At 34.1% G+C, this 115,343-nt stretch carries 113 protein-coding genes (2 of these 113 only partly in view); 57 read left to right on the forward strand and 56 right to left on the reverse strand.

Translation table 11 applies throughout. The annotated features are described in order from the left end of the window. The 6 genes from ACEN92_RS13940 to ACEN92_RS13965 form a co-directional block, all read left to right on the forward strand. Positions 1 to 41: the end of a TraB/GumN family protein gene (locus ACEN92_RS13940; protein WP_495638960.1), read on the forward strand. It extends 823 nt beyond the left edge of the window; 41 of the gene's 864 nt are visible here — the last part of the coding sequence; its start codon lies off the left edge, out of view; the stop codon is at positions 39 to 41. Between the two features lie 7 nt (positions 42 to 48). Beyond that, a complete protein-coding gene (locus ACEN92_RS13945) occupies positions 49 to 552 on the forward strand; it encodes an RNA polymerase sigma factor (RefSeq protein WP_495638961.1) in 504 nt (167 codons plus the stop codon). Next, positions 542 to 1,156 (forward strand): hypothetical protein, encoded by a 615-nt coding sequence (locus ACEN92_RS13950; protein ID WP_495638962.1) that lies wholly within the window; start codon positions 542 to 544, stop codon positions 1,154 to 1,156. The genes ACEN92_RS13945 and ACEN92_RS13950 overlap by 11 nt, the downstream gene beginning before the upstream one ends. 158 nt (positions 1,157 to 1,314) lie before the next feature. Next, positions 1,315 to 1,932: a dethiobiotin synthase gene (gene bioD / locus ACEN92_RS13955; protein WP_495638963.1), complete on the forward strand. Its 618-nt coding sequence runs from the start codon at positions 1,315 to 1,317 to the stop codon at positions 1,930 to 1,932. 99 nt (positions 1,933 to 2,031) lie between these two features. Then, positions 2,032 to 3,303, forward strand: a complete 1,272-nt coding sequence (gene bioA, locus ACEN92_RS13960) for an adenosylmethionine--8-amino-7-oxononanoate transaminase (protein WP_495638964.1) — start codon at positions 2,032 to 2,034, stop codon at positions 3,301 to 3,303. Positions 3,304 to 3,369: 66 nt separating this feature from the next. After that, positions 3,370 to 4,536, forward strand: coding sequence for a beta-ketoacyl synthase N-terminal-like domain-containing protein (locus ACEN92_RS13965; RefSeq protein ID WP_495638965.1), 1,167 nt, complete (start codon positions 3,370 to 3,372; stop codon positions 4,534 to 4,536). Between the two features lie 445 nt (positions 4,537 to 4,981). Here ACEN92_RS13965 and ACEN92_RS13970 read toward each other — a convergent pair whose 3' ends face one another. Further along, entirely contained in the window at positions 4,982 to 5,923 is a 942-nt protein-coding gene (locus ACEN92_RS13970) for an OmpA family protein (RefSeq protein WP_495638966.1), read from the reverse strand. A 221-nt stretch (positions 5,924 to 6,144) separates the two neighbouring features. Further along, on the reverse strand, positions 6,145 to 6,906 hold the full coding sequence (locus ACEN92_RS13975; protein WP_495638967.1) for an exodeoxyribonuclease III: 762 nt from the start codon (positions 6,904 to 6,906) through the stop codon (positions 6,145 to 6,147). A 117-nt stretch (positions 6,907 to 7,023) separates the two neighbouring features. Here ACEN92_RS13975 and ACEN92_RS13980 point away from each other — a divergent pair, with 117 nt between their 5' ends. Next, positions 7,024 to 8,832 carry a GNAT family N-acyltransferase gene (locus tag ACEN92_RS13980; RefSeq protein ID WP_495638968.1) on the forward strand — a complete coding sequence of 603 codons (1,809 nt, stop codon included), beginning with the start codon at positions 7,024 to 7,026 and terminating at the stop codon, positions 8,830 to 8,832. A 57-nt stretch (positions 8,833 to 8,889) separates the two neighbouring features. Here the strand turns inward: ACEN92_RS13980 and ACEN92_RS13985 are convergent, their stop codons facing one another. The 5 genes from ACEN92_RS13985 to ACEN92_RS14005 all read right to left on the reverse strand — a co-directional run bounded on the left by ACEN92_RS13985 (position 8,890) and on the right by ACEN92_RS14005 (position 11,648). Then, on the reverse strand, positions 8,890 to 9,354 hold the full coding sequence (locus ACEN92_RS13985) for a DUF2752 domain-containing protein (protein ID WP_495638969.1): 465 nt from the start codon (positions 9,352 to 9,354) through the stop codon (positions 8,890 to 8,892). Continuing rightward, on the reverse strand, positions 9,329 to 9,706 hold the full coding sequence (locus ACEN92_RS13990; protein WP_495638970.1) for a DUF4234 domain-containing protein: 378 nt from the start codon (positions 9,704 to 9,706) through the stop codon (positions 9,329 to 9,331). The genes ACEN92_RS13985 and ACEN92_RS13990 overlap by 26 nt, the downstream gene beginning before the upstream one ends. Positions 9,707 to 9,810: 104 nt before the next feature. After that, positions 9,811 to 10,086, reverse strand: a complete 276-nt coding sequence (locus ACEN92_RS13995) for a TM2 domain-containing protein (RefSeq protein WP_495638971.1) — start codon at positions 10,084 to 10,086, stop codon at positions 9,811 to 9,813. A gap of 15 nt (positions 10,087 to 10,101) precedes the next feature. Continuing rightward, positions 10,102 to 10,527, reverse strand: a complete 426-nt coding sequence (locus tag ACEN92_RS14000; protein ID WP_495638972.1) for a DUF805 domain-containing protein — start codon at positions 10,525 to 10,527, stop codon at positions 10,102 to 10,104. A gap of 173 nt (positions 10,528 to 10,700) precedes the next feature. After that, positions 10,701 to 11,648 carry a 2-hydroxyacid dehydrogenase gene (locus ACEN92_RS14005; protein ID WP_495638973.1) on the reverse strand — a complete coding sequence of 316 codons (948 nt, stop codon included), beginning with the start codon at positions 11,646 to 11,648 and terminating at the stop codon, positions 10,701 to 10,703. A gap of 186 nt (positions 11,649 to 11,834) precedes the next feature. Here ACEN92_RS14005 and nhaA point away from each other — a divergent pair, with 186 nt between their 5' ends. After that, positions 11,835 to 12,977 carry a Na+/H+ antiporter NhaA gene (gene nhaA, locus ACEN92_RS14010; protein ID WP_495638974.1) on the forward strand — a complete coding sequence of 381 codons (1,143 nt, stop codon included), beginning with the start codon at positions 11,835 to 11,837 and terminating at the stop codon, positions 12,975 to 12,977. A 4-nt stretch (positions 12,978 to 12,981) separates the two neighbouring features. Beyond that, complete coding sequence (locus tag ACEN92_RS14015; protein ID WP_495638975.1) at positions 12,982 to 13,527, forward strand: hypothetical protein; 546 nt, start codon at positions 12,982 to 12,984, stop codon at positions 13,525 to 13,527. Positions 13,528 to 13,591: 64 nt separating this feature from the next. On the opposite strand, the gene proC is transcribed toward ACEN92_RS14015, so the two are convergent. From proC to ACEN92_RS14055, 8 genes are all read right to left on the reverse strand, one after another. After that, a complete protein-coding gene (gene proC / locus ACEN92_RS14020; protein WP_495638976.1) occupies positions 13,592 to 14,368 on the reverse strand; it encodes a pyrroline-5-carboxylate reductase in 777 nt (258 codons plus the stop codon). Between the two features lie 75 nt (positions 14,369 to 14,443). Beyond that, positions 14,444 to 15,793 carry a magnesium transporter gene (gene mgtE / locus ACEN92_RS14025; protein WP_495638977.1) on the reverse strand — a complete coding sequence of 450 codons (1,350 nt, stop codon included), beginning with the start codon at positions 15,791 to 15,793 and terminating at the stop codon, positions 14,444 to 14,446. Then, complete coding sequence (gene rsmA, locus ACEN92_RS14030; protein ID WP_495638978.1) at positions 15,777 to 16,562, reverse strand: 16S rRNA (adenine(1518)-N(6)/adenine(1519)-N(6))-dimethyltransferase RsmA; 786 nt, start codon at positions 16,560 to 16,562, stop codon at positions 15,777 to 15,779. Before rsmA ends, mgtE begins: the two co-directional genes overlap by 17 nt. A gap of 78 nt (positions 16,563 to 16,640) precedes the next feature. Next, complete coding sequence (locus ACEN92_RS14035) at positions 16,641 to 16,952, reverse strand: DUF4286 family protein (protein ID WP_495638979.1); 312 nt, start codon at positions 16,950 to 16,952, stop codon at positions 16,641 to 16,643. A gap of 76 nt (positions 16,953 to 17,028) precedes the next feature. Then, positions 17,029 to 18,810, reverse strand: a complete 1,782-nt coding sequence (locus ACEN92_RS14040; RefSeq protein WP_495638980.1) for a tetratricopeptide repeat protein — start codon at positions 18,808 to 18,810, stop codon at positions 17,029 to 17,031. Between the two features lie 94 nt (positions 18,811 to 18,904). Continuing rightward, positions 18,905 to 20,176: a serine--tRNA ligase gene (serS, locus tag ACEN92_RS14045; protein ID WP_495638981.1), complete on the reverse strand. Its 1,272-nt coding sequence runs from the start codon at positions 20,174 to 20,176 to the stop codon at positions 18,905 to 18,907. A gap of 243 nt (positions 20,177 to 20,419) precedes the next feature. Continuing rightward, a complete protein-coding gene (locus ACEN92_RS14050; protein ID WP_495638982.1) occupies positions 20,420 to 20,959 on the reverse strand; it encodes a DMP19 family protein in 540 nt (179 codons plus the stop codon). A 70-nt stretch (positions 20,960 to 21,029) separates the two neighbouring features. After that, a complete protein-coding gene (locus tag ACEN92_RS14055; protein WP_495638983.1) occupies positions 21,030 to 21,200 on the reverse strand; it encodes a hypothetical protein in 171 nt (56 codons plus the stop codon). 425 nt (positions 21,201 to 21,625) lie between these two features. On the opposite strand from ACEN92_RS14055, the gene ACEN92_RS14060 reads away from it, so the two are divergent. Beyond that, positions 21,626 to 22,528, forward strand: a complete 903-nt coding sequence (locus ACEN92_RS14060; protein WP_495638984.1) for a PhzF family phenazine biosynthesis protein — start codon at positions 21,626 to 21,628, stop codon at positions 22,526 to 22,528. A gap of 107 nt (positions 22,529 to 22,635) precedes the next feature. Here the strand turns inward: ACEN92_RS14060 and ACEN92_RS14065 are convergent, their stop codons facing one another. Both ACEN92_RS14065 and ACEN92_RS14070 read right to left on the reverse strand, forming a co-directional pair. Further along, positions 22,636 to 22,863 carry a CDGSH iron-sulfur domain-containing protein gene (locus ACEN92_RS14065; protein ID WP_042563543.1) on the reverse strand — a complete coding sequence of 76 codons (228 nt, stop codon included), beginning with the start codon at positions 22,861 to 22,863 and terminating at the stop codon, positions 22,636 to 22,638. Positions 22,864 to 23,026: 163 nt separating this feature from the next. After that, on the reverse strand, positions 23,027 to 24,157 hold the full coding sequence (locus ACEN92_RS14070) for a DinB family protein (protein ID WP_495638985.1): 1,131 nt from the start codon (positions 24,155 to 24,157) through the stop codon (positions 23,027 to 23,029). A 224-nt stretch (positions 24,158 to 24,381) separates the two neighbouring features. Between ACEN92_RS14070 and metG the strand changes: the two genes are divergently transcribed. The 6 genes from metG to ACEN92_RS14100 all read left to right on the forward strand — a co-directional run bounded on the left by metG (position 24,382) and on the right by ACEN92_RS14100 (position 31,553). Beyond that, the gene (metG, locus tag ACEN92_RS14075) at positions 24,382 to 26,439 is read left to right on the forward strand and encodes a methionine--tRNA ligase (RefSeq protein WP_495638986.1); all 2,058 of its coding nucleotides are present in this window, start codon (positions 24,382 to 24,384) and stop codon (positions 26,437 to 26,439) included. Positions 26,440 to 26,536: 97 nt separating this feature from the next. Continuing rightward, positions 26,537 to 27,424, forward strand: coding sequence for a DMT family transporter (locus ACEN92_RS14080; protein WP_495638987.1), 888 nt, complete (start codon positions 26,537 to 26,539; stop codon positions 27,422 to 27,424). 224 nt (positions 27,425 to 27,648) lie between these two features. Further along, complete coding sequence (locus ACEN92_RS14085; protein WP_495638988.1) at positions 27,649 to 28,356, forward strand: HAD family hydrolase; 708 nt, start codon at positions 27,649 to 27,651, stop codon at positions 28,354 to 28,356. A 66-nt stretch (positions 28,357 to 28,422) separates the two neighbouring features. Then, positions 28,423 to 29,904 carry a hypothetical protein gene (locus ACEN92_RS14090; RefSeq protein ID WP_495638989.1) on the forward strand — a complete coding sequence of 494 codons (1,482 nt, stop codon included), beginning with the start codon at positions 28,423 to 28,425 and terminating at the stop codon, positions 29,902 to 29,904. A 78-nt stretch (positions 29,905 to 29,982) separates the two neighbouring features. Further along, positions 29,983 to 30,501, forward strand: a complete 519-nt coding sequence (locus tag ACEN92_RS14095; protein WP_495638990.1) for a ferritin — start codon at positions 29,983 to 29,985, stop codon at positions 30,499 to 30,501. Positions 30,502 to 30,860: 359 nt separating this feature from the next. Then, entirely contained in the window at positions 30,861 to 31,553 is a 693-nt protein-coding gene (locus ACEN92_RS14100; RefSeq protein ID WP_495638991.1) for a DUF2461 domain-containing protein, read from the forward strand. 72 nt (positions 31,554 to 31,625) lie between these two features. Here the strand turns inward: ACEN92_RS14100 and ACEN92_RS14105 are convergent, their stop codons facing one another. Then, positions 31,626 to 31,958: a single-stranded DNA-binding protein gene (locus tag ACEN92_RS14105; protein ID WP_495638992.1), complete on the reverse strand. Its 333-nt coding sequence runs from the start codon at positions 31,956 to 31,958 to the stop codon at positions 31,626 to 31,628. Positions 31,959 to 32,132: 174 nt separating this feature from the next. Between ACEN92_RS14105 and ACEN92_RS14110 the strand changes: the two genes are divergently transcribed. The 4 genes from ACEN92_RS14110 to ACEN92_RS14125 all read left to right on the forward strand — a co-directional run bounded on the left by ACEN92_RS14110 (position 32,133) and on the right by ACEN92_RS14125 (position 37,229). Beyond that, the gene (locus tag ACEN92_RS14110; RefSeq protein WP_495638993.1) at positions 32,133 to 33,662 is read left to right on the forward strand and encodes a GNAT family N-acetyltransferase; all 1,530 of its coding nucleotides are present in this window, start codon (positions 32,133 to 32,135) and stop codon (positions 33,660 to 33,662) included. Between the two features lie 371 nt (positions 33,663 to 34,033). After that, the gene (locus ACEN92_RS14115; RefSeq protein ID WP_007811307.1) at positions 34,034 to 34,381 is read left to right on the forward strand and encodes a hypothetical protein; all 348 of its coding nucleotides are present in this window, start codon (positions 34,034 to 34,036) and stop codon (positions 34,379 to 34,381) included. A gap of 10 nt (positions 34,382 to 34,391) precedes the next feature. Continuing rightward, positions 34,392 to 36,800 (forward strand): M28 family peptidase, encoded by a 2,409-nt coding sequence (locus ACEN92_RS14120; RefSeq protein ID WP_495638994.1) that lies wholly within the window; start codon positions 34,392 to 34,394, stop codon positions 36,798 to 36,800. 9 nt (positions 36,801 to 36,809) lie between these two features. Then, on the forward strand, positions 36,810 to 37,229 hold the full coding sequence (locus ACEN92_RS14125) for an SRPBCC family protein (RefSeq protein ID WP_495638995.1): 420 nt from the start codon (positions 36,810 to 36,812) through the stop codon (positions 37,227 to 37,229). A gap of 57 nt (positions 37,230 to 37,286) precedes the next feature. Here the strand turns inward: ACEN92_RS14125 and ACEN92_RS14130 are convergent, their stop codons facing one another. Beyond that, positions 37,287 to 37,682 carry a rhodanese-like domain-containing protein gene (locus tag ACEN92_RS14130; protein WP_495638996.1) on the reverse strand — a complete coding sequence of 132 codons (396 nt, stop codon included), beginning with the start codon at positions 37,680 to 37,682 and terminating at the stop codon, positions 37,287 to 37,289. A gap of 144 nt (positions 37,683 to 37,826) precedes the next feature. Here ACEN92_RS14130 and ACEN92_RS14135 point away from each other — a divergent pair, with 144 nt between their 5' ends. The 10 genes from ACEN92_RS14135 (at position 37,827) to ACEN92_RS14180 (ending at position 46,834) form a co-directional block, all read left to right on the forward strand. Continuing rightward, positions 37,827 to 38,729, forward strand: a complete 903-nt coding sequence (locus tag ACEN92_RS14135; protein ID WP_495638997.1) for a LysR family transcriptional regulator — start codon at positions 37,827 to 37,829, stop codon at positions 38,727 to 38,729. Further along, a complete protein-coding gene (locus tag ACEN92_RS14140) occupies positions 38,714 to 39,163 on the forward strand; it encodes a GNAT family N-acetyltransferase (RefSeq protein WP_495638998.1) in 450 nt (149 codons plus the stop codon). Before ACEN92_RS14135 ends, ACEN92_RS14140 begins: the two co-directional genes overlap by 16 nt. Positions 39,164 to 39,179: 16 nt before the next feature. After that, entirely contained in the window at positions 39,180 to 40,025 is an 846-nt protein-coding gene (locus ACEN92_RS14145) for an NAD-dependent epimerase/dehydratase family protein (RefSeq protein ID WP_495638999.1), read from the forward strand. A gap of 162 nt (positions 40,026 to 40,187) precedes the next feature. After that, the gene (locus ACEN92_RS14150) at positions 40,188 to 40,661 is read left to right on the forward strand and encodes a methylated-DNA--[protein]-cysteine S-methyltransferase (protein ID WP_495639000.1); all 474 of its coding nucleotides are present in this window, start codon (positions 40,188 to 40,190) and stop codon (positions 40,659 to 40,661) included. 127 nt (positions 40,662 to 40,788) lie between these two features. Then, entirely contained in the window at positions 40,789 to 41,502 is a 714-nt protein-coding gene (locus ACEN92_RS14155; protein ID WP_495639001.1) for a 3'-5' exonuclease, read from the forward strand. A gap of 92 nt (positions 41,503 to 41,594) precedes the next feature. Next, a complete protein-coding gene (locus tag ACEN92_RS14160) occupies positions 41,595 to 42,668 on the forward strand; it encodes a winged helix DNA-binding domain-containing protein (RefSeq protein ID WP_495639002.1) in 1,074 nt (357 codons plus the stop codon). Between the two features lie 109 nt (positions 42,669 to 42,777). Further along, a complete protein-coding gene (locus ACEN92_RS14165) occupies positions 42,778 to 44,217 on the forward strand; it encodes a nucleoside recognition domain-containing protein (RefSeq protein WP_495639003.1) in 1,440 nt (479 codons plus the stop codon). A gap of 3 nt (positions 44,218 to 44,220) precedes the next feature. Continuing rightward, positions 44,221 to 44,391 (forward strand): hypothetical protein, encoded by a 171-nt coding sequence (locus ACEN92_RS14170; RefSeq protein WP_495639004.1) that lies wholly within the window; start codon positions 44,221 to 44,223, stop codon positions 44,389 to 44,391. Between the two features lie 94 nt (positions 44,392 to 44,485). Next, positions 44,486 to 45,160 (forward strand): hypothetical protein, encoded by a 675-nt coding sequence (locus tag ACEN92_RS14175; protein ID WP_495639005.1) that lies wholly within the window; start codon positions 44,486 to 44,488, stop codon positions 45,158 to 45,160. Between the two features lie 69 nt (positions 45,161 to 45,229). Continuing rightward, complete coding sequence (locus ACEN92_RS14180; protein WP_007810918.1) at positions 45,230 to 46,834, forward strand: fumarate hydratase; 1,605 nt, start codon at positions 45,230 to 45,232, stop codon at positions 46,832 to 46,834. A 104-nt stretch (positions 46,835 to 46,938) separates the two neighbouring features. Here the strand turns inward: ACEN92_RS14180 and ACEN92_RS14185 are convergent, their stop codons facing one another. From ACEN92_RS14185 to ACEN92_RS14210, 6 genes are all read right to left on the reverse strand, one after another. Then, complete coding sequence (locus ACEN92_RS14185) at positions 46,939 to 49,716, reverse strand: M4 family metallopeptidase (RefSeq protein WP_495639006.1); 2,778 nt, start codon at positions 49,714 to 49,716, stop codon at positions 46,939 to 46,941. A 345-nt stretch (positions 49,717 to 50,061) separates the two neighbouring features. After that, positions 50,062 to 50,721 (reverse strand): CoA transferase subunit B, encoded by a 660-nt coding sequence (locus ACEN92_RS14190; protein WP_495639007.1) that lies wholly within the window; start codon positions 50,719 to 50,721, stop codon positions 50,062 to 50,064. A gap of 110 nt (positions 50,722 to 50,831) precedes the next feature. Next, on the reverse strand, positions 50,832 to 51,533 hold the full coding sequence (locus ACEN92_RS14195) for a CoA transferase subunit A (protein ID WP_495639008.1): 702 nt from the start codon (positions 51,531 to 51,533) through the stop codon (positions 50,832 to 50,834). A gap of 413 nt (positions 51,534 to 51,946) precedes the next feature. After that, positions 51,947 to 54,253 carry a penicillin-binding protein 1A gene (locus ACEN92_RS14200; protein ID WP_495639009.1) on the reverse strand — a complete coding sequence of 769 codons (2,307 nt, stop codon included), beginning with the start codon at positions 54,251 to 54,253 and terminating at the stop codon, positions 51,947 to 51,949. Between the two features lie 9 nt (positions 54,254 to 54,262). Next, complete coding sequence (locus ACEN92_RS14205; protein ID WP_007810912.1) at positions 54,263 to 54,742, reverse strand: gliding motility lipoprotein GldH; 480 nt, start codon at positions 54,740 to 54,742, stop codon at positions 54,263 to 54,265. Beyond that, positions 54,726 to 56,063, reverse strand: a complete 1,338-nt coding sequence (locus tag ACEN92_RS14210) for a PSP1 domain-containing protein (RefSeq protein WP_495639010.1) — start codon at positions 56,061 to 56,063, stop codon at positions 54,726 to 54,728. The genes ACEN92_RS14205 and ACEN92_RS14210 overlap by 17 nt, the downstream gene beginning before the upstream one ends. A gap of 327 nt (positions 56,064 to 56,390) precedes the next feature. On the opposite strand from ACEN92_RS14210, the gene ACEN92_RS14215 reads away from it, so the two are divergent. Both ACEN92_RS14215 and ACEN92_RS14220 read left to right on the forward strand, forming a co-directional pair. After that, positions 56,391 to 57,572, forward strand: a complete 1,182-nt coding sequence (locus tag ACEN92_RS14215) for an ankyrin repeat domain-containing protein (protein WP_495639011.1) — start codon at positions 56,391 to 56,393, stop codon at positions 57,570 to 57,572. A 29-nt stretch (positions 57,573 to 57,601) separates the two neighbouring features. Further along, entirely contained in the window at positions 57,602 to 58,948 is a 1,347-nt protein-coding gene (locus ACEN92_RS14220) for an ankyrin repeat domain-containing protein (protein WP_495639012.1), read from the forward strand. A 78-nt stretch (positions 58,949 to 59,026) separates the two neighbouring features. Here ACEN92_RS14220 and trhO read toward each other — a convergent pair whose 3' ends face one another. The 7 genes from trhO to ACEN92_RS14255 form a co-directional block, all read right to left on the reverse strand. Next, complete coding sequence (trhO, locus tag ACEN92_RS14225) at positions 59,027 to 60,415, reverse strand: oxygen-dependent tRNA uridine(34) hydroxylase TrhO (RefSeq protein WP_495639013.1); 1,389 nt, start codon at positions 60,413 to 60,415, stop codon at positions 59,027 to 59,029. A 193-nt stretch (positions 60,416 to 60,608) separates the two neighbouring features. Next, positions 60,609 to 61,019 (reverse strand): BrxA/BrxB family bacilliredoxin, encoded by a 411-nt coding sequence (locus ACEN92_RS14230; RefSeq protein ID WP_495639014.1) that lies wholly within the window; start codon positions 61,017 to 61,019, stop codon positions 60,609 to 60,611. A 202-nt stretch (positions 61,020 to 61,221) separates the two neighbouring features. Beyond that, positions 61,222 to 62,403 (reverse strand): lycopene cyclase family protein, encoded by a 1,182-nt coding sequence (locus ACEN92_RS14235; RefSeq protein ID WP_495639015.1) that lies wholly within the window; start codon positions 62,401 to 62,403, stop codon positions 61,222 to 61,224. Positions 62,404 to 62,421: 18 nt separating this feature from the next. Beyond that, entirely contained in the window at positions 62,422 to 62,886 is a 465-nt protein-coding gene (locus tag ACEN92_RS14240; protein WP_495639016.1) for a thioredoxin family protein, read from the reverse strand. Positions 62,887 to 63,056: 170 nt separating this feature from the next. Next, positions 63,057 to 65,306 (reverse strand): TonB-dependent receptor, encoded by a 2,250-nt coding sequence (locus ACEN92_RS14245; protein ID WP_495639017.1) that lies wholly within the window; start codon positions 65,304 to 65,306, stop codon positions 63,057 to 63,059. Between the two features lie 111 nt (positions 65,307 to 65,417). After that, positions 65,418 to 66,329 (reverse strand): NAD(P)/FAD-dependent oxidoreductase, encoded by a 912-nt coding sequence (locus ACEN92_RS14250; RefSeq protein ID WP_495639018.1) that lies wholly within the window; start codon positions 66,327 to 66,329, stop codon positions 65,418 to 65,420. A gap of 4 nt (positions 66,330 to 66,333) precedes the next feature. Then, a complete protein-coding gene (locus tag ACEN92_RS14255) occupies positions 66,334 to 66,678 on the reverse strand; it encodes a MerC family mercury resistance protein (RefSeq protein ID WP_495639019.1) in 345 nt (114 codons plus the stop codon). Between the two features lie 95 nt (positions 66,679 to 66,773). Here ACEN92_RS14255 and ACEN92_RS14260 point away from each other — a divergent pair, with 95 nt between their 5' ends. The 4 genes from ACEN92_RS14260 to ACEN92_RS14275 all read left to right on the forward strand — a co-directional run bounded on the left by ACEN92_RS14260 (position 66,774) and on the right by ACEN92_RS14275 (position 70,231). Next, positions 66,774 to 67,166: a Fur family transcriptional regulator gene (locus ACEN92_RS14260; RefSeq protein WP_495639020.1), complete on the forward strand. Its 393-nt coding sequence runs from the start codon at positions 66,774 to 66,776 to the stop codon at positions 67,164 to 67,166. Positions 67,167 to 67,233: 67 nt separating this feature from the next. After that, on the forward strand, positions 67,234 to 69,105 hold the full coding sequence (locus ACEN92_RS14265) for an Nramp family divalent metal transporter (protein ID WP_495639021.1): 1,872 nt from the start codon (positions 67,234 to 67,236) through the stop codon (positions 69,103 to 69,105). Positions 69,106 to 69,177: 72 nt separating this feature from the next. After that, positions 69,178 to 69,831 (forward strand): metal-dependent transcriptional regulator, encoded by a 654-nt coding sequence (locus ACEN92_RS14270; RefSeq protein ID WP_495639022.1) that lies wholly within the window; start codon positions 69,178 to 69,180, stop codon positions 69,829 to 69,831. A gap of 19 nt (positions 69,832 to 69,850) precedes the next feature. Further along, positions 69,851 to 70,231 (forward strand): hypothetical protein, encoded by a 381-nt coding sequence (locus ACEN92_RS14275; protein WP_495639023.1) that lies wholly within the window; start codon positions 69,851 to 69,853, stop codon positions 70,229 to 70,231. Here ACEN92_RS14275 and ACEN92_RS14280 read toward each other — a convergent pair. From ACEN92_RS14280 to ACEN92_RS14305, 6 genes are all read right to left on the reverse strand, one after another. Next, a complete protein-coding gene (locus ACEN92_RS14280; RefSeq protein WP_495639024.1) occupies positions 70,228 to 70,626 on the reverse strand; it encodes a hypothetical protein in 399 nt (132 codons plus the stop codon). The two genes, ACEN92_RS14275 and ACEN92_RS14280, sit on opposite strands and share 4 nt — an antisense overlap. Before the next feature lie 102 nt (positions 70,627 to 70,728). After that, on the reverse strand, positions 70,729 to 71,511 hold the full coding sequence (locus ACEN92_RS14285) for an enoyl-CoA hydratase/isomerase family protein (RefSeq protein ID WP_495639025.1): 783 nt from the start codon (positions 71,509 to 71,511) through the stop codon (positions 70,729 to 70,731). A gap of 11 nt (positions 71,512 to 71,522) precedes the next feature. Then, positions 71,523 to 72,938 (reverse strand): ATP-binding protein, encoded by a 1,416-nt coding sequence (locus tag ACEN92_RS14290; protein WP_495642349.1) that lies wholly within the window; start codon positions 72,936 to 72,938, stop codon positions 71,523 to 71,525. Between the two features lie 134 nt (positions 72,939 to 73,072). After that, a complete protein-coding gene (locus ACEN92_RS14295) occupies positions 73,073 to 73,621 on the reverse strand; it encodes a CopD family protein (protein WP_495639026.1) in 549 nt (182 codons plus the stop codon). 26 nt (positions 73,622 to 73,647) lie between these two features. After that, positions 73,648 to 74,667 (reverse strand): ferrochelatase, encoded by a 1,020-nt coding sequence (gene hemH, locus ACEN92_RS14300; RefSeq protein WP_495639027.1) that lies wholly within the window; start codon positions 74,665 to 74,667, stop codon positions 73,648 to 73,650. Between the two features lie 174 nt (positions 74,668 to 74,841). After that, positions 74,842 to 75,708 carry a helix-turn-helix domain-containing protein gene (locus tag ACEN92_RS14305; RefSeq protein ID WP_495639028.1) on the reverse strand — a complete coding sequence of 289 codons (867 nt, stop codon included), beginning with the start codon at positions 75,706 to 75,708 and terminating at the stop codon, positions 74,842 to 74,844. Between the two features lie 374 nt (positions 75,709 to 76,082). On the opposite strand from ACEN92_RS14305, the gene ACEN92_RS14310 reads away from it, so the two are divergent. From ACEN92_RS14310 to ACEN92_RS14355, 10 genes are all read left to right on the forward strand, one after another. Beyond that, positions 76,083 to 76,517: a hypothetical protein gene (locus ACEN92_RS14310; RefSeq protein ID WP_495639029.1), complete on the forward strand. Its 435-nt coding sequence runs from the start codon at positions 76,083 to 76,085 to the stop codon at positions 76,515 to 76,517. A gap of 16 nt (positions 76,518 to 76,533) precedes the next feature. Beyond that, positions 76,534 to 77,118 carry a hypothetical protein gene (locus ACEN92_RS14315; RefSeq protein ID WP_495639030.1) on the forward strand — a complete coding sequence of 195 codons (585 nt, stop codon included), beginning with the start codon at positions 76,534 to 76,536 and terminating at the stop codon, positions 77,116 to 77,118. A gap of 359 nt (positions 77,119 to 77,477) precedes the next feature. Then, positions 77,478 to 78,782 (forward strand): glutamyl-tRNA reductase, encoded by a 1,305-nt coding sequence (hemA, locus tag ACEN92_RS14320; protein WP_495639031.1) that lies wholly within the window; start codon positions 77,478 to 77,480, stop codon positions 78,780 to 78,782. Between the two features lie 50 nt (positions 78,783 to 78,832). Then, positions 78,833 to 79,756 carry a hydroxymethylbilane synthase gene (gene hemC / locus ACEN92_RS14325; RefSeq protein WP_495639032.1) on the forward strand — a complete coding sequence of 308 codons (924 nt, stop codon included), beginning with the start codon at positions 78,833 to 78,835 and terminating at the stop codon, positions 79,754 to 79,756. Beyond that, on the forward strand, positions 79,756 to 80,421 hold the full coding sequence (locus tag ACEN92_RS14330) for a uroporphyrinogen-III synthase (protein ID WP_495639033.1): 666 nt from the start codon (positions 79,756 to 79,758) through the stop codon (positions 80,419 to 80,421). The genes hemC and ACEN92_RS14330 overlap by 1 nt, the downstream gene beginning before the upstream one ends. 101 nt (positions 80,422 to 80,522) lie before the next feature. After that, positions 80,523 to 81,548 (forward strand): uroporphyrinogen decarboxylase, encoded by a 1,026-nt coding sequence (hemE, locus tag ACEN92_RS14335; protein ID WP_495639034.1) that lies wholly within the window; start codon positions 80,523 to 80,525, stop codon positions 81,546 to 81,548. Positions 81,549 to 81,688: 140 nt separating this feature from the next. Continuing rightward, complete coding sequence (locus ACEN92_RS14340) at positions 81,689 to 82,063, forward strand: hypothetical protein (RefSeq protein ID WP_495639035.1); 375 nt, start codon at positions 81,689 to 81,691, stop codon at positions 82,061 to 82,063. Positions 82,064 to 82,065: 2 nt separating this feature from the next. Then, positions 82,066 to 82,620, forward strand: coding sequence for a GNAT family N-acetyltransferase (locus ACEN92_RS14345; RefSeq protein WP_495639036.1), 555 nt, complete (start codon positions 82,066 to 82,068; stop codon positions 82,618 to 82,620). Then, entirely contained in the window at positions 82,610 to 83,512 is a 903-nt protein-coding gene (gene hemF / locus ACEN92_RS14350; RefSeq protein WP_495639037.1) for an oxygen-dependent coproporphyrinogen oxidase, read from the forward strand. The genes ACEN92_RS14345 and hemF overlap by 11 nt, the downstream gene beginning before the upstream one ends. A gap of 105 nt (positions 83,513 to 83,617) precedes the next feature. Next, a complete protein-coding gene (locus tag ACEN92_RS14355; protein WP_495642350.1) occupies positions 83,618 to 84,505 on the forward strand; it encodes a fructose bisphosphate aldolase in 888 nt (295 codons plus the stop codon). Positions 84,506 to 84,680: 175 nt separating this feature from the next. Here ACEN92_RS14355 and ACEN92_RS14360 read toward each other — a convergent pair whose 3' ends face one another. After that, on the reverse strand, positions 84,681 to 86,486 hold the full coding sequence (locus ACEN92_RS14360; RefSeq protein ID WP_495639038.1) for a hypothetical protein: 1,806 nt from the start codon (positions 86,484 to 86,486) through the stop codon (positions 84,681 to 84,683). Between the two features lie 14 nt (positions 86,487 to 86,500). Then, positions 86,501 to 87,133: a hypothetical protein gene (locus ACEN92_RS14365; RefSeq protein ID WP_495639039.1), complete on the reverse strand. Its 633-nt coding sequence runs from the start codon at positions 87,131 to 87,133 to the stop codon at positions 86,501 to 86,503. A 224-nt stretch (positions 87,134 to 87,357) separates the two neighbouring features. On the opposite strand from ACEN92_RS14365, the gene hemB reads away from it, so the two are divergent. From hemB to ACEN92_RS14380, 3 genes are all read left to right on the forward strand, one after another. Further along, positions 87,358 to 88,350: a porphobilinogen synthase gene (gene hemB / locus ACEN92_RS14370; protein WP_495639040.1), complete on the forward strand. Its 993-nt coding sequence runs from the start codon at positions 87,358 to 87,360 to the stop codon at positions 88,348 to 88,350. Positions 88,351 to 88,352: 2 nt separating this feature from the next. Then, entirely contained in the window at positions 88,353 to 88,751 is a 399-nt protein-coding gene (locus ACEN92_RS14375; protein ID WP_495639041.1) for a c-type cytochrome, read from the forward strand. Positions 88,752 to 88,834: 83 nt separating this feature from the next. Then, positions 88,835 to 89,284 carry a GyrI-like domain-containing protein gene (locus ACEN92_RS14380; protein ID WP_495639042.1) on the forward strand — a complete coding sequence of 150 codons (450 nt, stop codon included), beginning with the start codon at positions 88,835 to 88,837 and terminating at the stop codon, positions 89,282 to 89,284. A gap of 44 nt (positions 89,285 to 89,328) precedes the next feature. On the opposite strand, the gene ACEN92_RS14385 is transcribed toward ACEN92_RS14380, so the two are convergent. Next, on the reverse strand, positions 89,329 to 91,389 hold the full coding sequence (locus ACEN92_RS14385) for a M13 family metallopeptidase (protein ID WP_495639043.1): 2,061 nt from the start codon (positions 91,387 to 91,389) through the stop codon (positions 89,329 to 89,331). Positions 91,390 to 91,591: 202 nt separating this feature from the next. On the opposite strand from ACEN92_RS14385, the gene ACEN92_RS14390 reads away from it, so the two are divergent. The 5 genes from ACEN92_RS14390 (at position 91,592) to ACEN92_RS14410 (ending at position 95,834) form a co-directional block, all read left to right on the forward strand. After that, positions 91,592 to 92,530: a DMT family transporter gene (locus ACEN92_RS14390; protein WP_495639044.1), complete on the forward strand. Its 939-nt coding sequence runs from the start codon at positions 91,592 to 91,594 to the stop codon at positions 92,528 to 92,530. A gap of 70 nt (positions 92,531 to 92,600) precedes the next feature. Beyond that, positions 92,601 to 93,266, forward strand: a complete 666-nt coding sequence (locus ACEN92_RS14395) for an SCO family protein (protein WP_495639045.1) — start codon at positions 92,601 to 92,603, stop codon at positions 93,264 to 93,266. A gap of 100 nt (positions 93,267 to 93,366) precedes the next feature. After that, the gene (locus ACEN92_RS14400) at positions 93,367 to 93,606 is read left to right on the forward strand and encodes a FeoA family protein (RefSeq protein ID WP_089479933.1); all 240 of its coding nucleotides are present in this window, start codon (positions 93,367 to 93,369) and stop codon (positions 93,604 to 93,606) included. Beyond that, on the forward strand, positions 93,606 to 95,705 hold the full coding sequence (gene feoB, locus ACEN92_RS14405; RefSeq protein WP_495639046.1) for a ferrous iron transport protein B: 2,100 nt from the start codon (positions 93,606 to 93,608) through the stop codon (positions 95,703 to 95,705). Before ACEN92_RS14400 ends, feoB begins: the two co-directional genes overlap by 1 nt. 6 nt (positions 95,706 to 95,711) lie before the next feature. Next, complete coding sequence (locus tag ACEN92_RS14410; protein ID WP_495639047.1) at positions 95,712 to 95,834, forward strand: FeoB-associated Cys-rich membrane protein; 123 nt, start codon at positions 95,712 to 95,714, stop codon at positions 95,832 to 95,834. A gap of 207 nt (positions 95,835 to 96,041) precedes the next feature. Here ACEN92_RS14410 and ACEN92_RS14415 read toward each other — a convergent pair whose 3' ends face one another. The 3 genes from ACEN92_RS14415 to ACEN92_RS14425 all read right to left on the reverse strand — a co-directional run bounded on the left by ACEN92_RS14415 (position 96,042) and on the right by ACEN92_RS14425 (position 98,621). Continuing rightward, a complete protein-coding gene (locus ACEN92_RS14415; protein WP_495639048.1) occupies positions 96,042 to 96,695 on the reverse strand; it encodes an HD domain-containing protein in 654 nt (217 codons plus the stop codon). A gap of 137 nt (positions 96,696 to 96,832) precedes the next feature. Next, entirely contained in the window at positions 96,833 to 97,825 is a 993-nt protein-coding gene (locus tag ACEN92_RS14420; protein WP_495639049.1) for an acyl-ACP desaturase, read from the reverse strand. A 55-nt stretch (positions 97,826 to 97,880) separates the two neighbouring features. Beyond that, on the reverse strand, positions 97,881 to 98,621 hold the full coding sequence (locus ACEN92_RS14425) for a lysophospholipid acyltransferase family protein (RefSeq protein WP_495639050.1): 741 nt from the start codon (positions 98,619 to 98,621) through the stop codon (positions 97,881 to 97,883). A gap of 128 nt (positions 98,622 to 98,749) precedes the next feature. Here ACEN92_RS14425 and rnpA point away from each other — a divergent pair, with 128 nt between their 5' ends. The 3 genes from rnpA (at position 98,750) to ACEN92_RS14440 (ending at position 101,654) form a co-directional block, all read left to right on the forward strand. Next, positions 98,750 to 99,154: a ribonuclease P protein component gene (gene rnpA, locus ACEN92_RS14430; RefSeq protein WP_495639051.1), complete on the forward strand. Its 405-nt coding sequence runs from the start codon at positions 98,750 to 98,752 to the stop codon at positions 99,152 to 99,154. 71 nt (positions 99,155 to 99,225) lie between these two features. Further along, positions 99,226 to 100,014, forward strand: coding sequence for a DUF4349 domain-containing protein (locus ACEN92_RS14435; protein ID WP_495639052.1), 789 nt, complete (start codon positions 99,226 to 99,228; stop codon positions 100,012 to 100,014). A 2-nt stretch (positions 100,015 to 100,016) separates the two neighbouring features. Then, positions 100,017 to 101,654 carry a S41 family peptidase gene (locus ACEN92_RS14440; RefSeq protein ID WP_495639053.1) on the forward strand — a complete coding sequence of 546 codons (1,638 nt, stop codon included), beginning with the start codon at positions 100,017 to 100,019 and terminating at the stop codon, positions 101,652 to 101,654. 106 nt (positions 101,655 to 101,760) lie between these two features. On the opposite strand, the gene ACEN92_RS14445 is transcribed toward ACEN92_RS14440, so the two are convergent. The 12 genes from ACEN92_RS14445 to ACEN92_RS14500 all read right to left on the reverse strand — a co-directional run. Then, positions 101,761 to 102,210 (reverse strand): GNAT family N-acetyltransferase, encoded by a 450-nt coding sequence (locus ACEN92_RS14445; RefSeq protein ID WP_495639054.1) that lies wholly within the window; start codon positions 102,208 to 102,210, stop codon positions 101,761 to 101,763. 349 nt (positions 102,211 to 102,559) lie between these two features. Continuing rightward, positions 102,560 to 103,201 (reverse strand): DUF1579 domain-containing protein, encoded by a 642-nt coding sequence (locus tag ACEN92_RS14450; RefSeq protein ID WP_495639055.1) that lies wholly within the window; start codon positions 103,199 to 103,201, stop codon positions 102,560 to 102,562. A 40-nt stretch (positions 103,202 to 103,241) separates the two neighbouring features. After that, a complete protein-coding gene (locus tag ACEN92_RS14455; protein ID WP_495639056.1) occupies positions 103,242 to 104,216 on the reverse strand; it encodes a DUF4837 family protein in 975 nt (324 codons plus the stop codon). A gap of 46 nt (positions 104,217 to 104,262) precedes the next feature. Next, positions 104,263 to 106,086, reverse strand: a complete 1,824-nt coding sequence (locus tag ACEN92_RS14460; RefSeq protein WP_495639057.1) for a LysM peptidoglycan-binding domain-containing protein — start codon at positions 106,084 to 106,086, stop codon at positions 104,263 to 104,265. Between the two features lie 108 nt (positions 106,087 to 106,194). Continuing rightward, entirely contained in the window at positions 106,195 to 107,382 is a 1,188-nt protein-coding gene (locus ACEN92_RS14465) for a phosphoglycerate kinase (RefSeq protein WP_495639058.1), read from the reverse strand. Between the two features lie 242 nt (positions 107,383 to 107,624). Beyond that, complete coding sequence (locus ACEN92_RS14470; RefSeq protein WP_495639059.1) at positions 107,625 to 108,131, reverse strand: hypothetical protein; 507 nt, start codon at positions 108,129 to 108,131, stop codon at positions 107,625 to 107,627. Positions 108,132 to 108,150: 19 nt separating this feature from the next. Next, positions 108,151 to 108,843, reverse strand: coding sequence for a pirin family protein (locus tag ACEN92_RS14475; RefSeq protein WP_495639060.1), 693 nt, complete (start codon positions 108,841 to 108,843; stop codon positions 108,151 to 108,153). 24 nt (positions 108,844 to 108,867) lie between these two features. After that, positions 108,868 to 109,632 carry a dioxygenase family protein gene (locus ACEN92_RS14480; protein WP_495639061.1) on the reverse strand — a complete coding sequence of 255 codons (765 nt, stop codon included), beginning with the start codon at positions 109,630 to 109,632 and terminating at the stop codon, positions 108,868 to 108,870. A gap of 169 nt (positions 109,633 to 109,801) precedes the next feature. Beyond that, the gene (locus tag ACEN92_RS14485) at positions 109,802 to 110,491 is read right to left on the reverse strand and encodes a LytR/AlgR family response regulator transcription factor (RefSeq protein WP_495639062.1); all 690 of its coding nucleotides are present in this window, start codon (positions 110,489 to 110,491) and stop codon (positions 109,802 to 109,804) included. Then, a complete protein-coding gene (locus ACEN92_RS14490) occupies positions 110,488 to 111,579 on the reverse strand; it encodes a sensor histidine kinase (RefSeq protein WP_495639063.1) in 1,092 nt (363 codons plus the stop codon). The genes ACEN92_RS14485 and ACEN92_RS14490 overlap by 4 nt, the downstream gene beginning before the upstream one ends. A gap of 159 nt (positions 111,580 to 111,738) precedes the next feature. Beyond that, complete coding sequence (locus tag ACEN92_RS14495) at positions 111,739 to 112,719, reverse strand: PorP/SprF family type IX secretion system membrane protein (protein ID WP_495639064.1); 981 nt, start codon at positions 112,717 to 112,719, stop codon at positions 111,739 to 111,741. Between the two features lie 43 nt (positions 112,720 to 112,762). Beyond that, positions 112,763 to 115,343, reverse strand: the 3' portion of a protein-coding gene (locus ACEN92_RS14500) for a T9SS type B sorting domain-containing protein (protein WP_495639065.1). The gene runs 18,596 nt beyond the window's last position; the window shows 2,581 of its 21,177 coding nt (coding positions 18,597–21,177); the start codon falls outside the window, past its right edge — the gene reads right to left on this strand; the stop codon is at positions 112,763 to 112,765.

Here is a 115,343-nt window from a genome sequence, read left to right on the forward strand (position 1 = left end):
TGAGAAAAGCAGGATATACGGTAAAACCAATAATGAACTAGCATTGTTTTGAAAGAGAAAGAACAGGAATTTTTAAAACGCATAGAAAGTCACAAGGGAATTTTATATAAAGTTTCCAAGATGTACATGGACAATTCTGATGATCAAAAAGATCTGTTTCAGGAGATTGTTTGTCAGCTTTGGAAATCGTATGATTCTTTTAGAAACGAAAGTCAGTTCTCGACCTGGATGTACCGGGTGGCTGTAAATACAGCAATTGTTTTTTTAAAGAAAGAAAAACGAAAGGTTGACAAATACGAAATCGTTTCAGAAAACATCAAAGATGATGAAGGCGATTCTCATATAAAAGAAAGCCAATTGGATCATTTTTATAAAGCAGTTCAGAAATTGGAAAAAATTGACAAAGCCATTATTTTCTATCAGTTAGAAGGATTTTCACATAAAGAAATTGGAGAGAATCTTGGAATTTCTGAAGGAAATGCCAGAGTAAAATTAAACAGGGCAAAAGAAAAATTAAAAGAAATAATTAAAAATCAGGGATATGGATTTTAACGATATACAAAACGCATGGGATAACGAAAAGACTGAAAATGTCGTTCTTCCGAATAATTTAGAGAAAATACAGTCGGCAAATACGCCTTTGGATAAAATCAAAAAGAATTTAAAAAACGAATTAATTTATCAGACCTTATCGGTAATTTTTATCGGATTTACACCTTTCATACCCGATTTTCCAGCAAAAATGATAGTGCCATACTATTTGTTTTTTAGTGTATTTGTTGCAGTTTGTGTATATTATTTAGTGAAGTTGTATTTATTTTATAAAAGATTAAATAAGATTACATTAAAAACAAAAGACAGTTTGTATGAAACATACTTTGATGTGCGATTGAATATGGAATTGTATAAAACTTTTGGATTTGCTTTAACTCCTTTTATGGTTTTGTTTTTAGTCGGATATATGTACAACAAGTTTTCTAAAACAACTAATTTCGACATAGCTCACTTAAGTAACTTTCAGTTAATCAGCCTGTTTTTGATCGTTACTTTCTCTATCTTATTTATGGGATTGGCTCTTGAATGGTGGGTACATCATTTCTATGGAAAATTTGCAAAGGAAATTAGAAAGGTCCTGGATGAATTAAAAGAAGAGTAATGCAAACACAACCCATCGTAATTGATGGGTTTGTTGTTTTTATTGGTATTTTTGCTTAGAATATTACACGGAGATTCACAGAGTAAACAGAGATTCACAATTATTATTCTTTGTGTTCCTTTGTGTTTTCTTTGTAAATCTCTACGAAACAACAATCTATGAAAATATTTATAACAGGAATTTCAACGGATGTAGGTAAAACAATTACTTCTGCAATTGTTGTTGAAGCTCTGGAAGCCGATTATTGGAAACCGATCCAGGCAGGAGATTTAGACAATTCAGACAGTCATAAAATCAAATTAAAAATCTCAAATCAAAAATCTCAAATCTTCGGGAACAGTTATAAATTAAATACACCCGCTAGCCCTCACCTCGCTGCAGAAATTGATGGAATCACAATTGATTTAAAGCAAATAAATGAACCAAAAACCAATAATCATTTAGTGATTGAAGGTGCCGGAGGAATTTTTGTTCCGTTAAACGAAAAAGATTCAATTATCGATTTGATACAGCCAGAGTATAAAGTAATTGTCGTTTCAAGACATTATTTAGGAAGCATCAATCATACTTTGTTAACTATCGAGGCTATTAAAAATCGAGGTTTTGAAGTCTCCGGAATTATCTTTAGCGGAAGCGAAAACAAATCGACCGAAGATTTAATTCTGAATAAAACCGGGATAAAATGCATCGGAAGAATCGACGAAGAACCTTATTTTGATCAGAACGTAATTCGGGAATACGCGGATTTGTTTCGCGAGAATCTTTTAAATTTATAGAGAATAGAAAAAAGAACAAAGAGAATAGACTTTCTTATCTTTGCCAAAAACTATAGGGTTAAGTCTTTATTCTATGCTCTATATTCTATATTTTAAAAAATGACTTTAACTGAAAAAGACGGCCAATATTTGTGGCATCCATATACACAACATAAAACTTCGCAAACCCCAATTGTTATTTCAAGAGGAGAAGGAGCTTTACTTTGGGACGAAAACAACAAAGAATACATTGATGCAATAGCTTCGTGGTGGGTAAATCCCTTTGGGCATAGTAATAAATTTATTGCTGATGCGATTTACAAACAGCTGACAACTTTAGAACATGTATTATTTGGAGGCTTTACACATGAACCAGCCATAAAAGTAGCAGAAAAGCTGATGGAAATCTTACCTGGAAATCAGCAAAAAATCTTCTTTTCAGATAATGGTTCAACAGCCGTTGAAGTAGCAATAAAAGTGGCTTTGCAATATTTTTTCAATAAAAATGAAAAGCGAACAACTATAATTGCTTTTGAAAATGCATTTCACGGGGATACTTTTGCGGCAATGGCAGCAAGTGGAATCTCTTTTTATACCCAGGCTTTTCAAGGAATGTTTATCGATGTGGTGAGAATTCCAGTTCCGGTAAAAGGACAGGAACAAGTAAGTTTTGATACATTGAAAGCTGTAATTGAAAGTCATAATTGTGCCGGATTTATTTTTGAGCCTTTGGTACAAGGAGCTGCCGGAATGGTGATGTATGAACCGGAAGCTTTAGCAAAACTGATTCAGATTTGTAAAGAAAATAAAGTATTGACAATTGCTGATGAAGTCATGACAGGTTTCGGCAAAACAGGAAAAACCTTTGCAATGCATTATGTTTCGGAAGAATCCGATATGATTTGCTTATCGAAAGCATTAACCGGGGGAACGATTCCAATGGCGATTACGACTTTTACTCAGGAGATTTTTGATGCTTTTTATGATGATGATATTAATAAAGCATTGTTTCACGGACATACTTTTACAGCAAACCCAACGGGATGTGCTGCCGCACTGGCAAGTATCGAATTGCTACAGACAGCTGAAATGCAATCCAATATTGAAAGAATAAACAAAAGTCATTTGAACTTTCAAAAGAAAATCGAAAACCATCCAAAAGTGATTACAGCCAGAACATTAGGTGTTATTTTTGCAGTTGAAATTAAATCAGATTCAGAAGAAAGTTATTATGGCTCGATGCGCACCAAACTCTATAATTTCTTTATCGAAAAGGGAGTTATTTTAAGACCGGTTGGTAATATTGTTTACATTTTACCCCCGTATATTATGACAGACGAGCAGCTCCAAAAAGTCTATTTGACTATTGAAGAAGCCATTGAAATGGTTTAATTTTAAATTATAAATCTTGCGGACTTTGCGTAAAGTTTCCCGAACTTTGCGCTCAAATAAATTATTTTGATTAAAAAAATCTCTATAACAGCTTTTTCTTCAATTTCTCCTTTAGGCAATAATCCTGAAGAAGTCTGGAAAAAGTATCTCGATAACCAACATTGTTTTTCGAAACATTTTTTAGATCAGCAGAATACTTCTGTTGCGGCTTTAAGTGCTGAATCAAAACAAATTGTTGCGGAAGTCCGGGAATCTGATATTAAATATAAATTTCTGGATGATTCTGTTCTCTTTGCTTTGGCTGCTTCGCGCCAAGCAATCGAAAGAGCCGGTTGGAACAAAAATGATATTTTCGGAATAAATATTGGTTCTTCCCGCGGTGCTACCGATTTATTCGAAAAGCATTATAAAGAATATATTGACACAGGAAAAGCACAAACCCTGGCCTCTCCTACTACAACTTTAGGGAATATTTCGTCCTGGATTGCGCATGATTTACAAAGTGTTGGTCCCGAAATCTCCCACTCTATCACTTGTTCTACAGCGCTTCATGCTTTATTAAATGGCGTTGCGTGGTTAAGATCCGGAATGGCAGATAAGTTTTTGGTCGGAGGAAGTGAAGCGCCTTTGACTGATTTTACGATTGCCCAGATGAGAGCATTAAAAATATATTCCCGTATTGATCAGAGCGAAGAGTCCTGGCCAAATCTTGCCTTTGATTTTGAAAAAACTCAAAATACTATGATTTTGGGTGAAGGAGCTGCTGTCTGCTGTTTAGAAGCCGGAGAAAAAGAAAATGCAATTGCTTATGTAACCGGTGTCGGTTATGCAACTGAAATTTTGGAACACAACATTTCCATTTCTGCAGAAGCGGACTGCTTTCAGAAGTCCATGAAAATGGCTTTACAGGATATTAGTCTGGAAGAAGTAGATGTTATTGTGATGCATGCACCCGGAACCATAAAAGGAGATTTAACAGAATTACGTGCCATTGAAAAAGTTTTCGGGGCTAAAATCCCTTTATTGACAACCAATAAATGGAAAATCGGCCACACGTTTGGAGCTTCGGGAATATTGAGTTTAGAATTGGCTCTTTTAATGATGGAGTATAATAATTTTGTTGACGTTCCTTTCACAAAAGTGCAAAAACAAACGAAACCAATTAAAAAAGTTTTAATTAATGCTGTTGGCTTTGGAGGAAATGCCGTGAGTATTCTGATTGAAAAAGCATAAATATGAACCGTTCCTACGGAACTCCTTTTCTCATGCTATATTATCAACGGATTAAAATCCGTCGCTACAATATGTTGCGAGCCTACAGCTCTTTATTCAATGCTAATTTATATCAGAAATAATTTTGTACTTAATATTTCAGAAGGAACGATTTATCTTGTCCCAACTACAATATGTTACGGACCCACGGCTCTTTATTCAATGCTAATTATACCAAAAATAATTTTGGACTATTTATAAAAAGTTCCAGAGGAACGATTTATTTTGTAGCAACGGATTTCAATCCGTTGAAAATAGGCAGAGATAAATTTAAGGAGTTCCGTAGAAACGATTCATGTAAAATTGATTTAAGAACATTACATTTTACAATTGATCTCCGAGTTATCAATAAAAAAGGCTCAAAGTATAAAACTTTGAGCCTTTCTCAATTTGCAATCTTCATATTTTAGTTGATGCTGTTCAGCATTTCAGCTATTTCGTCTAATCTTGGTGTCAGGATAATTTCGATTCTGCGGTTTTTAGCTTTTCCTTCCGGAGTTGCGTTACTTGCCAAAGGAGAAAATTCACCACGGCCTGCTGCAGTTAGTTTTTGTTTGTTGATTTTATCGTTTTCACTTAAAATAGCAACAATTGCTGTAGCTCTTTTAGTAGATAAATCCCAGTTGTTTGTAATTGCTCCTGAACCTGCATATGGATCATCATCTGTATGACCTTCAATTAATACTGAAAGATCCGGATTGTCACCTAAAACTTTTCCTAATTCTACAACTGCTTTTTTACCCTCAGTACCTACAGCCCAGCTTCCTGAATTAAAAAGCAATTTGTTTTCCATAGAGACATACACTTTTCCATTCTTTTGTTCCACTGTTAAACCTTTACCTTCAAAACCGTTTAGGGCTTTAGATAATGTTTCTTTTAGTTTTTTCATTGCAGCCTCTTTAGCGGCAATCATTGCTTCAAGTTCATTTAAGCGGCTTGCTGTTTTATCCAGACGTGCTTGCTCCTCAGCTAATTTTTTTGATTTCGCCTCTAATTGTGCAAGTAATTCACGGTTTTTAGCCATATTACTTTCTAAAGCATCGTTACTGTTTTTTTCGAGTGCATTATATGAGTCTTGCAGGACTTTATACTTTTTTTGCTCCGCAGCCAAATCAGCTTTTTGTTTTGCAAGATCAGCCTTGGCATTGTTTAAATCTTTGGTTAAACCATCACGATCTAATTCTAACTGATTTTTTGCATTTTGCAATTCAGTGTTTTGATCCGCAATCGCACGGTTTTCTTTTTTAAGATCGGCAAACTTAGTTTCGAGATCGTTAAATATTTTTTTAGATACACATGATGTAGAAAGTGCTAGAACCAGTAATCCGATGGAGAGTCTTTTAATCATTTTAGTTATGGGTATTTAAATATTAGGTTTAATTAATTATTCTGAATTTCTTTTTTCAAGTGATTCCTAGCCCTGATTGAAACGGAAATCCTTTTTGTTTTTTCTTTAAAAATAAAAAGATTGCAGAGAAAAGCAGGAAACAGCTCCTTCCTTCGACTCCGCTCAGGATGACAATTATTAGACTTAGAACCTGCGTTTGTCTAACAATAACAATACCAAAATTAATCTATTTCGACTAAAACCGGACAATGGTCAGAATGTATTGCATCGGGTAAGATAACGGCACGTTTAAGTCTGTGCTGCAAAGTATCGCTTACCAGATTATAATCGATACGCCAGCCTTTGTTGTTTCCTCTGGCTCCGGCACGATAACTCCACCATGAATAATGGTGCGGATCTTTATTAAAATGTCGGAAACTGTCAATAAAACCCGTTTTCATAAAACCGTCTAACCAAGCGCGTTCTTGCGGTAAAAATCCTGAAACAGTTTTGTTACGAACAGGATCATGAATATCAATAGCTTCGTGGCAAATGTTATAATCACCGCAAATAATCAGGTTTGGAATGGTAAGTTTCAGTACGTTGATGTAGTTTTGAAAATCATCCATAAACATAAATTTATGGTCCAAACGCTCAATATTTGTTCCTGATGGCAGATACAGACTCATTACTGAGCAGTCGTCGAAGTCAGCACGAAGGTTGCGTCCTTCAAAATCCATGTGATGAATTCCGGTTCCAAAAACTACATTATTGGGTTTTATTTTTGACAAAATAGCCACACCGCTGTACCCTTTTTTGGTAGCCGGATAATAATACTGATATGGATAACCTGCTTTGGTTATGTCTTCTACCGGGATTTGCTCTTGGGTAGCCTTGATTTCCTGCAAACAAATAACATCAGGATTGGCCTGTTGTAACCATTCGATAAATCCTTTTGAAATTGCAGCACGTATACCGTTTACATTATAAGAAATAATTTTCATTACAGTTTTTTTTAGGAATCCAAATGTAATAAAAAAGTGGAAAGTTTGTGTTTGAAACAGCGAAAAGTAGAGTTTTTTGTTATCTTTGTTCGCTGCTCTAATAAATAAAAATAGTACATGGGTTTAGTTACCGCGAAAGAAGTTGCAAAGGCAATAAATGTTGACAAGTACGGAGTTTTTGGTACTTTTTCTGGCTGGGTTCTTATGAAGGTCCTTAAGATATCGACTCTTAATAAAATATATGACCATAATAAACATTTAGAAGACGTTGCGTTTTTAAACGGAGTATTAGACGAGTTACAAATTAAGTTCGAAATCCCCGAAGAAGATTTAAAACGTCTGCCTAAAGATGGTGCTTATATTACTATTTCAAATCATCCGCTTGGAGGGATTGACGGTATTTTATTATTGAAATTAATGCTTGAAAGAGAGCCAAATTTCAAGATTATTGCTAATTTTTTATTACATCGAATAGTTCCTCTTAAAAAATATATTATGCCGGTAAATCCTTTTGAAAATCATAAGGATGCCAAATCTAGTGTGGTGGGAATTAAAGAAACATTACGTCATTTAAGCGATGGAAAACCTTTAGGGATTTTTCCTGCCGGTGAAGTTTCTACTTACAGAGATGGAAAACTGGTAGTTGACAAACCTTGGGAAGAAGGAGCTTTGAAATTGATAAGAAAAGCAAAGGTTCCGGTAGTACCGATTTATTTTCATGCTAAAAACAGTAAATTATTCTACTGGCTTTCTAAAATTGATGACACTTTGCGTACAGCAAAATTACCATCTGAATTGCTTACTCAAAAAGACCGTGTAATCAAAGTACGTATCGGAAAACCAATTTCAGTAAATGAACAGAACGAAATTGAATCGTTTGAAGAATATTCAGAATTTTTAAGAAAAAAAACATACATGCTGGCAAATCCTTTTGAAAAGGATCATAAATTGCTGGATACATCGAATTTAAAGATTCCAAAAGCACCTAAAAAAATTGTAACTCCGGCGAATGAGTTAAAAATGAATGCTGAGGTTGATGCTTTAAGAAACAGCGACTGCCGCTTATTGCAAAGCAAGAATTACGAAGTATTTTTTGCAAGGGCCAAAACAATTCCGAATATACTTCATGAAATTGGCCGTTTACGCGAAATTACATTTCGTGAAGTGGGTGAAGGAACCAATGAATCTATAGATTTAGACCAATTTGACCAATATTATCATCATATGTTTTTATGGGATGAGGAAACTAAAAAAATTGCCGGTGCCTACCGTATGGGATTGGGTTCTGAAATTTATCCAAAATACGGAATTGAAGGTTTTTATCTGAATGATCTTTTCAGGTTTGAACCTGAATTACATGATATGATGCACAAATCTATCGAAATGGGACGTGCCTTTATCATTAAAGATTATCAGCAAAAACCAATGCCTTTATTCTTATTGTGGAAAGGAATTATTCATACGACGTTACGTTATCCCGAACACAAGTATTTATTGGGCGGAGTGAGCATTAGCAATCAATTTTCTGATTTCTCCAAATCGTTAATGATTGAATTCATGAAATCAAATTATTACGATCCTTATATTGCACAATATATTCATCCTAAGAAAGCGTATAAAGTAAAACTGAAAGATGCTGACAAGGACTTTATTTTTGACGAAGCTGAATCTGACCTCAATAAATTTGACAAAATCATTGATGAATTAGAACCGGGAAATTTACGTTTACCTGTTTTGATCAAAAAGTACATCAAGCAAAATGCGCGTGTAGTTGCTTTTAATGTTGATCCTTTGTTTAATAATGCAATAGATGGTTTGATGTACATAAGAATCGCAGATATTCCTGAAAGTACTATGAAACCGGTTATTGAGGAGTTTCAAATAGAACTGGAGCGCAAATTATCTGAGAAAGAAGATATTAATTAGACTCCAAAGAGATATAGAAAAAGAAAAACCATTCATAACGAATGGTTTTTTTATGTTTTAAAACCAAATGGATTGACGTAAAATATCATCAAAAGAATGATTCATTATAAAAATTATTAATCGTATAAAATGGTAAATAGCTAAGAAATAAGCCAAATTATACGCTATTTTTTTATTATACAAAAGCCCTGTAAAGTACTCTTTTTTGGTAATTAGTTCGGTTATTAATATTATAATCGTTACCCAGCTGAACGCAATGACAAAAGGGCCTAAAATATGATATGAAATTGATTTATACAGATCGCCTTGGTAGAAATATACCAGTGATTTGGTAATTCCGCATCCTGGGCAAGGAAAACCGGTTACCATTTTAAAAGGACAAAATGACTGATCTGACTCTAAATGGTCGTCATGATTATCAAGCATTAAAAAAAACGGAACTATCAGTGTAATTGCTGCACCGATAATTCCGTAAATTTTACGTTTTATTCTTGTATTATTTGTATAATCTGTTGATGTCACCTTGTACAATCATTGCTGCTGCTATAGGAAAAAAGAAACCTAAAACGATTAATAAAGTAGACTGATCTTTTTGAAGTTCTCCAGTTTGTTCATATACTTTTGGCAAAGCTTCTTTTCCTGCCAAATAATAAAAATAAATATTTACCGGCATGCAACATCCCGCAAAAATTGCAATAGGTTGAGAGATCAACTCCTTTTTAGTCACTGCATTAAAAACTTCAGCTACTTTAATATTCCAATAAATTAAATACAACCCACAAGTTAAAAATCCGAAGATTAATACCATAATTGGATCAACTTTAAATACCGGAATTGGTTCATTAAAATAATTCGTTGTTTCCTCTAATTCCATTTTTTTAATTCAATTTGTTAATTCCTACTCTTTGGATTTTCGGTTACTCCTTTATATCCTACATAAAATACAAGACAATTTGTTGTAAAATGTAGATTTACACTTTAAAACCATCCTTTTTTACCAACCTGATAGGTCTGGTAAAACTCTTCATCTGTTTTAGTCAAGTAAATAATTCCTTCTATAAGTCCTATTAAACCGCCTAATCCGCACAAAAGATTAAGGACTATCTGGATTATTCCTTCTTTGGTGTAACCCAAATAGAATTTATGAATCCCTAACGCTCCAATTAAAATCCCTAAAACTCCGGCAACAACTTTCTTGTTTTCTTCTCTTCGAACAGGAGGGTTATTCCATTCTTCTGGTTTTGTAGTTTCCATATTATATATAATTAATTATTGTAATTCAACTTTTCCAATTTCATTGATTTCTTCAATTTGATTCTTAGGATCTGATCCATATTGATTTGGTCCCTGATCTCCTTCTGTACAAAACAAAACAAGCAACCAGATGCCTCCAACAAAAGGAATTAAAGCAATAAAATAAAACCATCCGCTTTTTCCAACATCATGCAGTCTTCTAACGACAACACCTAAACCCGGCAGAAGAGTTGCAAAAGCATAAAGAGCAAAAAGAACATATCCGATAATTCCTCCTGTAAGTGCATCTCCAAAAACACCGCCAATTATAGCTCCAAGAACAATTAATAGAATAGAAATTAATCCATTGGCAAGTGCAAAATACCAATACTCGCTTCTTCTGGCACGTCCATTAAAATTTGCGTAATTTTCAAAAACCACTTTTTTGTACCATTCAATCATAATTAATTAAAATTTAGTTAGTTAACGCCTACTCTTTAGGATTTTCGGTTTTCTCCTTTTATAAAATTTTGTTAAAATCAAAACAATATTAAAAAAAAATAATTTTAAAAACTAATCTCAAACATTATTTTACAGAAAAAACCTGTTATTAAACCTTAATAAGGAATTGATAACTATTTTAAATTAAGAGCTTTTATTTTATCTACAATAACCTGCGCCAGACGTTCATGGCTTTCAAATGTCCAGCCGGCAATATGTGGAGTAAGAATTACTTTTTTACCATCTAATAAATATTGAAAAGCTTCCGGTGTGTTTTTATCCTGAAAAAGAGTTTCAAAAGATAATTTTTCATACTCTAAAACATCTAAACCGGCCCCCAGTACCTTTTCGGACTTCATTGCTTCCACTAAATCGGCCGTGTCTATATTTTTACCTCTTGAAGTATTTATTATCCAAAAAGGCTTTGCAAATGCATTAATAAAATCCCGATCTACCATCTTGTCTGTTTCCGGTGTCCATGGAATATGCAGGCTCAAAACATCCGTTTTCTGCTGCAATTCCTCTAACGAAACCTGTTTTGCATTTTCATCCCCCATATTATCCAAAATATCATAACACAAAACATTTACATCAAAACCACGCAGCTTTTTGGCAAAAGCTTTTCCCATATTGCCATACCCAATAATTCCAACCGTTTTTCCATCGAGTTCATAACCGCGATTACTTTCCCTGTTCCAGGCTCCGGAACGAATTTCGCTGTCGGCCTGATTCAGTTTATTAAAAAGTGACAAAATCATTCCCAATGTATGTTCTGCAACAGCGTTGCAATTACCTTCGGGTGCAGCAATTAAATGAATATCTTTTGAGAGCGCATAATCGCAATCAATACTTTCTAATCCCGCTCCTACTCTGGCAATAAACTGCAAATTGACAGCTTTGTCTATAAATTGTTTGTCTATTTTGAAACGGCTTCGGATTACGATTCCGTTATAATCCTGAATTTTATCTTCAATTTCTTCTTTGGATGATTTAAAATCGGCATGGTTTTCAAAGCCTGCTTCTTCTAATTGTTGCCAAAGAATTGGGTGATTACTGTCGATATGTAGAATTTTAATGCTCATAAATAAAGTTTAATGATGGTAATTGGAAACAAAAATACATCTTATTCTTCATTTTTTGAATCCGATTAATCGTAGTTTAAATCAAACAAAGCCTTCCTTAATTTTTTATTGTTATATTTTCTTTAACTTTGAAAATACAGGAGGCTAATCCATAATATTTATCTATCGAAATTAACAGACATCTAAATGAAATTAACTAAAACTTTTAAAGTCTTTTTTGAAAGCGAGAAATCTGGAGGCCTATTATTACTTTTTGTCACTTTTGTTTCTCTTTTTCTGGCCAATTCTTCTTTTCAAACGGAATATATCTCTTTTTGGGAAACTGAAGTTGGTCATCACTCAATTACGCATTGGATTAATGATGGATTGATGACGATTTTCTTTTTATTGATTGGCCTGGAACTGGAACGCGAAATTTATCATGGTGAATTATCAAACATAAAAAATGCCTCATTACCAATAATGGCGGCGTTTGGTGGAATGTTGATTCCTGCATCACTGTTTTTGGCATTAAATTATGGAACTGATACTGAAAACGGGGCCGGAATTCCAATGGCTACAGATATTGCTTTTGCAATTGGAATTTTATCTCTTTTAGGGAATAAAGTTCCTGCATCGCTTAAAATATTTTTAACTGCATTGGCCGTAATCGATGATTTAGGTGCTATAATTGTTATTGCAATTTTTTATACCACTTCTATTGCATTTGTCAATCTTGCTATTGCCTTAGGAATCTGGATATTTTTATTTGTTTTGAACCGAATGAAAATATCCAATCTTATACCCTATTTAATTGGCGGAGTTATAATGTGGTATTTTATGCTCAATTCCGGGGTTCATGCAACTATTACCGGAGTAATATTAGCTTTTGTAATTCCGTTTGGAGATGGTGGAGAAAAATCAACTTCATACAAGCTTCAGCATTTTTTACACAAACCTGTAGCTTTTATTATTTTACCACTATTTGCGATCGCCAATACCTGTATTGCGATTCAGCCTGACTGGCACGAGAGCTTAAATCATCCAAATACATTCGGTATTATTTTAGGATTAGTTGTTGGAAAGCCATTAGGTATCTTACTCTTTTCCTTTATTGGTGTAACTATGGGTATTTGTTCTTTGCCTAAAGATTTAAAATGGTCACATATTTTAGGTGCCGGAATGTTAGGCGGAATTGGTTTTACAATGTCAATCTTTATAACCATTTTAGCTTTTCAAAATCCTGAAACTATCATTTTTTCTAAAATAGCCATTTTAATAGCTTCTTTACTGGCAGGTATTTTTGGTTTTGTTTATTTGAAATATATTTTGACACGAAAAACCACTTAACATAATGAGTTCAACAAAAAAACTTATCTGTATTCTCTTAATTGCTTCGCTAATTTCCTCATGTAACAATAAAAAGCCTGAACCTGTTGTCGGGAAAAATAATTCTAAAAACAGCATCAATGTTCAAATTTCCAAAAACGAAGAATCAATAGTCGGCATTTATGAAACACAATCTGAACAAAACAATACAGATGAATGTAAAATTTCTGTTGAAATAATTAAGGCGAAAGATGGCTATTTGTATTCTTTCAAAACAAAATCCCGAAAATTAAAAGGTAAAGCTACTTTTTCCACCAATGGATCCGGAGAGAAATATATTGTGCTGGAAGGCATTAAATGGGATGAATATGAAGGAGATATAAGTCATGAAGACGAAACAGATTCTATTTCAGACTCGGGAACTGAACCTAAAGAATTTGAAATCCCTGTTGGCATCGATGCAAGTTATGCAAAAGACACACTTACGATTCAGAATTATGGCAATGCTATGAACCCTTATACCAAGATTTCAGAATGCGACAAGAAATACATTCAGCTAATTAAAAAGTAAAATTCCAAACTCCAACATAATAAAATTGGAATTTGGAATTTCTATATTAGAATTTTTACTAAAATTATCCTTTGATCTGTTTCAAAGACGTTTTAATTCCTTTGATTAAAGATGAACTGAACCCATTGTGTTCCATTTCGTTCAGACCAACAATCGTACAGCCCTGAGGCGTTGTTACACGATCAATTAACTGTTCCGGATGTACTTTTTCTTCCAACAACATTTTTGCAGCTCCTTTTACCGTTTGTGCAGCAATTGCTAAAGCCGTTTGAGAGTCAAATCCAATTTCGATTCCGGCCTGCATTGAAGCACGAATGTATCTTAAAGCATATGCTGTTCCGCAAGCACCTAAAACAGTCGCCGCATCCATTAATTTTTCGTCAATAACAGGAGCTGTTCCCAAATCCTGAAATAAATCAACAATTGGCACTGCTTTTTCCCTGTCCTTTTCAGGAAAAGAAATACAAGTTGCAGACTCACCAAATTGTGCTGCAATATTTGGCATAATTCGAATAACCGGGTAATCATTATTTGTTTTTGCCTGAAGTGTTTCCAATGACAATCCGCTAACTGCCGATGCAATTGTTTTTCCCTGGATAGCCGGTAAGATTTCTGCCAAAACAGTATCAACCTGATATGGTTTTATGGTTAAAATGATAACATCTGCCTCTTGAATGTTATGTTTGTTATCTGATGAAACAGTAATTCCTAATTCGGTTAAATATTGAATACTGGCTGTGTTTCTTCTTGTTACGGTTACTTTATGGTTTTGCGAGAATTTTGCAATCCCCAAGGCAATAGAAACCCCGAGGTTCCCTCCTCCTATGATGTGTACTTTCATTCTGGTTGTTTTATTTTATATTTTGATTGGTTAATAGCAATTTTATTGTTTAATCGATTAAACGGTTAAACCATTTTAGAATCCCAAGATTATTTTGGCAACTCCAAAATAGAGCATAATTCCGAAAACATCATTGGTTGTTGTGATAAACGGACCTGTTGCAATTGCCGGATCTATTTTATTTTTATGTAAAAAAAGCGGGACTAAAGTTCCTAAAGTCGCAGCAAATAAAATCACTACAATCATCGAAATTGAAATTGCAATTCCTACTAGATATTGTTGATACATAATCGAGTGATACCCTAGCAAAAGCAGTGAAATAATACTGCCTGAGATCATAGAAACTGTAATTTCTTTAGTGAAATAACCTCTGCTGAATTCTTTTAATGTTCCGTTTGCCAAACCCTGAACTACAATTGCCGATGCCTGAACACCAATATTTCCGGCAGTGGCCGAAAGTAAAGGCACAAAAATAATCAACGTTGAATAAGTTTGAAATGTACTTTCGTTTCCTTTCAAAACAAAAGAAGCTATAATTTCGATTACCATTCCGATTAAAAGCCAAGGCAAACGTGCTTTGGTTAATTCTAAAACGCTGTCATTTGATTCAACATCCTGTGTAATACCGGCAGCTAACTGGTAATCTTTATCAGCTTCATCCTTGATTACGTCTACGATATCATCAATAGTAATTCTACCAACTAAACGACCAAGTTCATCAACAACAGGAATTGCCTCTAAATCGTATTTCTGCATGATACGCGCCACCTCAACATCTTCGGTATCAGCATTTACAAAATTCAGCTTGCGAATATAAATATCGCTGATCTGGGTTTTGGTTGAAGTAGTCAGTAAATCTTTAAGTGATAATCTTCCTTTAAGACGGTTTTCATCATCAACTACATAAATAGAATGAACTCTTGATACGTTTTCGGCCTGAATACGCATTTCTTTCACACAAGTAAGCACATTCCAGTTCTCGTTGACTTTTACGAGCTCTTTCCCCATTAAACCACCTGCAGAATTTTCGTCATAACGCAACAGATCAACAATGTCTTTTGCATGTTCAACGTCAATTAATTCTGAGATTACTTCGGCTTTAATTTCCTGGGAAAGTTCCGCGATAATGTCCGCCGCATCATTTGTTTCAAGCTCATCAAGCTCTTCTGCAATTTCTTTGGGAGAAAGTCGGCTCAAGATATTCTCACGCAAATCATCTTCCAGTTCAAGAAGAATTTCCGCGGTTTTATCACTATCTAAAACCTTAAAAATATAAGTTGCTTCGTCAAAATCCAGTTCATCCAGGATTTCGGCAATATCAGCGTGGTGCAGATCGTTAAGTAAAACTTCAAGTTCTTTGTCGTTTTTATTAACAATATGCTCTTCTAATTGGTGGATTAATTCTTTACTAACTTTGAACTCCATCGGCTTCTATTTTTTGAGTCAAAACAATAAACTCATCTACGCTAAGTTGCTCAGGGCGAAGATCAAAGATAGTATCTTCTCGCAAATTATCCGATAAATTTAATGTTTTCAAACTGTTACGTAATGTTTTTCGTCTTTGCTGAAAAGCTGTTTTTACTACAGTAAAAAACAACCTTTCACCGCACGGAAGACTATAATCTTCCTTTCGGGTCATTTTCATCACACCCGACTTGACCTTGGGCGGAGGAATAAAAACATTTTCGTCAACAGTAAACAAATACTCAGTAACATAGAAAGCCTGAGCTAAAACGGATAAAATTCCGTAAGCTTTTGAGCCTTTTTTCTCGCAGATTCGTTCTGCAACTTCTTTTTGAAACATGCCCGAAAACTCCGGAATCTGATGTTTAAATTCTAAAGTCCTAAAAACAATCTGTGTTGAAATATTGTATGGAAAGTTTCCAATTATAGCAAATTGTTTGTTTTCGTAAACTTCATTAATATTATATTTAAGAAAATCCCGAGAGATAATCTTATCTTTAAGCTTTGGATAATTTTCACCCAAATACACCACAGATTCGGTATCAATTTCAATTACGTGTGTATTAATGGGTTTATCAAGCAAATACTTAGTCAGCACACCCATCCCCGGTCCTATTTCTAAAACCTCATCGTATCCTTTTAAACTCAAGGTATCTGCAATTGCTTTTGCAATACTTTCGTCTTTCAGGAAGTGTTGTCCTAAATGTTTTTTGGCTTTTACTTTTTCCATTTTCTTTTTTTAGATTTTTAGACCATTGAATTCTCGAAATATCGAATAATCCTAAAATCTAACATCAAATAATCTATTTTAATGTTCCGAAATCACTTCTAATTCTGTTCTGAAAGAAAGCATTTTATCGGCAAACAATTCTAAAGCTTCCTGACGGAATTTTGGTGCGTCCTCCAGATAATATTGCTCTAAAGTCGCTTTGCTATCCGTAAAGTATTGAACAGAATACGTGATTCCGCCCATTTCTTCTTCAATCAAAACTTTTACAATTCTTGCCGAAGAAAACTTGTTTGTAGCCAGAATTTCCGGAATATGTTTTTCCTGCATCCATTTTAACCACTGGTCATGAACGCTCTCTTGTATATTGGTAGTAACGTTGTATATTATCATTTTTCTAGATTTTAGACTTCAGAATTAGATTTTAGATTCTTCTTAACCTCTAAAATCTAATAATCCGAAATCTGCATTATAAATTTGTATCTCCTCTCAATTGTCGGTACTTTTTTCTGGCATCAACAAAGTAAATACTGTCCTGATGGTTAAAAATTACCTTCTCATACAAAGGTTTTGCCTTTTCAATATCTTTTAATTCGTCGTTATAAATTTCAGCTGAGAAGAACAAAGCTTCATCTACATAAATTCCGTCACTATGATTGTCAATTATCTGTTGGTATTGGCTTAAAGCCGAATTATAATCCTTCAGACTTTCATAAATTTTACCTAAACGCAACATTGTTACAGCTTCAATTTCCTGTCCTTTAAAATTCTTCAAAACACTCTGAAACTGAGCAATAGCTTCTGTTTTTTTATTTTGATAAATCAGAAAATCACCTTTTGCAAATTGCTTCAATGCCGTTTGTGTCGAATCGGCAACGGTATTGTCATTAATCAGTAAAAAATATTCCAGTGCGTCATTGGCAATTAATTGCGTATTAGCCGACTTTAATTCTTTAAACTGTTTTAAAGCCCATTCAAAATCAGTTTTATAATAACTTGTTTTAGCTGCTTTCAAACTCGCTTCATGAGACATAACGTCATTCTTTAAATCCAATTGAATCTGCGAATAATAAATAAGCGCCTGATTGAATTTCTCTTCCAAAAGCAAAATATCGCCCAATTCCATTTTGGCATCCGCTCTTTGATATTCATTCAGATTGAGTTCTAAAGCTTTTTTTATAATTGTTTTTCCTTCTTCGGGATTTTTTAAATTAAAAGCCACAAAATGTGCCTGAATTATTTGCAAAGATAAGGTAAAAGGAGTTATTTCATAAGTTGTTAGCAATTGTTGTAACTCCGTATTGATAATCGGATAATCTTTTTCCTGTGCTTTGGCAATTTTGATCTCCATCAGTCTTGCATTAGTCTGAATCAACAAATCTAAATCTTTGGTATTTAGAAGGATAAAATTCAGTATTTCCGAAGCTGTTTCAGTATCATCTTCGTTCATTGCGAACTGACTCAGATTGAGAATACTCATCAAAGATTCCGGTTCACGTTTATAAATTGCTTTTTCCTGAATAAAAGCTTTACCAAATTCTTTTTGCTGTACATAAAACCAACTCAGATAATGATTCCAAAAAACATCCTGATTTTGTTGTGTTTTCAGGATCAGCGCTTTTTTCATGGCATCTTTAAAAGCGGTATTATCAGCTTCACCATTCATGAAACGGGATAACTGTGTCTGGATTAAATTTGCATTCTGCGGATTTTGAAAAGATTCTGTCAGTAAAAGATCAATCATCAGATCAGTCTTACCCAACTGACCGTAAAGCATTCCGATCTGGAAATTAAAATTGTAATTTGGCTGTACCTGCATAGCCGTCTGATAGGCTTTTAAAGCGTATTCCAACAATACTTTTTTCTCGAAAGAATTCCCGATTCCATAAACGTCATTCGGACTCGTTTTGATTTTTTCAATCGCCTGTTCGTAGTAATTTTTGGCTTTTGATTCGTTCTTTTGAAGCTGGAAATTATAGCCTAATTCAACCAAAAAAACACCTTGTCTGTATTTGTTATAACGATCCTGAATAACCTTTTCGGCAAGAGTAAATTGCTGCAATTGCTGGTAACATTCTATAGTTCTTAAAAAATATTGTGTATTGGACGGTACACTTTTTAAAAGCTCTTCATAACTGATTTTCGCTTTTTCGAAATCACCTTTATCGTAGTAATATTGAGCAAGCTGCTCGTTTTGGGAGAATGCAAAACCTGACCACAACAAAACGATATAGATAAAGATGTTTTTCATATTTCAGTTTTTTTAGTCGTAGTCCATTTGAATAGTATTCAGTCACAGTTTTCAGTTTTTCAACTGTGACTGAATACTGCGACTGTAAACTTTTTTAATTTATAATATCAAATCCGCAGTAAGGGCGTAAAACTTCCGGGATTACGATTCCTTCCGGCGTTTGGTAATTTTCTAAAATTCCGGCCAAAACTCTTGGCAATGCCAATGAACTTCCGTTAAGTGTATGTGCCAATTGGTTTTTTCCGTCTTTGTCTTTGAAACGTAATTTCAGACGATTAGCCTGGAAAGTCTCAAAATTAGAAACTGAACTGATTTCTAACCAGCGATCCTGTGCTGTAGAAAACACTTCAAAATCATACGTCAAAGCTGAAGTAAAACCCATATCTCCACCACAAAGACGCAGAATTCTATATGGCAATTTCAATTCCTGCAAAATATTTTTTACGTGTTCTACCATTCCGTCAAGCGCTTTATATGAATTGTCGGGATGTTCAACACGTACAATTTCAACTTTATCAAATTGGTGCAAACGGTTTAATCCGCGAACGTGTGCCCCGTAAGATCCTGCTTCGCGACGGAAACATGGCGTATAAGCTGTGTACAAAACCGGTAATTCGTTTTCGTTTAAAATCACATCACGAAACAAATTCGTAACCGGAACCTCAGCAGTTGGAATCAAATATAAATCATCAATTGTAGAATGATACATTTGTCCTTCCTTATCCGGCAATTGTCCGGTTCCGTAACCTGAAGCTTCGTTTACCAAATGCGGCACCTGAACTTCGTTGTATCCTGCTGCTGTATTTTTATCTAAAAAATAATTGATTAAGGCACGTTGCAAACGAGCACCTTTTCCTTTATAAACAGGGAATCCGGCACCAGTAATTTTTACACCCAGTTCAAAATCAATGATATCATATTTTTTAACCAGCTCCCAGTGAGGCTGTGCACCTTCGAGTAAAACCGGAATGTCCCCTTCTTCAAAAACATTCAAATTATCATCCGGAGTTTTTCCTTCTGGAACAATATCTGCCGGAAGATTTGGTAAAGTGTATAATTTATTGGTCAATTCGGTTGCTAAAGCTTCTGCTTTCTCTCCTAGTTCCTTGCTTTTTTCTTTTAATGAAACGGTTTTTTCTTTTAAGATTGCGGCTTTCGATTTTTCGCCTGCTTTCATCAATTCGCCAATATCTTTGGATAATTTATTAGATTCAGACAAAATGTTATCCAACTCTACCTGAGTTGCACGACGGTTTTCATCTAATTGCACCACTTCTTCAACAACACTTTTAGCATCGATATTTCGTTTTGCCAAAGCCTTGATTACTTTCTCCTGATTTTCTCTAATAAATGCGATTTGTAACATAGCTTGATTTTTATACTATTGTATTTTTATAACGGAAGCAAATTTAAGGAAATGTTTGCTAAGAATACGACAAAGTTTGAGAGGAAAAAGTTATTTTGAGGGGTTATTACACAAAGATGCGCTAAGGTTTCGGAGATACACAAAGTTTTTTTAATATTACTTTGTGAACCTTTGTGAAGCTTTGTGGAATTTTATCCCTCAAAACAAAATTCTCTAATTTACAGAGATTCTGTCGTAGAAAACTTAAGCTCTCTTAATCTCATGCCCCACAAATTCTTCCAAAACTGCAAACATTTCATCAACCGTAAGCACTTCTGTGTCCGGATGGGATTTTAAAAAACCGGCGTTAAGTACAACCAGGTTTTCTTCCAGTTCATAAAAAGTATCGTTATTGAGCAAATCTCTAATTGGATTTACGCCTTCCAATTTTCCTTTCAGGAATTTACCTAATTTGACGCTGCTCATCAAACGGACTTTTTTGGACTGTGTCTGAAATAATTCCAAATGTTTTTCGGCACCAATTAAAGCCAGACCTTCTTCAATCAATTCGTTTAATTCTTTATTCCAACCTGAATTATATACAAATTGTGCAAAATTACCTTCGGTATATTGAGACGTGTAATAATCTAAGTAGTAACTCATCAAAGCATCTTCATGGATCAGGTCGTCGTCTATTTTTTCTTCACGCATCAGATTGATTACTGAAATATTTGAGTTGATAATATCTTGAGGATTTTCGCTGTTTGCTGCGGTTTCTGAAATAATGATTCTGCCGAATTCCATTTTGTTTTTGTTAATGAGTTGTGATTGCAAATTTCGAATAAATTAAAACAGAAAAGAAATACAATCTCATTTAAATAACATCAGATTCGTTACTACTCTTTTTTTCATTCATTTTTGCAACTAAAGCTTTTAAACGTAATGCCTGTACTTTTTTCTCCTCTCTAAGTTTAGCCTTTTTCCGATTTAACAATTTGGTATGCAAGGCCTTGTTTTTGGTGTTTTTTTCGGATCCTTTTGCCATGATTATACTTTTCTTTAATTACGTTTACAAATATAAGAAAATGAATTATTTACTAATTTTGATTTGTGTTGTGAAATGTGATAACGCGAATTTACAATTCACAACCACAATGTAAAGTATTAACAAGTAATAAATTAGATTCCTGCTAACCAAAGAAAGCCAATCTCAACACAACCTTTTGTATTATTAAAATACCTAAAACAGAGAAAAAAGTAGTTTTTAAATAAAAAGAAAAATAAATAACTTATTAATTGATCGTTTTTGTTCGGGAAGTTTAGAACTAAAAAAGAAAATAAAGTTCATTTCTTCTTTCTGATATTTTAGTACTTTTATGAATCGTAAGAGTAATCCTAAAACTTGTAATAACTTATTTAAATAATGAGTAACAAGTTATTATGAGACACATTCATTTAAAAAATAAATTAATGAAAGAAAGAATAGCATTAGAATATTACGTTTTAGATGTATTCTCCAATACAAGCTACAAAGGCAATCCTTTGTCTGTGGTTTTTACAAATGGTGATTTAGAATTAGAAGTTTATCAAAATATTGCTAAGGAATTTGGTTATTCTGAGACTTCCTTTGTTTATTATTCCCATGCACGAAAGGCGCTCAACGTTCGCTCCTTTACCCCAATTGGTTTCGAAATAGATGGCGCAGGACACAATTTGTTAGGTGCTGTTTGTGGTGCATTATTAAAAAAATTACCCATATTTGAGGAACAGGATGAAAACAATCGATTTGTAATCATGAAGAATTCCCCAATACCCTTAACAGTACGTTTTGATCCGGTCACTCAGTATCCTATCGTGCAAATGCATCAAAAACAAGCTATTATTAAGGATCAGATCCCTACTTATAAAATAGCAATAGCACTTGGTTTTAAGATTGAAGATTTAGAAATCGATATCCTTGTTCCAACAGTCGTCCAAACAGAAGTCGCACATACTATGGTTCCGGTCAGAAACAGGCAATTACTGAACGATTGTGTTCCTGACAGCAAACTTTTAATCGAAATTTCAAAAGAATATCAATTTGAAGGATTTTATTGTTTTGCCATTACTGATCAAAAGGACGGCCATATTGTCGAAGCACGATTTTTTAATCCAATTATCGGAATAGAAGAAGATCCTGCTACGGGAACTGCCGCCGGACCTTTAATTGGCTTTTTGACAAAAAACAGGTATGCGGAACTCAACAAAGAATATAAAATTCTGCAAGGTGTCAAATTAAACCAGCCATCACTAATTGAAGTAATGAATAGAGGAAATGATATTTTGGTTGGAGGTTCATCTGTTATTACGATGCGGGGTGAACTTTATATCTAAGTCAACAGTCACTAAAGAAAGAATATCAAAAACACGACTTCAAAAATAAACAACAAAAAAGCTGCATTGATGAATGCAGCTTTTATATTTTAATAGAAAACAGAACCTTAGTTCGTTTTCATTGGTGGCAAATCAAATGCGATTGAATCGTGTTCGAAATTGTTACGGTGTCCTCCATCGCAAAAAGGTTTGTTCGCAGATAATCCACAACGGCAAAGCCCTAATGCTGATCTTCCTTGTAATCCGTAAACCGTTCCTTCTGAATCCATGATTTCGAAATCACCTTCTATTTTTATTGATCCGTTTTTATTTATAATCAGTTTTGTCTTGCTCATAATTTTGCTTAGTTTTTAGGCAAAGGTTGCAAAATATATTGGGAACGATTTGCATTGATTTGCAATTTTTATGAGTTAAAGCGCTAGTTTAAATTAATTCTATTTTACTAAACCCCATTTCAGGTTATATCGAATTCGAAAGTCTTTTTAAAACCATTTGCTTTTAGTTTTTAATCTTGTTTTCTAAGATTGGCTGCTGCTGAGGCGGAATTCGTTTTTTCAGAAATAAAATTTGTCCTAAATGACTTGACTGATGTTCCATAACATGAAACCAACAATATTGATTTGACCAGTCATATCGTTTTTGCACCTCGGCAAACCAGGCGTCATCTCTCTTTTTTAATTCAGTAATGGTTTTTGCCCTTACTTCATTATAAATATCCAAATAGTATTGTACGTCATTGCCTTTGAACTCATCACGACCACCCTGATCTAAATTTAAAGCCGTGTTCCATTTTTTCTTTTCTTCTTCATTAAAATCCCTGTTTTCAAAAGTAAAAACCTGATAATAAGCTTCCGCTGCGGCTAAATGCATGATTAAAGAACCTATTCTATTGGCTTGCTCATCGTGCAAATAATCAATTTCGTACTGATTCATATTTTTGACTGTTCTTTCAACCCTGTTTTTAAGATCTTCAAGCATTGAAATCATAGCACCAATCTGGGGAGAAGCTCCTTCAACATTTCCTATCTTTCCTGTCTCTTTGAATTTTATACCACTTCCTTCTATTAATAATCCATAATTACCGTCTGTACTGGATTTACTGGATGTAATTTTATATTCTTTGACTTTGACCATTTGGTTTTTAGCAATTCCTAAATTCCATTTTGGGATTTCGTCGTTTTTTACAGGTGTTTCAAAACTCGAATTTGAAAGCTTGACAGGCTCTAAAACTCCTTTGTCATTTTCTATAAACAACTCAAATTTATCAAAGTAAAATTTTCCATTATAAAGACATAATCCACCAAAGCTTAATGATTGTGTATTCGCATCTATTGTCCCTTCTACAGTATAAGATTTCCATTCCTTTTCTTTAACAGGCCTGTCACGCATATTATCAAAAAAACCTTCTTCTTCATTTTTAGTATCCGTTCTTGCCCATACTCCTGCCCAGGCATTTGGCTCTGTTGTTTCTACTTTTACAGAAGCAACTACTTTAAACTTTTTCTTCGTAGCAGTCTGGATATCTAAAGTCTGGTTGAAAGAAGTCCAATCACTGGAAACGGTTTTTTGCGTTTGAGCATTGGCCAGTAAATGGCCTAAAAAAAGTAATATTAATGCTATTTGTTTCATCAGATTCAGTTTTTTAATAATAAATGTAAATATAATACTATTTTTTAAGTTGTAAACGTCTCTTTTTTATCCGATTTTTGTTTTCTAGCCCCGATAGAAGTGGAAATCCTTTTTGTTTTTTCTTTAAAAATAAAAAGATTGGAACGGATAGCGGGAATAGCTCCTTAAAAAACCATAAAACTCTCGATTGTATTGCTTATTTTTGCACTCAATAAAATTGAAAGATGATACAGAATCCAAAAAGATATACTATTACGGCGGCATTGCCTTACACCAACGGACCTATTCATATTGGGCATTTGGCGGGGGTTTACGTGCCTGCAGATATTTATTCGAGATACTTGCGTTTGCAGGGAAAAGACGTTGCGTTTATTTGCGGAAGCGATGAACATGGTGTTGCCATTTCGATGAAAGCCAAAAAAGAAGGAGTTACGCCACAGGAAGTTATTGATAAATATGACGGAATTATTAGAAAATCATTTGCTGATTTCGGAATTTCGTTTGATAATTATTCTCGAACTTCGGCTAAAATTCATCATGATACAGCTCAGGAATTCTTTAGGACTTTGTATGATAAGGGTGATTTTATTGAAGAAGTGACCGAACAATTGTACGATGCAAAAGCAGATCAGTTTTTAGCGGATCGTTTTGTAGTCGGGACTTGCCCTAAATGTGACAATCCGGAAGCTTACGGTGATCAGTGCGAAAAATGCGGCTCGACTTTGAATGCTACGGATTTGATTAATCCGAAATCTACGATTACCGGAGAAACTCCAATTTTAAAATCTACGAAACACTGGTTTTTACCTTTGGACAGATATACTGATTTCCTTACTGAATGGATTTTGGTTGGACATAAAAACGACTGGAAACCTAACGTTTACGGACAAGTTAAATCTTGGGTTGATGGCGGATTAGAGCCTCGTGCGGTAACCCGTGACCTTGATTGGGGAATTGATGTTCCGGTTGAGGGTGCTGAAGGAAAAAAATTATACGTTTGGTTTGATGCGCCTATCGGATATATTTCATCTACGAAAGAATGGGCGGCACGTGAAGGAAAAGACTGGGAACCCTACTGGAAAGATGAAGAAACGAAACTGGTTCACTTTATTGGGAAAGACAATATCGTTTTTCACTGTATTATTTTCCCTGCAATGCTTAAAGCCGAAGGGAGCTATATTTTACCGGAGAATGTGCCTGCAAATGAGTTTTTGAATTTGGAAGGAAACAAACTTTCGACTTCTAAAAACTGGGCGGTTTGGCTGCATGAATATTTAGAAGAATTTCCGGAGAAACAGGATGTTTTGCGTTATGCATTGACTTCGAACGCACCGGAAACTAAGGATAATGATTTTACATGGAAAGATTTCCAGGCGAGAAACAATAACGAATTGGTTGCTATTTTTGGAAACTTTATTAATCGTGTTGTCGTTTTAACAAACAAATATTATGACGGATTTATTCCGACTCCAAATGAATTATCTGAAGTTGACGAAAATACTTTGGCAGAATTAAAAGCGTATCCGGCTGTGATTTCAAGTTCGGTAGAACGTTACAGATTCCGTGAAGCTTTGGGTGAATTGATGAATGTGGCGCGTTTGGGAAATAAATATCTGGCAGACGAAGAGCCCTGGAAAGTCATGAAAGACAATCCGGAGCGTGTAAAAACGCAAATGTATGTGGCCCTGCAAATTGCTGCTGCTTTGAGCATTTTGGCTGAGCCGTTTTTACCTTTTACATCTGCAAAATTGTCAAGAATCCTAAAGAATGAAGGGAAATTGAAGTGGAATGATGTTGCAGAGAATTCAGAATTGATTCCTGAAGGGCACCAAATTGGTGAAGCAGAATTGCTTTTTGCCAAAATTGAAGATGAAGAAATACAAAAACAAATAGACAAATTGGAAGCTACAAAAACCGCTAATCTCGCCGAAAGCAAACAACCGGAACCACAAAAAGATTTGATTCAGTTTGAAGATTTCGCTAAAATGGACATTCGTGTTGGAACTATTCTTGAGGCGGAAAAAATGCCAAAGGCAAACAAACTTTTAGTTCTTAAAGTAGATACGGGAATTGATGTTCGTACCATAGTTTCGGGAATTGCCGAAAGCTTTTCTCCGGAAGAAATTATCGGAAAACGTGTTTCTGTTTTAGCAAACTTAGCGCCAAGAGCATTACGTGGAGTTGAAAGCCAGGGAATGATTTTGATGACAACAAATGCTGAAGGGAAATTGGTTTTTATCAACCCGGATGCTGATGCTCCGAATGGTGAAACGGTAAACTAAAGTTTTATAAACTTATAAAATTGCGTGAATCGATTAAGCTTTTAATTGATTCGCGCTTTTTGATTTAAGAAGATTTATAATTAAAAAATTATCCAAAATGAAACTCACCAAACCAAGATTAGCCTTAATCTGCGGAATACTTTGTATTTCGATTTTTCCGATATTGGTTAAACTGAAACTGGCACCGGGATTAATTTCGGCATTTTACCGGATGTTTTTTGCGGTTACTTTGCTATTGCCATATGTACTTTTGAGTAAAAACTTTAAACTTCCAACATTAAAATTTACTCTTTTAGCAGCACTTTGCGGAATTTTATTTTCTTCGGATGTTGCGGTTTGGAATATCGCTATTCAGGATTCGAGTGCTACGCAAGCTTCTCTGTTGACCAACTTATCTCCGCTTTGGGTCGGAATTGGTTCTTTTTTGTTTTTAAAGTCAAAACCCGCTGCTAACTTCTGGATTGGAACTGCTGTTTCTTTATTCGGAATGGTGACTTTGGTTGGTTTTAGCTTTTTTATGGATTTGAATTTTAATCAGGCTTTTCTGTTTGCAGTTCTCTCCGGAATTTTATATTCGATTTATCTTTTAGTCAGTAAAAATGTACTTTCAGACGTTGATGTTTTATCCTTTATGACTATTAGTTTATTAGCTTCGAGCATTTATTTAGGAATTCTTTGTTATTTCTTAAATGAACCTTTTACCGGATTCTCAGACACGGGCTGGTTTGTATTAATCCTTCAGGCAGTAATTTGTCAATTGTGTGCCTGGCTTTCGGTTAGTTACGCCACGCAGCACATGCGCGCTACAAGGGTTTCTTTAAGTTTGTTGAGTCAGGCAATAATTACTTCCATATTAGCTTGGTTGTTTTTGGAAGAACGAATAACTTTACAAATGGTTTTTGGCGGAATCATTTTACTTTTCGGAATCAGAATTACTTTTTACGACAAGACAATCTCGTTAAAAAGACTGTTTTCTAAAAGTTAAGGATCGAGAATTGGAACGCGGATGACACGGATTTGAGCGAATTTCACGCAGATCTATTTTTATTTTGCGACGAAAAAGTTTCACGCAGATTCTGCAGATTGAGCAGATTATTTTTTAATCTTTGAAATCATCTTAATCTGCGGCAAAAAAATTAGAGAGAATTCGTGCAATTAGTGGCAAAAAACTGAAACAAAGAAAACCTGAAACTTGAAACAAAAACATACATGTCACATAAAAGAAAAATACCCAATTTAAAAGTAATCGCATTTGATGCTGATGATACTTTATTTGTAAATGAACCTTATTTTCAGGAAACCGAGCATAAATTTTGTGCTTTGATGGAAGATTATCTTTCGCATCAGGGTATTTCGCAGGAATTATTTAAAATCGAAATCGAGAACTTGCCTTTGTACGGATACGGAATCAAAGGCTATATTTTGTCGATGATTGAGGCGGCGATGAATATCTCGAACAACACAATTCCTGTTGAGGTGATTGAAAAAATCATTCAATACGGAAAAGAATTACTCGAGAAACCAATCGAACTTCTGGACGGAATCGAAGAAACACTGCAGGCATTACATGGCAAATACAAACTAGTAGTTGCCACAAAAGGCGACTTAAAAGACCAACACAGCAAACTGCATCGTTCCGGATTAGGACATTATTTTCACCATATCGAAGTGATGTCAGACAAACAGGAAATTGATTATCAGAAATTATTAAGCCGTTTGGATATTCAGGCGAATGAATTTCTGATGATCGGTAATTCTTTAAAATCAGATGTTTTACCTGTTTTAGGAATTGGTGGTTACGCTGTTCATATTCCGTTTCACACAACCTGGGAACATGAAAAAATTAGTCACAAAGTAGAGCATGAGCATTTTAGTTCATTCGAAAAAATTACTGAAGTCGTCCATAATTTACTGTAATGAAAACACTTTTAGATTAATGAATCAATAAAAAGATTTCGGAACAATATTTGAGCGTAAAAACACATGAAAAAATTATTCTTCTTTTTCTGTATCTTTTATAATTCTGTCTTATTAAGTCAGACAATATTGAATTCTTTTTCATTAAATCTAAACAGGCCTTTAGAAAACGGGCAAATCCTAAATATTGAGGATGCAAAAACCAATGACATTTATGTTTTCGCAACAGATGATAAATACATTAATATCTTAAAATACAATAAATCTCTTTTCCTGACGAGCCAATATACTGATTCTATAAAAAAAGCAGAAAACAGATCTATAATTGGACATAGCATTAGTGATGATGGAAATCCAATTCTTTATTGGGCAACTGAGAATTTAAGAAATATAAGAATTATTAAATATTATCTGGGAACGAAAACTATTAAGGCTTTAAATTTTGACATGCCTCCTCAGAATGAATACGTTATAACCACTTTTCAAAAAAACAATAATTTTTATATTCTGTCGAAAGAAACAAACCAACAGCATTTATTACTTTATGAATTCAACAACGGAAAAGCAGAGGTAAAAATGTTTGATTTATCCGGAATACCGTTTCAGAATGAAAAAGGACAAAATTTAGCTTTTAATACTATAATTCGATATTATCCAATTGAAAAAATGGATTCTGATAATTTTAATCCATTAGATAAAACGATTAACAAAACCAAAATGTATGTGTTAGATGACCATATTCTTTTGACATTTGATTACAGTTTAAAAAAAACTCAGGTTTTAGATCTTAATCTGGTCACCGTTGCTGTTACCGAGAAAAATTTTGATCAGCCTGTCACTGAAAAACCATCAAAAACTTCAAATTCCTTTTTTTACGAAAATAAATTATTGCAAATCAAGGTAAGTAAAGAAGAGCTTTTGTTTGATATCAAAGATTTTGATTCAGGCAAAACGCTTAAAAGTGTGGCTGTTTCAAAAAAAGATACCATTGATTTTAAAAATTCACCATTCTTTTTACAGATAAACGAAAAAAAACCTCAGGAAATAAAAACCACTGACAAATTTTTAAAACAGCTTTCAAATCTAAACGCTGGAATATCAGCTTTTAAAAACAAGAAAAACACCTTTATATCCATTGGCGGATTTGCAGAATATCAGATTTCAGGTTATGACAACATACAGAGTAATTTGCTGGCAGACTTTTTTGATAATGACTATGGCAGATATTCAGAGTATTCAAACAAAATGACTTATTTTGATGCCATGCTTAATTCGGATCTGGAATTTGTAAACAACAAGCAACCAGGACCTATGGCTATTGATAATCTTTTTTATTATCTAAGTATTAATAAAAATATTTCGCTGCAAAGTATTCTTAAGCTAAAAGATTACTACATTTTAGGTTATTACGACCAGAATTCAAAACAATATATTATGCGTAAATTTACGGATGGTTTTATGAATGAAGATAACGGAAATCCAATTATGAATAAAGCGCAATTTTCAAAACCCTTCTCATTTGGTAAAATTAAATTTATTGAGAATTAATCCAAATGCTCCTATGTTTTTCATGTTTCAAAAAGTGGTTTGGATTATTTTTTTTAACTTTACAAAAAAGACACAATTATGTTATCAAAAAATATTGAAGCAGCTTTAAATAAGCAAATCCGTATAGAGGCGGAATCTTCGCAAACTTATCTTGCAATGGCTTGTTGGGCTGAAGTACACGGACTAGAGGGAATCGCTCAATTTATGTACACTCAATCTGACGAAGAACGTGCACACATGCTTAAATTGGTTAAATATATTAATGAGCGTGGCGGACATGCCCAGGTTACTGACCTAAAAGCGCCAAAAACAAGTTATTCTACTTTTAAAGAAATGTTTGAAACACTTTATAATCATGAAATTTTTGTTTCAGAGTCTATTAATGAATTAGTACACATTACTTTTGAAGAAAAAGATTATGCGACACATAATTTCTTACAATGGTATGTAGCAGAACAAATCGAGGAAGAGGCTACTGCTAAATCTATTCTGGACAAAATCAACCTGATTGGGGATGATAAAGGCGGACTTTACTTGTTTGATCGTGATATTCAGCAGTTAACAGTTACCAGTTCAATTGCTATCAACCCAAAATAAAAAAGTTAAAGTTTATTTAGAATACATAAAAATAATAATTATTCTTTTATATTTGTCTCAGTTTTATAATTGAGATGATCGTGAGCAAGAAAGACAAAGTTAAAGACAAGGACAAGAAAAAGGACAAAAAGAAAAAGAAGAATAAAGAAGTCCTTGAAAACATCAAGAAGATTGAGAACTGCAAGTCTACTTGCTGCGAGAAATTCAAAAAAAACGAAAAGAAACGCTGTTCACGTTGTCCTATGTATGACTTATTCAAAAAAACTGCTTAACACATATACAAAACCCACCAAAAATTTGGTGGGTTTTTAGTTTAAATTACAATCCTCTCTGATTTAAAAAAGACTCCAAATTTAATTATGAAAAACCACATTGCTATACCCAAATCCAGTCTTGATTTTTTGCGTCAGCTTAAAGAAAACAATAACAAACCCTGGTTCGAGGCAAATAAAACAAACTACTTAAAGGAATTAAATCATATTGAAACTTTTGCAGATGCTCTACTTCAGGAACTCTCCAAAACAGATGTTTTAGAAACAGCTTCCGGTAAAAAAAGCGTTTACCGAATTTACCGTGATATTCGTTTTTCTAAAGATAAAACTCCTTTTAAAACTTTTTGGGGAGGCAGTTTTACCAGAGCAACAGCCGCAAGACGCGGAGGTTATTATTTTCATCTGGAACAGGGAAACAGCTTTTTTGCCGGTGGTTTTTGGGGACCAAATGCTGCAGATTTAAAACGTATAAGAAGCGAATTTGCTCATGATTCCAGTTCAATGCAAAAAATATTGAATTCAAAATCTTTTATCAGCACTTTTGGAACTTTACAAGGTGAACAGCTTAAAACAGCACCAAAAGGATTTGACATAAATCATGAAGCCATCGATTTACTTCGCTACAAACAGTTTTTGATCATTAAACGCTTTACTGACAATGAAGTATTAAGTCCGTTTTTTTTAGAACAGGCATTAGAGACATGCAAAAACATGAAACCTTTTTTCGACTACATGAGCGAAGTGCTTACAACTGATATAAATGGCGCTTCTGTTTTATAACTACATTAATTCAAACAAAAAACCCGATTGCCTTATCAAAAGCAATCGGGTTATATCAAACTTAGTCAAACATTATTTGCTTAACAGCAAAATCTCATTAACAATAACTTCAGTTATGTATCTTTTTTCTCCGTTGCTGTCGTCATAACTTCTGTGTGTTAGTTTTCCTTCAATGGCAACTTCTTTTCCTTTAACTACATACTTTTCGATAATTTCGGCAGTTTTCCCCCAGGCAGTAACACGATGCCATTCGGTTTGTTCTACTTTTTCGCCTTTGTCATTAGTATATTTTTCATTGGTAGCAATATTTAGATGTGCTAATTTTTTTCCGTTTTCCAATGTTTTGATTTCAGGATCGTTACCTACGTTTCCAATTAATTGTACTCTGTTTTTCATTGCATTCATGGCGTATAATATTTAAATGTTAGTATAAATTGAATTCGTTCGTCAAATTCAACGAGGCAAAGATGCGATGGTTAAAAAAGTTTATTCGGTTGCAAACTATTTACTTTCGGTTGTAACTATTTGTAACCGTTTGTAAGTGGAAATATTTTACTACATTTGAGAGAAATCACATATATGCAAACACAAATCAATAAGGTAGAATTACGAAATTTAGAATTTGATGACTACAAACAGCTGAAAAATTCTATGGTTGAATCCTATCCGGAGATGGCAAATTCATATTGGCGATCTAATGATATAAAAAAATTACTTTCTATTTTTCCTGAAGGTCAATTGGTTATTCTCGTTGATGGCAAAGTTGTTGGCTCAGCATTATCGTTGATTCTTGATGAAAAATTAGTAGACAAGAGACACAATTACAGACAAATTATCGGTGATTATACTTTTTCTACCCACAACCCGGACGGAGAGATTTTATACGGAATCGATGTTTTCATACATCCCAATTACCGTGGATTACGATTAGGCAGACGTTTATACGATGCCCGAAAAGAATTATGTGAGCAGCTTAACCTGAAAGCAATTGTTTTTGCAGGACGGATTCCTAATTATTCGCAGCATTCTAAAAAAATGACACCCAAAAATTATATTGAGAAAGTAAAACATAAAGAACTGCATGATCCGGTACTTTCGTTTCAGTTAAGTAATGACTTTCACGTTTTGCGAATTATCAAAAACTATTTGGAAGGTGATGAGGAGTCGAAAGAGTTCGCAGTATTACTGGAATGGAATAATGTTTATTATGATGAAAGTCCAAAACTAATCAATCTTGAAAAAAGTGTCATCCGTTTAGGATTAATTCAGTGGCAAATGCGCCAATTGAATAATGTGGAGGCCTTATTCGAACAAGCAGAATTTTTTATAGATGTAGTTTCGGGTTACGGAAGTGATTTTGCTTTATTTCCGGAACTTTTCATTGCGCCTTTAATGGCCGATTATAATCATCTCTCAGAAGCAGAGGCTATTCGGGAACTAGCCCGTCATTCTGATCCGATCAGAAAGCGATTTCAGGAATTTGCAATCTCTTATAACATCAATATTATAACCGGAAGCATGCCTCATCTGGAAAATGGTAACTTGTATAATGTTGGTTTTTTATGCAAAAGAGACGGAACTTCTGAAATGTATTCTAAAATACACATAACTCCAAATGAGGTTCATCACTGGGGAATGAAAGGAGGATCTGAATTTAAAACATATGATACGGATTGCGGCAAAATTGGTATTTTGATTTGCTATGATGTGGAATTTCCTGAACTTTCAAGATTATTGGCAGATGAAGGCATGAATATTTTATTTGTACCTTTTTTAACCGATACACAAAATGCCTATACACGTGTAAAACATTGCTCTCAGGCGCGTGCGATAGAAAATGAATGTTATGTTGCCATTGCCGGCTGCGTCGGAAATTTACCAAAAGTAAATAATATGGACATTCAGTTTGCTCAGGCTTCTGTTTTTACACCTTCTGACTTTGCTTTTCCGAGTAACGGCATCAAGGCAGAAGCAACTCCAAATACCGAGATGACTTTGATTGTTGATGTTGATTTGAATTTACTGAAACAACTTCATGAACACGGAAGTGTACGAATTTTAAAAGACAGGCGAAATGATTTGTATGAGATTAAAAAGATAAATTCGTGATGAAATTAAATTTAGTTGAGGACTTCAAGAAAAAGATCCGAAATAACAAACGTCACTTCGAGTGTTTTTGGCTCCCGGAGTTATTTTGAAAACAAAAGTTGAATAGCCAAAAATGTATTGAGAAGTTTTGGTTTACATAATGGTTCCCGATACAATTTTATAAAAACGCTCTCGCTATTTATAAAATCACTCGAACTGATGACACAAGTAAGAACAATGCCGAATAACTAGCCCTGATAGAGCCAATATCCTCGTAACGTAGTGAAGAGATAAAGGCGAAAGCAGGAACGATGTTAACAAATAAAAAATATTAATTCGCTCAATAAAAAAACAAATAAAGTTGCCATAATTTCAACTTAAAAGATAAATCCATGAAAACATGCCTCGAGTGCTCCGAAAAAATTGTAGGCCGGGAAGATAAAAAGTTTTGTTCTGACGGCTGCCGGAACGCTTACAACAACAAAATAAATAAAGACAGTACTAATTTCATGCGAAATGTAAACAATAAACTGCGTAAAAATTATCGCATTTTGGCCGAGCTCAATTCTGAAGGGAAATCTAAAGCAACAAGGGACAAAATGATAAATAAAGGTTTTGATTTTGATTTCTTTACCAATATTTTACAAACCAAAACAGGAAATACCTACTATTTCCTGTATGATCAGGGATACCGATCCTTAGACAATGATTATTTTATGCTCGTAAAAAAAGAATTCTAGTACTTATATCATGAAAAAAAGCCCCACTTCGATATTAGCCTTTATATGTGTTTTAATAATTCTGGCTGTTATATTTGCTTCGATGATGCCTCAATGGATTTCTAAAGATGAAGAAGCCCTTGCTGACTTCTCAACAGAACGAGCATTCAATCAAGTTAAAATTATAGCACACAAACCACATTATGTAGGCTCAACAAATCACGAATTAGTAGCCAATTATCTTAAACTTGAATTGAACAGAATTGGTTTGGAAACCAGTGTTCAGGAAGGATTCACACTTAATGACAAAGGTGTTTTAGTGAAATCTAAAAATATTCTGGCACGCATAAAAGGAATTGATAATTCAAAAGCCCTTTTATTACTTTCACATTATGACAGTGCTCCGCATTCATTTTCTAAAGGAGCAAGTGACGATGCTTCGGGAGTTGCTACAATTCTTGAAGGTGTCCGTGCTTTTTTATATGCCAAACAACCTCATAAAAACGATATTATTATTCTTTTTTCTGATGCTGAAGAATTAGGATTAAACGGCGCTGCCCTTTTTGTCAGTCAGCATCCCTGGGCAAAAGACGTAGGTTTGGTTTTAAATTTTGAAGCCAGAGGTTCTTCAGGTCCAAGTTATATGCTGATGGAAACCAATAAAGGAAATGAAGCCCTTGTAAAAGAATTCTCAAATGCAAAGGCCCGATATCCGGTTTCAAATTCGTTGATGTACAGCATTTACAAAATGCTTCCAAACGATACCGATTTGACTGTTTTCAGGGAACAGGGAAATATTCAGGGTTTCAACTTTGCTTTTATCGACGGACACTATAATTACCATACCCAGCAAGACGATATTCAGCATTTAAACAAGACGACACTTGCACATCAGGGAGCGTATTTGATGCCCCTGTTAAACTATTTTTCGAATATTGATTTAAATGCAACAAATGCAACAGAAGATGATGTCTATTTTAGTGCGCCGTTTTCATTTTTCAGTTATCCGTTTTCATGGGTTTTTCCAATGACAATTATTGCACTGGGTGTATTAATATTTTTCATCTTTATTGGAAAAGTAAAACGCCTTATCTCTTTCAGAGATATTTTAAAAGGCTTTGTACCTTTATTAGGCTCTGTAATAATTGCAGGTTTGGTAACTTTTTTAGGATGGAAAATTATTCTGCAGATTTATCCGCAATACAATGATTTACTAAACGGATTTACTTATAACGGACATGCCTATATTGGTGCATTTGTCACCCTTAGCATTGCGATTTGTTTCGCTTTCTACCATCATTTTTCTGAAACAAAATCTACAATGACCCATTTTGTTTCCTCTTTACTTCTATGGATTGTTATCAATATGTTTTTAGCCAATAGCCTTACAGGTGCCGGTTTTCTAATTATTCCGGTTTATTTTGGAATCCTTTTATTTGGAATCTATGTTCTTACTCAGCAGTCAAGTTTAGGATTAAATTTATTGTTTAGTATTCCGGCATTAGCAATTGTAGCTCCCTTTATTGTAATGTTTCCAATTGGCTTAGGACTAAAAATATTATATGGCAGTGCTGTACTTACTGTTTTAACCTTTGGTTTATTACTCCCGGTATTTGGTGCTTTTGTAAAAAAAGGAGTCTGGACCATGTTCTTTTTTGTCCTTTCAATTACCTTTTTTATATATGCAGGCTATCATTCGGATTACGAATATGGAAAAGCAAAATCAAACAGTTTAGTTTATATTCTAAACGCTAACACTAACACTGCTGTCTGGGCAACTTATGACGTAAACTTAGACGACTGGACCAAAAGCTATTTAGGAGAAAAGAATCAAAAAGCAGTTGGACTGAATGATTTTCCGATTACCAGCAAATACAACTCACGTTTCACTTACAGCACACTTGCGCCTGTAGTTGAAGTTCGAAAACCAACCATAGCATTCCTTAAAGATAGCGTTATTGGAAATAAAAGGTATTTAAAAATAAAAATTATCCCAAACCGAAAAGTAAACCGCTACGATATTTTTGCCAATCCTAAAATGACTTTTTATAATTTTAAAGCAAATGGCGTTTCAGCTTCAGGGCAAAAAGGGAACCGCTTAGACCGAAAAGATATAAAAATTCTATGTTATTATGTTGTGGGTAACGAACCTCTTGTTTTAGAATTCAACATCAATAAATCATCTGTTTTTGATATGGATTTAATTGAAAGTTCTTTCGATTTAATGACAAATCCATTATTTGACATCAAACCAAGAAGTGACTGGATGATGCCGACTCCTTTTGTTTTGAATGATGCCGTTTTAATTCAGCAGAAAATAAAAAAATATACGACACCATTGGATGGACCGCTTCAGGTTACACCGCTTCAGGTTACACCGCTAAAAGACAGCGTAGTTGTTGCAAAAGACAGTTTAAAACCAGTTGTTAAACCCGAATAAATAATTATTATGGCTACAAATATTTCAACAATCGTCCTTAACGCTCCAATAGAAAAAGTCTGGAATGCTTTGACACAACCGGCTCTTGTAAAACAATGGCAATACGGAAGTGATTTAATTACTGATTGGACTGTCGATAATGCAATCAGATTCAGGAATGAATGGGAAGGTCAGGTTTTTGAACAATGGGGAACTGTTCTGGAAGTTATTCCAAATCAAAAAATTAAATACTCCTTGTTTTTTCCGCGGCCGGAATTAGAAGACAAACCTGAGAATTATTTCATAATGAGTTATATTTTATCTGAAGAAAATCAGAAAGCAAAACTCGAAATAGTCCAGGAAGACAACCGCCCGGGTGCGATTCAGGAAGAACCTCAGGGCGATGAGAATCCAATTTTACAAAGTTTAAAAGCCTTAATCGAATCATAATTGGTCTGAAAGAAATATAAAAGGGCAAACTTTAATTTTAAAAGTCTGCCCTTTTTCTTAACAGGCACATTCTATTTTCAAACCCGTTTGAATTCCTTTTGTACCTTCAGTAGCATAACCGTCCAGCTTCCACCACTCGATTCCTCCAATTAGTTCTTTAACTTTAAAACCTAATTTTACCAGATTCAAAGCACCTTTTGTTGAAGCATTGCAGCCAATTCCGTCGCAATACGTCACATATAAAGCGTTTTTGTCTAAATGTTTGGTACTTTCGACCGTCATTTCGCGATGCGGAATATTAATCGCTGTCGGAATATGTTCTGCTTCAAAACCAAATACTTTTCTGGCATCAACTACAATTACATTTTCTCCACTATTCAAGGCGTCAAATAAATCTGAAGGATCTATTTCGAATGCTAATTTATTTTCATAATGTTTAATTTGTGCTTCCATTTTTTTTAGTTTTAATGATTTGTTTTTCCAAAAGTAGCTGAACTCTAATCATCATAAAAACGAAAAGAATTCATCAACTCCATTACTTTTTTTCATAGAAAACCCATTAAAAATTTTGTTCCTTTGTGTACTAATTCTCAAAAAATGGAAATACGTCACTTAAGATTGATAAAAGCGATTGTCGAAGAAGGAAGCATCACCAAAGCGATTGACAAACTTCATCTGACACAATCAGCCCTGAGCCATCAGTTAAAAGAAGCAGAATATCAATTGGGTACAGCCATTTTTTTAAGAACAAATAAAAAACTTGTTTTAACCAAAGCCGGTGAAAAAATCTACGCTCTTGCGAATGAAATACTGGAAAAGCTTTCTCAAACACAGACTCAAATCAAACAAATGGTTTTTGGTGAACATGGCGAAATCCGAATCAGTACCGAATGTTTCTCAAGTTATCATTGGCTGCCTTCGGTTTTAAAGCAGTTTCATCTTTTATATCCGAACGTTGAATTGAAAATTGTTACTGAAGCAACACATTATCCATTACAGAAATTACTGGAAAACATAATTGATATTGCAATCGTCAGCGATCAGATAAAAGATAATAATATCAAATACATGGAGCTTTTTCAGGATGAAGTTGTAATGGCGGTTTCAGAAAATCATGCCTGGGCAGATAAAAAATATGTCGTTGCAGAAGATTTTATCAATGAACATCTTCTGATTCATTCACTTCCGATGGAAACAGTGACGATTCATCAGTTTATTCTGGCTCCTGCCAAAGTAACACCAAGAAAGATTACACCATTGCCATTAACCGAAGCTTCCCTTGAAATGGTTAAAGCTGATATGGGCGTAATGTCGATGGCAAAATGGGCATTATTACCACATTTAAAAAACAGCCCGATAAAAGCCATTAAAATTGGCAAAAACGGTTTAAAGAGAAAACACTTTATTGCCATTCGGGAAAATGAGAATTATCCCGATTATTTTCATCATTTCATCACCTTTTTACAAACCGAAATTAACCTTCAATGGAATATTCAATAAGAAATTGTGAACCACAGGACTTGCCTAAACTGGTCATTTTATGCCAAAAACATGCGGAATTTGAAAAAGCCGATTTTTCTCCGGAAGGAAAAGAAGAAGGTTTGAAAAAAGCATTATTCGAAGAAAACCCTAAATTATACTGTTTGGTTGTTGCAGCAAATGAAACAATCGTTGGCTATGTTTCTTATACTTTTGATTACTCGACCTGGGATGCAGCCACTTTCATGTATATGGATTGCTTGTTTTTGGAAGAAGAAGCCAGAAGTTTCGGAATTGGAGAAGTTCTGATTGAGGAGCTAAAGCAAATTGGAATTAAGAAAAACTGCATCAATATTCAATGGCAGACACCACAATTTAACGAAAGAGCCATAAAATTCTATCATAGAATTGGCGGAAAAGGAAAAGATAAAGTTCGTTTTACGTTATCTTTATAGTCCATAAAAATCAAGAATGGTACAAATAAGCATTTTAGGCTGTGGCTGGCTCGGATTGCCTTTGGCGAGAAAATTAATCGACGAAGGACATTCGGTAAACGGATCGACAACTTCAGAAAATAAACTTTCAATCTTTAAAGATTTTGGAATAAATCCGTTTCTTGTCATCCTGAACGAAGTCGAAGGAACGCTTGAAAGCGAAAATATCTCAGAAACCATAACTGATTTCCTGGCAAAAAGTGAGATTCTAATTATAGACATTCCACCGAAATTAAGGGGCAGCGCAGCGAGTTCCCCGGCTCCGTTCGAAATGACATTCGTTAAAAAAATCGAGAATCTGATTCCGTTTATAGAAAAATCAACCGTAAAAAAAGTGCTTTTTGTGAGTTCAACTTCTGTTTACGGCAATGAAAACGGAACTATTACCGAAGAAATAAATCCAAATCCCGATACAGAAAGTGGCAAACAACTGCTTTTGGCGGAAGCTCTTTTGCAAAATAATCAAAACTTCGAAACTACCATTTTACGTTTTGGCGGATTGATTGGAGAAGACCGCCAGCCTGTAAAATTCCTAGCAGGAAAAGAAAACCTCGAAAATCCAGATGCCCCGGTAAACTTAATTCATCAAAATGATTGTATTGGTGTAATCCTGGAAATTATAAATCAATCCAAATGGAGAGAAGTTTTCAATGCTGTCGCACCCTTTCATCCTGACCGTTCAGCATATTATACACAAAAAGCTATTGATTTAAACCTTGCTTTACCCAAATTCAGTTCTGAAAAATCGAATATCAAAAAGACGATTTCGAGTGAAAAAACTGAGCGTATTTTAAACTATAAATTTCAATTAGGTGATTATTAGAACTTTATTTTATAAATCCTAAAATCTTTGTCAGGCGGAGTCGAAGCCTTTTTTTTATATTACAAGCCTTCGACTTCGTTCAGGGTGATACCTTTTTTTAAAGTAAATAGAAATATTTCCATAACTTAAATTAAAACAAAAAACTTTGCGAACTTTGTAGTTATGGAACAGACAGTTTACATAGAATCTCCTCTCGGAATCACAACAATAATTGGTGATGAAGATGGTATCTCTGTTATTTCGGTAATGAAAGAAGGGGAAGTTTCCTCTGAAATTCCGGAATTCCTGCAGGAAGCTGTTCTGCAATTGCAAGAGTATTTTGAAGGCAAAAGAACTGATTTCACACTCAAATTAAATCCAAAAGGAACAGAATTCCAGCAAAAAGTATGGAAATCTTTACTCGATATTCCATACGGGAAAACCGTAAGTTATATGGATCAGACCAAAAAACTGGGCGATATCAAGGCGATTCGTGCAGTAGCATCGGCAAATGGTAAAAATCCGCTTTGGATTGTTGTTCCATGCCATCGCGTAATTGGAACTAACGGTTCGCTTACAGGTTATGCCGGAGAAATATGGCGTAAAAAATGGCTTTTGGAACATGAAAACCCAGTTAAACAACAAAGTTTGTTTTAAAACACAAATTTCACAGATTTTCACAAATTAAATTATAGCTTTATATTTACAAAACAGTAAATTCGAAGTAATTGTTTACCCAAAGTATTCTGTGTTAATTAGTGTAATCTGTGTTTAAACTAAAAGAATGATTGAAAAAATAAATCTAAATAATATCCTTTTTCTGGATATAGAAACCGTACCTGAAGAAGAAAATTTTAATTCACTTGATGCTGAAATGCAATCACTTTGGGACCATAAAACCCAATACCAGCGAAAGGATGAATTCTCGGCGGAAGAGTTTTATGAACGAGCCGGAATCTGGGCAGAGTTTGGTAAAATTATTTGTATTTCGGTTGGGTATTTTACGATTAAAGGGGATATCCGAAATTTTAGGGTGACTTCCTTTTTTGGAGAGGAAAAAAAGATTCTTCACGATTTCAATAATCTGCTGAACAATCATTATAATCAGCCGCAACATGTTTTGTGCGGACATAACGCCAAAGAATTTGATATTCCGTTTATTGCACGACGTATGATTATCAATCAGATTGCAATTCCGAACAAACTTAATTTATTTGGAAAAAAACCTTGGGAAATACCTCATTTAGATACTTTAGAATTGTGGAAGTTTGGTGATTACAAGCATTTTACTTCTTTAAAATTATTGACCAAAATCCTTGGAATTCCATCTCCAAAAGGTGATATCGACGGCAGTCAGGTAGCTCATGTTTTTTATGTAGAAAAAGACATTGACAGAATTGTTACTTATTGCGAAAAGGATACAATTGCCGTCGCACAGATTTTCCTGCGTTTACGCCGTGAAGATTTATTGATTGATGATGAAATTATTCATGTTTAGTTTTTTAAGGTGCAAAGTGTAAAAGAACAAAGTTTGAATAGACTTGCTTACTTATATGGTTTAATGGCTTCGCAAAATAATCAAATTATAAAATGACACATCCGGAAATAGCTCTTTTGAGAATGGCTTCTCAGAAAATCCTGAAAACAAATTTTCATGAACCTCAGGAAATTGTAAATCATTTAGGTGCTATGCAGGCACAGGATTATACAATGGCAAAATGGGCAATTGGCTCACGATGTGATGCTACTGAAAAAAGTATTGAAGAAGCTATTAATTCCGGAAAAATTATTCGGACTCATATTTTACGCCCGACCTGGCATTTTGTTTCAGCTGAGGATATTCATTGGATGCTGGATCTTTCAGGACCACAAGTGAAAAAAATTATACTTTCAGCAGCTAAAAAATATGATTTAGATGAAAAGAAACTAAAAAAAATCAACGCTTCAATCGAGAAGATATTAATGAATAATAAAAGCCTCACCCGCGAAGAAATCATACGTGAACTGGATTTCAAAAAAGAAACTGACCAAAATTTCTCCAGTACCCTTATAATGGGATATGCTGAACTTGATGGTTTGGTTTGCAACGGAAACATGAAAGGCCGGCAAATAACCTATTCCTTACTCGAAGAAAAAATTCCGAAAACAAAAACAAAGCTGACTAAAGAAGAAGGATTGGCAAAACTGGCAAAACGTTATTTTGAGAGCCATGGTCCTGCAACATTGCCGGATTTTACGTGGTGGTCAGGTTTCCCTGCTACAACTGCAAAACTCGCCGTACTCTCAATCGAATCAGAACTTGAGTCTGTGGAACTTGACGGTAAAAAATATTGGTTCAAAAAAGGACTTACTTCTGAACTCAATGCTCCAAAAAAAATTCATTTTCTTCCATCTTTTGATGAAATTTTAATCTCATACAAAACGCGTGAAATAACTATTGCAAAAGAACATCAGGCCAATGCCTTTACCAATAATGGCATCTTCTGGCCAATAATTATTGAAAATGAAAAAGTTATCGGAATATGGAAACGCAGTCTGAAAAAGGGATATACAAAAATAGAAACCAGTTTTTTTGAAACCATTCCGCAAAAGAAAAAAGCACTTATTTTTGAAGCTATCAGACCTTTTGAAAATTATTTAGAAACTAAAATCATTATTGAATAACCATAAATTTCATCAAAACATATGATTTCTGACAAATACTTCTCTTTTAGCAGGTAAAATCTTTGTGCATTATATTCTGAAATAATTACATTTACAAAAAAATATAATTATGGTATTAAGTAGATTCTGGTTAGCTATTTTTATTTCTTCGATTGCCTTTATTGTTGTCAGTTTGTTTACTGCCGATACATATACCATTGATTATGTTTTGAATGGAAAAAAAGATGATCCGGTTCTAATTTCTGAAAAATACGCTGAGCAGCTTCCTGCTTTTATCAAAGACAGTATTAAAAAAGCACCGGAACAGACCGTGATTATTAATCGTGACACGCTTAATCCCGATACAACCTATGTTTACAAGAACAAAACCGTAAAAATTTTCAGCGGTGTTCAAAAATCTGATGGTTTATTACCAACTTGTAAAAATACTTTGCTCGATTTAATTCTTCCGCTTATTGCCTATCTGGCTTTTTTCTGTGGGTTAATGGAACTTTTAATCATTTCCGGAGCATCAGGAAAGTTAGCTAAAGCATTGAGCCCGGTTTTTGTAAAAGTGTTTCCAAGTATTCCAAAAAACCACCCTTCTATTTCGTATATGACATTAAACTTTGCCGCTAATTTCTTAGGATTAGATTCTGCGGCTACTCCTTTTGGTTTGAAAGCCATGGAAAGTTTACAAGAAATAAATCCCGAAAAAGACAAAGCCAGTGACGCGCAGATTATGTTTATGTGTCTGCACGCTTCAGGATTAACGTTAATCGCAACTTCTATTATTGGTTATCGCGCTGCGGCAGGTGCAAGCAATCCGGCAGATGTTATGCTTCCGTGTATTATAACTTCGTTTATTGGTACAATAGCGGCGTTTTTAATTGTCGGAATCAAACAAAAAATCAATTTCAAAAGTGCTTCTTTAGTTGTTTCATTAATGGTCTTAATTGCTGCTATTATTGGATTATTGATGTACGTAAACCATTTGGATTTAATAGGGAAAAATTTTTTCACAACAAATCTATCGGCATTGATTTTACTCGTCATAATAGCATTCACGCTTATTTTTTCATTTATCCATGAAAAGAAATTTAAGGAAGCAGAAACGACTGTTTTTGATGCATTCGTAGTAGGAGCAAATAATGGCGTTAAAACCGGAGTTACCATTTTTCCTTATGTTTTAGGAATGTTAGTGGCTATCTCTTTATTTAGAAACAGTGGTTTATTTGAAATTATCAGTAATGGTATTGCCTTTATTTTCTCGAATATGGGTGTGAATAAACAAATTACGGATGCCTTGCCGGTTGCCATGCTTCGTCCATTTAGTTCTGCAGGATCACGAGGATTTTTAATCGATTCGATGAATACTTTTGGTGCAGATTCCTTAACCGGAAGACTGAGCAGTATTTTTCAATGCAGTGCTGAAAGTACTTTTTATGTGATTGCAGTTTACTTTGGTTCTGTAAATATCAAAAACACCCGTTATGCTTTAGGTACCATGCTTTTGGTTGATGTAATTTGTGTGATTACAGCAATTTTTGTTGCTAGCTGGTTTTTTTAAAATATGGAGCAATTTGCAAAATTGGCATTCTTATTAATTGGAAATGTATGCAGATGGATTTCTTACGGAGGCAAAAAATCTATGGATGAAGTTGTAAAAGAAGATAATTGGATTCTGGGATTAATAGTTTCTATCATTATTTTTTTCTTCTTTTATTCATTTAACAATCACTAAACAAAAACATTAAACGGATTAAATGATTTCCATGAAAATAAAAAAACATCTTTTCATTTTAATGATCTTAGCGAGCTGTCAAAAAGAAAAAAAAATGGCTCAGACCGCGAACTTTAATATTCTTGAAGCTCCAAAAACAATTGCAGCTAATACAAAAGCAATTGAAGAAAGTTCATTGGGAACAGATACAATTATTCTTTCTGAAGATAAAAATGAGTATATTTTGGTAAATCTTATAGATCAAAAAGCAGATAAAGACAGCATAGTCACATCAAAATTCAAACTTGATTTTTATCAGAATAAAAACAAAGTAGCTTCTTCAAAAACAACAATTAAAGGATACGAAAAAGGATCGGAATGGAGCGGATCTTACGGTTTCCCTAATTCATCTCAAAACAACTCCTCTTTTATAAAAATTGATTTTGGATATCCTGCCTGCGGATATACATTTGAAAATTATCTGTATTATTTAAAAAACAACGATTTACAGCTTGTTCATCAATGGGAATCCATGTCAGATAGTGGTTGGGGAAATTGGACAGAATTTTTAAGTCTTGAATCAAAGAATGATCCTGAAGTTTTTTACTCCAAAAATGTTTCATTTGAACCCGGAGATGATGATTCGGAAGATTCGGGAATTTTAAAGTATTCTGATTCTATTTCGTTTTCATTAAAAGGAAATCGCTGGAAAAAGAAATTACTTTCAGGAAAAGACAAACCTTATTTTGAAAAGAAAATGAGTTTTAATGAGTTTCATAACCAACAATAAACTTCATAAACACGTATAATTCAAATTCTTTCTTAGTAAATAATTTTTAACTTTGTCAAAAACAAAGAAATGATTGATTTTATATACCAGGACCCTTATCCAATTTTAAAGGATGATACGCAATACCGCAAAATTACTTCTGATTTTGTAAAAGTTGAAAAATTTGGAGAACGCGAAATTCTTACTGTTGATCCAAAAGGGTTGGAATTATTAGCTGAAGAAGCTTTAACAGACGTTTCGTTCATGTTGAGAACGACACATTTACAAAAACTTCGTAAAATCCTTGACGATCCGGAAGCAACTGACAACGATCGTTTTGTGGCTTACAATTTATTGCAAAATGCTTCAGTCGCTGCCGAAGGACAATTACCAAGCTGCCAGGATACCGGAACGGCAATCGTAATGGCAAAAAAAGGCGAAAGCATTTTTACGGGTGTTGATGATGCAGAATGGCTGAGTAAAGGAATTTTCAATACGTACCAAAAACGTAATTTACGTTATTCGCAGATTGTTCCTATTTCGATGTTTGAAGAAAAAAATTCAGGATCAAATCTTCCGGCACAAATTGATATTTATGCTAAAAAAGGAGCTTCTTATGAGTTCTTATTTATGGCAAAAGGTGGAGGGTCTGCGAACAAAACCTATTTATATCAACAAACAAAATCATTATTGAACGAAAAATCTTTGGATGCATTCATTCGTACAAAAATAAAAGACTTAGGAACTTCGGCTTGTCCACCTTACCACTTGGCTTTGGTAATTGGCGGTACTTCAGCGGAAGCGAATTTGAGCGCTGTTAAAAAAGCATCTGCCGGATATTACGACAATTTACCTACTTCAGGAAATATGTCGGGTCAGGCTTTTCGTGATTTGGAATGGGAAGAAAAAGTTCAGAAAATCTGTCAGGAAAGTGCGATCGGTGCTCAGTTTGGCGGAAAATATTTTACCCATGATGTTCGTGTTATCCGTTTGCCACGCCATGCTGCTTCTTGTCCGGTTGGGTTGGGAGTTTCTTGTTCTGCCGATAGAAATATCAAAGGAAAAATCACCAAAGACGGAATCTACGTAGAACAATTAGAAGTGAATCCGAAGCAATTTTTACCGGAAACGGCTCCACATTTGGAAGCTCCGGTTGAAATAGATTTGAATATGCCAATGGCTGATATGCTGGCAAAACTTAGTCAATATCCAATAAAAACCCGTTTAAAACTTAACGGAACTGTTATTGTAGCCCGTGATATCGCCCACGCAAAAATTATGGAGATGTTAGAGGCAGGAAAACCAATGCCGGAATACTTCAAAAATCATCCTGTTTATTATGCAGGTCCTGCAAAAACACCGGAAGGTATGGCTTCAGGAAGTTTTGGACCAACAACTGCAGGCCGTATGGACGTTTATGTTGATGAATTTCAAAAACATGGCGGAAGTATGATTATGCTGGCAAAAGGAAATCGTACTAAACAAGTTACCGATGCGTGCCATAAATACGGCGGATTCTATCTGGGTTCTGTTGGAGGACCGGCAGCTATATTGGCACAAGACAACATCCTGAAAGTAGAAGTGGTTGATTTTGAAGAACTGGGAATGGAAGCGGTTCGTAAAATTACCGTAAAAGATTTCCCGGCTTTTATTATTACTGATGATAAAGGAAATGATTTCTTTGCTAATTTATAGTTTAACTGCTAAGAACACACAAGCTTTATGCTATTGTCCGAAATATTTTTAAATGAAAAACCGCCCAATAAGGCGGTTTTTTTATCCTATATTAAAAAGTGAAATTATTTCTTTATGAATTTTTTAGCAACTCTTTTTTGTCCGCTATTCAATTCAATAATATAAATTCCAGTATTTAATTTGCTTACATCAATTGGACTTTCAGATAATTGACCTGAACTAACCTGCTGACCTAATGCATTTGTAATTTTAAAACTAGAGCCCTTTTGCTCGAATGATGAAATATTCAATTCATTTTCAACTGGATTTGGATATAAAGTTATTTCAGGACTTGCTTTATCTGCATTAGCAACCAATTCATTAACAACTACAGTTCCTGCAGCGGTAATGTTTATTGAATAATCTTCTACCTGTCCATAAGAGAAAGCTTCACAAGAAGTTGGAACTCCATTGTATTTCATTGAAACTCTCACTCTTGTAGTTCCAAGGGTTGCAGTAGTCGGAATTGTAATTGTTCCTGTTACCGGAGTAGTTTTTGATGCCGTTTTTGTCCAAACAGTTTCACCTGAATCGGCAAAATCACCATCTTGGTTATAATCAATAAATACTGCATATCCTTCGTTGTAAACTGTTGATGTCCAGGATGGTGTTATAGTAATGGTGTAAGCAGTTCCTCTCGCTGCATTTGTAGAAACAGCGGTATAGTTTTCATAACCTGTTGTAGCTGTTGAGGTATTGTTAATAGTTCCTAAAACAACTTTACCAATTCTTTCGTCTGCGGCACTGCTTCCTGATGATGTGCAATAAGTAATAGTAGCTGCAAGAGTGGTAACACTAACGGCACTGCTTGCTGCCGATACATTTCCTGCAGCATCTTTGGCTTTTACAGTAAAACTATACGCTGTTGAAGCAGTTAATCCTGTAACAGCATAAGTTGTAGTGGTAGACGAACCTTTTAAAGTTGTTCCCTGGTAAATATCATATCCTGTTACTGCTACATTATCTGTTGCAGCTGTCCATGATAAATTGGTTGTTGTACTTGTTGTACCTGAAGCCGCAAGTGCTGTTGGTGCTGTTGGTGCTGTTGTATCTGTAGATCCTGTATAAGCTGCTCCAACTCCTACTGCATAAAATGCATTTGTTGTAGCAATAACTTCTGCAGACCCCGCACCGTATAAGTCAATAGCTGACTGTATTCCAGAAGTTCTCGCATTTGCATAAGTTGAATTGGACGTTAAATAAACACTTTCTAAACGGTAAGCAATTTTTGCCGCTTTATCAATTGTTATTCCAGTAACGTTATAGGCATTTCCAAGATCATTTGTGCCTGATTTACCTATAGAAAGAATATAAAACCAGTGATTTAATACCCCTGAATTTGTATGAACCCCGCAATAATCATTACTGCTTGTTGGCGTACAGCTTACGTTTACCCAATTGGTTCCGCCATAAGTGTCAGGCTGACCCTCAGAGTTTGGATCACTCATAGAACGTAAAGCTAAATGACCTGATCTTCTTTCTATGTCTTCACCAATTAACCAGGTAGATTTTGTAGGTGCTGCACGATATTCGATACAGGCTCCCCAAATATCAGAAAAAGCTTCATTCATCGCTCCTGATTCTTTTTGATATGCCAAGTCTGCTGTATAAGTACACACAGCATGACCTATTTCATGTCCGGCAACATCCATTGCCGTCAGGATATCAAATCCTCCTGTTCCACTTCCGTCGCCGTAAGTCATCACGCTCCCGTTCCAGAAAGCATTATTATTGCTTGAATATCCGGCTGCAATTAAATTATAATGTACATAACTTTTAATTTTGGCACCGGCATTATCATAACTGTTTCTGCCATGTACAGCCGACCAATAATCATATGTCATTTCGGCTCCCCAATGTGCATCGAGTGCCCCATTGTCTTTATTCGTATTATTATATTCAGCAGCAGTCCAGTTATTATCAGCATCTGTAAAATTTGTTGTTGGATATGTTGCTGTTCTGGCAGAATTGTAAGTCTGAATTCCATTTCCACGAGTTCCGTCAAGCAAAATATACGAAGATCCGCTTAGTGTCGTCTGAATAGTTTGAGTTCCACTGTAACGAGTTGCTGCATTTGCCGCAACTATCGCCATTTTCAAATTCGAATTCTCTTTTTCAGATGTCGCATTTACAGATTTTGAGTTTCCATGACTATACTCGCCAAGATGCTTTATGGTTGCATTATAAAACAATACTTTTCCGGTTATGGCATCTATATATAAATCACCACGACTTAATGGATTTGTCGCATAAATATCAAATTTATATGCTAAATTAACTTTATCTGAAGTTCTTTCTGTTCCCTGAGCTTCCATATCAGGCAAAAAAACCAGCTCTCCTTTAGGCTTCTGATAACCCATTGCCTTAGCATCTTCAGGAGAATCCCAAAGATATTTCTTAGCGCCTGTATGGGTGACGGCTTTGTTAAAAGCTTCCTGCGCCGAAAGTTTAGGAGTTGTTGCAGCACTTTTGATATTGTAAAATTCACCATTCATTGAGGCAAGTTTACCATTTTTTGAATGTAACGTATAGTTTGCGAATTCTACTTTAATTCCTTGTTCGTATAACTGGAATTTTTCATGAGTAAAACCTTCACGGTCAGACTCTGTTTTAATTTTCGCAAAAGACTGATTGTCTTTTAAGCCTAGTTGCTCTTTAAAGACAGCATTAAAATCAGAACCTTTGTAGGTTGACTGAGCACTAAAAGTGATTAAACTTGGAAGTCCGTTTTCAGATAAATTTTTCTGACTTACGCGTTTGTCTGTTATCTGCGAAAATGCAGTTAAAGAAAATGTGAGCATAACAACTGTCGTAGTGACAATTTTTGGTAATTTTTTTTCCATAATAAAAGGGGTTTTAAAATTGATAATGGATTAAAAATAAAAATATTTAATGTAAGTAAATACTTTAATTTATAGCAAAAGTATCTTAATTTTGTTATTTAATCGATGAAATTTGCTTTTAATCGATGAAATGCAACACTTTTTGCCTTAAAGACATTTTTATTTAACAATTTGTATAGATTTTACAAAAATATATATGAAAATCAATATAATATTGAATCACAAAACGTTGATGAACAGACTTTAATGAGCTGCTTTTGAAAATAAAATGGCCATTTCTAAAATTTATTCTACAAAAAAAGCCAGCATTAAGCCGGCTTTGATAGGTTTCAATCAAAAAAGAAATTATCTAATATCCATTTCCGGGATTTCTCCTTCAATAATTAAATCCGCTTCGGTTGAAGCTATAATATGTTCAACAGAAACTCCTGGCGCTCTTTCTAAGAGCTTAAAACCCTTTGAAGTTACTTCCAGAACAGCCAGTTCGGTTACTACCTTTTTAACACATCCAACGCCAGTTAACGGCAAAGTACATTTTTTAAGTATTTTTGATTCTCCTGCTTTATTTACATGCATCATCGCTACAATGATATTTTCAGCGGAAGCTACCAAATCCATAGCGCCACCCATTCCTTTTACCATCTTGCCCGGAATTTTCCAGTTGGCAATATCTCCATTTTCTGAAACTTCCATAGCTCCTAAAATAGTTAAATCGACTTTCTGACTGCGAATCATTCCAAAACTAAAAGCTGAATCAAAAAAGCTCGCTCCGGGAAGTGTTGTAATAGTTTGTTTTCCTGCATTAATGATATCAGCATCTTCTTCTCCTGCATAAGGAAAAGGACCCATCCCCAAAACACCGTTTTCACTTTGAAATTCAACCGAAATATCATCCCGAACATAATTTGCAACCAAAGTCGGGATTCCGATTCCGAGATTAACAAAATACCGGTCTTTTACTTCTTTAGCAATTCGCTTTGCAATATCTTCTTTACTAAGTGCCATAATATAATGTGTCAATTTATTGATGTGCCAATTAGAAAATTTGATAATTAGATAATGCCCTGTTTCACGCAATCAACATTAATTATCTAATTGACAAATTATCTAATTATCTAATTCCTTTGCCTTACAGTTCGTTGTTCAATTCTTTTTTCAAATTTCTCTCCCTGGAAAATGCGCTGCACCATAATTCCGGGTATGTGAATCTGATTGGGATCTAAAGTTCCAACCGGGACTAATTCTTCCACTTCTGCAATGGTAATTTTTCCGGCCCCGGCCATGCAGGCATTAAAGTTTCGGGCTGTTCCTTTGAAGATAAGATTCCCTGCTTCATCACCTTTCCAGGCTTTTACAACTGCGAAGTCGGCTTTGAAAGCTTGCTCCATGATATGCATCTTACCATTAAACTCACGAACTTCTTTTCCTTCTGCAACTTCAGTACCGTAACCTGCCGGTGTAAAAAAAGCAGGAATTCCGGCTTGTGCAGCCCGACAACGTTCTGCCAAAGTGCCTTGAGGTGTCAGTTCTACATCTAATTCTCCTGAAAGCATCTGACGTTCGAACTCAGCATTTTCTCCAACATAAGACGAGATCATTTTTTTGATTTGTTTTTTTTGAAGAAGCAGCCCCAAACCGAAATCATCAACACCGGCATTGTTTGAGATACAGGTTAAATCTGAAATTTGTGTATTTACTAAGGCTGCAATCGTATTTTCAGGGATTCCGCATAGCCCAAAACCTCCAAACATGATGGTCATTCCGCTTTCGATTCCATCAATGGCATCCTGAACGCTATTTACTTTTTTGGTTATCATAACAAATGGTCTTTATTACCGTATACTTTTGATAAAAATAAGATTTTTAGATGAAATTATAACGATTTCGTAAAAATAAAACAAAAAGAATATGTCAATTACTAACTAGCTCCTAACAAACTCATTTAAACACATAAAAAAACATAGTTAATTGCACTAATCTCACTATACATAAAAAGAATTTCTCGCAGATTTGGCATATTTTTTAGTTCGCACAAAGTCGCAAAGGAACCTAATTTTGCGGCTCTGCGACTTTGCGCGATATATTCTTTTCCATGCAGATTTAGATTTAGCTTAATCATCTTGAAAGGAGTCACAGAAGAATATCTGATCCATACATCACAAAAAAAATCCTTTTGCCTTCTACGGATTCAGAAGTTACAAAAGGATTTTTTATGAAAAACAAAATCAGACTAGAGTTCAAATTCGTCTGTATTTTGTTCTGTCTGTGTAGTATCTTTTACAACTGCCGGTCTGGTATAGCAATCTACTTTAATCGAAAGATTTGCAGGACGTTCAAATTCAGATTTTGAAACCTGAAGATCCTTATCCGCATAACATAATTTCATGAAATAAGCCCAAACCGGCAATGCAGCTGTAGCTCCCTGTCCGTAAGTCAGGCTTTTGAAACGTGCTGAACGGTCTTCACAACCAACCCAAACACCCGTTACCAGGTTAGGAACCATTCCCATAAACCATCCGTCAGACTGGTTTTGTGTTGTTCCGGTTTTACCCGCAATTGGATTTGTAAACATATAAGGATATCCTGTCCAACGGTTATCACCGCTTCCTCCTCCTTGTGTACGTAAGCGCGCACCTGAACCGGTTTCAGTAACACCCTGAAGTAATTTAATTACAGCAAAGGCAATATCTTTATTTAAAACGTCATGTGATTCCGGAATTGGTTCATAAATAACCTCTCCGCTTTTATTCTCGATGCGGCTTAAAAACTGTGGTTTTACATAAACTCCCTGGTTTGCAAATGTACTGTAAGCTGCAACCATATCCTCAACTGTAATATCAACAGCTCCCAATGCAATTGAAGGCTGTACAGGGATTTCTGTTTTAACTCCCAATTTCTTAGTTAACTCTACAACAGCTTCAGGACCTGTTCTGTCAATTAATTTAGCTGAAACTGTATTGATAGAATTTGCTAAACCTTGTTTTAAAGTTACCATTCCGCGGTATCTGTTGTCTGAGTTTCTTGGCTCCCAATCTTCAGTTACATGATGACGTCCTTTGTGAATCATAAATGGTCCATCAAGAATTGAATCGCAAGGTGACATATTCAATTGCTCGATGGCAGTTGCGTAAACAAATGGTTTGAAAGTAGATCCTACTTGTCTTGCTCCTTGTCCAACGTGATCATATTGGAAATATTTATAATTGATACCTCCAACCCACGCTTTGATATTTCCTGTCTGAGGCTCCATAGCCATTAAACCGGATTGCAGAAAGTGTTTGTAGTAACGAATAGAATCTAATGGGGTCATTGTTGTATCACGTTCGCCTTTCCAGGTAAATATGCGCATTTTCGTCTTTACTTTGAATGAGTTTATGATATCATCCTCACTTTTATCCATATCTTTCATAATCGCCCAACGTGTAGAATTCTTCATGGCCTGCATCATGATACGATCAGTTTCAGCTTTGGTAATATTTACGAAAGGTGCATTTTTATTGGTTTTCATTTCAATAAAAAACTGCTGCTGAAGATTTTTCATGTGAGCAGAAACTGCCTCTTCAGCATATTGCTGCATTCTGGAATCAATGGTTGTATAAATTTTCAAACCATCTTTGTAAATATCATAATCAGAACCGTCCGGTTTTTTATTTTCAGCGACCCATTTCTTCATGTAATCACGAAGATATTCCCTAAAATAAGTAGCGGTTCCTTCACGGTGGCTTTCTAATTTGAATTTTAAAGCAATTGGTAAAGCCTGTAATTTTTCTTTTTCACTCTCAGTAATCATTTTTGCTTTTTCCATTTGAGAAAGAACCACGTTACGGCGGTTTTTTACTCCTTCCGGGTTTCTAACCGGATTGTATAGTCCTGAGTTTTTGAACATTCCGACTAATATCGCCGATTCGTCCATCGTTAAATCTTTTGGATCTTTAGAAAAATACGTTTGGGCTGCAGAACTTACTCCAACAGAATAATTTCCGAAGTCATATACGTTGCAATACATTGCCAAAATTTCATTTTTGGTATATTGTCTTTCCAGACGAATGGCAATAATCCATTCCTTTATTTTTTGTACAATTCTGAACGGAAGGAATTTAGAACCCTCTCCGTGAAATAACTGTTTTGCTAATTGTTGTGTTAATGTACTGGCTCCACCATTGGTTCCTAAAGTAAAAATAGCTCTTAAGGTTCCACGTCCGTCAATTCCGGAATGGTCATAAAAACGAGCATCTTCTGTTGCAACCAAAGCTTCTACCAAACTTTTTGGCAGATCTGAATACTTAAGCTGTGATCTGTTGGTTTTGAAATATTTACCAATAACAACCCCGTCAGAAGAAATAATTTCGGTAGCCAAATTAGAATCCGGATTTTCTAAATCTTCAAAAGACGGCATTGATCCGAAAAGCCCCCACGAAGCGAATAAAAAGAATGCTAAGATACCTATCAGGCCATAGGCAAAAATTCTCCAGAATTTTTTTTGATAGTATTTAATATCTTTTACTGTATTTGTTTGATTGTTTTTTTTAGCAGCCATAACTATTTTCTAATCTTTTTGTTCTATTCTAAAACCTACATCTGTAATACCTTCTAATTCCTGAACTCCGGGAATTTTACCTGATTCTCTGACAGCTTGTTTGATATGTACTTTGTACTTTCCTCTAAATTTAACTCCTTCTTTAAAATAAAGTTTACTTTCTTTAATATCCGAAAAGCCATTTCCTAAAAGAGTTCCGTCAGCATTTGCCATTTCATACTCAAGTGTATCTACCTTTGTAAATCCATTTGGTGTTTCGATGGCTACAATTAAAAATAAATTTTTAAAAGGATAATTGTTATTATCTCTCAAATTAACAAATAAATTGTATCGTTTTGTGGAGTCTAAAACCGGCAGGTCAAAAGTTACGATGCTGTCTTTGTGCCAGGCACTTCCAACAGATTTATACTCATCAAATACTCTTTTTTTATCACATGAAAAAAGAAGTATAGCTGCCAAAATAAGAATCCCGCTATTTTTTATTCTCATTTTTAGTAATAATTATAGGTTTTCTGGGTTCAGCTGGTTTTGTATCATTCGGTTTATTTGACTTGTTCGAATGATTGGGTTTATTATTATTATTTGGTTTGTTTGGTTTGGTTTGATTGCCACCAGCTGGTTTATTATTGTTATTTGCCTGTTGTGGTTTGTTTGGAGTACCCACAACTTCATTTTCAGCATTTGGTTTGCGTTTTCGATTTGGCTTTTTCTTCTTTTTTGGCTGATCGAAACGCGTTAAGCTTTCCTGGCCCATTGCGTTATTAAAGTCTTTCTCAGGTTCTAATATTACTTCAATTGCAAAATCTTCAAGTGAAGAAACCTTGTTTTTTTGTTTATTCTCAGCAATAATTTCTTTAACCTGATCAATTTTTAAAACATGCCAGTTTGCAAAATTATTAGTGTAAGCAAACCACATTAATCCTTTAAAAATATCTTGCTTCTGACAGATTGCATCTCCTTTTTCGGTCACTAATTTAGTATCGTAATCCGGAAAATCTTTTAATGCATCCATGTAAGTATCAAGCTCATAGTTCAGACAACATTTTAATTTTCCACATTGTCCGGCTAATTTTTGAGGATTTAATGAAAGCTGCTGGTAACGTGCCGCTGAAGTATTTACACTTCTAAAATCTGTCAGCCAGGTTGAACAGCAAAGCTCTCTTCCGCAAGAACCAATTCCGCCCAAACGTGCTGCTTCCTGACGGAAACCAACTTGTTTCATTTCGACTCTGGTACTGAATTCTTTAGCAAAATCTTTAATCAAAAGCCTAAAATCGACCCTGTCGTTTGCGGTGTAATAAAACGTAGCTTTTGATCCGTCTCCCTGAAATTCAATATCAGATATTTTCATTTCAAGTTTATGCTGAATCGCTAATTCACGAGCACGAACTTTCATCGGTTCTTCGCGATCACGTGCTACTGACCAAATGTCGATATCTTTTTGAGATGCTTTTCGGTAAATTTTTGGTATTTCATTACTTTCGTGATTGACTCCTTTTTTCTTCATTTGAATTTTTACCAATTCGCCTGTCAAAGTAACAATCCCAATATCATGTCCCGGTGATGCAACAGTTGCTACAATATCACCAATACTTAATGTTAATTTTTCTGTGTTTCTAAAAAATTCTTTGCGTCCATTTTTAAAACGAACCTCAACACAGTCAAAAATAGCCTCTCCATTAGACGGGCTCATGTTTGCCAGCCAGTCAAAAACCGTCAATTTATTGCAGCTGTCGGTGCCGCAAGTCCCATTATTTTTACAACCCTTTGGTGCGCCGCCATCTGAGGTTGAACAACTTGTACATGCCATAATTATATATGTAGTGTTGCAAAAGTGCAACTTAAGTTCATAAACGTTTGAACGGTAAAGATAGTATTTTTTTTAGTTTGCTTTTTATCGATTAAAACTAAAGCCTTGTTAAATAAAAAAAACTCTTCTGCAAGAAGGAAAACAACTCTTTAGGGTCAGAAATTAAAGTTTTAAGCAATCTCTTTTAAAAATGCGCATTTCAAATTATTTTCTAAATTAAAGGTTTATTTTTAGGCTGTTTTTTAAATTACACAATAGATTTATGTATTATCTTAATAAACATAAATTCATAATCAAAGATTATATCAAGCTTTATATTTTTCACATATGCAAACACAAAATAAAATCGAACAGTATATTTTTCAGGGAAATTTGGATGCCGCCAGAGAATGCCTCAACAGAGGAGAGCCTTTTTCTGAACAATATCTAAAAAATAATTTTTCCCAAATAACAGCCCGGATTTTTGACGCAAAAGCAATTGATTTAATAAATGCATTAATAAAAGCCGGTTTTATCGAAACCGATATTTATGAACTGGACAATTTTGACAAATCAATTTTCAGTTCTGTGGTTCGAAGCCTGAAAAACGACGAAGAATCTGTTTCTTTTTTTAAAGAAATAATGTCAAAGATGGATAACATTAATGATGAAATTAATGATCAGACTTTATTGGGGTATTGCATGGAGAAAGGTGCTCCTATATTAATCATTAAGTGCCTGATTGAAGATTTTGGCTGTAATGTTCAATATAAAAACAATGCCGGAGAAAATTTCATTTACTGCTTCACGAGCAATACTATAGCTGACAAAGAAAAAGGCAAGGAATACATTTCTTTATTGCTGGAAAATGGTGTTGATATTAATGAAAAAAATATTGCCGGAAAAACACCGCTAATTTCATCTGTAAAGGCAAACAAGACAGAATATAGCGCCTTATTGCTTGAAAACGGAGCAGATGCAAATGAAACTGATAACCAGGAAAACAATGCTTTTTATTATGCAGTTGCAGAACAGCGTTCTTTTAAAATGTATGAAATTCTGGCTGCGGCAACTTCTCCTAATTTTAATATTATAAACAAAAACGAAAGAACTTTATTGACTGAGTTTATTAGGATGATGTCTGATTCTGAAAGCGATATAAAATTTCTGGAAAGATTATTATCTGACGGGGCCGATCTTAATCATTGTGCTCAACATTACGGAAAACCAAAGTCAGGTATAGATTATATTGCAGAGAAAAAATCAGAAATTCTAAAATCTGTTTTACATACGGGATCAATTGAAATAAATGAACAGGATAATGAAGGTAATACATTGTTGCATAAAGTGTGTGCTTACAACGTAAATTATGATGCCGAAGCTGCAAAGGAAACTTATAGAAAAGTAAAATTACTGCTTGAAAACGGTGCCGATAAGCACATTACAAACGATAAAGATGAAACGGTATTAATGCTTGCTTCCGGGGATAACCTCAAGATCAAAACAGTTGAACTTTTAATGAAACCTTAATAAGAAATTTATATAAAAAACTACGATATATGTCAATGTCATTTATAATTGCCTGTGAAAACGGTAACAGAAAAATAGCCGAATTACTTCTTAAAAATAAAGAAGTTGATGTAAAATATACAGATGAAAAAGGAAGGACTGCATTACATTATGCTGCTCATAGAGGATATCTGGATATTGTAAAAATTTTATTTGAAGATGGTGCCGATATCAATTATGAAGATCATCAGGGAGAAACTCCTTTATTTTTTGCCTGTTTGCAAAAACAGAAACAAACTGCATTGTATCTTTTAGAAAACGGTGCCAAAATCGAAATAAACGATAAGAACGGAAACAGTCTTTTGCATTTAACCGTTCAAACGGGCCAAGTTGAAATTGCAGCGAAATTATTGGAATCCGGCATCGATGCTGATCTTTTAAACAACAATGGAGAAACGCCTCTTTTATTAGCATCCGCAAAATTAAACAGAGAAATTATTCAGTTGCTTTTAGATAAAGGCGCCAATATTAATACCACTGACAAACAGGGAAATACCCCTCTCATTTACGCATGTTATACAAAATCAATTCCAATGGTAACTTTGCTGCTGGACAATGGTGCCAATATTAATCACGTAAATCATACCTGCGAAAATGCGCTTTTAATTGCCTGCTACGAAACTAACAGAATGCTTGCCAAACTTTTAGTTGAACGGGGTGCAGATGTCTTCATATCAAACAATACCGGTTATTCTCCTGTTTGGTATGCTTGTGCCAACAATCAAAAAGAAATTGTGACTCTGTTTTTAGAAAACGGTGTCGATGTTAATTTTAGCAAACCTGTAGCTGGAGATACTTCGTCAATGAATGATTATTTGGATTGGGTCATGAGCGCAGTCAATATAGCATCCGATTCGAGTTTTACATTAAACACAAGTTACAATTACGGTGGTGAAAGCCTACTGCATGTTGCTACCAAAAAAGGCAACCTGAGTATGGTAAAACTTCTAATTGAAGCCGGAGCAAATATCAATATTCAGGACGAATCAGGAAATACGCCTTTACATTACAGTGCGGCAAGCGGCAAAAAAGACGTTGTAAAATATTTACTTGAAAATAATAAGGCTGACGCCACAATCGTAAATGTGAAAGAACAAAAAGCAATTGATTATTCGAATGTAAAAGGCTTTAATGAAATAACCGAACTGATTTTAAAATTTGCTCCATCTGGTATTGTTGTAAATCCTATTCAAAAAGATGAAACTCCAAAAGCTAATTCGTATAATTCTATGGAAGAAAAGAAAAAAGCTTTATTGGATCTTAAAGAACTTTTGGATGCCGGCATTCTAACTTCGGAAGAATTTGACGCTGAGAAATCTAAAATTCTGAAAAATTAAGCTGTATAACTAACTATTAAAAAAATAACCCTATTCTGTGACACAACACAAATAGGGTTTTATTAATATCATGATGAACTATTCTAAAATCTTGTATATTTTATCTGATAATCTGATTCTGAATGGAACTTCAAAAGTAACTTTATCACCAATTTTTGCTGTTGTAATTTCGGCTCCGTCAACAATCATTTTTTCTAAAACCAATTCCTGATTTCCGGTTGTGGATCCGGAAATTAAGATTGTATCACCAATGTTTAATTCTTGGTTTTCTACAGTAAATTGTCCCACTTGTGCTTTTACGTAATAATGTTCTGCTTTACCAAGCAATATTTTTTTAACTTTTACTTTCTTGCGAATATCGGCTGGTTTAGCTCCGCTCAGCTCAGCTCCGCCTCGGGTTTCTGTTAAAGCCAAAGCTGTATCTGTTTGTTCTCCCGAATGTTTGAATTTTAAATTCTCCGATTTTCCTTTTCTGAATACTTTATTTCCAACTTGTTTTCCGGCTCTTAATCGTACCTGATCTGCCAAAGGCATGTTTACAACTTCAAGACATTCTGCTGAACAGCAATTTTGCATTGCAGATTTACATTCATCACATTGAATGAATAACAAATGGCATCCGTCATTTTCACAATTGGTGTGATTGTCGCAAGGTTTTCCACATTGGTGGCATTGTGAGATAATATCTTCGGTGATTCTTTCACCAAGACGATTATCAAATACGAAGTTTTTTCCAATGAACTTGCTTTGTAAACCCTCTTCTTTAAGCTGTTTGGCGTAATTGATGATTCCGCCTTCTAATTGGAAAACGTTTTTAAATCCCTGATGTTTAAAATAAGCACTTGCTTTCTCGCAACGAATTCCTCCAGTGCAATACATGACAAGATTTTTATCTTCTTTGTGATTTTGAAGCTGTTCGTTGATAATTGGTAAACTTTCTCTAAAAGTTTCAACATCCGGAGTGATGGCTCCTTTAAAATGACCTACTTCACTTTCGTAGTGATTTCTAAAATCGACTACAATCGTATTCGGGTCATCCAGAATTTCATTGAATTCTTTGGCTTTCAGGTGAACACCTATATTGGTTACATCAAAAGTTTCGTCGTTTAAACCGTCGGCAACAATTTTATCACGAACTTTAATGGTCAGTTTTAAAAACGAATGGTCATCATGTTCTACCGCTTCATTCAATCGGATGCCTTTCATGAAATCGTAAACCTCAAGAGTTGCTCTGAAAGCTTCCAAATTTTCTTCGGGAATACTCATTTGAGCATTTATTCCTTCGTGGGCAACATAGATTCGGCCTAAAGCATCAAGCTTGTTCCAGACTAAAAATAAATCATCACGAAATTTTTTGGGATCTTGAATTTTGGCATACGCATAGAAAGACAACGTGAGTCGTTGTTTACCGGCATCATCGATCATGATGGCTCTTTCTTCTGCGCTCAAAGTGTTGTACAGTTGCATGCTATAAACAGTTTTAAGTTTAGAAATTATTTTTTTGAAGGTGCAAAGTTATGAAAAAAGGTTCTGAGTTACAAAGGTTGTCAGGCTCAAAGGTTTTAAAGGTGGATTTTAGTAAAAAAACAAAAAAGCACTAAATTAATAGTGCTTTCTAAAATCTTTGTACCTCTGTACCTTTAAACCTTTGAGCCTTAGATTAGCAGAATTCGTTAAAAGCATCTTGCAAATTCTCAGCAATCAGTTCAGCCGGACGACCTTCGATGTGGTGACGCTCTAACATGTGAACCAATTCTCCGTTTTTGAACAAGGCCATAGATGGCGATGACGGAGGAAAAGGAAACATATGTTGTCTAGCAGCATCAACAGCTTCTTTGTCAACACCTGCAAAAACAGTGATTAAATGATCTGGTTTTTTAGCTCCTCCTAGGCTCATTTTTGCTCCCGGACGCGCATTTCTTGCAGCACAACCACACACAGAGTTTACAACAACCAAAGTGGTACCTTCAGCATTAATAGCATTATCAACAGCCTCAGCACTATGTAAATCTTGAAAACCTGCAGATGTCAATTCAGCCTGCATTGGTTTTACCATTTCTTCTGGATACATATTTTTTATTTTTAAATTTTACTTTTGAACTGCAAAGTTACAAAGTTTACTCGCAACTACTTAATTTGAAGTATAAAGTTTTGTTATAGTTCGATTGATAAGCTGCTTTAAATGGTTTGGCACGCAGATTTGGCAGATTCTTTATTGACACTAATGGAAATCTGCTTAATCTGCCAAATCTGCGTGAAACAAAACTTTTTACCTAAAATATTACCCGAAACAAAGCTTTTATGAATGGTGTTTTAGGACATTTCAAAATCACGTGAAAATCTTCAATTAAACTCGTTTCTTCATCCAGAAACTTAAAAATTAATTTCGGATTTCCTCTTTTGAATAAGGAAGAAAAAATACGGCTCCCTAATTCGTTATGGCGATAGAGAATATCCAGAAGCAATAAATCGTAAAACCAGAATCTGTTTCTTTTATGAAAAGATTTCATATTAAGTGATTCTGATGTCTGTCTGAGCGGAGTTGAAGGATGAAGAAATTCGACTAATGCAGTTGATTTTTTATCTGAATTTTTAAACGTATAACCTGTACTAGCTTTTGTCCATCCGCCGGCAGTTCCTATATTCAGAACTCTTTTGGTATTCTTTTTCCAAAAAGGAAAGGATGTCATTGGGATACTTCCCTGCTCTTTCTCAACGATTTCATATTGATCAGCTCCCAGGTTTCTTAAATAGATTTGAATTTCGTTTTCATATTCCTCTTTCGAAAGAAGATGTTCCGAAAACAAAGTATACTCTACTAAAGCTTCCGTTTTTGAAGTTGGCAACACATACATAAAACGTGTGTTTCCCCTTTGTTCTATCGAAAAATCCATAAAAGTTGCCTGTTCCGGATTGAAAATTTCAGTTTTACTTTTTACAAACCAACCTACAAAGTGTTGTTGCAAAATCGGATATTTAGTTTGGTTTAAAGCAAAAGCCCTGGTATAAATACTATTGAATAAATAATTACAGGTATATCTGTTTTCTTCGGTACCGACAAAAACATGGGTTTCGAGTTCGTTGATATCGGTTACTTTCTCCTTTAAAAAAGTAATGTTTGAATGTTTAGAAACTACTTCAAAAACAAAACTATAAAAATCCAATCCTCTAATTTGGTTATATTGATAAGGCTTTAAATCGAAATCACGCTTAAAGTTTTCATTGGCAAATAAAGCAGAGTCCCATTTTTTTGAAATGACCAAATTCCAAATCGTTTCATTTTCAGACCAAAAACACCATGTTCTGTCATTAGTTTGCTTTGAATTTTCATCTAATAATAAAATCGATTTATCTGTGAATTTTCCGGACAGAACCATTTTGTAAACGGTCATCAAAGCCGACAAACCCGTTCCGGTAAAAATATAGTCGAAGTGTTTGATTTCTGAAGAATCCATCCTCAAAAATACGGAATTTTATTCTTTTAGTTTTTCTAAAAGCAGTTTAAAATCGGTTGTGTTTAGATAGTTATTGTATTGCAGAATGATTTCATTTTTTTCATTCAAAACACATAAAACCGGATAAACGATTTGATTATTCATGGTTCCGAGTTGTAAAGCCAATTCGTGAACACCTACATTATTCCCGGTTGGTTGATATTTAAAAACCTGATTATTAAACAAAATATCTCGTTTTTCCTCCGCATTTAAATCAATAGAGTAAAAATCTGAATTCAGTTTTTGAATAATTTCCTGATTTTTAAAAGTCGTACTTTTCATTCTTTGACAAAACTGACACCAATCAGTATGAATAAAAACAATTATTTTTCGCTTTTGAATTTGCTGCAAACTATCAATTGCTTCAAATTTTCTGTTTTGAAGCTGACAGAATCCAGTTGAAGTTATTCCCAGAAAGAAAATCAATATAAATAATTTTTTCATCTTTTTCTTTTTTGCAGATTGTAATGATTAAAGTGACATCTACCATTTTTCACCTGAGCGAAGTCGAAGGCTTGTAATTGGAGCGGGGCTTCGACTTCGCTCAGCCTGACAAATGTTTATCAAAAGATGTAAAAAGGCAATAAAACCTATGTCATCTATGTTATCACTTTTTATTTCAAAGTATATCGTAATCCGAAAAACCCGCGAATCGTCTGGTTTTGTCCATAAACATAAGTCGTATCAAAAGTTAATCCATACGGATTCTCAGGCGTCACCATTACTTTTCCAGCCGAATCGTACTGCACATTTTTATCAAAAGGGTCATTTGTTCTGGAAATCAAAAACGGATTATTTTGCTTTGGCGTGAAATTCAGAAGATTTTTGACACCTCCGTAAACTTCAAAATTCTTCCATCCGGTATACGTAAACTGAATATTCTGAATACTGTACCAAGGCGATTTCGGGCTTCTTGGATCCCAATCACTCAACAAGGGCAGTTTCATTGGGCTGTAAACATTCCCGGTATAATCCAGTACTAAATTCAGTGATTCCAACTTATACGAAACGCTCCAGGTTGCCGTGAAATTTTCGGTTAAAAAAGGGGTTTGAGAAACTCCATTTTCTACATTTTTATTATCTAAAACTGTCGCACCAACAATGAACTTTAATCCTGATGGAAAATTAAGATCAATATTCGTACTGATTCCCTGGCTTAAAGCGTATCCATCAATATTATCGTAAATGATTTTATTTGGATCTGTTTCATAATCAGAAATAATTTTATTACTGAAACGGGTATAAAAAGCCGTTGTTTCTATTCCCATAAAAGTACCATTTCCAAAATTTATCTTCTGAATATAATTCAAATTCACATTTACTGATTTTTCGGGTTTTAAATCATTTTTAAGCACAACATCTCTGGAACCCGTTAGTGCCGCATGATCTTCGGTAAAAAGATTTACAACCCGAAAACCGGTTCCGGCATTTAATCTGAAAATAGTATTATCATTCGCTTTCCATCTGTAAGCAAATCGTGGTGTAAAAATCGATCCGTGAATCGAGTTATAATCGTAACGCATTCCCAGCAAAACCTGGCTTTTTGGAGAAAATGTAATTTCGTCCTGAACAAAAACTCCCGGAAGCCAGGTACTTTCTGCTTCTTTGGTTGCAGTTGTATTGTCATCGTAGTAAGTATATCGGCTGGCAATTCCGGCCAGTAAATCGTTTTGTCCTAATTTTTTATCCCAGGTCAATTGCAAAAAACCAATTTTCTGATTGGCGATAAAAGATGTTGTCCCGTATCGACTGTCCTGATAATGCACATTCCCTGAGAATGAAAGCATCAATTTTTCTTCAAAAGGCAATTGGTAGCTCCCTATTAATTCTCCTCTTTTGGTATAAATACTTTCACCATAAATTTCGTCACCTCCACGATATTTTTTCTCCCAACGTATATCTCCACCCCAGCGATCTTCATACATTCCGCGTGCTGCGATAGTAAACAAACGATTATTATTTCTTGAAAAATTCCATTTATTAAAAACCGAAATCCTTTCAGAAAGTGTCACATCGGTAAAATTATCGTGGTCTTTATCTATTACCTGATCATAATTGAAGTAATTAATACCTAAAAGCGAAGTGGTTTTTTTTCCGGCATTAAACTTCATCCCCAAATCGAGATTACTTTCAAAATAAGTAGTTGTGAAATAATCTGCAGAAAAAACCGGTGCTGTTGATGGATTTTTGGTAATAATATTAATTAGACCTCCAACCGCTTCACTTCCATACAGAGAAGATGCCGGGCCTTTTACGATTTCAATTCGTTCGACAAGAGAATTCGGAATTCCGGATAACCCGTAAACTGTCGAAAGACTGCTCACAATTGGCATTCCATCAATCAAAACCAAAGTATAAGGTCCTTCGAGACCATTAATATGAATATCGCCCGTATTGCAGACACCACAATTCAGCTGTGGCCGGACTCCATTTATATTTTGAAGCGCTTCATAAATACTAGGTGTTGGATTCTTTTTGAAGAAAACCGGCGAATACACCTCAACCGGGACAGCACTTTCTAATCGTTTAACTGCTTTTAAAGTTCCTGAAACAACAACTTCATTAAGTTCGTTTTCATTATCTTTTAATTCAAAATCAAGATTCAGGTTTTGATTTTCTGTAACCGAAATTCTTTGGGTTATAGGTTTAAAACCAGTCGAGGTCACCTGAATTTTATAGTTTCCCTGAGGAATATTCTCCAGTTTGTAATTGCCTGTACTATCTGCTTCTGTTTTAAATGTTGTATTTAACAATGTGATTTTAATCAACTGCGCATCATTATCCCTGTTTATCTTTCCAAAAATAGTTTGCGAATAAACACCTCTCGCAGAAAACAAAAGCATTATCAAAAATAAATATTTCATTATTATAAAATTAAATTTAGACAAAACTAAAAAATAAATTTGACAAACAATATTTCTAGGATTAAAAATGAAATGTTTTGCAACAAAAATGTAGAAATAAAAGAAAAAAGCTTAAATAAAATCCTCGTCTATCAGCTCTTTATTAATAGAAACACCTGCAAAAGATCCGGAAGAAACAGCCATTGGCACAGATCTTGCCTGAATAGTACTATCACCGCTGGCATAAATTCCGGGGATATTTGTTTTCTGCATCATATCTACTTTCAACAAACCTTGTTCTGTCAATTCACAGCCTAAGAATTCCGGTAACGGACAATGTTGTATGAAAGGCAACTTCGAATAAATAGCTTTAACCGAAATATTGGATTGACTTTTGAAAATAATCTCCTTAACATTTCCATTTTCATGGATGAACGAATCAATTTCATCTTCAATAATTTCAATTTGATGCTTTATGAGCCTTTCTGTTTGCTCTGAACTCAAAGTTGACTTTCCATTGGTTAGAAGTTTTAAATCTTTAGTCCAATTAGAAATCATTTTTACATATTCGAAACCCATATCACCATTGGCAATAACGGCAGTTTTCTCCGCTTTTACTTCATAACCATGACAATACGGACAATGCAGAACAGAAATTCCCCAACATTCAGCGAATCCATGAATGTTTGGCATCAAATCTTTTACACCGGTTGCGAAGAGTATTTTCCTGGCTGTAAAAACATCTCCTGACTCCGTTTTAATCTCAAATCCATTTACAGTTTTGACAGCGTTGATGGCAAGTCCGTTATAAAATTGAACTGTATCATAAAAATCAACTTGTGCTTTAGCCAAAGCCGAAATAATTACCGGCTTCTCTCCATCATGCGTGATAAAATTATGAGAACGAGGTGTTTGTCTGTTGCAGGGCAAACCATTGTCAATAACTAAAACTTGTCGCAAAGACCGGCCCAGGCTCATTGCAGCAGAAAGCCCACTATAACCTCCTCCCACAATTATAACTTCAAAATGTTTCTGCTGTATCATAAGTTTACTTTTTATGTGATTTGTAATTCAAAAAATGGCCAATAATCATTCCGATACCTCCAATAAAAATCAGATTAAGATGAATCTCAAAAAAAAGATCTGCCAAAACACTGATCCAAATTAAGATTATTGAAATAATAAGAATAGCCGAAACTAAAAGATTTGATTTTTTTATAATTTTAAAGATTGCAAAAAGACCTATTGTCGCAAAAAATAAATCAACAGACGGATTGTGACTTAACCCAAAAGGCAGAATTGTAAGCAACGGAAATATCAAACAATGGACTAAACAAACAGTCGCACTTGAAATTCCTAAAATATCATAAAAAGATGTAGCGGTTTTTTTCATTTCTTGTATATTTGCTTAATGCAATTTTGTTGCGAAAATACAAAATTATTTTAATAGCAACAATGTTGCGTTAATATTTTTTAATTAACAAAAAAATGAAAACAACAAGAAACACCACAGCAAAGACGGCCATTACAGAGATACTTAAGGAATCTAAAAAAGCGCTTTCACATTCGGAAATTCATAAATTAACAAATGACTTATGTGATCGGGTTACTATTTACAGAATACTGGATCGTCTGGTAAATGACGACGTTATTCATAAAATAGTAGATCTTGACGGAACAGTAAAGTATGCAAAATGCCATCATGCTCATCCTGTTCAGATTCATAATCATGCACATTTCAGTTGTGAGAACTGCCATGAAATAACATGCCTCGAAAGTGTAAAACCAAGTTATATTATTCCACACAATTATAAAGTCAATGACATTAATTTTACTTTATCCGGCCTGTGTCCAAATTGTTCAAATCCAAATACATTTTAGACAAGTCTAAAAATATTGTTGCGCGAATATGATTTTTATTTATATTTGGTAAATCAATTTAATTAAAATGGGCAAATCATTAGAAGAAGTAAACCAATCGGTTGCAACCGCACATAAAAAAACAGGATTCAGGAAAATATTGGCTTTTTTAGGTCCTGCTTATTTAGTAAGCGTGGGATATATGGATCCTGGAAACTGGGCTACAGATATTGCAGGTGGTAGTCAATTTGGGTATTCTTTGCTCTGGGTTTTGTTGATGAGTAACTTAATGGCATTGCTGCTTCAAAGTTTAAGTGCCCGTCTTGGAATTGTAACACAACGCGATTTAGCTCAGGCTTCCCGGGAAACCTACTCAAAATTCATCAACTATATTTTATATTTCTTAGCCGAAATTGCCATAGCAGCCTGTGACCTTGCCGAGGTATTGGGAATGGCAATCGGAATCAACTTATTATTTGACATTCCTCTTATCGAAGGAGTTCTAATAACTGTTCTGGACACTTTTTTATTACTGTTTTTAATTAATAAAGGCATACGGAAAATGGAAGCTTTCATAATTGTATTAGTTGCAATTATTGGGTTTTCATTCATTTTTGAAATGATTTTTGCTGAACCGGAGCTGGATAAAGTTATTTATGGATTAATTCCGTCACTTCCAAATTCAGCAGCTTTATACATTGCTATCGGAATTATTGGGGCAACGGTTATGCCACACAATTTGTATTTACATTCCTCTTTAGTGCAAACCCGTAAATTTGACAGAACACCTGCCGGAATTAAGCAGGCGCTGAAGTACAATTTTATCGATTCTACTATTGCCTTAAACCTGGCCTTTTTTGTAAACGCCGCTATTTTAATTTTGGCTGCAGCCACATTTTACAAAAACGGAATGTTTGAAGTGGCAGAAATTCAGGATGCACATCAATTTTTAGAGCCTTTACTGGGCACAAAATGGGCACCTATTCTATTTGCCGTCGCCTTAATTGCTGCAGGACAAAGCTCAACTGTAACGGGGACTTTGGCAGGACAAATTGTAATGGAAGGATATTTAAATTTACGGATTCAGCCTTGGGTACGACGCATCATAACCCGTTTGATTGCGATTGTTCCGGCCGTTATCGTTATTTTAATTTATGGAGAAAGTGTAACCGGAAAATTATTGATTTTAAGTCAGGTGATTTTAAGTTTACAATTAGGTTTTGCGATTATACCGCTAATTCATTTTGTAAGTGATAAATCTAAAATGAAAGGCTTCCATATTTCCAAAACCACTCAGGTTGCTGCCTGGATTATTGCTGCCATTATAGTCTCACTCAATGCGAAATTGGTTTTTGATGAGATAAATTCCTGGCTTGAAAGCTCTAATCACCCAATAATTCTCTGGTTTACTGTTGTTCCGTTGGCTTTTGGTTTCCTGGCTTTATTACTGTATATCGTTTTTAAACCTTTTATCATAAGGGCAAAATCCAGAATTGAAAATCATTCACCACATCATTTAAAATTACATTTCACACCAAAAGAAAGCTACAATAAGCAAAATATAGCCATTTCTGTTGATTTTTCGAATGCTGATGAAGCTGCATTGAACAACGCTTTTGATTTGGGTGGAATCAGTGCGCAATACACTTTAATACACGTTGTCGAAACAGTTGGCGCACTCATGTATGGAGGCAATGTTGACGACCATGAAACGTCTGTTGACGAAAAATTATTATTGGAATACAAAGAAATTCTTTCTGCAAAAGGATTTATAATCAAAACCGAACTTGGCTTTGGAAAACCTAACAATGTGATTCCTAATATTATCAATCAGGGGAAATTTGATATTTTAGTAATGGGAACCCACGGACATACTGGTTTAAAAGACATTCTTTTTGGTACAACAGTAGATAAGTTGAGACATAAAATTTCGATACCTTTGCTGATTGTTAAAAAATAGGCACAAAGTATCAGAGTGACAAAGGTTAAAAACTATGACCCTTTGCAACTTTGAACCTCAAAAAATAAAAAAATGACTTTCTCAGAAGAAAATTACCTTAAAGCCATATATCACCTTACTTCTTCTAACGATACAGAAGTTAGCACTAATGGAATTGCTGAAATGATGGAAACAAAAGCTTCATCAGTTACTGATATGCTTAAAAAACTGGCAGAAAAAGATTTAGTGAATTACAAAAAGTATCAGGGTGTTTCTTTGACTGAAAATGGGAAGTCAGCTGCTAAAATGATTGTTAGAAAACATCGTTTATGGGAAGTTTTTTTAGTTGAAAAACTAAATTTCAGCTGGGATGAAGTTCACGATATTGCCGAACAGTTAGAACACATCAAATCAGAGCAATTGATTAACCGTCTGGATGATTTTCTTGGAAATCCGACTGAAGATCCACACGGTGATCCGATTCCGGATGCTAACGGACGAATCGTTAAAATCGAGAAACAGTTGCTTTCTGAATTAACGGAACACCAAATTGGAATTTGTGTGGGTGTAAAAGATACTTCTTCGGATTTCCTGAAATATCTGGACAAGCAGGAAATTGCATTAGGTTCTAAAATTGAGTTTTTGTCTAAAGAATCTTTCGATTTGTCAGTAAAAATAAAGGTTGACAGTAAAGAATTGTCTATTTCTAATAAAATTGCTTCTAATTTGTTTGTGAAACTTTTGTAATAATTAAACCTGACTATGTATGAGTTTCGATTTATTAATTTATATCATTTTTCAGATTCCACTTGTTTTTATTATAGATCAATTATGCAAACCCAAAGTTCTGCTTAAATTTTTCGCTTTTGCAATTGTTTTACTATTATTGGGAACATTCTTCTTATATAACAAAAATTCTTCAATACAAAAATTGGGTTACTTTGGCTCTCAAACCTCCCTGATCTTCTTATTTCTTTATAAAATTATCCGAAATATTTATTATCCTATTTTCTTAAGAGAGCCTGAATTTTCTAAAGCACCAAAATATAAAATTGACATAATTCCAACCATAATTATTTTTACAGGAACTATAACTCTTCCTTTTATAATTGACACTTTTTTTATTCAAGATTTAATTAAGGCCTAAACAATCCCCTTCTCTATCATTTCCAGCATGACCGGCGAAGCATTTTTAAAAGTTGGCGGCTGTTCGATAATACTTCCCGCATTTTTTTTGTTGACTTTGAAAGTTACATCATTATCTGTGGTAAATAACAAAGCCGTCAAAAACGGATTTTTAATGTAAGTTCCCAACACCAGCAAAGCTTCATCTAAAGTGTGAATACTTTCGATTTCTTCGGTTTTATAACGAGTAGTCAACGAGATCGAGTACGTATCATCTTCATTCAAAACCAACCTGAAATAGATGTTTTTGATCTCAGTATCGCCAATCGTTTTTGCTAAGGTTAGTTTGGCAAAAGTGCCACTTTGAATGCTTTTCTTCACACGTTCGCAAAAAAGAGCAAATATAGGTTCGTACATAATAATTGTATTGGATGATTTTTACCGCAAAGTTACACAAAGCTTGGTATAAAATTCATTGAGTGTCTCTGTAAAATCTTGGTATAACTTTGTGGAATAGCTTTACTTTCCTGTAAATTCAGCTTTTCTTTTTTCTAAAAATGCAGTTGTTCCTTCTTTAAAATCCTGAGTTCCAAAACATTTCCCGAATGATTTTATTTCAGTATCAAAACCATTTTTGCCATCTGTAAAGTTTGCATTTATTGCTTTTATTGCTTTGCTAATCGCAAAAGGTGCATTTTTAATGATTTTATTAGCGATTCCTTTTGTAAACTCCGGAAGTTCGGCCTGAGAAACAACATGATTTACCAATCCATATTGTTTAGCTTCGTCAGCAGTTAGCATTCCTGCAGTCATAATCAATTCCATAGCACGGCCTTTTCCCACTAATTGTGGCAAACGCTGTGTTCCTCCATAACCCGGAATTAATCCTAAACTTACTTCCGGTAATCCCATTTTTGCATTATCTGATGCTACTCTGAAATGACACGCCATCGCTAATTCTAATCCGCCACCCAAAGCAAAACCATTAATGGCTGCGATTACCGGTTTCTTTAAATTTTCGATAAAATCGAATAACGATTCCTGTCCTTCAGCGGCTAGTTGTGCTCCTTCTATTATGGTATAATTTGCAAATTCTGAAATATCGGCTCCGGCCACAAATGCTTTTTCACCACTTCCTGTTAGAATAATAACACGAACATCCTCATTTTTACCTAATAATTTAATGGCTTTACTCAAATCACTAATAGTAGCTTTATTTAGTGCATTTAGTTTTGTCGGGCGATTAATCGTTACGGTTGCGATATTTTCTTCAATAGAAATTAAAAGATTTTCGTAGTTCATGACGCTTGTTTTTAAGAGTTTGTGATAGGTAAAGAAACTCTGAATGTAGTTCCTTTCCCGTAAGTTGACTCAAAGGTAATTGTTCCTTTATAATTTTCGATGATGTTTTTTATAATTCCGAGACCAAGACCCATTCCGCTGGTTTTGGTTGTGAACTTTGGCTCGAAAATTCGTCCTGTATCTTGTTTCTGAATCCCGACTCCATTGTCTTTTACGGCTATTTCTACGTTGTTGTTCCTGCGTTTTACGGTAACCAAAATCGATTTTTCATTTTGATTTTCCGGAATCGCCTGCGTAGCGTTTTTTACCAGATTGGTAATGACACGAATCAATTGTGTACGATCCATTTTGGAAATAATTTCTTCTTCCTGGCTTTCAAAAACAATATAATCTTCATTAAAGATATCCAGGGCGAGTTCAACTACTTCAACCACGTTTAAGGTTTCGTTTTGCTGTGCCGGCATCGATGCAAAATTCGAAAATGCCGAAGCAACTGCCGTCATTGTATCAATTTGCTGAATTAAAGTTTCTGAATAATCGTTAAGTTTCTGTTTAACATCCGGAACTGTGGGATCAAACTTTCGTTGAAAACTCTGCACCGTCAAACGCATCGGCGTAAGCGGATTTTTAATTTCGTGTGCTACCTGCTTAGCCATTTCACGCCACGCTTCTTCCCGCTCACTTTGGGCTAATTTTACAGCACTGGTTTCCAGTTTATCAACCATTCCGTTATAAGCTTTAATCAGGAAATTGACTTCTTTACTGTTGGCTTCCAGAACGATTTTTTCGTTTTTTTGGTCTAAATTAGTTTCTTCCAGCCTGTCTGAAATGGTTTTTAACGATTTAGTAATATAAGTTGACAAGAAATAAGCCAATGCAAAAGCCACAATCAGCATAAACGAGTACACTTGACTCAACCGAATTAAGAACGTATTCAATTCATTATCATAATAACCGTCATCTTCTAAATACGGAAGGTTTAAAATACCAAGCGGCTTGAATTTTTCATCTTTAATCAAACTATAAGAAGATCTGTTTTTGACACCATCGATCGTTTTAATATCCACAAAACGTTTTTCGATAGATGACCGAACCAATTTCAGTATATATTCCGGAATTGGAGGCGGTGCTTTATCAACAGCAAAAGATTCTTTTGAGGATTTAAGCAATTTTCCGTCAAGGCTGTAGATATTGATTTCGATTTTATGAATCTGGGCTAATTCGTGGATTTTATCTTTAAAAATTAAATCTAAATTTCCCGTTTTCAGCGGATATGTTGTAGTGGCCAAAACATAATTTATGTGTTCTTTTACGGCATTTTCTTTACGTTCTAATCTTTCCTGATGGTATTCTTTTGCTTCATTTTTAAATTGAATAATCGAAATGGAAGCCAATAAAAAAGAGGCAACAACAATCAATACAATCATCGACAGGAAAATCCTGGTACGCAATGAAAGCATCGACATTTTGAAGTTGTTAAGCATGTTATAGTGATTAGTGAATAGTAATTAGTGATTGGTAAAAGCTTAAAAAAAGCTAATAACTAATCACTTTTTACTAATTACTTTTTTTCTCTTATTCTTTTATAAAATCTAAAGCCCAACATTATTAAAACCGAGAATAACATAATTCCGATTACCCCGTAAATCCAGTTGATGGCGTTTTTTAAAACTACTAAAAAAACAACCGCGAATAATATAATTGTTGCACCTTCATTCCATAAACGCATAAAATTGTTCGAGTATTTTACCTCATCATTTTGCAATTGCTTAAAAATCTGATGGCATTTTCCGTGATATAAATACAAAAGGAAAACAAAACATAATTTCACATGCATCCAGGGCATTTTGAGCCATGCGTTCCCTAAATCGGTAAAAAACAGCATCCAAAAAGCAAAAATACTGGCCAAAACTGCTGATGGCCAAGTAATAATGTACCACAAACGGTACGTCATTATTTTGTATTGCGCTTGTAAAATTTCTTTTTCAGGAGATGGTTTTTCATTAGCTTCAATTTGATATACAAACAAACGCACAATATAAAATAATCCTGCAAACCAAGTGATTACAAAGATAAGATGAAGTGATTTTAAGTAGTTATAATATTCCATTTAACTTTTTTTCTTTGCTCTTTTTTCTATTTCCTTTCAGCCCAATCGTTAATCCAATTACTAACTGTCTGACACCATTCATCATCATCATTCAAACATGGAATCGCCAGGAAATTCTCTCCTCCTTTTGCTTCAAAATCTTCTTTTGCACGCATGGCAATTTCTTCCAGTGTTTCTAAACAGTCCGAAACGAAAGCTGGCGTAACAACTGCCAGGTTCTTGATCCCTTTTGCCGGCATTTTATCAATTTCGATATCTGTATAAGGTTCTAACCATTTATCACCTGCTAATCTGGATTGGAAAGTCAGACTATATTTATCTTCAGGAAGATTAAGTAATTTCACAACTTGCTTCGTTGTTTCATAGCATTGGTGGCGGTAGCAAAAATCATGCGCCGGAGATGGCGTGTTACAACAAGAACCATCAATTTTACAGTGTGATTTGGTCACATCAGTTTTGCGGATATGACGTTCCGGAATTCCATGATACGAAAACAATAAATGATCATATTCAAATTCAACTAAATGTTTCCTGATCGAATCTGCTAAGTTTTTAATGTAATCCGGTTTGTTGTAAAACGCAGGAACATCAGTAAATGTCATTTGCGGAAATTTCTTTTTACGAATTTCTTCTGCTTTAACTAAAATTGTCAATGTCGAAGCCATTGCATATTGCGGATACAAAGGAAAAAGTAATACTTCGGTAACACCCTTATCGTGCAATTCATGAAGTCCTTTTTCGATAGTCATACTTCCGTAGCGCATTGCTAATGCAACCGGTACATTTACCAAAGGCTGTACTTTTTTCTGCATTCTTTCAGAAAGAACTACTAACGGAGAACCTTCATCCCACCAGATTTTTGCATAAGCATGTGCTGATTCTTCCGGTCTTTTTCTTAGAATAATGCCACGAACCAAAAAAGCTCTCAATAAATACGGAACATCGATCACGTATTTATCCATTAAAAATTCGTCTAAATATGGTTTTACATCTTTTGGAGTTGGACTTTCCGGAGAACCTAAATTTACTAATAATACGCCTTTCATTGATTTTTTTGCTTTAAGCTTTTTGTTTTTATTTTCGACAAAAGTAGAACTTACTGCTTTTTAGAAATATGATAAATGTTATTTTTTAATTATTGTTGAATATATAAAATCAATTTAGCACACAAATTAGTAAATTTAAATCTGTGCTAATTCGTGAAATTGGTGGCGAAAGACCTAAACATTACTATTAATCGACATCAAATATTTTTTTGGAGTTGTAGCAAATTTTTTCTTGAATGCCGCAATAAAGTGACTTCCTGTGCTGTAACCAATTTTCAGTCCAACTTCGTTTACGTTATATGATCCGCTGTCCAGCAGTTTTCTGGCAAAATCCATTTTGTAATCAAATAGAAAACCGTAAACCGTATCTCCGTAAATTTGTTTGAAACCCATTTTGAGTTTCTTCAGGTTCAAACCAATTTCATCTGCTAATTCTTGCAAACCGGGAGGTTCAGCCATATTGGCGATGATGATTTCTTTGGCTTTTCGGATTTTCAAAACATTGTCTTCGTCAATCAAAAACGGACATTGTTCTGCATTTGGATCTTCAGTTCTGTTAAAATACAAACTCAGCAATTCGTATCCCTTTCCTTTATAATAAAGGTTTTTTATTGATGGATGTAAATTGTAATGAAACAACTGACTCAATACAATAGCCATCGAAGGACTAATATCAGTTTCGTTATAATATTTTTTTTCCTGATTTTCTTTACTTAAGAAAGGAATATGTTCAGCATCCGTTGTAAATAGTCCGTGAAATTTCTTGATGGAAATAAATATCGAAATCAACCATGATTTTGGAGCGATCTCAACATGCAGAGGCAATTCTTTTTCAGTGTTGTAAAACAATAATGCTTTTTCTTCTTTTAGATTTAGCACATAATTCCCTTGATTAAAAATGTACTTCGCATTTCCTTTTAAACCAAAATGAAACTGAATCAATCCCAATTGGACCGGACGCTGAAAAGTAGTTACTTCATCGGTATTATTTTGAAAACGAATTAAAATAAAATCATCGTCAATTTTTATTTCTTCCTCCATTTTTTGATTTATTTTATTCAAGTTACTATTCCCGTTTTTGATGAAACGAATAAATTGATCTTTCAAAATTAAATCTTTTTCATGGTTTATCGTTTACTTGCTTCTAAATTTATAAAATCTTTATTGTTTTGTTCATTCTCAAACAGCAGTAATCTGGAAATTAATTGATTTCACACAATTATGAATTTCCGGAATCTAAATATTTTCCTTAAACATCATTTATAATCATATTTAAATAGAATCTTCAATTCTTGACCCATTTAAAGTATTTAAAACAATTCTAAACAAACGTTTTTACCGCTTTTAATAAAACCAATCTGAAAAAACACCCGTATATACTTTTTAAAATCTAATTCATTTTAAAAATTATCTATATGAAAATTAACAAAACAATAAAAAGAGTGTTTCTGACAGGACTGGGAATTGTTGCATTATTTTTTGCCATTTTGCTTTTTCACATTATTACCGCTAAGCCTCCCGTTTATGAAAGTCCTAATTTACAAGTGAGCCGAATTGATTTTAGAACAAATATAGATTCTGTTCAGGCCAAACAAATATGTTCAGATTTAAGATCTATTAAAGGATTAACTTCAGATTCTATCATTGTAAAAAGAAATGTCGTTGTCTATTTCCACAACAACACAATCACTAATTCTGAAAAGATATACAACCAATTAATGAATAAAAGACATTACGAAGCTCAACGCTATATTTTACCAACAAACTTGACAAACAAAGAAGTTTGTCCGGTGGATCGAAATAGTTTCAGCTATAAATTATCTAAAAAAATCAATCAATTCTTTAATTAATCTTTAATACTTTCTTATGAAAAAAATTTCTAAAATTACACTTGGTGTGTTATTCGTTGCATCGGCAACTTTGATTTCTTGCAATAATGATGATGATTCGCCAATGGTAAAAGCATCTATTTATGATAGATTAGGCGGAACAACTATGGTTGCTGATCCTGATAATTCAGGACAAATGATTGAACAAGGGCGTTTGAGTTTCCGTAAAGTGGTCAACTCAACCATAGGATTAATCGTTGCTGATGTTCAATCTAACGCAGCAGGGAATTTACAGGCTCATTTTGCACCACTTTTAGCAGAAACAGGCAGTACTCAAGCAACTAATATTGCTAAATTATCTGATAATCTGACTGATTTTTTCTCATTTAATACAGGAGGAACCAATGCTGTAAATACGTATTCAGGGCTGAATATGGTTGCAGCTCATGATCCGGCTATAAATTCCAGAATGGGAACAAAAGCCAGTAATGCCGATTATACAAAATTTGAAGGTTATGTTGGTGCAGCTGCCAATACGAATGGTGTTCCTTCAAATACAGAACTTTATACTGATATAGTTGCTGTTTTAGAATCATTGAGAACACCTATTGTACAAAAATAATTTGTTTCTCTGAAAAACCCTGCCTGAAAAGGTAGGGTTTTTTTAAATGAAGCTGTTTTTTGATTGATGAAACTCCATTTAGTATATGAAAGTGAATCATTTATAAATTTTAATTATTTCTTCTGAACTCACAGCGATATTTTTTTCTCTATTATTTAAAGCAAAATCAAATCAGTTATTTAGAATAAATATAGATAGCAAGCTATTAAGGGCTTGGTATCATTATAACGGCAATAAATCCTATTTAGAATTGCTATTTTGAATCAATTTATTCAGTAGCGATATAAAAAGAACTTCCAGCGTTGTTTTTATAAAGTAGTTAGTAATAATTTTGTAGAACTTTTTAAGTAAAGTATAATATGGAAAAATTTAACATGTCCAGAACCACCACTTTTTACGCTTTAGGTTTAAGTTACAAAAAAGCAGATGCTACAATTAGAGGAAAATTTAGTTTAGATACTAAAGCTCAATCTGATTTGTTGGTGCAGGCCAAAGCGGAAGGAATTGAATCATTAATTCTTACTTCTACTTGTAACAGGACTGAAATTTATGGTTTTGCCAATCACCCATACGAATTAATTAAATTACTCTGCGATAACAGCAATGGCTCTGTAGAAGAATTTCGGGAAGTTGCTTATATCTACAAAAATCAGGAGGCAGTTAATCATATGTTTCGTGTAGGAACAGGTTTAGACAGTCAGATCCTGGGTGATTTTGAAATCATCAGTCAAATTAAAATCGCTTTTAGCCATAGTAAATCAGAAGGTCTGGTGAATACATTCCTTGATCGTTTGGTAAACTCCGTTATTCAGGCGAGTAAAAAAATCAAAACAGATACTGAAATTTCTTCTGGTGCAACATCTGTTTCGTTTGCATCGGTTCAATATATTATCCGAAACGTAGAAGACATTGGAAACAAAAACATTCTATTATTCGGAACAGGCAAGATAGGTAGAAATACATGTGAAAATTTAGTAAAACACACTAAAAATGGCCACATTACCCTTATAAACAGAACAAAAAATAAAGCCGAAATATTAGCAGGAAAACTAAATGTTATTGTTAAAGATTATGCCAATCTGCAGGAAGAAATTCAACAGGCAGATGTCTTGGTTGTAGCCACCGGAGCAAAAAATCCGACTATTGACAAAACATTATTGAATTTAAAGAAACCCTTATTGATCCTGGATTTATCCATTCCAAGAAATGTGAATCCGGATGTAGAACAAATACCGGGTGTAAGCTTAATACATTTGGATTATTTATCTCAAATAACAGACGATACCCTGGAAAGAAGAAAACAGCATATTCCTGCTGCCGAAGCTATTATTGAAGACATAAAATTAGAATTTAATACCTGGATGAATGGACGAAAATATGCACCAACCATTCACGCATTGAAAGCAAAATTAAACGACATTGCAGCCAGCGAATTGGCTTTCCAAAGAAAGAAAACATCAAATTTTGATGAAGCGCAGGCTGATTTAATCAGTTCCAGGATTATCCAAAAAATTACCAATCATTTTGCAAGCCACCTGAAAGACGAGAACACTTCGATCGATGAAAGTATTGAGTTTATTGAAAAAGTATTCCAAATCGGACAGCTGGCTCCAAAAAACACTCCTTCACCAGCCGAAGAAAAATACAAAATCAATCTTTCATAAATAGTTTAAAAATACAATGTTCCTTATTTTCTTAAGGATCTAAAAACAATATGGCTCAAAAAGTTATTAGAATAGGAACTCGCGACAGCGAATTGGCACTTTGGCAAGCGCATACTGTTGAGAAAATGCTAAATGATTTAGGTTACGAAACCAAAATTACAGCCGTAAAATCAACAGGCGATATTATTCTGGACAAACCACTTTACGAACTCGGAATTACTGGAATTTTTACCAAAACACTTGACATTGCCATGATCAATGGCGAAGTAGATATTGCTGTTCATTCGATGAAAGACGTCCCGACGGCTTTACCAAAAGGGATTGTTCAGGCTGCAGTTTTAGAAAGAGCCAATGTTTTAGACATTTTAGTTCATAAGGGAAATCCTGATTTTGAAAAACTAAGTACAATTGCAACCGGAAGTCTGCGTCGTCAGGCACAATGGTTCAATAAATACCCAAATCATACGGTTGTTGATTTACGCGGAAACGTAAACACCCGTATGCAAAAATTACAAGATAATAACTGGGACGGAGCTGTTTTTGCTGCTGCAGGTTTGGAGCGCATTAACCTAAAACCGGAAAATTATATCAATTTGGACTGGATGATTCCGGCACCAGCACAAGGAGCAATGCTAATTGTGGCAATGGAAAATGACAATTATACCTTAGATGCTTTATCTCAGTTAAATCATATTGAAACTGAAATTTGTACCTATATCGAACGTCAGTTCCTGAGAACCCTTGAAGGTGGCTGTACAGCGCCAATTGGAGCTTTAGTTACCTATAATGAAGATGAAGACACACTTCATTTTCAGGGAGTTTTACTTTCTATTGACGGAAAGCAAAAAATAGAGATCAACAAAATCGTTGCCATTGAAGAATGGAAAAAACTTGGTTTCTACGCTGCGCAGGAAATTCTGAATGACGGCGGAACCGAATTGATGCAAACTATTAAAGAATCTTTGAAAAAATAATGGCAAAATCAATTCAGATATTATCCACAAAAAAGTTATCGGGCGAACAAAAGCAAGCATTAACAGCCGCCAATTTAGAAGTTATCGATACAGATTTCATTCAAACTCAAAATAAATCTTTCGAATTAAAAGACCTCAACGAAAATCTGATCTTTACAAGTCAGAATGCCGTTCACAGTATTTTATCAAATCCCAAATCAGAAGAATTAAAAAGTAAAAACATTTTTTGCGTTGGTTTGAAAACAAAAATTCTTTTATCTGAAAGTGGTTTTAATGTTGTGGCTTACACAGGTTATGCTTCAGATTTAGCCGAAATCATTACTTTAATTTATGGCAAAGAAAGCTTCACTTTTTTTAGTGGTAACCTTAGAAGAGAAACGTTACCAAATGCTTTGAAAGAAGCAAATGTAAAGCTGAATGAAATTCAGGTTTATGAAACGTCATTAACACCTCAAAAAATAAAAACTCCGACAGATGCGATTTTATTTTTCAGTCCGTCCGGCGTTGAAAGTTATTTAAAAGAGAATACTATTAAAAAAGAAACCTGCTTTTGTATTGGTGAAACCACTGCAGACGCTTTACATAAAATTACCAAGAACATCATAATTGCAGATCAGCCAACGGTTGAAGATGTAATTGAAGATGTAATTGAAGAATATAAATAACAAGTACACTTCCTGCAAGGTTTTCAAAACCTTATAGGTTTACATAAATCAACAACAATACCTACAGGTTTTGAAAACCTTGCAGGATAAATAAATAAAAAATGTTAAAAAACGACCTATTTTTAAAAGCATTAAAAGGAGAAACTGTTCAACGTCCGCCAGTATGGATGATGCGTCAGGCAGGAAGATATCTACCAGAATTCAGAGCTTTACGTGATAAATATGATTTCTTTACTCGTTGTGAAACTCCTGAATTAGCTGCAGAAATCACCGTTCAGCCAATTCGCAGAATTGCTCCTGATGCTGCCATTTTATTCTCAGATATCTTGGTTGTGCCTCGCGCGATGGGAATTCATGTGGAATTGAAAGATAATTTGGGACCTATTATTCCGGACCCAATTCGTACAATGGAACAAGTAAATCAAGTTTATGTTCCGGATGTGAATGAAACTTTAGGTTATGTTTTTGACGCCATTAAATTGACTAAAGAAATGTTGAACGACGAAGTACCATTAATTGGTTTCGCAGGTTCACCCTGGACAATCTTTTGTTATGCAGTTGAAGGAAAAGGTTCTAAAAGTTTTGATACTGCAAAAGGATTTTGTTTTTCAAACCCTGTTGCAGCACATACTTTACTACAAAAAATTACAGACACCACCATTTTATATTTAAAAGAAAAAGTAAAAGCAGGTGTAAATGCCGTTCAGATTTTTGATTCCTGGGGTGGAATGCTTTCTCCTGTTGATTATCAGGAATTTTCATGGAAATATATCAATCAAATTGTTGAAGCTTTGGCTGAAGTTACTCCGGTTATTGTTTTCGGAAAAGGATGTTGGTTTGCACTTAATGAAATGGGGAAAAGTAAAGCTTCTGCACTTGGTGTAGACTGGACTTGCTCGGCCAGAAATGCCCGTTATTTGTCTGGTGGAAACGTTACTTTACAAGGAAATTTCGATCCGTCAAGATTGCTTTCACCAATTCCAACCATCAAAAAAATGGTTCACGAAATGATCGACGAATTCGGAAAAGACAAATATATCGTAAATTTAGGACACGGAATTTTGCCAAATATTCCTGTCGATCACGCAAAAGCGTTTATTGATGCTGTGAAGGAATACGGTCAATAATATACTGTTGCTTTCCTGCAAGGTTTCCAAAACCTTGTAAGTATAATACAAACACACAAATTGACAAATATTTTAGATTACATCAAACAAGATACCTACAAGGTTTTGGAAACCTTGCAGGAAACTAAAAAATTACGAGCATGCTCAACAAAGGTTTAAGAGACGAAGAAAAAATCAGGATCGACAATGTATTAAAGATATTGCGAACAATCGTTTTTGTGCCAAAAATGTTAAATGATTCAAAAAAAATCGATATTGAAAATCAGTTAAAAGAATTCGGTTTAAATATTGAAAGTTTAACAGATTATCAAAATGAAGAATTAATCACTTTATTAGTTCGCTGTCATTTAGATTTTAATCAATTGGAGGAATTTGCAGATTTTTTAATGGAATTTTCAAAAGTGGAAAACTATAATTTTGAAGATAAAGCTTTAGCCATTTACCAATATATTCAGCAGGAAAGCAAGGTTTTTTCGTTTGGGATAAATGCTAAAATCGCTTCTAAAAACAAATAGAAATGAGTTTTACTGATTGGAAAACAGACCGAATTGAATATATTCTTCCCGAAGAGTTTTTCAAACTAATTGATAAGAATAGAAACCATATTGGAAAAACCTTCCCTGTAACACTAGCCAATTCTGATTCTTTAAAGAAAGCAGAAGATTTTCTTGCGGTCAGTCTTGACAAAGAAAAAAATAATGAAGGCTTTTATTTTTACGCAAGAGATATCAAAACCAATAATTTAATTGGTTATTTATGCGTTAAAACTATAGATTACCGCATTTCAAAATGTGAATTGGGTTATTTTGTTGATGAAGATTATCAGGGTAAAGGAATCACATCAAAAATGGTTTCAGATGTACTTGACTTTTGTTTCAATGAATTGTTGTTGAATAAGGTTTTCATCTGCACCTCCGAAATTAATTTGGCAAGCCAAAGAATAGCTTTAAAACACAATTTCAAACAAGAAGGAATTTTACGGGACGAATTTAGGAACGGTGATGGCAAATTGCAGAACACTGTTTATTTCGGCTTGCTTAAATCAGAATATAATAAAAAACATGAAAGATAAATTTTACGCATACATACAAAATTTACAAGACCAGATCTGCGCAGGATTAGAAGCTGTTGACGGAACGGCAAAATTCCGTGAAGATATTTGGAAACGCCCGGAAGGTGGTGGCGGAAGAACACGGGTAATTGAAAATGGAAATGTTTTTGAAAAAGGCGGAGTAAACATTTCAGCTGTTCACGGAAAATTACCTGAAGCTATGCAAAAGATGTTTGGCGTTGGCGAAGCAGATTTTTTTGCCTGCGGATTAAGTTTGGTTTTACATCCTAAAAATCCAATGACACCAACGGTTCATGCGAACTGGCGTTATTTTGAAATGTACGATGAACACGGAAAAGTAATCGAACAATGGTTTGGCGGTGGTCAGGATTTAACGCCTTATTATTTGTTTGAAGAAGATGCAAAACACTTTCACCAAACGTGTAAAACAGCTTGTGACAAACACAATCCGGAGTTTTATCCAAAATATAAAAAACAATGCGATGCTTACTTTTGGAATGCTCACAGAAACGAAGCCCGTGGAATTGGTGGTTTATTCTTTGATTATTGCAAAGCAAATGAGTCAATGTCGATGGAAGACTGGTTCAATTTTGTTTCTGAAGTTGGGAATAGTTTTCTGGAAGCCTATGTTCCGATTGTAGAAAAAAGAAAAAATCTGGAATATACTCCTGAAAACAGAAACTGGCAGGAAATTCGTCGTGGCCGTTATGTGGAGTTCAACTTGGTTCATGATAAAGGAACTTTATTCGGATTAAGAACCAATGGAAGAATCGAAAGTATTTTAATGAGCCTTCCTCCACACGTACAATGGGTTTATGATCATCATGCAGAACCAGGAACTGAAGAAGAAAAATTAGTAAATGTGTTGGAAAATCCCCGGGAATGGATCTAAAAAATTGAATCTAATATTCATCTAACTTCTTTGTAATCATAAATTTAAATTGTAATTTAATCTAAAATCTTTAGTCTAAAATTTAAAATTATGGAAACGAGAGAAATGAACATTGAACAATTAGATCGAATGCATTCCGGAAAAGGATTCATCGCCGCATTAGATCAAAGTGGCGGAAGCACACCAAAAGCCTTAACACAATACGGTATTCAGGAAAGCAGTTATTCGAATGAAGAAGAAATGTACACACTTGTACATGACATGAGAACCCGAATTATTAAAAGCCCTGCTTTTGAAAGCAATTATATTCTAGGCGCCATCTTGTTTGAAAACACTATGGACCGAAAAATTGACGGACAATGGACTGCCGACTATTTGTGGGAAAAGAAAAATATAATTCCGTTTTTAAAAGTGGATAAAGGACTTGCTGACCTTGCAAATGGTGTACAAATCATGAAGCCTATTTCTAATTTAGATGAATTGTTAACACGAGCTATAGAACGAAACATTTTTGGAACTAAGATGCGTTCTGTTATTAAAGAAGCAAATACCGAAGGAATTCGTGAAGTAGTACAACAACAATTTGCAGTTGGTAAACAAATTTTTGAAAAAGGACTTGTACCAATCATTGAACCTGAGGTTGATATTTATAGCACAGACAAGGAAAAATCAGAAGAAATTCTAAAAGAAGAAATCAAAAAACAGCTTAGATTATTAGATAAAGAGGTGAAAGTAATGCTGAAACTGTCTATTCCTACCGTAAATAATTTTTACAAGGAACTAATGTCAGATCCACATGTTGTGCGGGTTGTGGCATTATCCGGAGGATATTCTGAAGAAGAGGCCAATCGTAAACTGGCACAAAATCACGGATTGATTGCCAGTTTTTCAAGAGCATTGTCTGAAGGGCTCTCTGTTAATCAATCGGATGATGAATTTAACAGCAGGCTTGGCAAAACAATTAAAGAAATTTACGAGGCATCAATTACATAAGACTGTATAAAAAATGTATAGAGAATTTTATAAATTAGATTTAAACTATACCTTAATTTTTTGTCACATGGAGCGGAGTCGAGATGCTTTAGTGTTAATTATTCTCGACTCCGCTCCATGTGACAATAGTATAAAAAGCCCTAAAATATCAATTTTAGGGCTTTTTCTTTTTTGATTACTTGCTTAACTCTTCAATCAGATCTAAAGTTTGCAGGATAATATTTTTATCTGCTTTAGCCGAATTTAGTTTTAACTCAAGCTTCAACTTATTATCTACAAGCTTTTTAGCGGAATATAAAGTAATATCGGTAAATTGTTGTGTCAATCGATTCAACTTTTCAATTTCTGATGTATTTGCTTCTTTTGATTTACCATATGCGTTAGCCAATTTTTCGACATTCACTTTAGCATAAAAATAATTCTGCTTCAGTTCTTTCTTGATTTCTTTGGAAAAAGAATCATCCTTTGGAAAAAGATTATCAATACTATTCCCTAAAACAATTACGTCTTTCTCTTTAAAAATAAACAAATTACCGTATTCCTCAGTACCAATTATTTCGTAATAATTCCCTTTTTGAACTAATACTTTTTTGCGAATACCCAATTGTATTAATTTGTCTGCAAAAGTTGTGTGTGTAGATGTGAAAATCATTGAAAAAAGAGGTATTGATCTTTTATACTTTTTCTCTACTTTTTTTTCCTCATAATTCTCATCATATTCAAAAGTATTAACTGTAACTTCTTTTTCTGTAAAATCATAAAGAAACATACTTAAATCGCCATCAAAAAGAGTTGCCGTAGCTTCTTCGTCAACAATTGTTGAAAGCAAGTCTGTTGCAACACTTATATCCTCTTTAAACAACACAGTACTGCTGAAAACTTCATTGATCAGAGTAGGGAAATGTTTCAGCATTTCCTTTGTGTTTAAATGATAGGTCATATAACCCAAAGGTTTTTGGGCCGGAAAATAATTAAAAATATTTTTATTGACTTTTCGTGTATTTATGGAACTTACAATGTCAGCAATGGGCTTTGTGTATTCTATAATTTCTTCAACACGTGCATTATCGTTATCAAAATAAAAATCGAGGTTGATTCCTTTCACAAATTCACCCATTTTTTTTTGAGCCGGCAAAAACTTATCGTAAGTAGTAAACTGCGCCAATGCCATATAAGTAGAATTAATACCGGACATTGCAGATCCATAATTTACCCACGATGAAATATCTGCATTATTATTTATCTTATCAGAAGACGGAACCGTAAAACCGTTTTCGAAAAGAGATTTGATAAATTTATTTTGTTGTATGTTTTGGATACTATCAAATGCTATCCTTTCATGCTCATAGTTGGTATAATAATTATCTGTGTATGTGGTATCTACAACTGCGGCTTCATTTGCTGTTTCATTTGCTGTTTCATTTGCTGAATCAACTGTTGCAGACATTACAATTTCTTCAGGGTCACCTGCAGTTGCAGTCGTGTCCTGCTCTGCTAAAGATTTATAATCGTTATAAGCATAACTTTTTGTAAGTCCGAAAATCACCATATGACTGTCATTCCACGCAGCTGTTATTTTTTTATTACCCGAATTAAATAGTGAGAATGATGCAAAATCTTCAATTGTTGAGCCCGGAACTGAATCTTTTTGCTTTTTGTTAATCTGCTTAAGCAAAAGCGCCTTGATTTCATCTCTGTTTTTTATCGGAATAGTAACCTGATAATACGGAATGCTGTCTGAAAAATTTCCATGAACGGTTATTTTTTGATCTAATTTGAAAAGGTTCACAAATTGCTGCAGATCAAAATTATCATTCTTGTAATTTTTTAAAACCGAATGATTCAGAACATCAGCAACGCTTACCTTTTTAGAAAGCTGGTTGCCATTAAACTGAACAAAATAATCCTGTTTCTTAGAAAGTATCTGGCAATAAGCCAAACTGAACGTAAACAGAATTAGAAAAGTAAAGAATTGTTTCATGAGTAAGTATATGATTATTGATTTAATTGGATAGTATTGTTCATAAGTGAAGATTTTTTAAGAACGCTGTACATGCTTTGTTTCAGGAAAACAGTCTTTTTGTTTGGGGAAATTTTGCAATTAATATTATTTACGTTTAAAACATCACGGTCAAAAGTGTAAATAGATATTATATTCGCCTTTTCCAGATCTTCTTTTTTCTTCTCATCTTTCAGTAAATTTTCAGGAATTGGATAAGACGCTATTCTTTCAAAACTCTTTGAATTTGCAGTGAAATGAATCTGATTTTTTTGCTTATTCAATGTATTAACAACTTCGTTCAGAGACTTTAGACTTTTATAATCTAATTTGATGATAAAAATATATCGGTCAAAATCGGTCTTAGTCGTGACATTTGAAATTCCTTCAATTTTAGAAGCTTTAGATTTGAAGTCAGCCAGTTTTTGTGTGATTTCCTGCTCATTCGGAATTTTCACACCATCAACTTCCTCCAGCCAGATTGCCGATTTTGTCTTTAACCAGGATTTAGAAAAGTCAACCATCAAGGTGTACTCGCCACTCTGATCGTCATGGTGTTTGATTCTTTCTGTTATTTCAAAACAACTGGTTAAGAACAAACAGCAGCATAAGGCAAATATTTTCTTCATTTGGGAAATTTAAATTTGAAAAAGTGTTCCATAAGAAGATTCTTAATAGAAATTTAAAAAAACGATACGAATTTAGATAATATTAACGAATTCTAACTACTTGCTGCCTCTTTATTTAGTCGATTTTTCTTTAACTTTGCAGCACTTATTTTAATTTCTGTTTTAAAATGAATGCAAAGACTTTTTTAAGTGAGTGTTCTTTTAAAAAATTATAAAAAACACTTATGTTCCCACTACAAAGAAACCGCCGTTTAAGAACAAATGAGTCTATTCGTTCTTTAGTTCGTGAAACCACTTTAAGTCCAAACGACTTTATGCTTCCTATGTTTGTTGCTGAAGGAAAAGATGTAAAAGTTGCTATTCCGTCAATGCCCGGGATTTACCGTCATTCACTGGACAATACCATTAAAGAGGTAAAAGAAGCTTGGGATTTAGGAATCAAAGCGGTGAATATTTATGTAAAAGTAAGCGAAAATCTTAAAGATAATAAAGGTGTCGAAGCCTGGAATAAAGGTGGATTGATGCAACAAACCATTCGTGCCATAAAAGATGCTGTTCCCGAAATGATTGTAATGCCGGATGTAGCTTTAGATCCTTATTCGATCTATGGTCATGACGGAATTATTGAAAACGGTCAGCTAATTAACGATGCGACTGTTGATGCTTTGACCCGAATGAGCTTAAGTCATGCTGAAGCCGGAGCCGATTTTGTGGCACCGAGCGATATGATGGATGGACGCGTTTTGGCCATTAGAAAAGCATTGGAAGAAAACGGTCATCATAATGTTGGTATCATGAGTTACAGTGCCAAATATGCTTCGGCATTTTACGGACCCTTTCGTGATGCATTGGATTCTGCACCGATTGATTCATTGAATATTCCGAAAGATAAAAAAACCTATCAAATGGATTATGCCAATCGTATTGAGGGAATCCGTGAAGCATTATTGGATGTCGAAGAAGGTGCTGACATTGTAATGGTAAAACCCGGAATGGCTTATTTGGACATTGTCCGAGAGGTAAAAAATGCTGTTCATGTCCCTGTTGCGGTGTACCAGGTATCTGGTGAGTACGCTATGGTAAAGGCCGCAGCTGAAAGAGGATGGCTGGATCATGACAAAATTATGATAGAGCAACTTTATTGCATTAAGCGTGCTGGTGCCAGTATTATCTCAACTTATTTTGCCAAAGAAGCTTCTATAATTTTAAATAAATAATAATGAAAAATATACTTATTGCATTTGTTGTATTTGCTTTTGTTTCTTGTAAAAAAGAAGAAAAAACAACAATAGACAATTCACAAATATCAACTGAGGAATCTGCTGTTTCGGCTGTTCAGACTCCTGAAGAATTAGGAAAAGAAATTTTTGAGGGAAAAGGAAATTGTACTTCCTGTCATCAGGTTGATCAAAAAGTAATTGGTCCAAGTATTCAGGAGATTGCAAAAATCTACAAAGACAAAAACGCAGATATTATTACTTTTTTGAAAGGAAAAGGTGAACCAATTGTTGATCCGAGTCAGTTTGCAGTTATGAAAACAAATTTTCCAGTGACACAAACCATGTCTGATGAAGAATTAAAAGCTATTGAAACGTACATTTATAGTCATTTGAAATAAACCTTATTTATTTTAATACTGCTGACATACTGTTGTCATTGCACTATTTTAAATTTGCAGCTTAATCACTAAAAATAAGGTAAATGAATATTCAAAAATTCAGTGTAATTGGTATCTCAGTAAGAACAACTAACGAAAACGAACAATCAGCAAAAGATATTCCGGCACTTTGGAATACGTTTCTATCAGAAGACATTCAAAGTAAGATTCCGAATAAAATATCAACCGATATTGTTTGTGTTTATACTGATTATGAAAAAGATCATACTAAACCTTACACCGCAATTTTAGGCAGAGTTGTAGCTAATTTAGATGTGATTCCCGAAGGAATGACAGGCAAAACTGTTGAAGGTTTTAATTACGAGAAATTTACAGCGAAGGGAAACTTAGCTGAAGGGATCGTTATTAATGAATGGATCAAAATTTGGAATTCAGATCTGGATAGAAGTTTCACCACTGATTTTGAAATTTATGGTGAAAAAGCTCAAAATCCTCAAAATGCTGAAGTAGATATATTTATTGCTATTAAATAAGATAAAAAAAGGCGCTGAATTCAGCGCCTTTTTCATATACCACATTACCAGATTTTAACTCTTTTTTCCGGTTCAATATACATTTTATCTCCTTTTTTGATGTCGAAAGCATCATAAAAAGCATTAACATTCTGAATAGGTACTACTGCTCTGTACATACCCGGAGAGTGAGGATCCGTTTTTACCTGACTTTTAATTGCTTCATCCCTTGATTTTGTTCTCCAAACAGTAGACCATGATATAAAGAAACGTTGCTCAGGGGTAAATCCATCAATTAACCCCGGATTTCCATTTGCTTTCAGGTACAATTGTAAACCATCATAAGCTGCATTTATTCCGCCTAAATCACCAATATTCTCACCTAAGGTAAATTTACCGTCTACATGAATTCCCGGCAACGGTTCTAAAGCACTATATTGATCTGCAAGGGTAGTTCCTAATGCTGTAAATTGTTTCAAATCATTTTCAGTCCACCAGTCTACAAGGTTTCCTTCTGCATTATAACGTGCACCCGAATCATCAAATCCATGTGAAATTTCATGACCAATAACAGCTCCTATTCCACCATAATTCACTGCTTCATCTGCCTGATAGTTATAAAATGGAGGTTGCAGGATAGCTGCAGGAAAAACAATTTCGTTATAAGAAGGATTGTAATAAGCATTTACAGTCTGAGGAGACATTCCCCACTCTGTTTTATCAACAGGTTTATTCAATTTTTTTAATCCTTTATTAAAAGACCATTTTCCTAAATTCCTTGCGTTTTCAAAATAACTTCCGCCTTCAGCAATACTCTTAATTTCTAAAGCCGAATAATCTTTCCATTTGTCAGGATAACCTACTTTTATGGTTATTTTATTTAATTTTTCTATAGCCTTCTTTTTTGTAACATCAGACATCCATGTTAAATTATTTATTCTGTTTTGATAAGCTAAAATTACATTATGAATCATATCAATCGCTTTGGTTTTAGCTTCAGGAGAAAATACTTTTTCTACATACAATTTACCAAGGGCTTCTCCAACACTACGATTAACAACCTGCAATGCTTTTTCTTCACGAGGAAGCTGTTTAATTGCTCCTCTTAATGTTTTACTGTAAAAATCAAAACTTGCTGTTTCAATTTCAGTAGATAATTGTGAAGATGAGCTGTTTAACAAACTCCATTTCAAATATTCTTTCCAATGTTCTACTTTGTTTTCTTCAAAAACAGTTTGCAGCGCTTTCATATAACGAGGTTCAATTACAATCACAGTATCTAATTTTGCCAGACCAAGATTCGTGAAATAAGCATCCCATTTAATAGCAGGAGTTAATTTCTGAAGATCAGCAACTGTCATCGGATTGTATTGCAAACGACTGTCCCTGCTTTCAACACGATTTAATCTTGGGCTTGATAAAGTAATTTCTAAAGCTAAAATTTCTGCTGCACTTTGCTTTGCTTTTTCCGGAGATTCTCCGATGAACTGCATCATTCTTGCAATATGAAGTTCATATTTGGCACGTTTTTCCTTAGAATCTTTATCATCTGATGTATAATAATCTTTGTCAGGCAATCCTAATGAACTAACACCCAGGCTTACAGAATTTTTAGAACTGTTTTTCTCATCAGCTCCAATATAGACATTAAAAAAATCGCCATCACCCTGAGGCTCCATCTCAACTAAATACTTTTGAAGATCGGCAACATTTTTTATGGCATCAATCTTTTTCAAATAAGGTTTTAAAGGTTCAATTCCTCTTTTGTTTCTTCCAATTGTATCTAAAATTGTCGTAAACAAATTCACAGCTTTACCTTGATCAGTATTGGATTTATACTTTGGATTTTTTGAAGCTTCCTTCAAAATTGTCATCGCATCCTTATCCGTTTTCTTAAGCAATTCATTAAAACTTCCCCAGGTTGTACGATCACTTGGAATTTCCGTTTTATCTAACCAGGTACCATTTACATATTGAAAGAAATCTTCTTTAGGACTAATCTCTTTTTTCATAAACGAAACATCAATGCCGGGTTCTTTCGGCGCGGTGTTTTGAGCTTGCACTGCAGACATGGTAAGCATTGCAGATATAGCATAAAATACAGGTGTAGTAAGCACTTTTTTCATAATTATATGTTCTTTTATCAGAAATACAAACATATTGCTATTATTTCAAACATTATGTTAAAATTATATAATTATCAATCATAGGTTTTTTAATGCAAATACTTCATTAGAATCAACTAAAATTTTCATGAATATATATTTCCTTTTTATCTTCTATTTGAAATAGTTTTTGGAATATTTGTTAAACCAATTTAAAACAAAAGTGAAAGCAAGAATACAAACCGCATTTTTAACAAAAATTGACTCCATCGGACTTCCAGTTATAGCTTTATGCTGGGTAAGTTTTTTTTGGGGAACAACCTGGCTGGCCTCAAAAGTAGGTGTTAAGTATATGCCCGGTTTGCAATTGGCAACAATCAGGCAGTTTTTAGGCGGAATTATATATGTCGCCTACTTTATTTTAAAAAAAGAACCCTGGCCAAAAGGCAAACAATGGAGAACTATTCTGGTACTTGGTATTTTGAATTTTGTATTAAGCAACGGCTTAAGCACCTGGGGAGTCAAATATATTACCAGTGGATTAGGTGCTATAATTGCTACTATTTTCCCTATTTGGATTGCTATTATTTGTTTTTTTCAAGGAGAAAGAGTGGCTAAATTAGCAATTTTAGGCATGTTAGTCAGTTTTGGCGGAATCTGCATCATTTTCTTTGATTATTTAGCCGACTTCTTAAAACCCGAATTTCAATTTGGAATTTTATTATCTGTAATTGCAACAATAACCTGGGCTTTTGGAATTTTACAAACCAAGAAAAAAGCGGCAAGTTTCAATCCGTATTTTAGTTTAGGACTGCAAATGTTACTGTCCAGCTTTATTCTTTTGGTTATTACCGAAGCATCCGGAATTAATATACCACTTAGCCAGATTCCGTCGGAGTCATGGTGGGCAATTGGATATTTAGTAATTATTGGATCTATATTGACCTTTATTGCCTTTATTTATTCATTGCAACATCTTCCTAAGGAAATCAGTAGTATTTATGCCTATATCAATCCTATCGTTGCCATTATTTTAGGGTTCTTTATTTTTGGAGAAACACTTACGCAGAGTATTGCAATTGGAGTTGTGGTAACCTTAATAGGATTGTATTTAGTGAATAAATCCATCAAAAAGCCAAAAAAGAAAAAGCATTTATTATAATTTGGTTAAAAACACTTTATTTTTAAGGTTTTAAAAATGCTCTTTTTGTATTTTTGCACAAATTATTTCTATGAAATCGCTTCTGTATAAATACCGCAAATTCTTTATTGCTTTAATTTTATTTTCGGTAGTAACCATATCCTTATTTTATTCGGCTTTAAAGCCACAAAAGACATTGCCAATTTACAATCCTGCCGATGTTAATCCGGAATTGGTAGACAGCACGGTTCAATACAAAAGTAAATATCATACGATTGCAGATTTTTCATTTGTAAATCAGAACGGAGATACAATTACCCAAAAAAATTATGAAGGAAAAATTTATGTAGCCGATTTTTTCTTCACAACGTGCGGGTCTATCTGTCCAAAAATGACCACCAATTTAGCTGATGTACAAAAGGCTGTTTTAAATAATCCGAAAGTTATGCTGCTTTCTCATACCGTATTCCCGGAAGTCGACAGTATTCCGGTTCTTAAGGCTTACGCAATAAAACACGGAGTTGTAGACAGTAAATGGAACCTGGTTACGGGTGATAAAAAGGATATTTATACCATGGCCAGAAAATCCTATCTGGCAGTAAAAATAGGAAGACCGGACCAACTGTATGATATGGTTCATACGGAGAATTTTGTTTTGGTGGATCAAAAAAGACGTGTCCGCGGATTTTATGACGGAACTGACAAAGAAGAAATCAAACGCCTTTTGGATGATATCGATTTCTTGTGTAAAGAATAAAAACCTTATTTTAGAAACATTTAGCATTTGTATAGGCATTGAGTGCTATTATATATAGAATAATGTCTATTTTTGCAATCTAAATTCAATCTAAATAAGCTTGCGAAATACTATCCACACTCTGAAAAAAGGCGAGAAAGCCATTATCAAAGATTTTGATATCGATCTTATTCCTCTAAAATTATTAGAAATGGGTTGTTTGCCGGGCAATTTAGTTGAACTGCTTCAAATTGCTCCTTTTGGAGATCCTTTGTATTTAGACATTAATGGTTCTCACGTTGCCATTCGTATAGAAACTGCTCGTGAAATTGAAGTTGAACTTATCAAAACCAATCTCTAATGAGTGTTGAAAATATTAATGTTGCTCTTATCGGGAATCCAAATACAGGAAAAACTTCAGTATTCAATCAGCTTACGGGATTAAATCAACAAGTTGGGAATTATCCCGGAATTACGGTTGAAAAAAAAATAGGCTTCTGCAAATTACCTCATGGTATAAAAGCCAACATTCTTGATCTACCGGGGACCTACAGTCTGAATGCCAGTTCAATGGATGAAAGCGTGGTGATTGAACTTTTACTCAACAAAAATGATAAATTATATCCTGATGTTGCCATTGTTGTAACAGATGTTGAGAATTTAAAACGAAACCTGCTTATTTACACCCAAATAAAAGACCTTGAAATTCCGACGATTTTAGTGATTAATATGGCTGATCGTATGGAAACTAAAGGAATTACACTTGATATTCCGTATCTTGAAGAACATCTTAAAACCAAAATTGCATTGGTTAGTTCCCGTAAAGGTCACGGAATAGACGAATTAAAAGAATTAATCGTTTCCTATAAAACACTTACACACGAGCCCTGTTTAAATGCTTCAGTAATTGATCAGGGCTATTTTGAAAAATTACAACATGCATTTCCAAACCAATTATTATACAAATTGTGGCTGGTCATTACTCAGGATGTCAACTTTTCACATTTAGACCGAAATGAAATCAGGACTACTTTTACAAAATCACATTCTGAATTAAAACGCCTACAGCAGCAGGAAACTATAAAACGCTATCAATTTATCAATAGTGTTTTAAAAGAAGGATTGAAAGTAGATGCTTCAATTGCAAAAGACATAAGAGCAAAATTAGACCGCGTTTTAACACACAAAGTTTGGGGTTATGCAATCTTCTTAGCTATTCTTTTTGTTATTTTTCAATCAATTTTTAGCTGGTCAACCATCCCAATGGATTTCATAGACAGTACTTTTGCTTCTTTAAGCAACTGGATTGCCAAAGAATTACCAAGCGGTATTTTAACAGATCTGCTTTCGCAGGGAATCATTCCCGGAATTGGCGGAGTAATTATTTTCATTCCGCAAATTGCCTTTTTGTTTTTGTTTATTTCCGTTTTGGAAGAAAGCGGTTATATGAGCCGGGTTGTGTTTTTGATGGATAAAATCATGCGCAGATTCGGACTTTCAGGAAAAAGTGTTGTGCCTTTGATTTCAGGGACTGCCTGTGCGATTCCTGCAATTATGGCAACCCGGAATATCGAAAACTGGAAAGAACGTTTGATTACCATTTTAGTAACTCCGTTTACAACCTGTTCAGCAAGATTGCCTGTTTACGCAATTATCATTTCATTGGTAATTCCGGACAAACGAGTATTGGGAATTTTAAATCTTCAGGGATTAACGCTCATGTTCCTCTACGTTTTAGGATTTGGAACGGCAATTTTATCCGCTTATATTTTAAATAAAGTTTTAAAGTTAAATACTAAAACGTATTTTGTGGTTGAAATGCCAAATTATAAATTACCGCTTTTCAAGAACGTTGGAATCAATGTTGTCGAAAAAACCAAAGCTTTTATAGTTGGAGCAGGTAAAATCATTCTGGCGATATCTGTTATTTTGTGGTTTTTGGCTTCTTACGGTCCCGGAAAGAATTTTAACGAAGCTGAAGCCATCGTAAAAGAAAGAACAGCTGAAAAGAATTTAACTGATGTTGAATTCGAAAACGAAGTTGCTTCACAGAAATTAGAGAATTCTTATATCGGAATTATGGGAAGAGCTATCGAACCGGCAATTTCACCATTAGGTTACGACTGGAAAATTGGAATTGCACTTATCAGCTCTTTTGCTGCCCGTGAGGTTTTTGTTGGCACATTGGCAACAATATACAGTGTAGGAGACAGCGATAATGAAGCCACTATAAAAAGCAAAATGGAACAAGAAGTAAATCCTTCATCAGGCTCAAAGATTTTTAATTTTGCCTCCGGAATTTCTTTACTGTTATTTTATGCTTTCGCAATGCAATGCGCCAGCACATTAGCTATTACCAAAAAAGAAACCAATTCGTGGAAGTGGCCGGCAATGCAGCTGGTCTTTATGAGTGGTTTGGCCTATTTTGTTGCTTTAATAGCGTATCAAATTCTTAAATAAACGATTATGATACAAGAAATTATAGCCTTTGCCATATTAGCGTTCGCAGTTTTCTTTTTGATTAAAAAGTTCTTTTGGAAATCTAAAAAGAAAAAGGACTGTGGCGACGGGGATTGTGGGTGTAGTTAGAGGCAGTGACTGAGATGCCGAGGTTGTAAGTTGCTAAGATTATAGAAATCTGTTTCACAGAGTGTCATCTAAATAACCGCAAAGTTTCAAAATGGCTTCGACTTCGCTAAGCCAGACAAATTTCAACAAAATTTTCTTCTTGTCGAGTGTCTTCCTGAGCGAAGTCGAAGGATTCTCAAGTTCTGACTGAAAAACTGAGACTGAAAACTATTTAATCCCCTCCCATTCCGCATAAAACTGCGCCAAAAAGTTTTCCATAAAGTGATGTCTTTCAGCTGCAATTTGCTTACCGGTTTCGGTATTCATTTTATCTTTTAGAAGTAAAAGCTTTTCGTAGAAATGATTTATCGTTGGTGCGTTGTTCTTTTTATATTCTTCCTTGGTCATGTTGGTGATCGGGTCAATTTCAGGATTGTACAAAGCCCGGTTTTTAAAACCTCCATAATTGAAAGCTCTGGCCACACCAATTGCTCCAATCGCATCCAAACGATCTGCATCCTGAACAATATCCAATTCAATTGACGAGAATTTCTTCTCGAAATTACCTCCTTTGTATGAAATGTTTTCAATGATGTTTACCACATGTTTTATAATATCTTCGGATACATTTTCATTTTCCAGAAATAGGCGTGCCGTTTTTGGCCCGATGGTTTCATCTCCGTTATGAAATTTACTGTCTGCAATATCATGAAGTAAAGCACCCAATTGTACTATTATAAGATCGCAAACAGTGTTTTTAGCAATCAGCAAAGCGTTTTTATATACTCTCTCTATATGAAACCAATCATGTCCGCCTTCGGCATTATTTAATTTTTCTTTTACAAACGTGATCGTTTTATTTATTAAATCTGCATTATTCATATGACCCATTTTATTGAAAAATGTTGATTATCAAAGTTTTAAAAAACCTCAACAATCAACATGTATTTTATTATTTTATTAAACGCAATTAAGTTGCATTTATAAAAAATCTACAATCTAAACTCTAAAATCAAATTTTATAGTCTCGCCGGTTCTACCCATTTGAAAATATGAGATTCTTTTGGAATTACAATTCTCTCAGAAATTCTGGCCATACGAGCTGGTAATTTCATTAAATAATCACGTGCTTTTTCAGCTTCATCAGTTAAATTAGCGATCTTATCAATCTCCCATTTATCAATTAACTTTTGCATGATATCAACATAATCGTTTGCTGTATAAACACCAATACGCTGTGCTGAATCAGAAAATTGTTCAAAAGCAGAACTTATCTTTTGACCTGACTCCCTTAAGAAATGAGCCGGCATAACGATTTTTTGTTTCATCATGTATTGAAACGCCAACATCATTTCGCTTGGATCAACCTGAAAAATTCTGGTTACAAATTCGCTGTATGCATGATGGTGACGCATTTCGTCGCCTGCAATCATTTTACACATTTTAGACAACTTGTTATCACCAAATTTCTTAGCCATTTGAGCTACTCTATTGTGCGATACATATGTTGCCAATTCCTGAAAACTGGTATATACAAAGTTTTTGTACGGGTCAGATCCGGTTCCGATGTCAAAACCGTCGTTGATTAAATGCTGTGTTGTCATTTCGATTTCACGCATATTCACACGACCGGACAAATACAAGTATTTATTTAGTAAATCACCGTGGCGGTTTTCTTCTCCGGTCCATTGACGGATCCATTTAGACCAGCCGTTTCCACCATTATCAATCTGATTTATTCCTTCTACATCCATTAACCAGGATTCGTAGGTTGGCAAAGCTTCCTCAGTGATTGTGTCACCAACAAGCGTTACCCAGAAGTCATATGGTAATTCTTTGGCAATCTCACGTAATTCTTTTACCTCTTCAAAGAAATTATCTCCTTCAGAATTAGGCAAAAAATCAGATGGCTGCCAAATTTTTTCAACAGGGATTAAATACTGTTCAACGAAGCTATCCACGTTTTTTTCCAAAAACTGCATTACTTCCAATCTAATGTTTTTTATAGACATTACTTATTTTAGATTTGGGATTTAAGTTTTAGAACTCTCTCTAAAAAACAAAAATCTATTTATATTCATTTACTCCTTCTACAATTGCCTTTTCTGTCATTGCCATTAACCCGGCAAAATCATAATCCTTTACAGCCAACGCTTTATGAACTGTAAAGGTAAGGTGATTTCCTAAACCAACAGGAAAAAAACCATATTTTACCATTTTCCATGAATTATTGATGCTCACAGGTACTATATACGCTGAAGGCGCATATTTGCACAATATTTTTACACCATTTTGAGCAAATTCTTTAGGTTTTCCTGTTTTACTTCGTGTTCCTTCAGGAAAAATAACAGCAGATCTTTTGTATTTTTCAATATATTCAGACAAGCCTTTGATTGCCGGAATCGCTTGTTTAGGGTCTTTACGATCAATTAGTACAGAACCGCCATGACGTAAATTAAACGATACGCTCGGGATTCCGCTACCTAACTCTTTCTTACTTACAAATTTACAATGAAAACGTCTAAAGTACCAAATCATTGCAATGATATCATACATACTTTGGTGATTTGAAACAAAAATCAAGGGAACTCCGACAGGAATAGTTTCTCTGTTTTCTATTTTATATGTCGTTCCAACAAGATTAGTACATCTTAAAAGGGAAAAATTCAAATAATCAACACTTTTTTTATGAGCCTGATAACCAAAAAGATTTAGGCAAATCCATTGTATTGGATGAAAAACCAACAAACACAATGAGAAACATAAATAATAAATCACGGATATGGGATACGAAATTATCTTCTGCATGCTTAAAAAAAATTAATGTGCAAAAGTAATAAATAAATTTTTAGCGGTATTAAAATTAAAAACAATAACCGTTTTTATGGTTTAATTGTACCTTTGCAAGTAAAATTGCAAATTTTTTCTGAACTATAATGAATTTTACTTATCCTAAAAACGAACGTTTAAAAAGCAAAACAACAATTGGTTTACTTTTTTCTGAAGGAAAATCGGTTTCTAAATATCCGTTGCGTTTGGTTTATCGTATTGGTGAAGCTAATCAGGAAGAGAAAATTAAAATTGGCGTATCGGTTTCCAAGAAATATTTCAAAAAGGCCGTTGATCGCAATTACTTCAAAAGGGTTTTAAGAGAAACCTACCGACTGAACAAACATTTGCTTTGGGACAACCTCGAAGAATCCTATTCATTTATGTTTTTTTATCAAAGTAAAGACCGATTGACTTATGAGGAAATCAATACTAAAACGATTCAATTGTTTGAAAAATTCCTTCAACAGCTAAATAAAACGAATGATTCTGAAAATAAAACAGAATTCTAGTTTTTCAAAAGGCAACTTAAACAATCAAATCAGATAAAAAATTTGTAGTTTTAACTCTAATTTGAAATTTTATGCGACTTTTATACTTATTCCTTTTTATTTTTATTTTGTCAAGTTGTGGAAACGAACCACAAAATGATGTTTCTAATGATATTAAAATTTCAGCGGTACAACTTGCCTCACCAGAAAAGCCACAGTCAAATATCTCGCAAAAAATAATAAAAAAAGCATCACTTCGTTTTGAAACAAATGACTTAGAAAGTACATTCACTCAAATTCAAAAAGCAATTATCACAAATAAAGGAACTGTTCAAAATGATTCTGAAGGAAAAGATTACGATAATATTTATAGAAATCTTACTGTTAGGGTTCCAAGTCAAAACTTTGATACATTTTTAAAGTCAATATCTGAAGGTGTTTCCTATTTTGAAAGAAAAGAAATCTCTTCTGATGATGTTACAGAACAATATATTGATCTCAATTCCAGATTGAAAACAAAACGAAAACTCGAAGAACGTTATTTACAAATTTTACAAAAAGCCACAAAAATTAGTGAAATATTAGAAATTGAGAAACAAATATCAACTATCCGGGAAGAAATAGAAGCTAAAGAGAGTCAACTCAAATATCTGGAAAGCCGTGTTTCTGAAAGCGTTATTACAATAGAATTTTACAAAACTATTGCTGAAAAAGAAGGAGTCAAAATTTCGTACGGATCTAAAATCTGGATAGCCATTAAAGGCGGCTTTTTTAGTTTGTCAGAATTCTTAATTTCGCTTATTAGTGTATGGCCATTTATTATTGTGTTTTGCGTACTCGCCTATTTTATTAGAAAAAGATTTAAAAGAAAAAAAATATAATCATGTATTGTTATTTCAAAAAGAGGTTTGTTATCCCTGCAGTTGCAGCAGGATTTTTATTTGTTGGAGCCAGTTTCAAAGATGATTTTTTTGAAATCGCCAAACAAATCGAAATCTTCACTACTTTATTCAAAGCCGTAAACACTAATTATGTTGACGATACTAATCCCGGTGACTTAATGGATAAGGGAATTAAAAGTATGCTGGGAAGCTTAGATCCTTATACTGTTTACTTCAACGAACAGGATGTAGTAAATTTCAAAATTAATAATACCGGCGAATACACAGGGATTGGTGCTATGATTGCACGAAAAAAAGACCGTTTAATTGTTCGCGAACCTTATAAAAATTATCCTGCTGATAAAGCGGGTTTAAAAGCAGGCGATGAAATTATCCAGATTGGAGATGTTTTGATTGCAGATTTTAAAGATGATGCTTCACAATTATTAAAAGGAGCAAAAAATACCAAAATCACTATAAAATACCTTCGTCAGAATAAATTGTATACAACTGAACTTGTTTTAGATGAAGTTGATATTAAATCTGTTCCCTTTTTTGGAAAAATTGATGACAAAACAGGTTATATTGTTTTGTCACATTTTAGCAGAAAAGCTTCTGTTGAAGTAAAAGAAGCACTTGAAAAATTAAAGGCTGATGGTGCCAAACAGATTGTACTCGACTTACGAGGAAATCCGGGAGGCCTTCTTAATGAAGCAATTGATATTTGTAATTTATTTGTTCCGAAGAATGAAGTTATTGTAACCACAAAATCAAGAATCGAGAAACACAACAATACTTATAAAACTCAAAAAGAGCCGATTGACACTGAAATTCCATTAGCAATTTTAGTAAACGGAAGAAGCGCTTCTGCATCAGAAATTGTATCCGGGGCTTTGCAGGATTTGGATCGTGCAGTAATTTTGGGAAGCCGAAGTTTTGGAAAAGGTTTGGTACAGCGCACAGTCGATTTAACTTACGGAACACAATTAAAAGTTACTATTTCCAGATATTACACACCTTCTGGCCGTTGTATTCAGGCACTGGATTATGCCCATAAGGACAAAAATGGTGTGGCACAAAAAATGGATTCTAAAAACTTCAATGCCTTTAAAACCAGAAAAGGAAGAACTGTTTATGATGGCGGGGGAGTTTTACCGGACATTGAATTGGATGAAGCTAAAATGAGTCCGATTACAACTGCACTCTTAAAAAACGACGGAATATTTGATTATGCAACGTCTTACTATTACAAAAATCCAAATTTAGGAGAGAAAATCCCAACATTAACCGATGCTGATTATGCCAGTTTCAAACAGTATTTAAAAGTTAATAAAATTACATTTGATACAGAAACAGAAGTTGCTTTGAAAAATACTTTGGCAGCAGCCAAAAACGAAAAAATAGATGAAACCATAGTTGCAGAATATCAACAATTATTAGCTGCAATAGAAAAAAGCGAAACTACGTTATTGGATAAAAACCAAAAAGAAATTAAAAACCTGATATTAGAAGAACTGATCAAAAGATATCAATATCAGGAAGGTTTGTACCAATATTATATTAAAAACAATTCAGAAATTAAAAAAGCGGTAAACGTTTTAAATAATCAAACTGAGTATAAAACCATTTTAAAAATGTAAAATTAGTAAAGCGCTTTTTCTTTTCTTTATTTTCAAACTTGTCAGTACAGCAAATTGAAATATTTCCGGATTCTTTAGATAAGAAAAATGAAATTATTACTACGATTTAATTATTCCGTTTCATCTCAATATGCGGAATATCATCTTCCAGGTACATTTCGCTGGTTTGGACAAATCCGTGACTTTCGTAAAATTTCTTTAGATACAACTGAGCACCAATTGTGATTTTATCTGTATGAAAATTAGATTTTATTCCTGCAATGGCTTCACGCATTAAATCATGACCCCATTTTTTATCACGATAATTGGCATCAACTACAACCCTTCCGATAGAAGCATTATCAAAACTAATTCCTGCATCAAATAAACGTGAATAGGCAACAACCTTTCCATTATACTGACCAATTAAGTGTAAAGCGAGTTTATCTTTACCGTCAAGATCTAAATAAACGCAGTTTTGCTCGACCACAAAGATTTCGCTCCTTAACTTGAGCACATCATATAAGTCATGAACAGTTAGTGCCTCAAACGGCTTTATTTTCCATTTTAATTCCATTTGATTTCAGTTTTATTCTTGTTCTAATAAAAGGATTATATTTTTTCATTCAAACATAGAAAAATTATTTCTTTGGCGTCCTTGAAAAAATTAAATTATTCTAAAATTAACTCAATTACAAATACGATTTTAATAAAAACAAAGATCCCGATTGTATATGTCCAATCGGGATTTTTGTTTCAATAATAAAAAATGTCTTAACCCTTGGTTATAATTCAAAAAGTGTCAGGCTGAGTCCGTTCGGCTTCGCTCAGGATAAACTTAGTCGAAGCCCTTCTTCCTATAAAAGCCTTCAACTCCGCTCAGGTTGACAATGATAGATCTTTTATTACCCCCAACGAATTTGTATTTATTTCTTTTTCATTATGATTTCCATACTCTTGAATTCCTCGCCATTCTTAGTGTCAAACATTTCCATTTTACGCGTAGTTGGGTCGACAATAGTATAGATTTCTCTATATGGTGTTTTTTTACCGTTTAACGGATTAACCGTTTCACCTTTTAACTCCATACTTTTACTCTTTTCATCGTATTTTCCAACAGCCACCATCATACCAGTACCCATGTTGTCGATAAAAGTTGTGGTATATTCTTTACTTGCATTATTATAGGCGAGTGTGCTTTTACCCTCAAAAGGCTGCCCCATCATAGTACCTTTATAGTTACCTTCCTGATAGCGGCCGCCAAGTATCATCTTAATAACTGCTGTAGAATTTGCTTTTTCCGGTTTGCCGTTCGGTTCCATCCAAAAGGTCATGTCACAGTCCCATGTACCAGTTTCATCGGCCATCATTTTATGCGGATTACCTGGTGTGGCATATTCTTTCCATGCCTTCATTTGTGCTGCAGAATCTAAAGGTTTTTCTGCAATTGGTTCTTCGGTTTTAACACTATCAGTAACTTTAGTAGTTTCCGTTTCTGTTTTAATTTCTTTTTTACAAGAAGAAAAACAAAACACTAACATTGATAATGTTACATACAAATTTTTCATAATTACCTGATTTAATGTTTATTAAAACAAAAATAAGAAATTATCTTTTATCAATCTTCACAGATTTTATAATTGCTTCTAATTCTAACATTAAATCACGTTCCTGATTCGATGGGGAATAACAAAATCCTTCAATTACCAAAATTCGATTATACTCCTCATCCACAACGGCATAATTTATAAAAGGTCCGGTCATAAAATCGTTTTTTAATTCCCAGGTGCCTTTAGTCTCATACGTTTTTCTTCCATTTAAATTAGTAATCGAAAAATAGGGCGCATAATCTTCACCTGTTATCATTTGTGTGCCAGGCTCACGTCCTTTGATATAATACCCGACAGAATCTCTCATCCTGATAATGTTGCCAACAATATCTGAATTATTTTTCAGTCTCTTTAATGGGATTTGGTAAATAAGCAAACTTGTATTGCCACTAATAATTTCTTTCTTCAGCCAGATAAAATTCTTTTTGTGCAGCATGTATTCATAACCGGTTGGAACTTGCAGATCGATATGAAATTTATTTTTGATAACTGCCGGATTCAAAAGTGACTTTCTATTATCCTGTTGCAGTTTTTTAATTTCGGTTTCACGGATAGTTTTAATAATTTCTCCTGAATTCATTTCAATACTGCAAATAATATCTTCTATTGATTTTCCATAAATCCTAAAAGTATTATGTGGTAATGATTTATCGTTTGTTTTGATTTCAAATTTGTCTGTAGTTGACTTTTTGACCACAATAATACTTCGGCTGTCAGTTACAAAACCTTCAAGTAATTTAGCGGGATATTGATTGATCGTAAACAAAGGCTCTTCCTGGGTAAGGCCTAAAACCGGAGATGCAAATTTATTCCGTATGCTGTCACCTACTTCACCATACCATAACTGATCATCTATTATTATAGAGATTGTATTGGTTTTTCCGGGTTTTGGCTGTGGTTGATTTTCATTTTTTTGAAAACAGGAAACCAGTAAAACCGAAAGTATTAGAAATAAAAAATGGGTTTTATTCATTTTTACAATTTATGAAATAAAACCCAAATTTAGGTAAGATTTTTTATTATCCGTTTATTTTAAGCTTCATTCCTGGTTTTATATCCTCATCTTTAATTCCATTCCATTTTTTGATATCTGAAATAGTTACACCAGGATATTTTTTGGAAATACTATATAATGAATCTCCTTTTTTAACGTAATAATCTTGTTCAATATTTTTTTGACTATTAGCTTTTTTCTTAAAAGAGTCAATTGAATTGGATGCAATAGCTACAGTGGTAGTATTAACAGAAGCATCTTCTAAATTTTTAGAAATGATCAATGATTTTCCTAAACCAATATTGTTGGATGTCAGATTATTCCATTCTTTTAATTCGGCTACAGTTTTTCCGTATTTTTTAGCGATACTTCCAAGATTATCACCAGCCTGTACTATATATTCTTTTGTCTGAACTTCTGTTTTTTCTAAATTTTCAGTAGAAGCAATTGCATCTTCGGCTGTCTTTTTAGTCAATTCAGGAGCTGTTTTTATTTCTTTAGGATTAACAATCAGAGTATTAGTTTTAATCTTTAATGATTTACCCAATGCAACCGAATTTCCTTTCAGTTTATTCCATTGTTTAATTTCTGTGATACTTACATTATACTTTTCAGCAATTGAACCTAAATTATCTCCATTTTGAATTGTATAATATTGAGTTTTAAGCGAGTCTGCGGTTTTAGATTTTATTTTTGGAGTTATTTTCAAAGCTAATCTTGAAGGGACTCTTATGAGATTGGAATCATATTTTGCATAAGCATAGATTTTATCTTCATTAGTCAGAAACGTAGCAATTTTATCTTTTGGCAAACGTAAAAAATGCTGCTCATTTTGGTAAAAAGGTACCACTTTTAGTTTATAGCAAGGATTTAGAAGTTCAATTTGCGACTGAGGCATATCTAACAAATCTGCTATTTGTTTGAAAGTCATTTGATTCTTGATACGAACAGTATCTGTTTCAAAGTTTTTAATTACGGCTCTTTCCGGGTTGATTCCATGTTCTTTGTGATATTCAAAAAGATACATAGTTGCTAAAAAAGCGGGTACATATCCCTGGGTTTCTCTTGGAAGGTAATTTCTAATATCCCAGTATTTGGTTTTTCCTCCGGAACGACGGATGGCTTTGGTAACATTTCCTGGTCCTGAATTATAAGAAGCCAAAACAAGTTCCCAATCACCAAAAACAGAATACATTTTGGTCATATATTCTGAAGCTGCTGCTGTTGCTTTTAGGGCATCACTGCGTTCATCAATATACGAGTCTATTTTTAGGTCGTACTGTTTTCCTGTACCATACATGAATTGCCAAAGTCCGGTAGCGCCCATTTTAGAAACTGCTTTAGGATTTAAAGCAGATTCTACAACGGCTAAATATTTAATTTCTAAAGGAACATTTTGTTTGGCAAAAGCTTCTTCGAAAATAGGGAAGTAATATTCAGATAAAGCCATTAATCGGGAAAACGATTTTTTACGATTCTTAAGAAATGACTTTATTATATTTTCTAAACCCTGATTGTATTCTATTCCAAATGGTGATTTTTCGTTCATCGCCTGAAGTCGTTGTTTTAACAACTCTGTCGGTAATTCAACATCAACATTTTTATCTGTATTAATATTCTGGATGTCTTTTGTTAAGTCATCATAAATATCCAGACTTGTTAATTCTTTCATCCAAAGACTATCAACGCGTATTGCTAAATTGTCTTTTTTAAACGAATTTTTAATTGAATCTAAGTACGAAATCTTTACTTCAGGCTTAATTTCTATATCTGCTCTAACAACATCTTGTGCAAAAACAGTTAATGAAAAAAAGATTGAAACGGCTAAGGAAATTTTTCTTATAATCATATAACATTTTTTTAAAATTCTATAACTCAAACAATTACAGAAGTGGTATTTTACAAACTTAAGCAGAATAACGCTAAAAAATGTAAAAAAAAATGTTAATTGTTATATTTAGTCCAAAATAGCTGCAATACCAGGTAGTACTTTTCCTTCTAACATCTCAAGCATTGCTCCTCCGCCTGTTGAAACATAACTCACTTTATCTTCGAAACCAAATTGTTTTACAGCAGCAACAGAATCACCTCCACCAACTAATGAAAAAGCTCCATTTTTAGTAGCCTCAGCTATATAATCACCCAATGCAATTGTTCCTTTTGAAAATGATTCCATTTCAAATACTCCTAATGGTCCATTCCATAAAATTGTTTTGGATTGCAGGATTACTTCCTTGAAATTTTCTAAAGATTTAGGACCTGCATCAAGACCTTGCCATCCGTCAGGAATTTCTTTCACGTCTACAATTTTAGTGTTTGCAGTATTAGAAAAATCATCCGCAGCAATTACATCAACCGGAATATGAATCTGAACTCCTTTTTCTTTGGCTAATCTTAAAATTTCAAGTGCCAGTTCTTGTTTGTCATCTTCACAAATAGAATTACCTACTTTACCTCCCAGCGCCTTAACGAAAGTAAAAGTCATTCCTCCTCCAATAATCATATGATCTACTTTATCAAGGATGTTTTCGATCACGGTAATTTTAGAAGAAACTTTAGAACCTCCTAAAACAGCAACAACCGGTTTTTCGCTATTTTTAAGTACTTTATTTAAACTTTCAATTTCTTTTGCCAATAATGTTCCGAAACATTTTTCGGTTGGAAAAAATTGTGCAATAATTGTTGTTGAAGCATGTGCTCTGTGTGCTGTTCCAAAAGCATCATTTACATAAATATCACCCAATGAAGCCAGTTCTTTTGCAAAAGCAACATCTCCTGCCTCTTCTTCTGCATGAAAACGTAAATTTTCAAGTAATAAAACTTCACCTGGCTTAAGGTTTTTAGACGCTGTTTGCGCAGCCTCTCCAACACAGTTTTCAGCAAACTGAACCGGAACTCCTAAAATTTCTGAAGCTGTTTTTAGAATATGTTTTAATGAATATTTCTCTTCAGCACCTTTTGGTCTTCCTAAGTGTGACATTAAAATTACACTTCCGCCCTGAGCTAAAATAGCATCAATAGTTGGTTTTGCAGCTTCAATACGTGTAGCATCTGTTACATTGAAATTTTCATCCAACGGTACATTAAAATCAACACGGATAATTGCTTTTTTATTTTTGAAATCGAAATCGTTTAAAGTTTTCATTTGATTAAATATTTTAGTTTTTTTGAAAGAAAAGCAAATATAGAACTTTTAGGGTAGTTATAAATTCAGATAAACTAAAAAATTGATAATATAAAGAACGAAATCGTTATAATTTCACAAATAAAATTGTTTATTAAATATTAAACACAAATTCAAATATTAATTTAATAAAAAAAAGCCTTTTCTATCAAACTATCAGAATAGAAAAGGCAAAGCAAAAGTGCTGTTTTTTAAATGTATTCTTATTCTTCTTTTTGAATGTAACAAATTGACAACTGACGCTGTACGGGAAACATAATAGTTTCGTATTCATTGGTGTTCCCGGTATTTTTAGAAACTACATAATTGCCTTCAATAATTCCAATGTAAGTCAATAACGGTGAATAAAAAGTAATACCGATTTTATGCTTTGACTGATCTGTTATATCGCTGTTTAATATATCTAACTTATAGTTGATAAAAGGAAAATAATTATTGCCCAATACATCTGAAACTCTGTGAAAATTACCTTTTAGCTGGGCAACATAACCGTCTGCTGCAATTCCAACTAAAAAATGCAGTTGTTCTGCCTTTTCATTTTCGGATAATAATTCCCTAAAAGTATTCTTCGGATCTGTAATAGAATTAAATTGCTGGCTTTGCATCTGATATTCTTTATAGGTATCTTCAAAAACATATTTATCCCAGATTAATGTAGAGGAACTATCAATAACTACACGATACGCCAGTCTTATTTTTGATATTTTCATAAATCCTGTTTTAACCTTTTTAATTTAAAGGGACTTCGAATACCAATAAAATAGCATTTTCAGACAGTGCTTCCCATTCTATTTTATCAACTTCACTCATACTCAAACCATCTTTAGCTTCTAAAAGCCGGTTTTCAACTTCAAAAGCACCATTAATTACAAATACAAAAATACCATTTTCAGGTTTTTTCAAAGTATAAGAACCTTCTTTTCTTCCATCATAAATACCAATAAAGCCAACAGCTTTTTCAACTTCAAATAAAGGGGTTAATTTATTCCTGACAGTTAAGTCAACTTCAGATTGCTGAAAGTAATTTTCAAAATATTGTTTATCCTTTTGAAAATCAATTTGCAGGTAGCTTACATTTTCATTTTCATATGGATTAAAAACTTCAAAAGACATTTCAGCATCAGCAGTAATTATTCTAATTTGCTCCACTCTTAAAAATTCCGAATTACCAAGATTGTCCTTAAATTCTATACCTCCAAACAGCGGTAAAATAATCACATTCGTTTTCTCTTTTATAACTCTGGAAATACGTTTTTGGTGACCTAATATTTCTTCATTTAAAATTTGTAAAGATCCGAATGGCTGTCTGGACAAATCCTGATAATGCTCAAAATTAAAAGTCGCAAAACAATTGTGTTTTTCTGATTGAAAAGCACCTCTTTCCTCAGATTTGTATATTTGAGCTGGAATTTGAACTATCATCTTAAAAATATATTTTTTATAAGATTAACCAGCAACATTTATTGTATGTGCTAATACAAAACCATCAGCTACACTTCCTGTAATTGTTGACAGTTCATTAGCTACCGAATCTGAGAACACACCATCTGCAGCATTATACGTATAACCAGACATACCTTTGGTGTATCCGCTTGCTGTTGATGCGTTCACTAAAGCCACCGCACTGTTTGTACCTTCCGGAAATGCTATTTGCGTTACTAACAATGATGTTCCGCTGGCATTATAAATATGAACGTGTATGTGTGTTGCACGACCAGAATACCAACCGGGGAATATAGACGTAAAAGTCACTAATCCATTATCATCAGTCGCTTGTCTTCCTCTTAGAAAATGTACTGCAGTATAATTTACAGTCTGCATTGATGTTCCTCCATATTCTGAATAATAACCATCTTTATCACAATGCCAAATATCAACAAGAGCTCCTTTTAGGGCTGCACAACTTGCATTGGTATTTTTTATGGTAATATTAATCGTAAAACCTACACCGGTTCTATCCATGACAATATTAGATTTCACCAAAGAAGATGGTGTAATGGTTGGAAATGGACCTGCCGTTTCTGAAGAAGTAACTGAACAACTACTCGATGTAGAACCTGTTCCTGAAGTAGTATCGACTCCTGACGTAGTATCAGTTGTGGTTGAAGTTTCTGAAGAATCGTCGTCTTTACTACATGCGTTTAGAATTGGAATAGCCAAAGAACCTATTCCTACTAAACCCAGACCTCTTAAAAAATCTTTTCTTTTCATAATTATTTAGTTTTAATGTGTTAATCGCTTAAATGATTTAAAGGCAGTTTCAAAGCAAAATTATTTGAATTTATAATGCTAAAAAAAGTTTGAGGTAATCAACACTAATTCTGCGGTAAACAGAAATAAAAAAAATATTTATAATAAAAAACTGATAAATTAAAAGGTGTTATTTTTGATTTAAAAAATCATAGAAAGCTGTTTCGTAACTCGAGCTTATTGGAATTTCAGCTTGTTCAATATGAATAATTTTATTTCTAATCTTTTCCATTTTAGAAATTGAAATAATAAAGGAACGATGAACGCGAATAAATTCAGCAACAGGTAATTTTTGAAGAATTGCTTTTAAGGTCATTCTGGCAACAATCGTTTTTTGATTCTGAATGTGAATTTTAAGATAGTCATCTAACCCTTCAATATATAAGATCTCTGAAAAAAGGATTTTTATCAAACTGTAATCGGCACGGATAAAAAGATATTGCTGTTCTAAGTTTTGATTTTGGGTTTTCCATTGTTGAAAAACTTTTTCCATAGCCTGTTGAAATCTGGAAAGCGAAATAGGTTTTAAAAGATAGTCGGTTGCATTTAATGTAAATCCTTCTACAGCATATTCTGAATAGGCCGTAGTAAAAATTACCATTGTTTTGTGCGGCAATTTTTTATAGAAGTCTAAACCTGAAATCGAGGGCATATTGATATCTAAAAATAACAAATCGACAGGGAATTTTCTAAGGTATTTAAAAGCTTCTTCTGACTTGGTGAAGGTTTTTTGCAGATCTATATACTCAATATCAGCACATAAATTTTGCAGAATTTCTAATGCCAAAGGTTCATCATCTAATGCTATTGCTTTTATCATCCTACTTTTATGGATAAATTTACGGTATATTGATCTTCAGTATCTTCAATTGTAAGTTGATGCGTGTCAGGGTACAAAAACACTAATCTCTCGATTGTGTTCTGCAGTCCAATTCCAGTTTCGGAATGAACCGAAAATGTTTTTTTATTAGATACTCTCAAAGTTAATTCTTCGTCAAAAATATCTATATAAATGCAAATTGCAGAAGTTTGGTCGGGATTTACGCCATGCTTAAAAGCATTTTCAATGAAAGAAATTAGAATCAGCGGTGTAATTACTTTGCCATAAGGGCTTCCATTTACCTTATAATCAATATTCACAGTTTGACCCAGTCGTGTTTTTTGAAGTGAAACAAAATTATTAATATAATTGATTTCTTTGCTTAAATCTATTACCTGATCATTAGCGTTAGTAATTACATAGCGCATTAACTCTGATAATTGTATGACTGCATCAGGAGTTTTATCATCTTTTTTCAAAGCCAATGCATAAATGCTATTCAGTGTATTAAACAAAAAATGCGGATTTATTTGTGCTTTCAGGAAAGCCAGTTCAGATTTCATTTTTTCTTTTTCTACATTAATCAAACGTCCGGAAATAGCAAAAAACAAACTTGAAATCACACCCAAAAGATAAATTAAAATTGTATGTCCGAACTGAGTTGGAGGACGTCCTATTTTGTTAAAAGGAGCATTTGACATTGGCGGAGGAGGCCTAAAATCATTGTTTATGAAACCTTGCTTATTTATAAATGGTGCCGGATCGTTACCAAAGTCTAAAAAATTATGATTTGGATGATCTAAAACTTTCGAAATCCAAAGAAAAAACAAAAGAAAGAAAGCAATAATTACAAAATATAAAAACTGTTTGTTTAAAAAATAATATTGTGGAATTAAATAGTAGTAGTTGAAATAAAAGAAACAGAGTAAGCTAAAATAAATAAAAAGATAAATACGATCATGACTATTGGAATACAAATTAGGCAATGAAAGAATATTGTTATTTGTTGACGTAAAAGCATACGGCAAAAATAAAAAAGCAAGGCACAAAAATATATGCTTAGCATAAAATGAAAATGTTGCTTTCATAAAATTAAATTTAATATCTATTTTGACAGACAAAATGATAATAGTCAAATTTAACGCTATTACTACTCTATTTCAAATTATTGCGGTAAACCACATAAATTGTTGCGGCTTGCTTTATAATAGCAGTTTATTATCTCTTAAATGTTCTGTTTAAAACAATTAATCATGAACAGGACTATCCGTACAAGGACAACTGCTTAATGCCTGAAGGAAATCAAATCCTAACGTTACTACGTGTGTTCCGGAGTTGTAATATCCTAAATCGTTAAACATTATCTGATAAGAATATCCAAAATAGAATTTATATTTCATAAAACCAACCATTGGTCCAACAGATAAAGGTTTTGGAAACTGGTCATTCAGCATACGATAAGAAACCCCAACCCAATAATATTCTTCGTAACGGTTATAACGTCTGTATTTAAAGTTTAAATCAGTAGATGAACGCTTATCACTCGCAAAATATTGATAAAATACAGATGGCTCATATTCGATGCGGCTATTTTCACCGTCTCTAAAAGTAAAGCCCGAGTATATTTGATAATTAGAAAGTAAATCCGGTTCGCCAACTCTCTCAATATTAACACTCTTCTTTAAAACGTTGTTGGCATTAAAACTGAAAAAAAAGTTTTTATTACGATATAAAGCACTAATATCAAAGTTATTGTTAGCTGTATAACGATTATTGGTTACCGAAGGATCAAGAGGATTTGAATTCGGATCATTTGGATTAGTAAAGTTACCTGTATCTACCCTGAAACTATTAAAGTTATAAGAAATACCAAAAGATAAATACTGCTTAGAATAATAATCTAAAATAATATGATGAGCAAACGAAACTTTTGCACCTGTTTGTCTCGTATTACCATTTTTATCATTATAAACTGAAATACCAACTCCTGAACGATCAAGAAGCCTAAAATCAACATACGCAGATTGATTTTCGGGAGCATCTTTAATTCCAACCCATTGAGTCAGACCATTGACTCTAATTCTAAGATTATCACCAATACCTGCATAGGCAGGAGAAAGTACAAAAGGATTGTCCGCCAAATACTGTGTAAACACTGGTAGGTTTAGCTCTTGGCTGTAACCTGATGTTACAGCCATGAGTACTAAGGATACTATTAATTTCTTCATTGTAATAAATTTTTTAGATAACATCATTGGGGCTATTATTTTGTTATCTGTATAAAGTGAAATGTCCAACAAACTCTCTTGCATCTTTCGCGTCATTTAGTTTTAGAACATACCAGTAATCTCCTGTTGGCAGTTCCTCTCCATTATACTTACCATCCCATTTCTCACCATAGTGATATTTAGCAATTACACGTCCGTATCTGTCGAAAATAGAAAACTCAAGGTTGTTGTAAATATTAGTACAACCAGGTCCCCATCCGTCATAAAGACCATCTCCGTTTGGAGTAAAGTAATTCGGGATACAAACATCAACATAAATCATCGGTACAATTATTGTCGCAGTACAACCATTTTGATCTCTAACTATTACTTCATAATCTCCAGATTTGTAGATTTTATATTTGTTAGAAGATGTAAACGGCTCTCCGTTGAAACTGTATTCATAAGGAGATTTACCTCCAACACCCATAACTTCAATTACGTTCATTTCAGTTACTCCGGCAGATACTACACTAATAGTTAACTTGTCAAAGCTATCAATTTTAAAGCCTGGTGTTTGTAAAGAACAACCATTAGTATGTCTAACATAAATCACGTGATCACCAGGAAGAACATCCTTAAACACATTCTCTGATTGATATGTACCTGATTCATTATCAAGAGCATAATCAATATCTGCAGGATTTACAGTAGTATCAATTACATTAACGGTTACTGTATTAGTTTCACATCCATACACAACTTCTACAGTTGAAGTTAAGTCTACCGGAAGTGGTACATTAACACTTTCCAGATCAAAAGTACAGCCATTAGCATCTTTTACATATACATTATGAAGACCTCCTTTAAGATTGTCAAATGCATAAGGCATACTGGTTACATCAAAATAAGTCCCGTTTTTATCATCTAGACTTACTTTGTAAGGTGCAACACCGCCAGTAATATCTATAGTAAACGAACCATTAAGTTCACCTATACATTGTTCCGGCAATATAGAACCTGGCGTTACACTTACCTGAAGCGGTGAAGCAGGACCTGTAACTTCAACTTCCTGCATAAATGGACATCCGTTTTCATCATTCGCCAGAATTGTATAAAATCCTACAGCTAAATTTTCAAATATACCATCATCAAAATATTGATCAGATCTTGGTGAAATAGAATATACATAAGCACCTGTACCACCTGAACCGGTAACCACAATTTTACCTGACTTGTCACCAAAACACAAAACAGGAGAAACTGCTACCTGAGCTGTAAACGGTGTCGCAGGTTGCTTAATTTCAACAGATTCTGTCTCTGAACAATCTCCACTATCAACTTTTACTGTATAAGTACCTGCAACAAGATTTTCGAATCTGTCTTCTGCTTGTGGTCCTGCAATAATAGTTGTTCCTGCGCCATTAAGCAGTGTATATTGATAATTTCCTAAACCACCTGTAGCTGTTGCCACAATAACACCTGTAGCAGAACCTGTACATTTTACAACAGCATTAGATAATTCTAAATTAATCATTAATGGTTCTAAAGGTTCAATTTTGATATCATTAGATATAAAACTTACACAACCATTAGCATCTTTAACATAGTAATGATAATTACCAGCCGGAACATCAAAAGATGTTGATGAAGCGAATGAACCAATTACAGTAGCAAAATTTGCATCAGCACTATATGTGTATGGACTTGTACCTCCAACTGCGCTTAATGTAAGTGTTGTTTGTGTTAAACATGTTTGTGCTTTAGATACAATCAAACTTGGAATTACTTCTGTAGGCTCGCTTATAACAATTGTTCCGGAAGTCGCTGTACAATTATAACCATCAGTAACTGTTATCGAATAAGTCCCTGTACCTAAATCAGTGAAAACCGGAGATGTTTGAGGACCAGAAACAATAACTGGTGTTGCTGAAACAATGTTCAAAGTATATAAATAATTACTTCCCTGACCTCCTGTTACATTGGTAACGGTTATCGTACCATTCTTAGCTCCAAAACATGTTAACAGAACATCTGGTGATGTTGTAATTACGATTGGATCAGGAACAACTAATGTTGCAGTTGTTGTAGCAATACAGTTGTTACCGTCTTTAACATTGATGGTATAAACACCGGCAGACAATCCAGTGAAAACAGCCTGATTAGAATAATCGACTAAAACATTACCTCCCAATACTAATTGATATTGGTAATTAGTAGTATCCCAGCCACCTGATGCAAATGCAGAAATCACACCATCATTATTACCAGTTACACAAGTAATCTCTGATTGAGTTGTTGTAATTGTCAGCGCAGCAGAAGGCTGGCCAATTGTAAATGTCGCTGTAACCGGACAGAATGGACTATTGCTTAATGTCGCGGAAACAGTATAATCCCCAGCAGTTAAACCTGATAAATTTAGTGGTCCTGCTGTTGCAAAACTTCCTGAACTTGGTATCGGTCCTGTTACTGTGTAGGTGAAAGCACCTGCATCATTTGTTGGATTGGCTACATTATCAATTAAGGTAATAGATACCGCACCTTCATTCGAACCATAGCAGACCACATCGCTAGTTTTTACAACGCTTAAATCGAAAGTATTTGGTTCGTTTACATAGTGAGCTTTTTGGATACTACATCCTGTA

This window comes from Flavobacterium sp. Flavsp81 (assembly GCF_059491325.1).

Excerpts from the sequence above, each read along its gene's own strand:
- ACEN92_RS13950 (WP_495638962.1), top strand. The coding sequence starts at position 542 with ATGGATTTTAACGATATACAAAACGCATGGGATAACGAAAAGACTGAA.
- bioD (WP_495638963.1), top strand. The coding sequence starts at position 1,315 with ATGAAAATATTTATAACAGGAATTTCAACGGATGTAGGTAAAACAATT.
- bioA (WP_495638964.1), top strand. The coding sequence starts at position 2,032 with ATGACTTTAACTGAAAAAGACGGCCAATATTTGTGGCATCCATATACA.
- ACEN92_RS13970 (WP_495638966.1), bottom strand. The coding sequence starts at position 5,923 with ATGATTAAAAGACTCTCCATCGGATTACTGGTTCTAGCACTTTCTACA.
- ACEN92_RS13975 (WP_495638967.1), bottom strand. The coding sequence starts at position 6,906 with ATGAAAATTATTTCTTATAATGTAAACGGTATACGTGCTGCAATTTCA.
- ACEN92_RS13980 (WP_495638968.1), top strand. The coding sequence starts at position 7,024 with ATGGGTTTAGTTACCGCGAAAGAAGTTGCAAAGGCAATAAATGTTGAC.
- ACEN92_RS13990 (WP_495638970.1), bottom strand. The coding sequence starts at position 9,706 with ATGGAATTAGAGGAAACAACGAATTATTTTAATGAACCAATTCCGGTA.
- ACEN92_RS13995 (WP_495638971.1), bottom strand. The coding sequence starts at position 10,086 with ATGGAAACTACAAAACCAGAAGAATGGAATAACCCTCCTGTTCGAAGA.
- ACEN92_RS14000 (WP_495638972.1), bottom strand. The coding sequence starts at position 10,527 with ATGATTGAATGGTACAAAAAAGTGGTTTTTGAAAATTACGCAAATTTT.
- ACEN92_RS14005 (WP_495638973.1), bottom strand. The coding sequence starts at position 11,648 with ATGAGCATTAAAATTCTACATATCGACAGTAATCACCCAATTCTTTGG.
- nhaA (WP_495638974.1), top strand. The coding sequence starts at position 11,835 with ATGAAATTAACTAAAACTTTTAAAGTCTTTTTTGAAAGCGAGAAATCT.
- ACEN92_RS14015 (WP_495638975.1), top strand. The coding sequence starts at position 12,982 with ATGAGTTCAACAAAAAAACTTATCTGTATTCTCTTAATTGCTTCGCTA.
- proC (WP_495638976.1), bottom strand. The coding sequence starts at position 14,368 with ATGAAAGTACACATCATAGGAGGAGGGAACCTCGGGGTTTCTATTGCC.
- mgtE (WP_495638977.1), bottom strand. The coding sequence starts at position 15,793 with ATGGAGTTCAAAGTTAGTAAAGAATTAATCCACCAATTAGAAGAGCAT.
- rsmA (WP_495638978.1), bottom strand. The coding sequence starts at position 16,562 with ATGGAAAAAGTAAAAGCCAAAAAACATTTAGGACAACACTTCCTGAAA.
- ACEN92_RS14035 (WP_495638979.1), bottom strand. The coding sequence starts at position 16,952 with ATGATAATATACAACGTTACTACCAATATACAAGAGAGCGTTCATGAC.
- ACEN92_RS14040 (WP_495638980.1), bottom strand. The coding sequence starts at position 18,810 with ATGAAAAACATCTTTATCTATATCGTTTTGTTGTGGTCAGGTTTTGCA.
- serS (WP_495638981.1), bottom strand. The coding sequence starts at position 20,176 with ATGTTACAAATCGCATTTATTAGAGAAAATCAGGAGAAAGTAATCAAG.
- ACEN92_RS14050 (WP_495638982.1), bottom strand. The coding sequence starts at position 20,959 with ATGGAATTCGGCAGAATCATTATTTCAGAAACCGCAGCAAACAGCGAA.
- ACEN92_RS14055 (WP_495638983.1), bottom strand. The coding sequence starts at position 21,200 with ATGGCAAAAGGATCCGAAAAAAACACCAAAAACAAGGCCTTGCATACC.
- ACEN92_RS14060 (WP_495638984.1), top strand. The coding sequence starts at position 21,626 with ATGAAAGAAAGAATAGCATTAGAATATTACGTTTTAGATGTATTCTCC.
- ACEN92_RS14065 (WP_042563543.1), bottom strand. The coding sequence starts at position 22,863 with ATGAGCAAGACAAAACTGATTATAAATAAAAACGGATCAATAAAAATA.
- ACEN92_RS14070 (WP_495638985.1), bottom strand. The coding sequence starts at position 24,157 with ATGAAACAAATAGCATTAATATTACTTTTTTTAGGCCATTTACTGGCC.
- metG (WP_495638986.1), top strand. The coding sequence starts at position 24,382 with ATGATACAGAATCCAAAAAGATATACTATTACGGCGGCATTGCCTTAC.
- ACEN92_RS14080 (WP_495638987.1), top strand. The coding sequence starts at position 26,537 with ATGAAACTCACCAAACCAAGATTAGCCTTAATCTGCGGAATACTTTGT.
- ACEN92_RS14085 (WP_495638988.1), top strand. The coding sequence starts at position 27,649 with ATGTCACATAAAAGAAAAATACCCAATTTAAAAGTAATCGCATTTGAT.
- ACEN92_RS14090 (WP_495638989.1), top strand. The coding sequence starts at position 28,423 with ATGAAAAAATTATTCTTCTTTTTCTGTATCTTTTATAATTCTGTCTTA.
- ACEN92_RS14095 (WP_495638990.1), top strand. The coding sequence starts at position 29,983 with ATGTTATCAAAAAATATTGAAGCAGCTTTAAATAAGCAAATCCGTATA.
- ACEN92_RS14100 (WP_495638991.1), top strand. The coding sequence starts at position 30,861 with ATGAAAAACCACATTGCTATACCCAAATCCAGTCTTGATTTTTTGCGT.
- ACEN92_RS14105 (WP_495638992.1), bottom strand. The coding sequence starts at position 31,958 with ATGAATGCAATGAAAAACAGAGTACAATTAATTGGAAACGTAGGTAAC.
- ACEN92_RS14110 (WP_495638993.1), top strand. The coding sequence starts at position 32,133 with ATGCAAACACAAATCAATAAGGTAGAATTACGAAATTTAGAATTTGAT.
- ACEN92_RS14115 (WP_007811307.1), top strand. The coding sequence starts at position 34,034 with ATGAAAACATGCCTCGAGTGCTCCGAAAAAATTGTAGGCCGGGAAGAT.
- ACEN92_RS14120 (WP_495638994.1), top strand. The coding sequence starts at position 34,392 with ATGAAAAAAAGCCCCACTTCGATATTAGCCTTTATATGTGTTTTAATA.
- ACEN92_RS14125 (WP_495638995.1), top strand. The coding sequence starts at position 36,810 with ATGGCTACAAATATTTCAACAATCGTCCTTAACGCTCCAATAGAAAAA.
- ACEN92_RS14130 (WP_495638996.1), bottom strand. The coding sequence starts at position 37,682 with ATGGAAGCACAAATTAAACATTATGAAAATAAATTAGCATTCGAAATA.
- ACEN92_RS14135 (WP_495638997.1), top strand. The coding sequence starts at position 37,827 with ATGGAAATACGTCACTTAAGATTGATAAAAGCGATTGTCGAAGAAGGA.
- ACEN92_RS14140 (WP_495638998.1), top strand. The coding sequence starts at position 38,714 with ATGGAATATTCAATAAGAAATTGTGAACCACAGGACTTGCCTAAACTG.
- ACEN92_RS14145 (WP_495638999.1), top strand. The coding sequence starts at position 39,180 with ATGGTACAAATAAGCATTTTAGGCTGTGGCTGGCTCGGATTGCCTTTG.
- ACEN92_RS14150 (WP_495639000.1), top strand. The coding sequence starts at position 40,188 with ATGGAACAGACAGTTTACATAGAATCTCCTCTCGGAATCACAACAATA.
- ACEN92_RS14155 (WP_495639001.1), top strand. The coding sequence starts at position 40,789 with ATGATTGAAAAAATAAATCTAAATAATATCCTTTTTCTGGATATAGAA.
- ACEN92_RS14160 (WP_495639002.1), top strand. The coding sequence starts at position 41,595 with ATGACACATCCGGAAATAGCTCTTTTGAGAATGGCTTCTCAGAAAATC.
- ACEN92_RS14165 (WP_495639003.1), top strand. The coding sequence starts at position 42,778 with ATGGTATTAAGTAGATTCTGGTTAGCTATTTTTATTTCTTCGATTGCC.
- ACEN92_RS14170 (WP_495639004.1), top strand. The coding sequence starts at position 44,221 with ATGGAGCAATTTGCAAAATTGGCATTCTTATTAATTGGAAATGTATGC.
- ACEN92_RS14175 (WP_495639005.1), top strand. The coding sequence starts at position 44,486 with ATGGCTCAGACCGCGAACTTTAATATTCTTGAAGCTCCAAAAACAATT.
- ACEN92_RS14180 (WP_007810918.1), top strand. The coding sequence starts at position 45,230 with ATGATTGATTTTATATACCAGGACCCTTATCCAATTTTAAAGGATGAT.
- ACEN92_RS14185 (WP_495639006.1), bottom strand. The coding sequence starts at position 49,716 with ATGGAAAAAAAATTACCAAAAATTGTCACTACGACAGTTGTTATGCTC.
- ACEN92_RS14190 (WP_495639007.1), bottom strand. The coding sequence starts at position 50,721 with ATGGCACTTAGTAAAGAAGATATTGCAAAGCGAATTGCTAAAGAAGTA.
- ACEN92_RS14195 (WP_495639008.1), bottom strand. The coding sequence starts at position 51,533 with ATGATAACCAAAAAAGTAAATAGCGTTCAGGATGCCATTGATGGAATC.
- ACEN92_RS14200 (WP_495639009.1), bottom strand. The coding sequence starts at position 54,253 with ATGGCTGCTAAAAAAAACAATCAAACAAATACAGTAAAAGATATTAAA.
- ACEN92_RS14205 (WP_007810912.1), bottom strand. The coding sequence starts at position 54,742 with ATGAGAATAAAAAATAGCGGGATTCTTATTTTGGCAGCTATACTTCTT.
- ACEN92_RS14210 (WP_495639010.1), bottom strand. The coding sequence starts at position 56,063 with ATGGCATGTACAAGTTGTTCAACCTCAGATGGCGGCGCACCAAAGGGT.
- ACEN92_RS14215 (WP_495639011.1), top strand. The coding sequence starts at position 56,391 with ATGCAAACACAAAATAAAATCGAACAGTATATTTTTCAGGGAAATTTG.
- ACEN92_RS14220 (WP_495639012.1), top strand. The coding sequence starts at position 57,602 with ATGTCAATGTCATTTATAATTGCCTGTGAAAACGGTAACAGAAAAATA.
- trhO (WP_495639013.1), bottom strand. The coding sequence starts at position 60,415 with ATGCAACTGTACAACACTTTGAGCGCAGAAGAAAGAGCCATCATGATC.
- ACEN92_RS14230 (WP_495639014.1), bottom strand. The coding sequence starts at position 61,019 with ATGTATCCAGAAGAAATGGTAAAACCAATGCAGGCTGAATTGACATCT.
- ACEN92_RS14235 (WP_495639015.1), bottom strand. The coding sequence starts at position 62,403 with ATGGATTCTTCAGAAATCAAACACTTCGACTATATTTTTACCGGAACG.
- ACEN92_RS14240 (WP_495639016.1), bottom strand. The coding sequence starts at position 62,886 with ATGAAAAAATTATTTATATTGATTTTCTTTCTGGGAATAACTTCAACT.
- ACEN92_RS14245 (WP_495639017.1), bottom strand. The coding sequence starts at position 65,306 with ATGAAATATTTATTTTTGATAATGCTTTTGTTTTCTGCGAGAGGTGTT.
- ACEN92_RS14250 (WP_495639018.1), bottom strand. The coding sequence starts at position 66,329 with ATGATACAGCAGAAACATTTTGAAGTTATAATTGTGGGAGGAGGTTAT.
- ACEN92_RS14255 (WP_495639019.1), bottom strand. The coding sequence starts at position 66,678 with ATGAAAAAAACCGCTACATCTTTTTATGATATTTTAGGAATTTCAAGT.
- ACEN92_RS14260 (WP_495639020.1), top strand. The coding sequence starts at position 66,774 with ATGAAAACAACAAGAAACACCACAGCAAAGACGGCCATTACAGAGATA.
- ACEN92_RS14265 (WP_495639021.1), top strand. The coding sequence starts at position 67,234 with ATGGGCAAATCATTAGAAGAAGTAAACCAATCGGTTGCAACCGCACAT.
- ACEN92_RS14270 (WP_495639022.1), top strand. The coding sequence starts at position 69,178 with ATGACTTTCTCAGAAGAAAATTACCTTAAAGCCATATATCACCTTACT.
- ACEN92_RS14275 (WP_495639023.1), top strand. The coding sequence starts at position 69,851 with ATGAGTTTCGATTTATTAATTTATATCATTTTTCAGATTCCACTTGTT.
- ACEN92_RS14280 (WP_495639024.1), bottom strand. The coding sequence starts at position 70,626 with ATGTACGAACCTATATTTGCTCTTTTTTGCGAACGTGTGAAGAAAAGC.
- ACEN92_RS14285 (WP_495639025.1), bottom strand. The coding sequence starts at position 71,511 with ATGAACTACGAAAATCTTTTAATTTCTATTGAAGAAAATATCGCAACC.
- ACEN92_RS14290 (WP_495642349.1), bottom strand. The coding sequence starts at position 72,938 with ATGATTGTATTGATTGTTGTTGCCTCTTTTTTATTGGCTTCCATTTCG.
- ACEN92_RS14295 (WP_495639026.1), bottom strand. The coding sequence starts at position 73,621 with ATGGAATATTATAACTACTTAAAATCACTTCATCTTATCTTTGTAATC.
- hemH (WP_495639027.1), bottom strand. The coding sequence starts at position 74,667 with ATGAAAGGCGTATTATTAGTAAATTTAGGTTCTCCGGAAAGTCCAACT.
- ACEN92_RS14305 (WP_495639028.1), bottom strand. The coding sequence starts at position 75,708 with ATGGAGGAAGAAATAAAAATTGACGATGATTTTATTTTAATTCGTTTT.
- ACEN92_RS14310 (WP_495639029.1), top strand. The coding sequence starts at position 76,083 with ATGAAAATTAACAAAACAATAAAAAGAGTGTTTCTGACAGGACTGGGA.
- ACEN92_RS14315 (WP_495639030.1), top strand. The coding sequence starts at position 76,534 with ATGAAAAAAATTTCTAAAATTACACTTGGTGTGTTATTCGTTGCATCG.
- hemA (WP_495639031.1), top strand. The coding sequence starts at position 77,478 with ATGGAAAAATTTAACATGTCCAGAACCACCACTTTTTACGCTTTAGGT.
- hemC (WP_495639032.1), top strand. The coding sequence starts at position 78,833 with ATGGCTCAAAAAGTTATTAGAATAGGAACTCGCGACAGCGAATTGGCA.
- ACEN92_RS14330 (WP_495639033.1), top strand. The coding sequence starts at position 79,756 with ATGGCAAAATCAATTCAGATATTATCCACAAAAAAGTTATCGGGCGAA.
- hemE (WP_495639034.1), top strand. The coding sequence starts at position 80,523 with ATGTTAAAAAACGACCTATTTTTAAAAGCATTAAAAGGAGAAACTGTT.
- ACEN92_RS14340 (WP_495639035.1), top strand. The coding sequence starts at position 81,689 with ATGCTCAACAAAGGTTTAAGAGACGAAGAAAAAATCAGGATCGACAAT.
- ACEN92_RS14345 (WP_495639036.1), top strand. The coding sequence starts at position 82,066 with ATGAGTTTTACTGATTGGAAAACAGACCGAATTGAATATATTCTTCCC.
- hemF (WP_495639037.1), top strand. The coding sequence starts at position 82,610 with ATGAAAGATAAATTTTACGCATACATACAAAATTTACAAGACCAGATC.
- ACEN92_RS14355 (WP_495642350.1), top strand. The coding sequence starts at position 83,618 with ATGAACATTGAACAATTAGATCGAATGCATTCCGGAAAAGGATTCATC.
- ACEN92_RS14360 (WP_495639038.1), bottom strand. The coding sequence starts at position 86,486 with ATGAAACAATTCTTTACTTTTCTAATTCTGTTTACGTTCAGTTTGGCT.
- ACEN92_RS14365 (WP_495639039.1), bottom strand. The coding sequence starts at position 87,133 with ATGAAGAAAATATTTGCCTTATGCTGCTGTTTGTTCTTAACCAGTTGT.
- hemB (WP_495639040.1), top strand. The coding sequence starts at position 87,358 with ATGTTCCCACTACAAAGAAACCGCCGTTTAAGAACAAATGAGTCTATT.
- ACEN92_RS14375 (WP_495639041.1), top strand. The coding sequence starts at position 88,353 with ATGAAAAATATACTTATTGCATTTGTTGTATTTGCTTTTGTTTCTTGT.
- ACEN92_RS14380 (WP_495639042.1), top strand. The coding sequence starts at position 88,835 with ATGAATATTCAAAAATTCAGTGTAATTGGTATCTCAGTAAGAACAACT.
- ACEN92_RS14385 (WP_495639043.1), bottom strand. The coding sequence starts at position 91,389 with ATGAAAAAAGTGCTTACTACACCTGTATTTTATGCTATATCTGCAATG.
- ACEN92_RS14395 (WP_495639045.1), top strand. The coding sequence starts at position 92,601 with ATGAAATCGCTTCTGTATAAATACCGCAAATTCTTTATTGCTTTAATT.
- feoB (WP_495639046.1), top strand. The coding sequence starts at position 93,606 with ATGAGTGTTGAAAATATTAATGTTGCTCTTATCGGGAATCCAAATACA.
- ACEN92_RS14410 (WP_495639047.1), top strand. The coding sequence starts at position 95,712 with ATGATACAAGAAATTATAGCCTTTGCCATATTAGCGTTCGCAGTTTTC.
- ACEN92_RS14415 (WP_495639048.1), bottom strand. The coding sequence starts at position 96,695 with ATGAATAATGCAGATTTAATAAATAAAACGATCACGTTTGTAAAAGAA.
- ACEN92_RS14420 (WP_495639049.1), bottom strand. The coding sequence starts at position 97,825 with ATGTCTATAAAAAACATTAGATTGGAAGTAATGCAGTTTTTGGAAAAA.
- ACEN92_RS14425 (WP_495639050.1), bottom strand. The coding sequence starts at position 98,621 with ATGCAGAAGATAATTTCGTATCCCATATCCGTGATTTATTATTTATGT.
- rnpA (WP_495639051.1), top strand. The coding sequence starts at position 98,750 with ATGAATTTTACTTATCCTAAAAACGAACGTTTAAAAAGCAAAACAACA.
- ACEN92_RS14435 (WP_495639052.1), top strand. The coding sequence starts at position 99,226 with ATGCGACTTTTATACTTATTCCTTTTTATTTTTATTTTGTCAAGTTGT.
- ACEN92_RS14440 (WP_495639053.1), top strand. The coding sequence starts at position 100,017 with ATGTATTGTTATTTCAAAAAGAGGTTTGTTATCCCTGCAGTTGCAGCA.
- ACEN92_RS14445 (WP_495639054.1), bottom strand. The coding sequence starts at position 102,210 with ATGGAATTAAAATGGAAAATAAAGCCGTTTGAGGCACTAACTGTTCAT.
- ACEN92_RS14450 (WP_495639055.1), bottom strand. The coding sequence starts at position 103,201 with ATGAAAAATTTGTATGTAACATTATCAATGTTAGTGTTTTGTTTTTCT.
- ACEN92_RS14455 (WP_495639056.1), bottom strand. The coding sequence starts at position 104,216 with ATGAATAAAACCCATTTTTTATTTCTAATACTTTCGGTTTTACTGGTT.
- ACEN92_RS14460 (WP_495639057.1), bottom strand. The coding sequence starts at position 106,086 with ATGATTATAAGAAAAATTTCCTTAGCCGTTTCAATCTTTTTTTCATTA.
- ACEN92_RS14465 (WP_495639058.1), bottom strand. The coding sequence starts at position 107,382 with ATGAAAACTTTAAACGATTTCGATTTCAAAAATAAAAAAGCAATTATC.
- ACEN92_RS14470 (WP_495639059.1), bottom strand. The coding sequence starts at position 108,131 with ATGAAAATATCAAAAATAAGACTGGCGTATCGTGTAGTTATTGATAGT.
- ACEN92_RS14475 (WP_495639060.1), bottom strand. The coding sequence starts at position 108,843 with ATGATAGTTCAAATTCCAGCTCAAATATACAAATCTGAGGAAAGAGGT.
- ACEN92_RS14480 (WP_495639061.1), bottom strand. The coding sequence starts at position 109,632 with ATGAAAAGAAAAGATTTTTTAAGAGGTCTGGGTTTAGTAGGAATAGGT.
- ACEN92_RS14485 (WP_495639062.1), bottom strand. The coding sequence starts at position 110,491 with ATGATAAAAGCAATAGCATTAGATGATGAACCTTTGGCATTAGAAATT.
- ACEN92_RS14490 (WP_495639063.1), bottom strand. The coding sequence starts at position 111,579 with ATGAAAGCAACATTTTCATTTTATGCTAAGCATATATTTTTGTGCCTT.
- ACEN92_RS14495 (WP_495639064.1), bottom strand. The coding sequence starts at position 112,719 with ATGAAGAAATTAATAGTATCCTTAGTACTCATGGCTGTAACATCAGGT.